Genomic DNA, 114,485 nt, shown 5'->3' on the forward strand with positions numbered 1-114,485 from the left:
CGACGCTTCTGCTCATCGGTAGCCAACTGGGCGATGCACGGTGCGATGATGTCCGAGTGCAACGATAACGCCCGGTCGCAGACCCCGACCCGGGCAAATTCTTCACGCAGCACCGCAGCGTGGCCAAAGTCACCTCCGCCACCGAATTGCGCCGGCAGCGTTACACACAACAACCCTTCACGGCCGGCCTTCAACCAAACCCGCCGTTCCACATCTGCGGCATGTTCCCGACCATTGAGCTGAGGCAGGTGTTCGCGCTCGAGAAAGCGTCGCACGGCGCTGCGAAACATTTCATGGTCTTCACGGTAGAGAGTGCGCTCAACGTCCATCCGGAACCTTTGGCCATCGCCCGATTGCATAGGGAAACGGGATAGCCCGCTCCAATTTGTCGAGGCAATCGTTGCATGGGACCGGGTGGATCGAGAGCCACCCTCACAGGGGGGGCGGGTTTGCAAGACACGGTGCGCGCACCATAATCGGCCGAGCTCATTGCATGACACTGCGGCTCAACGGTGCGCCTTGAGGGTTGCGTTAGACCATAGTCTCGGGCAAAGGCCAAACGTGGCACTATGGCCGGATTTACAAGAATAAAAAGGTCACGTTGCCATGCGCTAGCGTAAGGCGAGTGGTCCGTAGGGAGGTACTTTCAATGCCAGTTCACTGGGACTACTCAACGGTCGGATCTGCCGGCCCTGGTCTCTCTGCCACCTCGGGTGAGCCGTCAGCCTCAAGAAGTGGCTCCATCAAGTTCGCCAGTCCGAAGTCGGCCGACAGCCACTTGTCGCGTTCGCGCCTGCTAGAGCAAATGGCCAACGCCGATGCGGCCCGCCTGGTCCTGATTCGCGCCGCCGCCGGCTTCGGTAAAACCACGCTCATGCAGCAATACCGCGAGCATTGCCTGACCCGCGGCAAGCAAGTGCTGTGGATCAACCTGGAACCCGCCGATAACGACCTGCAACGGTTCATCAACCTGTTGGACAAGGGCATCGGCGGCCTACTGCCCATGGCTGGCGAGCAGACGCTGCGCAACGATCCACCCAGCGCCGAGGAAATGCTTGAACAACTGGTCAGCAGCGTTTCGCCATTTGCGATCCTGCTCGATGAAGTCGAAGTCATCCAGAATCCCGAGGTGCTCGATTTTCTCCAGCAGCTAGTAGAACAACTGCCTTCGGGCAGCGTTGTGGTGATGGCCTCGCGTTCCACTCCGGGTATCGGTCTGGGGCGTATTCGGGCTCGCGGGCAATTGCTGGAAATCCGCCCGGGCGACCTGCGTTTCACCCCTGAAGAAGCCATGGAATTCATTCGCGGCAAGCGGCAAATCCCGCTGCATGACGACGAACTGGCCACGCTGTACCGACGCACCGAGGGCTGGATCGCCGGGCTCTACCTGGCCAGCCTGTCGCTCAAGGACCGGGACGATCACAGCGCCTTTATTGCTTCTTTTTCCGGTTCCAATCTGGAACTGGCCGAATACCTCACCGAAGACATCCTGGCGCGACAAACCGAGGACTGCCGGGTGTTTCTGATGCAAACCAGCATCCTCGAGCAGTTTTGCGTGCCGCTTTGCGAAACGGTGACTGGGCGCAAGGACAGCCGCGCGATGATTGATCACCTCGACCGCACCAACCTGTTCCTGGTGCCGGTCGACAGCCAGCAACAGTGGTTTCGTTATCACCACCTGTTTGCCAGCTTCTTGCGCCACGCCCTGGATCGCCTTTACCCCGGCATGGCGCAAACGCTCCATGAAACCGCCGCACAATGGTTTTTCGACGCTGGGCAACCGATCCCCGGAGTCGAGCACCTGTTCAGCGCCGGGCTTCTCGATGAAGCCGCCGAAGGACTCAATCGCCACCTCGATACCCTGATCGACAGTGGCCGCACGCGCTTGCTGCTGCGTTGGCTGGACCGAATCCCAGAGGCCACTCGCGACCGCTATCCGTCGCTCAATCAAGCCTACGCGTGGCTGCTGGCGAGCACGACCCGCCTCAAGGACGCGATGCAGGTGGCCGAACGTCTGGAGCAACAGTCGGGACCCGACTTTGCCTATGTTCCCCAGGTCGTTCAATGCCTGCGCCTTGGGGTGACAGATCAGGCCGAAGACTGTTGCCGCAGGGGCGTCGAATTGCTCGCGCGCATGCCTGCCGACGAAGTGAATTTGTACATAGTGCTGGCCAACTCGGTCGCGATGAACATGGTTGCCAGCGGTCGCTACGATGAGGCGCGTAACCTGTTGTCCAGCGCGTTGCAACGCGACTCACGGGTTCATTCGAGTTTTCTGCGCCACATCTTCCGCGTCAACGAGAGCACCCTGGACTTGATCCAGGGCCGCTTGAGCAGTGCCCTCGTGCGTATGCAAAGCACGCCGGAGCGCCCGCAAACCAACGGCCAACGCAAACCGCACGAAGCCAAGCTGTCGATGGATATCCTGCATGGCTTGCTGTTGTACGAAAACGGCAACTTTGAACAGGCGCAAAGTCATCTCTCACGCTGCCTGTTTTTTGCCAAGCAAGTCAGTTCCCCCGAGAACCAGATCGTCACTCACGTACTGACTGCGCGCATCGCTTACAGCCAGGGCGACCGCACCACCTGGACCCGATGCCTGGTGGAACTCGAACAGATTGGCCGCCAGGTTGGCTCGCGGCGTGTCGAGTGCTCGGCATGGCTGGAGCGAGCCCGCGTGGCATTGCTCGATCAGCGCCTGGACAGCGCCACGCAAGCCCTGCATTCGGCGGACCTGGCCGGCGATTGGGACCGCCCCGATTTCATCCGGCTCGCCAACGACGTAGATACCCCCAGCATCGCGCGACAACGCTTGCGGATTTTCCAGGGTGAAGGCGCGGCGGCAGCCAAGGCCTTGCGCACGGCAATCGAGCAGGCGCGGCACTGGCAACATCACCGCCGTGAACTGAAGCTGCAAATACTTCTGGCATTGGCATTGGACAGCATTCAGCAGCCGCAAGAGGCCTTTCAGGCACTCAACGAAGCACTGCGCCTGGCCAGCCAGGACGGCTTCCTGGCCACGTTCATTGAAGAAGGCGAGCGGATGGCCGGCCTCCTGCAACGCTGGGCCACGACCGGCAAGGCACGCTGTAAAGAGCTGGGGATCGAGTGCGGATTCGTCGACACGCTGATGCAACATTTGGGGGTCAGCGACGGCAACATGGAAGATGCCCGTACTGACAACGGTGCCCACGAAGTGCTGACCGTGCGCGAGTATCAGATCCTGCAACTGCTGGCTGCCGGGCATCGTAACCGCGAAATCGCCGAGAAAGTGTTCCTCTCCGAGTTCACGGTCAAATCCCACCTGCAAAAGATCTACGCGAAACTGGAGACCAACGGACGCACCGAAACCCTGGCCATTGCCCGCTCGCGGGGTTGGATTACCTGAAAGCAGCGCTCATCGCGCGATCTACCCGCGATGAGCTGGCCAGCATGACTACGGCTTCGCGCGTTCCTTCAAGTGACTGGCCGGAATGGCTACCAGCAACACCACTGCGCCCAGCACCAACACACCGGCGATCACATCGAATGCCAGGTACAAGTCTCCGGTTGCCGATTTGATCGCACCCACTACGACCTGGCTGATGACCCCGGCCATACCACCGATGCAACTGATCACCGCGATGCCCACCGCCGCTGCCGAGGGGGACAGCAAGGCTGGCGGAATGCTCCAGAACAGCGAGAGCGCGGACATTGCGGCGGCGGCCCCGATGCTCATGAACACCACGGATAACAGCAGATGGTCCTGAACCGGCCCCAGCAGCAAGAAGCAGGTGGCGCTGAGCAAAAGGGTCAGGCTCACATGCCAGCGCCTTTCCAGGCGTTTGTCTGAACTGCGGGCCAGCAAGTACATGCCGATCAAGGCGCACATATACGGCACGCTGGCCAGCAGGCCGATGGTTTTAAGATCATGCACGCCAAATCCGCGAATCAATGTCGGCATCCAGTAAGACACCGTATTGGAACCGCTGTAGATGCAAAAAAACACCAGGCCGGCCACGTACACCCGGGGATTACGCAGCACTTGGGCCAGGGTTGCATGGGCTGTGTCCGCCGGGCGCCCCTGTGCCAGGCCGGCTGCCAGCAGGCTTTTTTCCTGCGCGGTGAGCCAGCGCGCATCGTCCGGTTTGTCCACCAGCCAGAACCAGCCGAACAGCCCCAGCAGTATGGCCGGGATGCCTTCCAGTACAAACAGCACCTGCCAGTCGCGCAGCCCCAGCCAGCCATGGAAGTGACTCATGATGGTCCCGGCGAGTGGCCCGCTGATGATGCCGGCGACCATGGCTGACATCAGGAACACAGCGGTGATGCGTGCACGCAGGGCGGCTGGGAACCAGTACGTCAGGTACAGGATGACGCCAGGGAAAAAACCGGCCTCGGCCACGCCGAGCAGGAACCGCGCGACAATCAACTGATTCGCCGTGGTAACAAACGCGGTGGCCACCGTGACCAGGCCCCACAGCACCATGATGCGAGTCAGCGTGGCACGAGCGCCTATGCGTTGCAGATAGATATTGCTGGGGACTTCGAACAGGATGTAACCCAGGTAAAAAATGCCGGCACCAATGCCATAGGCAGCATCCGTCAGCCCGATGTCTTCGGCCATGCGCAACTTGGCGAAAGACACGTTCAGCCGGTCGATGGTGTTGATGGCATAGGCCAGCACCAGGTAAGGCAACAAGCGCAGGATGACCTTGCGATAAACCGCGCGGGTTTGTTCGACGGACGCCGGCAGGTAGTGCTCAGCAGCATGACTCATGCGGCTCTCCTTTCTTATGGGTGATCCCCATCCACTGTAGGAGCGAGCTTGCTCGCGATGGACTCAAGGACAACGCGTTAAACCAGAACAAACGCGTCATCGTTGACGTCCATCGCGAGCAAGCTCGCTCCTACAAGGGGATGTGGTGTTTGTTAGAGGGCCCGTTCGAGTTCCGGGACTGCCTCGAACAGGTCAGCCACCAGGCCGTAGTCCGCCACCTGGAAGATCGGGGCCTCTTCGTCCTTGTTGATGGCGACGATGATTTTCGAGTCCTTCATGCCGGCCAGGTGCTGGATCGCACCGGAGATACCGACGGCGATGTACAACTGTGGTGCGACGATCTTGCCGGTCTGGCCAACCTGCATGTCGTTGGGTACAAAACCGGCATCGACAGCAGCGCGCGAAGCACCGACACCCGCGCCGAGCTTGTCGGCCAGCGAATATAGGTATTGGAAGTTGTCGCCGTTCTGCATGCCACGCCCGCCAGATACCACTATTTTCGCAGCGGTCAGCTCAGGGCGATCGGACTTGGCCAGTGCTTCGCTGACGAAACTGGAAATACCGCCATCGTGAACAGCGGCCAAGGCTTCAATGACAGCCACCCCACCAACAGCCGCCACCGGGTCGAAACCGGTGGCGCGCACGGTGATCACCTTGACCGCAGCGTTCGACTGAACGGTGGCAATGGCATTCCCGGCATAAATCGGCCGCTTGAACGTATCCGGGCTTTGAACCGCGATGATCTCGGAGATCTGGTCGACGTCCAGCGCAGCGGCAACGCGTGGCAGAACGTTTTTGCCATTGGACGTGGCCGACGCCAGAACGTGGCTGTAGATGGTCTGCTGCGCGATTACTAGGTTGGTAACCAACGGGGCCACGTTTTCCGGCAGTTGGTGAGCGTAGGCGACGTTGTCGGCCAGCAGCACCTTGGCCACATCTGGGATTTTTGTGGCGGCTTCAGCCACGGCGCCAGCGTCAAGACCTGCGACCAGCAGGTGGATCTCACCACCGATTTTCGTCGCAGCCGCAACGGTATTCAGCGTGGCCGTGGCCAGCGAGCGGTTGTCGTGCTCAACGATTACCAAAATAGCCATCAGATCACCTTCGCTTGGTTTTTCAGTTTGTCGACCAGTTCTGCCACCGACTTGACCATGATCCCCGCGCTGCGCGTAGCCGGGGCTTGGACGTTGAGGATCTTGTTGGTGGAGCCCGTAGCAATGCCCAGCGCGGCCGGAGTCAGCACTTCAAGAGGCTTTTTCTTGGCTTTCATGATGTTCGGCAAGGATGCATAACGCGGTTCGTTCAAACGCAGGTCAGTGGTCACGATGGCCGGCAGTTGCAGGGATACGGTCTGCATGCCGCTGTCGACTTCGCGCGCAACGATCACCTTGTCACCGGCAATCTCGACTTTCGAGGCGAAGGTGCCCTGCGCGAACCCGGTCAGCGCAGCGAGCATCTGGCCGGTCTGGTTGTTGTCGCTGTCGATGGCTTGCTTGCCGAGGATCACCAGTTGCGGTTGCTCCTGATCGACCACGGCCTTGAGCAGCTTGGCCACCGGCAACGAGCTCAGCTCTTCATTGCACTCGATCAGGATGGCGCGGTCGGCACCCAGTGCCAGCGCGGTGCGCAGTTGCTCCTGAGCGGTGCTCGGACCGACGCTTACCACCACGACTTCAGTGGCAATGCCCTGCTCTTTCAGGCGCACGGCTTCTTCCACGGCAATTTCGCAGAAGGGGTTGAGGGCCATTTTGACGTTGGCCAGGTCGATGCCGGATTGGTCCGCCTTGACGCGAACCTTGACGTTAAAATCGACCACGCGCTTGACGGCTACGAGGACTTTCATCAGAGCACTCCAGAAAATATGGGAATCAGCTGTTTTTTGTAGGAGCGAGCTTGCTCGCGAAAAACCTGAGCGCGACGGGTTTATCCAGACAGTACGCGTCATCGTTTACGCCCATCGTCGGAACGCCGCGCGGAGCAGGCTCGCTCCCACAGTTTTTTGTGCAATGGCTGCAATACCTGCGAACCCCTCGCCCACTTGCTCCCTGTGTAACCGAATTGTCCTTGAGTCGTTCGCAAGCAGGCCCCCCCCACAGTGGGTAGCGGCAATCAGTTCGCCGGTGCAGGTTTCTGCAAGCCCATCAGCGCTTTCTTCACTGCCAGGCTCTGGTAGTTGATGTTGCCGGGGTTCAGGCTGACGCCTTCCTGGAACGGGTATTGGCTCAACGTTGCGAGGAACGTCTTGACCTTGTCCTGGACCGGGACCAGTAACCACGCCTGGTCAGCGGCCCAACGCTTGGCCATCGGCGATTCCTTGCGCGCGGTCTGGAACGGGTCGGCCAACAGATTGGTCAACACCGGCACATTGGTGACCTTGCGTGAGGCGCTGGCGAAATCCCCGGTCATTTGCGCAAACGCCAGTCGCCACTCCCGCCAGCGGATCGCATCGAGATCGCCGCCCATGCTGAAATAGAAATACTCCTCGCGCGGACTTTCCTTGACCTCGCCCTTGAAGAACGGCAGGAAGTTATAGCCATCCAGATGCACGCGGAACTGCTTGCCGTTGAGTTGGGTGCCCTTGGCCAGGTCCGCCACCAGATTCGGTGCGCCCGCCGCGGCAGCCAGTGTCGGCATCCAGTCGTTGTGGGCAATCAGGTTGTTGGCGTGAGTGCCGGGTTTGAGCACCTTGGGCCACTTCACCAGCAACGGAACGCGATGCCCGCCTTCATTGGAAGTACCCTTCTCCCCCGCGAACGGTGACGTGCCGCCATCAGGCCAGGAGAATTTCTCCGCGCCGTTGTCGGTGGTGTAGATCACGATGGTGTTGTCGGCGATGCCCAGGTCATCCAGTTTCTTCAGCAACTGACCAACCTGCCCGTCATGCTCGACCATGCCGTCCGGATACAGGCCGACGCCGGTCTTGCCATCGGACTCAGGCTTGAGGTGGGTCCAGATGTGCATGCGGGTGGCGTTGAACCAGACAAAAAACGGCTTGTCGGCCTTGTGCGCCTTGTCGATGAAGTTGCCGGTGGCCTGCACCAGTTCATCATCGATGGTTTCCATGCGCTTGCGTGTCAGCGGACCGGTGTCTTCGATCTTGCCGTCGGCGTAGGAATGGATCACGCCGCGCGGTCCGTACTGTTTACGGAACGCTGGGTCCTTGGGGTAGTAGTAGGTTTCCGGTTCTTCCTCGGCGTTCATGTGGTACAGGTTGCCGAAGAATTCATCGAAACCATGGTTGGTCGGCAGGTGCTTGTCGCGGTCTCCCAAATGGTTCTTGCCGAACTGGCCGGTGGTATAGCCCTGCTGCTTCATCGCGTCGCCGATGGTCGGTGCCCAATCGGGTATCCCGTGTTCCGAACCGGGCATGCCGATGGTCAGCAGGCCGGTGCGAAACGGGTGTTCGCCCAACGCAAAAGCAGCGCGGCCGGCGGTACAGGACTGTTCGCCGTAGGCATGGGTAAACAGCACACCTTCCTTGGCGATGCGGTCGATGCTCGGCGTTTCATACCCCATCATGCCCTGGTTGTAGGCGCTGATATTGAAGATGCCGATGTCATCGCCAAAGATGACCAGCACGTTCGGTTTGTCGGCGGCAGAACTGCACAGTGATACGGCCAGCAAGGCACTCACGACGCTCAGGTCGCGCAGCCGCTGGCATAGCAAACCCCATGATGTAGCCATGACATTGTCTCCCTTATTGTTGTGTGATCAGGTTCGACGAACCTAGGCTTCCTGCATGAGCTCGCTGTACGCCTGCAAATGATGATCATCGTCACCAAACTGGCGGGCGATCATCAGCAGGTGCTTGGCGTGGTGCGACAGCACGTATTCCCAGGTCAGGCCGATACCGCCGTGTAGCTGGATGCCCTGATCGGCGACAAAACGCGCCGCACGGCAAACGACATACTTGGCGGCGGCCAATGTGCGACTGCGTTCCAGGCTGTCCGGCTCGTCGGCGACACACGCGGCAAGCAGGGTCATTGAGGTCGCCTGATCGAGTTCGATGTGCATGTCGACCATGCGGTGCCGCAAGGCCTGGAATTTGCCGATGACCTGGCCGAATTGCTTGCGGGTTTTCAGGTAATCAAGGGTCAACGCGCACGTCGCTTCCAGGCTGCCGACCGCTTCTGCGCACTGCGCGGCGATGGCTCGGCCCTGCTGATAGCGCAATGCACCAAGCGCCTTGCCGTGTTCGCCGAGCACCGCGGCGCTGCTGACAAACACCTGGTCCAGGAACACGTCGCAGGCCCGGCGGCCGTCCATGGTCGGATATTCGCGTACGCTCACGCCCGGGGTCGCCGGATCGACCAGGAACAGACTGATGCCCGCCTCGGCACGGTCATCCCCGGACACCCGCGCCGAAACCAGTAGTAAACCGGCGCTCTGTCCGCCCACTACCATCGACTTGCGGCCGCTGAGCGACCAACCATCACGGAGCGCTTCGGCGCGGGTCTGCACATCGTGCAATTGGTAGTGGCTCTGCGGCTCCTCGACGGCTACTGCCAGTTGCAGGCCGGCACTGGCCACTTGCGGCAGCAGTTCGCTTTTTTGCGCAGCGCTGCCGAGTTGATCGATCAAGCCACCGGCGAAAATCACCGATTGCAGCCAAGGCTCCAGGCACAAACCTCGGCCGAACTCCTGGGCTACCAGCATCACCTCCACGCCGTTGCCACCGAAACCGCCGAAGTCCTCGGCAAACGGCACCGACGTCAGGCCCAGGTCACCGAGCTGTTGCCAGAACTCGCCACTGAAACCCTTGGCGCTGTCACGAAACTGTTCGCGCTGCTCGAAGCCATAGGCATCACGCACCAGTCGGGCAGCAGTGTCTTGCAGCATTTGCTGCTCTTCTGAAAGTTTGAAGTCCATGATCTGCCCCTTAGAGTTCGAGAATCATCTTGGCGATGATGTTCTTCTGGATTTCAGTGGAGCCGCCGTAAACCGAGGCTTTGCGCATATCCAGGTACTGACAGGTCGACGAGTTGCTGAACTCGCTGTGCAGCAGCTCTCCTTCATAGTCGTAGCCCAACTCCTCCTTGAGGAACGGGTTGGCATAGGCCCCGACCGCCTTGCTCAGCAAATAAGTAATGGCCTGGCGGATCTCGGTGCCCTTGATCTTCAGGATCGAGCTTTCCGAACCCGGCACTCCGCCGTCACGGGCAGAGGCAAGGATGCGCAGGTTGCTCATGCCGATGGCCATCAACTGGATTTCCACGTCGGCGATCTGCGCCCGGAACTGCGGGTCTTCAAGCAACGGCTTGCCGTTGCGTTGTTCAGTACGTGCGACCTGCTTGAGACGCGTGAGCATGGCCTTGGCGATGCCGATCCCGGCGATCGTCGTACGTTCGTGGGTCAACAGGTACTTGGCGCAGGTCCAGCCCTCGTTTTCACGGCCGACCAGGTTGCTGACCGGTACGCGCACGTTATCGAGGAACACTTCGTTGACGTAGTGACCGCCGTCGAGGGTGATGATCGGCCGTACGGTGATACCAGGGGTCTTCATGTCGATCAGCAGGAAAGAGATGCCCCGCTGCTGCTGCGCTTCGGCATCGGTACGCACCAGGCAGAATATCCAGTCCGCCATGTGTCCGGTGGAGGTCCAGGTCTTCTGCCCATTGACCACGTACTCGTCGCCTTCACGCACCGCGCGGGTGCGCAGGCTCGCCAGGTCGGAACCGGCACCCGGCTCGGAATAGCCCTGGCACCACCAATCGTCGCAGTTGAGAATGCGCGGCAGGTAATGCGCCTTTTGCGCTTCGGTGCCGAACTTGATGATCACCGGCCCGACCATGTTCACGCCGAACGGCACGATTCGTGGGGCCCCCGCAACCGCACACTCTTCATCGAAGATGTGCTTTTGCACGGCACTCCAGCCTGTGCCGCCGTGCTCCACTGGCCAGCTTGCCGCCAGCCAGCCTTTTTCGTTCAAGGTGCGCATCCACAGCACCTGATCGGCTTTGCACACCGACTTGCCCTGATTGATCCTGGCCGCGATATCTTGCGGCAGGTGGGCCTTGAGAAATGCCCGGACTTCCTCGCGAAATGCCACTTCCTCAGGATTGAAATGAATATCCATCTGCTACCTCAATGGTGAGTCGCCAGCCTGTGGCCGGTCTTGTTTGGGGACCGCATGCACAACCCACTCACTGGTCGAAGAGAATGACCGAGCGTGCCAGCTCACCACGGCGCAGTTCGTCGAAGGCCTCGTTGATCTGCTCCAGCTTGATGCGCTGCGAGATCATTTCGTCGAGCTTCAGCCGGCCCTGCATGTAGAAGTCGGTCAGGCGCGGCAAGTCCACCGGGAAGCGGTTGGAACCCATGAACGAGCCCTGGATACGCCGCTCGTGCAGCATGGCCATCGGGTCCAGCTCCAGTTTTACCCCGGGCTTGATCATGCCGATGATCGTCGCGGTACCGCCGCGAGCCAGCATGCCGAAAGCCTGTTCGGCGGTTTGCTTGAGGCCGATGCACTCGAACGCGTGATGCACGCCGCCTCGGGTCAGCTCCAGTACCTGGGCGACGGCGCTGCCGTCCTTGGCGTTGACCACATCGGTGGCGCCAAACTGCTTGGCCAGTTCCAGCTTCGAATCCAGCATGTCGATGGCAATGATCCGCCCGGCACCGGCCAGCGCCGCGCCGTTGATGGTCGAAAGGCCGATACCGCCGCAGCCGATCACCGCCACCGTTTCACCCGGACGCACCTTGGCGGTATTGAACACCGCACCAGTGCCGGTGGTAACCGCACAACCGAGCAGCGCCGCGCGGTCGAGTGGCATGTCACGACGAATCGCTACCAGCGCGTTTTCGTGCACCAGCATCTGCTCGGCATAGGCCGACAGGTTGATGAACTGGGTCATCGGTTTTTGTACGTAGGTCAGTCGCGACTCTTCATCCGCGCGACGCTTGGTGTCCGGTGACACGCACAACGACAGGTGCCCGGTGACGCAATGCTCGCAGTGGCCGCAATAGGCCGACAGGCACGTCACCACGTGATCGCCCGGTTTGACCGTGCGCACCTCTGAGCCCACTTGTTCGACAATGCCGGACGCTTCGTGACCCAGCACCACCGGCATCGGGTACGGGTAGGCACCATCGACAAAGTGCAGGTCGGAGTGGCAAACGCCCACCGCAACGGTGCGCACCAGCACTTCCCGTGGACCGGGTTTGCTGATACCGACTTCTTCAATGGTCATTGGCGAGCCAGGGGCGTGCAGAACGGCAGCTTTCATATTGTTATTCTCTTGTTAAGCAAGATGTGGAGGACGAAGGCGCACGCAGCCAGCGCGTGCGCTATGCCGGTGGGTATCTCAGCGCTTGATCATCGAACCGACGAACTGGCGTACCTGTTCGCTGTACGGCGGGCGCATCGCATCCGGTCCGTCGACCGAGCGCAGCACCGATTTACCGTGGCTGAAGGTGCGGAAACCGTCGATCCCGTGGTAGCAACCCATGCCGCTGTTGCCGACTCCACCGAAAGGCAAGGTCTCGACGCCGCCGTGGCGCAACACGTCATTGAGGGTGACCCCGCCGGACGTGGTGCGATTGAGCACGAACGACTCTTCCCCGGCATCGTTGCCGAAGTAGTACAAGCCCAGCGGACGCGGGTGCGAGTTGATGTAGCTGACCACTTCGGCGAAAGACTGGTAGGTTTTGAACGGCAACAGCGGACCGAAGATTTCGTCCTGCATCACCTGCAATTCGTCACCGGGATTGCGCAACAGGCTCGGCGCCATTTTATGGTGTGGCTGAGCGCTGAAATCTTCATCGGCCGGGTTCAGTTCGATCAGTTCGACGCCGGCGTTGCGCGCCTCATTCAGGTAACCGTGCAGGCGCTCGAAGTGACGGGCGTTGATCAGCGAGGTGTAGTCGGGGTTTTCCAGCAGAGTCGGGTACAACGTGGCGACCACTTCGCGAGCCGCTGCAACAAACGCTGCTTGTTGCTCCTCGGGGACGAACACATAGTCCGGCGCCAGGCAGATCTGCCCAGCGTTGTGCAACTTGCCGGTGAGGATTTTAGTGACCGCGACTTTAAGGTCGGCGGTGCGCGAAATGATGGTCGGCGACTTGCCGCCCAGTTCCAGGGTCACCGGCACCAGGTTCTCGGCAGCAGCGCGCATGACGTGCTTGCCGATGCTGCTGGCGCCAGTGAACAACAGATGGTCGAACGGTTGCTGGCTGAACGCATGGCCGATGTCCGGGCCACCGGTGATGATCGCGACTTCGTCCTCGGCATAGACCTCGCGGAAGATCCGCGCCAGCAAGGCGGAGGTTTTCGGGTTGTATTCAGACACCTTGATCATCACTCGGTTGCCTGCCGCCAGAGCCCCCGCCAGACCATTGAAGACCATGTTGCCGGGGAAATTCCAGGCGGTGAGAATGCCCACCACGCCCAGTGGCTGATACTGCACCCAGGCCTCGCCACGGTCGGTGGCCCTGTGGTCAGGCTGCATCCATTCGGCAATTTTCGCCTTGGTATACTTCAACGACGCCAATGGCCCCAGGACATCGACCATGCGCGAGAAGTCATGGCTGCGATGACCGAAGTCCGCCGACAGCGCTTCGATGATTTCATGCTGATAGTCGACCAGCAGGCCGATGGCCCGGTCGATCAGTTCGCAGCGCTGTTCAGCCGTCCATGGCTCGCTGGCGAGGAACGCGGCACGTTGCTTGTCCAGGATCACGCGAATATCGGCGGCATTCAGATTTTCGTTGGCACTCATGGTGTTCGGACTTCCATGCAAGGGTTGGCGGTCGGGGAGCTGCCAATCCGGTGTCGGCCCGTTACACTGGCGGGCTCGAACCATGAATCGGGTGTCGCTCATGACAGGCGATACTAGAAAGGGCCGCACCGGCGCGACGACAACCAAAGGTAGGATGCATGGAAGGTTTCGAACGTAGTTCCAACGAACCAGCCCAGGGAGTAAAGCCGCCCATTCGTGCGGGTAAATTCCTGGCACCGGCCAGCCTGCCAGGTCAATTGGAACGTTCGCCTTTGCTTGCCCAACTGCAACCGCGCGATGGCTTGCGGCTAATCCTGATCAGTGCCTGCCCCGGCTACGGCAAGACCACGCTGTTGCAGCAGTACCGCGAACGGTGCCTGGCCGAAGGCCGACGGGTGTTGTGGTGCAACCTCGATGTCCTGGACAACGATCCGCGGCGCTTGAGTCAGGTGCTGCTCAGCGGCTTGCGCGATATCGACCTGATCGATGCCGGCGATAACCCCGTTGCGCACAGTAGTCCCGCGCAATGGGAGGATTGGTTGTTTGAGCGCATCGCCGCTTGCAATGAGACGCTCACCCTGCTGATGGACGAATTTGAAGTCATCGATCAGTCGCCGGCCCTCGAATTTATCCAGCGCCTGCTCAAGGCGTTGCCGATGGGTGTGACGCTGGCCATCGCTTCGCGCACGACCCCGGATATCAATCTGGGCCGCTTGCGCGCGCGTGGCGAACTGTTGGAAATCAATACCGAATCGCTGGCCCTGAGCCTCGACGAGACTGCCACCTACATCTTGCAAAAGCGCCAGTTGCCTTTGGACCTGAGCGATATCGAGAGCCTGCACGAGCGCACCGAAGGCTGGGTTACCGGGGTTTACCTGGCCAGCCTGTCGCTGCAAAGACACAGCGACCCGGCCGCGTTCATTGGCTCATTCAACGGTTCCAACCCGGCGCTGGCGGAGTACTTCGCCGAAGACGTGCTGGCCCGGCAGACCGCGCAATGCCAGCAATTCCTGTTGCAGACCAGCGTCTTGTCACGATTGTGTCCGGCCTTGTGCGATGCCGTCACGGGGCGCAGCGATAGCAAGGCCATGATCGAGGCACTGGAGCGGGCCAATCTGTTCGTGATTGCAATGGACGACCAGCGCCAATGGTTTCGCTATCACCCGCTGTTCGCCGACTTCCTCCTGCAAACCCTCAAGCGACACCCGGAGCAGTTCGAGCAGCAGCATCAACAGGCTTCGGGCTGGTATTTCGCCAATGCCCAGCCGGTCGAGGCCCTTGAGCACCTGTTTGCTGCGCACGCCGTCGACGATGCCGCCACGCAACTGGTATTGCACATCGACGAGTTGGTGGAAAACGGCCATGCCAGCCTGCTGATGCGCTGGCTCTCGCGCATTCCGGTGCAGATACGCGATTTGCATCCCCGGCTGGGCATTGCCTATGCGTGGGCACTGCTGCATGCGCGTCGTCACAAGGATGCCTTGCACGTACTGGAAAACCCGGCGTTGGCGGGAGAACACCACTACGTTCATCCGCTGTTGCTGCTGATCGGCGACCGCGTCGATGAAGCCCTGGTAGCCGCCACCGAGTTGCTGTTGCAGCTCGGCCCTCAGGACAAAATGCAGTATCGGGTCACGGCTTTTGTAGAAATCAGCTCGCTGTTCTATACCGGCCGCTTCGACGAAGCGCGGAAAAAACTTGCCAGCGCCGCAATCCGTGAGGCGCAACAAGAGTCGGCCTACCTGCGCGACGTCACCGATGCGCTGGAAGCGATGCTCGACCTGACTCAAGGGCAACTCGACAGCGCCCTGACCCGCGCGGAGACGGCCATGCGCCGCAGCCGCGAGACATTGGCGGGTACGCCACCGGTAGGTTATCCGGTTTTGCAGACCATTCATTGCGTGGTGCTCTACGAAACGGACGCGGTGGACGAAGCACGGCGACGCCTCACTGAGCTGCTGCCCTATGCCAGGGAGCACGCGGCACCGGACTCGCTGATCAGCACCCATGTGCTATTGGCTCGCCTCGCCTACCTGCACGCCGACCGCCCGGCCTGGATGCGTTACCTGGCGGATCTCGATCAACTGGGCCAAGTGTCCGGTTCTACCCGCATCCTCTGCTCCGCCTGGCTGGAGCGAGCGCGTGTCGCCACCCTGGAAAAACGGCTGGACACCGCCGATCACGCGATGCGCGCCGCCGAGCAACTGAGCGACTGGGAGCAACCGGGCGTGACATTGAGCGCCAACGACGTCGACACGCCCTTCATCGCTCGCCAGCGCCTACGTATCGCGCAAGGTGAACAAGGTTGCGTCGAACCGCTGCGTCAGGCCATGGATCAGGCGCTGCAACAACATCAGCATCGCCGGGCTTTGAAACTGCGTTTACTGCTGATCCTCGCACTCGATGGTGCGAAGCAGCACAAAGAAGCCCTGGAACACCTGACGGCGGCTTTGCGCTTTGCCAGCCACGTCGGGTTTGTCCGCACCTTCCTCGATGAAGGCGCGCCGCTGGCAGCGGTGCTGGAGCGCTGGTCGGTGACGTTCCACGGCCAGGAGCAAGCGTTGGGCATTCACGCAGGATTCAGCGCCCGGTTGCTGCGTGGTGAGAGCAGCAGCAAGAAGGCCGAACCCAAGCGCGAAGACCAGGCACCGACCAATCTCTCGGCTCGAGAACTGCAAGTGGTGCGCTTGCTGGCATTGGGTTACCGCAACCGCGAAATCGCGGAAAAAATGTTTCTCTCGGAACTGACGGTGAAATCACACTTGCGCAAGATCAACAGCAAACTCGGTGCCGGCGGCCGCACCGAGGCGGTGTCCATTGCAAGGGCTCAGGGTCTACTGGACTGAACGAGCCCGCTCCTACAAGCTCCGTGTTGACGACAGTGCGTTTTCAATGAAGGCCAGCATCTGCGTGTGCACCAACTCCAGGTCGACGGCCGAAGGGTTCAGCAGCACCTGCAACATCATGCCGCGCAACGTTCCAAGGAATAGCAGCGCGCCCATCAGCGGGTCCACATCCGCGCGGATTTCGCCGCTGTCGATCCCCTGGCGGATATAGCGCGCCAGATGCTTTTGCACCGAAGAATTGTACTCGGCAAGGATTTCCACCGTTTCCGAATCCTGGGTCACGGCTTCGGCCATCAGCGTCAGCAATGCGCGGGTATTGACCCAGTCGCCGTCAGGACGCGCCAGGTATACGCTGACAAAGCCCTTGAGTGCGTCCATCCCCGGGCGCCATTGTGGCGACCGGGCTTGCACCAGTTCCATGAAGGTTGCATTGACGAAACCCGCCAGGGCGCGCAGCAGACCGGCCTTGTTGCCGAAGTGATGCGTCGCCAGGCCACGGCTGTAGCCCGCCTCCTCGCCCACCTCCGATAGCGTCATGCCGACCCAGCCCTTGCGTGCGACGATCTGCCGGGCAGCGATCAACAGACGTTGTTCGGCCTCGGCGCGCCGCTCCAGCTGAGTGCGCCGCGAAGTCGACTGGGAGGTTTTTTCAACGGGTTCCATCGAGCAATTCCTTAGTGTCCTGTAAAAACCGGCGTGCGACGTTCAGCCATGGCGCGAGTGCCTTCGGCAAAATCGGCGCTGACGATCTGCCACTCCTGCTCGGACGCCTCGCGGTCGATGATCCGGTCAACCGCATCGGCCAGCCCCATGCGCAGGGTTTCCCGACTGGACATGACCGCGCCGGGTGCAGACGCGGCGATCTCCTCGGCCAACTCACGGGCTTTGTGGCGCTCCGTGCCCGGTTCTGCCAGTACATCCGCCAAACCGATACGCACCGCTTCACGGCCATCGATGCGCCGTCCGGTGGCGATCAGTAGCGAGGCCATTTGCGGGCCGACCAAACGCGGCATGGTAACCGAAATCCCGAAGCCCTGATGAATCCCCAGCCGGTTGAAATTGGCTGAAAACCGCGCTTTTTCACTGGTCACCCGAAAGTCCGCGACCAGCGCCAAGCCCAGGCCGCCACCAATCGCGGCACCTTCCACCACACAGATCAGCGGCTTGCGATTGCGAAACAGGCGCACCGCAGATTTATAGACACGGCGCGGAAATTGCGGGTCGTGCTGATCGTCACCAGAGAAGTCGGCACCGGCACAAAACACCTTGCCTTCCGCCTGCAGGATGACCACGCGGCACTGCGGCAAGTCATCGAGGTATTGCAGTGCATCAGCCAGGTCTTTGATCAGTTCGGCATCAAAGAAATTCAGCGGCGGACGACTGAAAACGAGGGTCGCGACATGGCCTTCAAGGCCCAGCGCAAGGCCGCGGCCGGGGGAAAAACAGGTGTGGGTCGACATGGTAGCTCCGGGGCTTTGGCGTTTTTCAAGAGTGGCAGCGGCTTGATCCGTTGCCAAGGTTGCTGGTAGCTTATTTACTTGTTGGGCGTTCAGCAAGTTAGAAAAACAACTCAATCACCCACTCTTCACATGAGCAAATGCCATGCAGGCACTCGATATCCGCCCCTGTCAATTGGACCCCAAGACCCAGGCTTTACGGGCCGAAGTGCGCGAATTCGTCGCCGAGGCATTAAAGGACTACCCGGCCCACGAACGTGCGAAAAACTGGAACGGCGCCGACCCGCAATTCAGCCGCAAGCTGGGCGAGCGCGGCTGGCTGGGCATGACCTGGCCCAAGCGCTACGGCGGACACGAGCGCAGCGCCCTGGAGCGCTACGTCGTGCTCGAAGAACTGCTGGCCGCTGGCGCACCGGTCAATGCGCACTGGATCGCCGAGCGTCAATCCGGCCCGCTGCTGATGAAATTCTCTCCCGATGTACTTGCGCCACGGTTGATGCCTGCCATCGCACGCGGTGAGCTGCTGTTCTGCATTGGCATGAGCGAGCCGAATGTTGGTTCTGACTTGGCCTCAGTGCAGACCCGCGCGGTGCAGACCGAGGGCGGCTGGATCGTCAATGGCAGCAAGGTCTGGACCACCGGCGCCCACCGCTGCCACTACATGGTCACCCTGCTGCGCACCGGGCCGAAGGACGCCAGCAACCGCCACGCCGGTCTGTCGCAACTGTTGATCGACATGCACGCCACTGGCGTCACGGTACGCCCGATCTACAACATGCTCGGCGAGCACGACTTCAATGAAGTGTTCCTCGACGACGTGTTCGTTCCCGACGACTTTGTCATCGGCCAGCCCGGTGATGGCTGGAAGCAAGTCGGCGCGGAACTGGCACTGGAACGCAGCGGCCCGGAACGCTACTTGAGCAGCACCCAGTTGTACCTGGAAATGCTCGACGCGGCTGACCCACAGAACGCTCGTCACAGTGTCAGCCTCGGTCGCGTCGCCGCCCGCTACGCAGTGCTGCGCCAGATGTCCCTGGGTGTCGCCGGCATGCTCGCGCGCGGCGACAACCCGGCAACCCCGGCAGCGCTGGTCAAGGATCAAGGCGCCCTGCTCGAACAATCCCTGCCTGACCTCGCCCACGACCTGTTTGGCGGCACCCGCGAGCCCGGTTCCCCACTCGACCAGGTGATGCGTTACCTGACCCAGACCGCCCCGTCGTTTTCCCTGCGTGGCGGCACCCGCGAAATTCTTCGCGGCATCATTGCCAGAGGATTAGGACTGCGATGAACCAGGCCACCCACTATCAAGCGATGGACGACAGCGCGCCATCCGAGTTGCAATCGATCATCGCCGACAGCGTCGAGCGCCTGTTCGCCGAACAGATCAGCCCTCAGTTGCTGGCACATTTCGATGCGGGTCATCGCGCGACAGCCTTGTGGCAACAGGTGGTCGAGCAAGGTCTGCCCGGCGCCCTGATGGCCGAGGACGCCGGCGGCAGTGCGGCCAGTTGGCTGGAAGCCAGCCCGGTGTTGCGCGCCGTTGGGTACTGGAGTGCACCGCTGCCGTTGAGCGAGACCATGCTCGCTTCGCTGTTGCTGGCACGCGCCGGCCTGGAGGTACCGGATGAGCCGATTACGCTGATTCAGACCGGCCGTCTCGGTGATCTTACGTTGACCGCTGACGGCCAACTACACGGCCGTGCATTCAATGTGCCGTGGGCGCGCAGCAGTCAATGGGCGGTGGTAGCCGACGGCACTGGTCACGTGGCGTTGGTGGATCTGCGCCAGGCCACTGTCAGCCTGGAGGCCGGCAGTAATTTTGCTGGCGAGGAACGCGACAGCCTGCACTTCGTCAATGCTCGTGCTCACGCCATCGGCCACCTGCAGATAGCCGATGTGCAGGAGCCTGTCTGGCTGTTCGGGGCGCTGATCCGTGCCTGCATGCTGGTCGGTGCGCTGGAGTCGAGCCTGGACAAGGCCGTCAACTACGCGAACGAGCGTGCCCAGTTCGGCAAGGCAATCGGTAAATTCCAGGCGGTGCAGCAGCAACTGGCGCAAATGGCCGGCGCCATCGGTGCCGCGCGCATGGCGACGCAAGTCGCATTGCGCAGCGCCTGCGAGGCCCAGCAGGCCGAGGCAGGCGCGCGCAGCACGCTGGCGTTCGACGTAGCCGTGGCCAAAATCTGCGCTGGCGAGGCCGCGACACTGGCCACGTCGGTGGCGCACCAGGTTCACGGGGCGATCGGCTTCACCCACGAACACACCCTGCATTTCACCACCCGCCGCTTGTGGTCGTGGCGCGATGAATTCGGCAGTGATTCCCAGTGGGCCGAAGTGCTTGGGCAGGCGGCAATTGCGGCTGGCGGCAAAGGCTTCTGGGCAGGTTTGACGCAACGCCAATTCTGACACCACAGGCATGAGCCCACAAAAAGGCTCATGCCCCTTCGTAAGGGTCTTTCGAATGTCGTTACCTGCTGTGTTATCCAACCGCCTGCGGCTACCGCTGGTTGCCGCACCGCTGTTCCTGGCTTCCACGCCCAGACTGGTAGAAGCGCAATGCCACGCCGGTATCGTCGGCTCCATGCCGGCACTCAACGCGCGCAGTGCCGAGATGCTCGACGACTGGCTGGCTCAGTTGAGCGAGCGCTTGTGCACTCCCCTCGCAGCGCCGTTTGCGATCAACCAGATTGTCAGTCGCTCCAACCGACGACAGGAGCAGGACCTGGCGCTGCTGGTCAAGCACAAGGTGCCGGTGGTGATCACCAGTGTCGGGGCCCCGGGGGAAGTGGTCGATGCCGTTCACGGTTACGGCGGCATTGTCTTTCACGACGTGATCAGCGTACGGCATGCCGAAAAAGCCGTTGCAGCCGGGGTCGATGGCATTGTCGCCGTGTGCGCGGGTGCCGGCGGCCACGGCGGCACATTAAATCCACTGGCGTTCGTCAACGAGATTCGCCGTTTCTACACCGGCACCGTATTGCTCTCCGGCGGCTTGACCACCGGCAAGGACCTGGTGGCCGCGCAGATCATGGGCGCTGACCTGGGTTACGTCGGCACGCGCTTTCTCGCCACACAGGAATGCGAAATCGACGAGGCCTACAAACAGATGCTGCTCGCGTCCAACGCCGATCAGATCGTCAACACCGCATTATTCAGTGGCCTGCGGGCCAACTACCTCAAGCAAAGCATCGCGCGTGCGGGGCTGGACCCGGACAACCTGCCGCCACCGCCGGCGCAGGGCGGTACGGGCGGACACAATGGCGCGAGGTTATGGAAAGACATCTGGGCCGCGGGCCAAGGCGTCGGGAACATCGATGACATTCCCACCGTGGCGCAGTTGATTGCACGTTTCGAAGACGAGTACCACGCCGTGCGGTTGCCCGCACAGCGTGCTGCTGCGGTGTGATCGGGCCGGATTCAACTCACTTTGCGACCGGCCATTGATACAGCGCCGGTTCTTTGCGCAGGAACCGCGCGGTGGCTTGTTCGACATACGAGGAACTCATTGCCACGGCCTGGGCGCTGGCTTCGCAATCGAGTTGCGCCGCCAGATCGGTCTGGAAGGTCCGTGCCAACAGGCGTTTGGTCATGTCGAAGGCAACCATCGACAGGTTGCTCATACTGCGTGCCAATTCTTCTGCCCGCGCACGAAACTGCTCGGCGGGATGTACCTCCAGGGCGATGCCCAGGGCCAGGGCCTCCTGGGCGCTCACTTCACGCGCTGAGTAGATGATTTCCTTGGCTTTTTGCAGGCCAACGATGCGCGGCAAAAGATGCGACGCGCCCATGTCTGGAACCAACCCGATACGGGCAAACGCCATGCAAAAGCGCGCCCGGTCCGAGGCGATCAGAAAGTCAGCGGCGAGTGCCAGGCTGAAACCGGCACCGAAGGCGACTCCGTCCACCGCAGCAATCACCGGCCGGCTGAAATCCGCCAAAGCGCCAAGCAACTGGTTGCCATGGTCCATGCGCTCGCGAATATCGCTGGCATCGACTCCGCCGCTCATCCTGCTGACATCGCCGCCGGAGCAGAAATCCTGACCGCTACCGATCAACAACAGTGCCTTGACCTCTGGGTTGCCGCGTAACTGATCGAGCGCTTCACGCATCTCATCGGCCAATTGCCGATTGATCGCATTCTTGCGCTCGGGTCGCATCAAGGTCAGGGTCGCGAGGCCATCTGCTATGGATAAATCAATAGTCTTGAACATGTGATCCCATTGAGTGAGCGCGGTCTTGAAGGTCGCACTTGAGCTCTTCGCTATTAGGATGGACTGCTGGCAACGGGTCCCGGGGAGAATTGGAAGCTATGCCAGCCAATGAAGTGCCATCCCACGGTAAGGATAGAACGCCTCGTGCAGTACTCCCTGAAACGGGGGGCAAGGCGTAATGCTGTTCAGTTAAGTGAGCGCAGTACTTTGTAGGAGCGAGCTTGCTCGCGATGGACGCTAACGATGACGCGTATTACCTGAATAAACGGGTGGGATAATCAACTGGCCTCGCACAAAGGCGCCAAGCGGTCTAGTGGCCTGGCGGATGATCCAGCATGGATTGATCGGCGCTTATTCCTCCCCACGCTCCACCAGATGATGATGCATTGCTCGCTCGGCACCCGCTGGGTCATTTGATTTGATAAAACCAAGAATGGTCCCGTGCTCCTTGAGCGTCATCTCGCGGCCTTTGAAACGCAACATGTCCTCGCGGTAGTCGGCCATCCACTCCAGGATTGCGTGAGAAATCGCAATGTAGATCGGGTTCCCGGAGATGCGTGCGATTTCGGCATGAAACTCCATGTCGGCGGGAATAAACTCGTCGCTGTCTCGGTACTTGTGCATCTTCGCCAAGGCCGCTTCGAGCCTGACAACATCGGCGGGCGTGGCCTGCTGCGCGGCGATCTTGACCAGCCCGGTCTCAAAAAACTCGCGAGCCTGACGCAGGTGGTCGACGTTTTTCGCCGAGCTGGAAAGCAGATGGCGAGCGGCCAGGTCGATCTGGTTGATCATGGAGTGCATGTCCACACGCCCGACCTTGGCTCGTTCCCCGTGCTGAATGGTGATCATGCCCATGCCAGCCAGCCGCTGCATTGCTTCGCGGACTACAGGGCGACCCACGCCGAAGGTTTCCATCAGCTCGCGTTCCGCCGGCATTTGATCGCCGGGCTGCAGGTTTTCCTCTTGGATGAGTCCGATCAGTTGCTCAAAGACGATGTCAGAAAGCTTCTTGCGTTGAATAGTGCGTTTCTTGATCTCTGACATTAATCGACATCTCTATCGTGAAAGCGTAAATAGCGGCAACGTTAACGTGATTATAAGCCACTCTCAACATTACATTGGCAGTCCAGAACGAGCACGCCATAAGGCGCAATGACAGGCAGGCCGTAGCCAGGGCTGAATCTTCGGTGAATGAAGCCCGGATCGTTCTGTGCGCTGCTACAGGTATCGGCATCCAGGCGAGTGATGCCATCAATGCCCATCCCGGTCAACTCGATGGCCTGCTCACGGCCTGTCAGGTTGGCCACCCATACCTCAATCCCTTTCTCCTCTCGCCAGGCCAGCACGGAAACGGCCGCCGAAGAAGCGCCAATATCCAGGGCGGTTTTACCTCGGCCTCGGTTCAACCCTCGCAAGGCATGAAAGATCGGCCACAACTCGCCGGACTCCGCGACCGCGAAAGGTTGATTGACGGCCCACAGCGCTATGGCGTCGACGCCTGCCCGCTGGACGGCGGCGTAGTGCGCCACCGTCCAGGCGGCCGCGAACTGGCCTCGCTGGCGTGGATCCTGGTCGCTGAGGGTCACACGCTCGCGCCGTGGATTGGGCGTCAGTTGGCCGCCGTACGGGTTGCGCCAGGCACCGATGGCCGTGGTGGTCAGGCGATAGGGTTTGCCGTGGGCCAGTAGACGCGCCGAGCGGGCGATATCGCCCAGTGATTGCAGGGACTCCATCACCGACAGGTCATCGGCTGCATGCACAATGGGCGAAGTCGCGTGGGTCAGATAATCGAATCGCTCGGCAGCCGGGCGACAGCGATTCAATTCAGTGAAGTAGGTTGGAACGCCGCCACCGATCAGGTAGCCAGGCAGCAGCTCGGCGGTAAGCGCGGCAATATCGTCGGGGGTTGGGCCGTTTGGCCACTGGCCGTTGGGCTGGTAACTCTCCAGATAGGTTGCCGGCGTGGCCAGAATGCCTCGCGGGACACAGGGCGCGGTTGCCAGCATCCGGGCCAGGTCGCGTATTTGTTTCTCTGGCGTCTGGTCACTGACAATCACCAACAACCAGGCCTCGGTCTGGGTACGCTGACACACCGATAAAGCGTCGCGCAGCCGTTCAAGACTGCCGGGTTGGCGAAGATCGACCAGCAACTCCAGGTGCGCACCACCGAGTTGCTCGATCAGCGTTTGAACGGCGTCCACGTCTTCCAGGTGGTTGACCCACAGACCATGGCCCAGTGCAGGCAACGGATGTGCGGATGTACCTTCGATGGCGATGCGGATGGTGCTCATGGCCGGTAGTCCTGATTGCGTAGCACGGTCAGTTCGATGCGCTGTTCGACGCGCTGACCTGCCTCAATGACGTACGGGCAAGGCAACGCCAGCGGCCGGTTATACGTCTTGAACGAGGCATCGGACCAATTGCGCTGGTCCTCCATTTCAAACACATCGCCACTCAGGCGCCAGTCCAGCACCAGGCCGGGCGCAGGTGAATGCACCAGGCCGGCGATATCGAAAAAAGGCTGACTCGCACTGATCAGGTCAGGGAAGACGCCCTCTTCTTGCTGGTTATCGCTATGGATCACAGACACCGGTGCGCCGACGACTCCGTCGAGTGGGTGCAGCAGCATCAACCCGGCGCGGCAGGTGGAAAAATCCCGCCGCGCGCTCAACTCGGCCTTGATCGATAGCCTGTCGCCACGGATGTCCATCTCCAATCGCCAGTCCAGCACCGGCTTGTCGGCGTTAGAAGCCACTATCCCCTCGACCTTCCGCCACCATTGTCGATGCTCCGAGCGGGTTTCCAGGCGTTGCTGGAGCAGGTGATGCGTCCCCCAGAATTCATCACGTATCACCAGGCCGACACTGCGCATGATCTCCCGTTGGTCGACACAAAAGCGCCGTAACTGCGCACCTTCGGCAACAAAGGTCAGGTCCAGCATCGCTACTTGCTGCCCTTCGGCAGGCGGCTGCGAAGTGCCGTAAAGACGGTAATCCTGGGCTTGCGATGAGCTCATCGACGAGATTCCTGCTCTGGTTATGGTTGGCATCAAGGTAGGACCCAATGCGCACAAGCTTAGGAAAAAGACTCTACCTTGAACTGGTATGATGATGATATATAGTGATGACTGAACCTCCTAACAAGTACAAAAAAATCGCCTTGAGGCGAGGAGATCTGCATGGGCTTGACTGTATCCGGTAAACCTTCGGGGTTTTCCCGAGGCGTCCCAGCTGTTGCGATAGTGGCTGTCGTGGCTGCAGCGCTGGTGGCCACGACGTTGATTGGCGGCCCGCTCGTCAGCCTGCGCCCCCTTGATCCGGCCACCGGCCGAGTCGTACTCAACACGGCGCAGAGCGCCAACGCCAAAGGGCTCAACCAGAAATTCGCGATCAACAGTTTTAATCCCGAGCAGTTTGTCGAGCAGCAATGGGCCAGCGACGTGCAACCGGTGCTGGACAAGGACGCCGTCGACCTGCCAACCGTGCTCGCTGCCATCGCCGCAAACCCTGCTGATGCAGCCACACGTTTCGCCGTTCCCCATCCAGGCGCGACAAAAAACTTCGTGGTCAGCGGCACCGCGCGCGTTGCCGAGGCCAACCTGAAGTCACCCTTGGGGCTGCTCACGCTGGAGTTCCCCGACAACCCTGAGCTGGTCGGGCAAAAGATTCAACTGCTGACCGGCCCGTTAGTCATCAGCACTGCACTGCGCGATGTCGCCAGCAATATGTCGTTGAACGCATTTACCAACCAGACCCAATACGCCGACGTGGCCGCCGCCCTCAACAAGCAAGCATTGGCCCGTGCCTACGGGCAGGTTCCGGCCGCCAGCCTGGCAGGCAAGACGGTCACGTTCAGTGGTGTGTTCAACCTGCAATCGCCCACCACAATCCGCATCGTGCCCGTCAGCCTGACGGTGGAGGAGTAGCCGATGAACGCGCACTCCCCCGCCCTCACGCTAGCCATGCGCCTGCGGCAGATACGCAAGGTGTACCAGGGCACTACCGCGCTCAAAGGCGTGGACTTTGATGTGGTGCATGGCAAGGTCAATGTGCTGATTGGCGAGAACGGCGCCGGCAAATCGACGTTGATGAAAATCCTCGCGGGGATCGAGCAGCCAACTTCCGGGCAGATGTTCGCCGGCGAACAGGCATTGACGCTGAACAGTCCCCGCGAAGCCATGGCCCGTGGCATCGGTATCGTGCATCAGGAGCTCAACCTGTGCCCGAACCTCAGCGTTGCCGAGAACATGTTCATCGGCAAAGAGCGATGCACCCGCTTTGGTCGGGTCTTGCACGGCGAGCAGCGCCAATTGGCGCACGCCACCCTGCAGCGCATGGGCCAGGACATCGACGTCGATGCGCTGGTGCAGGATCTGAGCATCGGTAAGCGGCAGATCGTCGAGATCGCCAAAGTGTTGGTAAGTGATGTGCGGGTGCTGATCCTCGACGAACCCACCTCTTCGCTGAGCGAAGCCGAGGTCGGTATTCTGTTTTCGCTGATCACCGACCTCAAGCGTCAGGGCGTCTCGATCATCTACATCTCCCATCGCCTGGATGAACTGATCGAGATCGGCGACCACTTCACCGTCCTGCGCGACGGCCATCTGGTGGGCACTGGTGTGCGCGACGCCGTCACCGTCGACTGGCTGGTGGAGCGCATGATCGGCAGCCAGATGAACACTCAATTGCGCACTGGCACCGACCCTGCGGTGCATCAACTGGCACCTGTCGTACTGCGGGTTTGCGACCTGGAAGTGGCGAGCGATCAAGGTTCGCTGTTATTGAACAAGGTTTCGTTCAGCATACGACGCGGCGAGATCGTCGCGTTCTACGGACTGATGGGCGCAGGCCGCACCGAACTGTTCGAAACCCTGATCGGTCTGCGACGCGCCATCGGCGGACGCATCGAGATCAACGGCCAAACCCTGCCATTGGCGCAGGATATCGCCGGTCGCATACGCGCCGGTATTGCCCTGGTGCCCGAGGACCGGCAGAAGCTCGGGCTGGTTGCCAGCGCCAGCGTGCGCGACAACTTGTTGCTGGCCAATCTAACCCGCTACAGCCGCGCCGACGGTCTGGCTCGCCAGCCGATGGACGACGACGTGGCACGGATGATTCGCGAACTGCACATCAAGGCCGAGCATGCCGACGTCGCGATTTCTTCACTGTCCGGCGGCAACCAGCAGAAAGTCGTGGTGGGCAAGAACCTGCTTACAGAACCCCATGTGTTGCTGCTCGACGAGCCGACCCGCGGGATCGACATCAAGGCCCGGCGCGAGCTGTTCGAGGTGCTGGATCGCCTGGCGAAGAACGGCCTGACAATTCTCTATGCCTCCAGCGACCTGACCGAAATCATCGGTGGCGCAGACCGGGCACTGGTGATGTGTCAGGGCCGCATCACCGCCAATCTAACCCGCCAGCAACTGGACGAACCCACACTGGTGGGCTGGTCGCAAGTCTCGCGCAAGGACTCGACAGCCTTGGCGCCCACTGAAAAGGAAACTGCATGATGGCCGATTCTCTTTCCATGCCTGCCCGAAAATCTACCGCGTTGAACATGCGCTCCCTACCGTTGTTGCTGCTCCGACTGCGCGCCTACCTGGCGCTGGCGCTGCTGGTGGTGCTGTTCTCCTCCATTGCGCCGTCGTTCCTGTCGGCCCGTAACCTGGTCATCGTGACCGAGCAGGTGGCGGTGTTCGCAATCCTGGGTATCGGCATGACGTTCGTCATCCTTGCGGCCGGCATCGACCTGTCCGTTGGCGCAGTGGCGGGACTGGCCGCGATGGTCGCCGGCTACTTGATCACCGAGGGGCTGCGCCTGCCATGGCTGGGCGTCTCGGCGTTTTTCAGCATTCCGGTCGTGTGTATTCTGAGCCTTGCGCTGGGGACCCTGGTGGGCGCGGTCAACGGCTGGTTCATCACGCGCCTGAAAGTCACGCCGTTCATCATGACCCTGGGCATGCTGTACATGGCCCGTGGCGCGGCGCAACTGGTGTCCGGTGGAGCCACGTATGGCGACCTCACGGGCCAGGTCGAACTGAACAACAGCGGTTTCCTGCTGCTGGGCACTGCGCGGCTGTTGTCCGTGCCGGTGTCAATCTGGCTGATGATCCTGTTGACCCTGGTGGCCGTGTACATCAGCCGCAAGACCGTTTTTGGTCGCCAGGTGTTCGCCATTGGCGGCAACGAACGCACCGCCGAGCTCTCGGGCGTGCGGGTCAGTCGGGTGAAGATTGGCACCTACGCTATCTCCGGCTTCTGCGCCGCCCTGGCGGGGCTGATCATTGCCTCGCGCCTGGGCGCCGCCAACCCGGCCATCGCCACCTCCTACGAACTCAACGCTATCGCCGTGGTGGTGCTGGGCGGCGCCTCGCTGTTCGGGGGCGTAGGTACCATTGGCGGCACGATCATCGGTGCCTTTGTCCTCGGGGTGCTAAGCAACGGGATGGTACTGGTGGGTATTTCCGACTTCTGGCAGACCGTTATTACCGGCGCGGTGATCGTACTGGCCGTGGTGGTCGACCAATTGCAACGCCGTGTCGAAAAATCAAGCGCAGAACGCCAGGCCAAAGCCCAGGAAGACCGGGGTACGCCGAGCACCACTGCGTGACTTTCAATCACATAAAGGGATGACTACAACAATGAAAAAACTCTTCTCCCGTCAGTTGCTTTCCCTGGCCATGTTGTCCGCGTCGATGCTGCCGCTGGCGGCCACCGCCGCAGAATTCAAAACCTCGGATCATCTGATCGTGGTCATCACGCCGTCGCACAGCAATGCGTTTTACAAGGCCGAATCCGATACTGCCGTTGCGGCGGCCAAGAAGCTCGGTTATCGCACCAACGCGCTGGTGCATCAGGACGATCCGGACATCCAATTACGCCTGGTGCAGACCGCCATCGGCGACAACGCCTCTGCGATCATTCTCGACAACGCCGGTTCCGACGCCTCCATCGCAGCGGTGAAGCGTGCACAGGAAGCGAAGATTCCGGTGTTCCTGATCGATCGGGAAGTCAACGCCAACGGCATTGCCACGGCGCAGATCGTTTCCAACAACTCACAATGCGCGACGTCAGTTGCGGAATACTTCGCCGAGCAGGTCGGTTTCAAGGGTGAATATGTGGAGCTGATCGGGCGCACTTCCGATGTCAACGCCCATGTCCGCTCGGAAGGTTTCCATCGCGTGCTCGACCAGATCCCGGATTTGAAAATGGTCTCGCAGCAGTCAGCCAACTGGGACCAGACCCAGGGCTACAACGTCATGCAATCGATCATCCAGGCTCACCCGAACATCGTCGGCGTCCTGGCCGGCAACGACACCATGGCACTGGGCGCCGCCGCGGCGTTGAAGAACGCCGGCAAGGGCGAAGTGAAAGTAGTCGGCATCGACGGCAACCCCGATGTCGTCCGGCAGATTACCGGTGACGGCCCGATCATCGCCACCGGCCTGCAACAGGCGACGCAAATGGCGGCGATGGCCATGGAACAGGCCGATCAGCTTCTGCGCACCGGCAAGACCGACAAACCCGAGAAGCAATCGGTGGATTGCGTAATGGTCTCCAGAGACAACAGCAAGCAAGTGCGTGAGGGCGGATTCGGCATGCGCTGAGTGGCAAATGTCCCCATGCGGTGCGTGGGGACATCCCTGTTCAAGCAGCTACAAACCTGGCGGGCACCACCGTGGTTCCTCTGCTCGCAGATTCATACGCAGCCTCCACCAACGCCTGGGTGTTGAAGTTATCCGCACCCGAGGTCTCCGACTCCCGGTTGCCACGTCGATCAGCCAACCACTCACGCTGCAAGCGCAGCACGCTTTCCTGTATCGGCTGCCAGGGGGCATCACTCCAGGTAGGCGCATCCGGCGAGACATCCAGTGTTTCGACATTCCCCTGGGCGTCGTGGATCTGCAAGCGAAAGTCCGCCAGCAGGCGCAACGAGCCGCGATCGCCGTCCACCTCGAGCAGACTCTGCGGGAACGGGTCACTGGCCAGTTGGGTCGCATAGCTGAAGTCCACCACGCTGGTCGCCCCCTGCTCGTGCGCCAGAAGCACCGTCGCGACGTCCTCGCCTGCTATTGCGCCATTGACCCGACGGGTCTCGCAAGTCAGTCGCGAGACATCGCCAAACAACGCCCGGGCGATGTCCAGCACATGCACGCCGAGGTCCTCGATGATGAAGCGCGGAGCCTTCGCCAGATACGGTTGCAAGCGATAGACATCGAAGCCGCTGCGAAAGCTCACGCGGCCAAAAAAGGCGGTGCCGATCACCCCGCTGCGCAGCTGTTCGATCGCTGCCCGAACCGGCGCCTGCCACCGAAAATTCTCATGCACGGTCAAGCTCACACCCAGGGCCGCACAGGTGTCGATCATCAGCCGGGCATCGTCCAGCGTTGCCGCAAACGGTTTCTGGCAGATGATATCGACACCCGCCTCGGCGCCCATCAGCACCAGCGCCTTGTGCGCCGAGGTCGGTGTCGCGATGTCGACAAAATCCAGTTCCAACTCGCCCAGCATGGCCTGCGCATCGGTATAGGTTGCCGCGTCCGGCGCATGTTCAGCGAAGGCCGCTAGCCGTTGCGGGTCGCTGTCGCACAGGGCAACGATCTGCACGCCACTGAGGTCCTGCCAGGCGCGCAGCTGATTGAGGGCGAAAAAGCCACAACCGATCAGCGCACCACGCAACGGTGGACGGTCCATTGTTCATCTCCTTGGCTGCAGATAAAAAAAGACGCCCGGAGGTGTTCACCGCCCGGACGTCAAAAAGTACTTGGTTTTCAGTATGGATCAAGCCGCATCGGCTTTGCGCACTGCATCGATTTTCAACATGCGGGCAATGATCAGGTCGAGTTCTTTCTCGTCGAAGATCTTCTTCCAGTCCGGCTTGATGATCTTCTCGCGGCCATATTCCATGGCAATCATGCAGGCATCGGAGAATGGGTTGGTGCTGCGGAAGGACACCGCCAGCGCAATCTGGATATGGCCATAGAGCATGGCCTTGGCCGCCGCTTCAGGGACACCGATGCGGTTGATGGTCTCGTCCAGCGCTTCTTTCATGAAACTACCGACCATGCAGGCGACGGTTTCCACCAGCGTTGGCTCCAGATAGGCCAGTTGCTTGACGGTTACCCAATGCACTTCGCCAACCGGGCCGTACATTACCGCGATAATGTTGGCCAGTTCCGAGCGCTGCTTGTCGTTGCCGGTTTCAAACGCGGCGCAGACATCCTGCACCGCCGCGTTACCGCCGAAGGCATCGGCGTGTTCTTCCTTGGTGTAGCGCTCCAGAAATACCGAGGGATGGCAAGGGTGCGCCACGGCCTGGTGAATGCCATCGCGCTGGGCCAGCAGTCCGGCATAGGACGCCGCCGGGTCGAGGGTCAGCAGGATCGCGCCGCTCTTCATCTGTGGCACGACCTGTGCCGATACGGCTTCGAGGGCCACGTCCGGCACGGCCAAAATCACCACATCGGCCTGCGGCACGACATCGTTGGTGGCCGACAGGCTGCGCCCCGCCGCGACAATCTGCTCCTGAGCCTTGGGCGAGTTTTCGCAGTAGGCAACACTGTAATGGCTGCCTTGCAGGTTTTGCGAGATGCGCATGCCCATCTTGCCGCCGGCACCCACAATCGCAATTTTGTTGAGTTCGTATGTCATGGGGTCATTCCTCGGTTTGCTTTGTATTCAGGTAGTTCAGGTTATGTCGGGTCCACTGGTCTTCGAGCGCGCAGGTGGTGGCCGCGTCGAGTTGCCAGGGGAGCCAGTGTTCGATGATCTGGTTGATGTGCCGGCTGTTCGGTCGAACCTTGCCGCGCATGTAGGCGTAGTCCAGCAGGCCCTCGCCCATTGGGCATCCTGCGAAGGTAAAACCGACCCAGCCATCGCGCCGGGAAAAGGCGAAATCCTTGACGTGCAGGTTCAGTACCCGTTCCGCGGTCATGTCGATGACCTCGCGCGGATTTTCCAGCGCTGCCACGCAATTGCCGGGGTCCAGGCAGATACCCAGCCACGGGCTGTCGATACGTTCGACGACATCCAGTACGGTGCGCGTCGGCACTTGCTCGTAGGTCTCCAGGGCCAGCTTGACGTCCTGCTCGACGAACTGCGGCATTACCCTTTGCAGCAGTTCGAAGGCCTGTTCGGACGTCGGTTTCAGGCTGTTGCTGTTGAACATACTGCGCAACACGCGCACATCCAGGGCCTCGGCGATACTCAGGTACTTGCGCAGGTGTTCGGTGTCCAGGCCACGAGTACCCAGTTCCAGCACCAGTCCGAGGTCGTCGGCCTGGCGCCTGAGGTCGCCCAGCTCGCTGGCACTCAATGCTTCAAGCGCCTTGTAGTCGCAGATCTGGAATACCCCGGCGCCCAGCTCAGCGGTCTGCTGCAGCATTTGTGGCAGATACAGCGGTTGCGGGACGCGCTCGCTGGCACGCCAGAAGAACGAATAGGTACTCAGGCCGATTGCCATGATGCGCCCTCCATTTCACGGGCAGACGTAGGGCCGCAGAGCTTTGCCGCCTCGTCGAGAATCGATTGAAAAGCGCCTGGATCATGGGCGAAGCGCCCCAGGAACAGGCCGTCGACCTGGCCACCCAACTGGCTCAGTAATCCGGGGCCGGCGCTGCCGCCATAAATCACCCGAGTGCCGCTCCCGGCCACGGCATTGCGCAACGCCTGGCACACTTGACCGATGTACTCGGCGGACGCTGGTTGAGCCGCGCCGATGGCCCATTGCGGTTCGTAAGCGAGGATCAGCTCGCCGCTCAGACCGGCCTGGCGGGCCGAGGCCAATGCAGCATCGAGCTGTTGCAGACACACCTGCACCGCATCCTGTACCCGACCGTGACGTTCCTCGCCCAGGCACAGCACCGGGGTCAAGTCATTGCGCCAGGCCGCGGCGGTCTTGTCGGCAATCTGCCGATCGGTCTCGGCGAAGTACCGACGTCGCTCGGCGTGCCCGATCTCGGCGACGCTGCAGCCCATCTCACGCAACATCAGCGGACTGACTTCACCGGTGTAGGCGCCTTGATCTTCCCAGAACAGATTCTGCGCACCGACCCGGGCCAACCCGTCGAAGATCTCCAGCACAGGCGTCAACGTCGGGTGGCTGGGAATCACGAATACCTCGATCGCTGCGCTGCGCACATCGGCATGGGCGCTCAGTTGCCGGGCAATGGCCTGGCACCATTCCAGGGTTTGGCGATAGCCGAAATACATCTTCAGGCTGACACCGAGCGTGATGACGGGTGTGCTCATCGTGCGCTGACCCGCTCGTAATCGGTCAGGGTCTGGACCTTCTGCGCAGACGCCGAATGCTCGTCGAAGCGATAGGTCAGCCACTCCTTGAGCAGGCGCCGAGCCAACTCCAGGCCAATCACTCGTTGACCGAGCGTCAGCACCTGGGAGTTGTTGCTCAACACCGCGCGCTCCACCGAAAAACTGTCATGGGCGGTCACTGCGCGAACCCCCGGCACCTTGTTGGCGGAGATGGCCATGCCCAGCCCGGTGCCACAGATCAGCAGCGCACGGTCAGCCGCACCGGATGCGACCTTTTCCGCAGCCGCGATGGCCACCAGCGGATACGCGGTGTGGCTCTGGCTGTCGACGCCGACGTCTTCGATCAACTCGACATCCGGGTTGGCAAGCAGGTCGCGCTTGAGCGCTTCCTTGTATTCGTAACCGGCGTCATCCGAGCCGATGACGATGCGCAGTGGGTTATTCATGAACTGTCTCCTCGATACGACGGGGTGCCAGCGTGCCGGCCCGCAGGACGGGCTCGATGGCATTGATGATCAGGGAAAGCGACACGGCGCCGGCATCCGGTGTACCGAGGCTTTTTTCCGCCAGAGGGCGGGCGCGGCCGATACGTGGGCGCAGGTCGGCAGTGGCGGCCGCTGCCTCGGCAGCCACCTGAGCAGCCAGTTGCCAGGCGTGATGCAACTCCAGGCCGCGTGCGGCAGCCTCGCTCAGCGCTGAACTGAACGGCACCAGAACGTCAACCATGGTCTTGTCGCCCACCTGCGCCTTGCCAAAGTGCTGAATGCCGTCGCTCGCCTGGCGAATCCCTTGGGCCACTAACCTCGCGTCTGGATCCAGAACATCCCCAAGCGAGGTGCCAAGCGCGGTCAGCAGTACGCCCCAGATCGCCCCCGACGTCCCACCGGCCTGATCGGCCCAGGCATCGGCGGCCATGCGCAACAAGGTCCCGGCACCCGCCTCCATGGCCAGGACTTCGCCCGCCCTGCCCACTGCGGCGATGATTCCACGCTGCATGCCGATGCCATGATCACCGTCGCCGGCCACCGCATCGATACGGCCGAGTTCATCGACCTGTTCGATCAGCACTTTTTGCGCTGCCTCCAGCGCCTGCATGACGCAATGCGCCGAGCGCCGAGACTTGGTGCTGGAGGGTGGAATCACCGTTACCGCTACCACGGGCGCGTGCTCTTCGCTCAAGCGTTCGGCAACGCGGGTCACGCCCTTGCGATAAGCCGGGGTCGATGTCGGTGCGCACCAAAAGCCTTCCAGCTCCTCGTCCAGCCAGCACAGGGTCAGCGACAAACCCGCCATGTCGAAACTGGTGACCAGTTCACCCACTTCAGGCTCGACCACGGTCAGTCCGCTGGCTTCGAGTAGTTGCGCGACCCGCCGATAGAGCACGAACAGCTCTTCGTACTTGACGCTGCCAAGACCGTTGAGGATGACCGCGACACGCTGCCCGGCCACCTCGGTGATACCTTGCGGCAGCTCCTTGAGCAGCGACGAGACTAAAATCTCGGCTAGTTCATCGGCACTTGGCACCGGGCCTTCGCTAATCCCGGGTTCACCATGAATACCCATGCCCAGCGCCATCTGGCCCTGCGGCACGTCGAACAACGGATGGTCGGCGCCCGGCAACGTGCAGCCAGAGAACGCCACACCCAGCGAGCGGGTGCGAGCATTGGCATGCCGTGCAACACGCACCACAGCATCGAAGTCATATCCCGCCTCGGACGCCGCGGCCGCCGCCTTGAACACCACCAGGTCACCGGCAATGCCACGACGCTTGTGCAGCTCGTCACTGGAAGCGCTGGAGATATCGTCCGTGACCGCGATCACCTCGCAGCGGATGCCTTCGGCGTTCAATCGATCCTTGGCCAGGCCGAAATGCAGCACGTCCCCGGCATAGTTGCCATACCCCAGCAACACCCCACCGCCGGTCTGCGCGGCACGGGAGACAGCATAGATCTGCTGCGCGGAGGGCGAGGCGAACAGGTTGCCCATCACTGCCGCGTGGGCCAGGCCCTGGCCAACCAGTCCCGCGAACGCCGGGTAATGCCCCGAGCCACCACCGATCACCACGGCAACCGAACCCTCTTGAGAGCGGGTGCAGCGCATCACTCCGCCGGGCACCTGGCGTACTTTGTCGCGGTGCGCGGCGACAAACCCCTCCACCAGCTCACTGGTGAAGGCTGAAGGTTCATTGAACAAACGGGTCATTTCTTATTCTCCCTGGAGGACCTGTTGCGTAGCGGCCAGCGGTGCTGCATCGACAACCCGCCGCCGCGTGCCGAGCGCCACCATCAGCACCGCGGACATCAGCATCAGTGCGCCGACCACCATCATCGGAACCGCGTAGGTACCGGTGTAATCCTTGAGGGCGCCAGTGATGAAGCCCGCAGAGAAGCCCGCGACGTTGCCGACGGTGTTGATCAGTGCCACAGCAGCCGCAGCCGAGGCCCCGGTGAGGAACTGGGTCGGCAGCGTCCAGAAGTTGGGCAGCGCAGCGAAGATCGAGCAGGCGGTAATCGTCACCACGGCCACGGTGGCTGTCGGCGAGCCCATGGCCATGGCCAGCGGAATGCTCACTGCGCCGGTCAATGCGGGCAGCGCGATGTGCCAGGTGCGGCAGCCACGACGGGTCGCATCACGGGACCAGAGGTAGAGCACCAGAGCCGCCGGCAGATACGGAATCGCGGTGATCAGGCCCTTCTCGAATACCGTGAACGTGGTGCCGAACTGAGCCTGGAAACCGCCGATGATGGTGGGCAGGAAGAACGACAGCGCATACAGCCCGTAGATAAAGCCAAAGTAGATCAGGCACAGCATCCAGACTCGCCCGTTGAGCATTGCCGCGCGGACACCCATGTGGTGTGGGCTGCGACGAACATCGACGCGCTCGCGGTCGAGTTCGCCGACCAGCCAGGTTTTTTCATCGGCGTTCAGCCACTTGGCCTGGGACGGGTGATCGACCAGATAGAACCAGGCAATCAAGCCCACCACGATGGCCGGCAGCGACACCCCCAGGAACATTACCCGCCAGCCGGACAGACCGAACAGACCGTCATGGCCGATCAACCACGCGGCCAACGGTGCGCCGATGACGATGGTCAGCGGCTGGGCGAGATAGAACAGCGAGAGGATCTTGCTGCGATAGCGGGCAGGCACCCACAGGCTGAGGAACAGGATCGCTCCAGGGAAGAAGCCCGCTTCCGCGATCCCCAGTAAAAAGCGCAGGGTGTACAAGCCCTCGATACTGCTCACCCAGGTGAACAACAGCGAAACGATGCCCCACGACACCATGATCCGCGCCAGCCACTTACGCGCGCCGAACTTGTGCAGTGCGAGGTTGCTTGGCACTTCCAGCAGGATGTAACCGATGAAAAAGATCCCCGATGCCAGGCCGTACTGGATGACGCTCAGACCAAGGTCCTGATTCATGCCATTGGGTCCGGCGAAGGAAATCGCCGTGCGGTCGAGGAAGTTGATGAAAAACATCAGTGCCACGAAAGGCACCAGGCGCAGCGAGATCTTACGGATAGCCGATTGCTCGGCCGGAGATGCGGAGATGTTCTGCATTGCGGTTCTCCGGCTCATCTACAGGTCCTTTGGCAGGACTGGTGTGATGAGATGACGTTCTTATTAGGACCGCTGAAAGGCGGCGATCCAAACCTGGGCCTGGCTTCAGCAACGAAGCTCGAGGGCTTGGGCTAATTTCTAACACGGGGATTTTAATTTGTATACTGTGATGATGGTATGATCTCTATACCAGACCAAAAAAAGGCCTCATCGGCGCCCTAAGCGTGAGCAGCCAGCGCTATTTTCCGAGCCTTTTGCCATTCATCGGAACAGAGTCAACACGCAACGCCGAGGGTTCGCGCTGACAAAGCAAGCATCTGCCCAGGTGCTATGCACTAGCGTCTACAGAGCCGCGAAGGACCCTATGGATCTGCGCAACCACCTGCATCGTCGCTTCTTCGATCGTTCCTTCATTGCGGCACAAAGCCCAGCAGTGATCTGCAATCGCGCGCTCGAACGCCTGGGTACAAGCGACATGTTCTTCCAGCTTATGGATCACGGTACTGCTCAGCCCACGCTGGCGTGCCGCGGCCCTCGCCCATGAAACCTCTGGGTCGGTAACAACCCCGACATGCAGGTCTGGCACTTGCACGCCTCGATCAATGTTCAACTGCAGGATCTCTGCAAACGGGATCTGCCGGCGAAACGCGGCATCGGACGGGTACCAGCGATCGATCAGGATGATGCTGTCCTGTGGCTGTTTAGTCAGCACGTGCTGGGAAATCCAGCGGCGACTATCGGCAAAGCGCTGGCAAACCTCCCACTCCAGATCCCGTATGGGATTTCTGACGAACTGGTTTACCAGGGCCATGGTTTCACCCCTGTAGGGATCGCTTTTACTCTCGCAAAGTCGGATCACCTTTTTGTTGTCTGCCCGCAGTACTTTCGTAACGGCCTCCAACAGTGTGGTTTTACCGGTTCCCTTGGGCCCATCTAGAGAAACAAACAGCGGACGATTCATTCTTCACTAACGATTGATATACGGTTGTTTTGCCCGGTTCGTTCGCTGGAAGCGCTTGGCGCAACTAAAGCGAGTCGAGTGGAGGGAGCATATGAACAGGCGTGGATGAGCACTTTAACCCGGTTTCTGGGTATCTATCGGCTTGTCGTTCGTCATCAGGGGATCGATGCCCCAGTCACCAGGAAGATGCCAATCGTCGCCAAAAAGTTCGGCCGGATGCATCGTACGGTCAGAGCCATTGCCGCAGGCCAGGGACTTCGCCGGGCAATAGCGGTCGCACCCCCAACAGATCCGTTCGGGGTGCTTAGGGTTGATGGGGAAATTCTTAGCCATGCCGATCTCCGGTCATTGGGAGGCGTTCTTCCAACCTACAGCCCTTACGCAAATCCAATCTTGATACGCGTCAAGAATCGACGTCGGTGCCTGCGCGCACCTCCTTCGCAATCCTGGAGCTAAGCTAACGCCTGAATAGACTGGGGACGTCACTCATGCTCAATAAAAATCCTTTGTCAGGCGGTCATCCAACCCTATCGACTTGGGACGACCAGAACGCCGCGACATCTCTCGGTGACGAAGCGTTTACCGCACCGCCCGCCATGACCAACGCCGGTTTGGCGGCCAGCCATTGGTGTTGATTTTCGAACTCCACTTGAGGAACTCAGCGATGTCATCCACCTCCTGGTCACTTAACTTGAACTGAGGCATCGCGCGACGGCCCGGTATTCCCAGTGGCTGCATCTTCATCCAAGCGTGCAGGAAGGGTTTGAAACCCTCCTCTGCGCCGCGTCGCTGGAATACGTTGCCCAACTCGGGAGCAAGCAGGCGCCCTCCCCCAGCAGCGTGTGGCAGCCAATGCAATTGTTTTGCTCCCAGACCTACTTGCCGCGCTCGACCGATTCGGTTAAAAACGCCTCATTGCTGCGCTCTGGAAAGGTCTGTTCCGTGTGATAGGTCTGCCCGATGGCGTTTAATCAACGTGCGGCCTACCACCTTTATTCCTACGCAAATCACTTACAAGATCAGAGCCCTCGACAACCACCCGGTTTAACGGACGCGTCCTACGCTAAATATCGATTCATCTGACTGCGCCAATTTGTAGATCCACGCAAAGTCCCGTGCCTAAAAATAGACACAGGGACATGTGGATGCAAAGCGATGCCAAGCAGGTCGTTTTCAAACTCGACATTGAAGGTTTTCCCCACGATCTTCAGGTACTCGAATTCCGCACCAAGGAGAGGCTCAACCAACCCTATGCAGTCAAACTCGAACTGGTCAGCGAACGCCCGGACCTGGACCTCGAGTCTCTGCTGCATCGCCCAGCTTTTCTGCGCTTGGGTCCTGATAACTCCGGCCTTCACGGGCAGGTCTATCAAATCGCCCAAGGCGATTCAGGCAAGCGCCTGACCCGCTATCAGATGACGTTGGTGCCCCGACTCGCCTACCTCACCCACTGCCACAATCAGCGTATTTTTCAGCACTTGAGCGTGCCGCAGATCATCTCCAGCGTGCTGAAAGACCAGGGAATGCAGCCCGATACCTGGCGCTTCCAGCTAAGCGCCGAGTACCGGCCACGGCTCTATTGCGTGCAGTACGAGGCCGACCTGCATTTCCTGCAAAGGTTGTGCGAGGAAGAAGGTCTGCACTTTCATTTCGAGCATAGTCCCGACGGACATGTGCTGGTGTTCGGTGACGATCAAACCAGCTTCTCGAAACCCTCCCAGTCAACCGCGTACAGGCCAGGCAGTGGCATGGTCGCCGAAGCGCCGTTGATCGATCGTTTCAAGCTGCGACTGGAAACCCGCCCGACCCACGTCAGCCGTCGTGATTACGACTTCGAGAAACCGCGTCTGGAACTGGAAAGCGAGACCCAAACCTCGCTGCTACCGCACCTTGAGGACTATGGTTTCCCAGGGCAGTTCACCCATCGTGAGCGCGGTAAACATCTGGCCAATCGGGCACTGGAACGCCACCGCGCCGATTACCGGCAAGCCGAAGGGCGCGGTGATCAGAGCGCCATGCGCTGTGGCCATTTCGTCGACATATCCGAACACCCCCGCACTGACTGGAATGGCCTGTGGCTTCTGACTGAAGTCGAGCATGTTGGCCTGCAACCCCAAGTGCTTGAGGAGTCGATCATCGATGCCAGTCCGCAGGACGGTTTCAGTCAGGGCTACCGTAACCACTTCGTCGCGACACCTTGGGACGTCCCGTTCAGACCGGCTCTTGAACACGCCAAACCGCGAATAACGGGTAACCAGCATGCCATCGTCACAGGCCCGCCCGGCGAAGAGATCTACTGCGACGAATACGGTCGGGTCAAGGTTCAACTGCCGTGGGATCGCGAGGGTCAACACAACGAACAATCGAGCTGCTGGCTGCGGGTCGCTACCGGTTGGGCCCATGACCGCTATGGCAGCGTGCTGATCCCTCGGGTCGGCATGGAAGTCCTGGTGGGATTCACCGACGGCGACCCCGACAAACCCTTCGTCCTTGGCTGTATGCCCAACGCCTCAACCCCCGTGCCACTGGATCTGCCGGCAGAGCACACCCGCAGCATTTTCCGTAGCCAAAGCAGCCCCGGCGGTGGCGGTTACAATGAGTTGCGCATCGAGGACAGGCAAGGCGCCGAGGAAATTGCCCTGCGTGCCCAGCGCGATTTCGTCCAGCACGTGCTCAACGACGAACGCATTCAAGTCGACAACCAGCGAACCGTGATCATCGGCGGCACCGCCAGCCACGACCTGCGCGGTGAAGAACATCACCTCACCCACGGCAACCGCCTGACGGAACTCAAGCAGGACGATCATCTGTTGGTTTACGGCGACCGCCACGTCCGAACCACCAATCACCTGCTCAATGCCACCCAGCACATTCACCTGAGCGCCGGGCAGCAAGTCGTCATCGATGGCGGAGTGCGCCTGTCACTCCAGGCTGGCGGCCAATGGCTGACGCTGGGGCCGGAAGGCATTTTCAGCAGCGTGCCGATTCTACAGGGCGGCGCCCCGGCCGTGGGTCGACCTGCCGAGCCCCTGATGCCGGGCGCCTTGCCCCTGCTGAAAGTGACCTTCGATGTGGTCCAGCAACGCCATGCGTTGATTTCAACCCGCGCCTCGCGCTGCCTGATATGCGAGGCCGCTCAAGCATGAAGCTTTTGACCTCACTGCCTGAAGACCTGCCCTGGAGCGAGCAACAGGCTTTCCTGTTGCTGGACGGTACGACCTTGGGCGATTTGCCGGAACGCTTGAAACAACTGAGTCCCGGCGCTACCACCGTCGCGCTGTATGACTGCCCGTCGTTTACTGCGCTGCGGGATATCTCACCGCTGTTGGTGGCCGTTCAACAACCTGACGAGCCACTCGTTCAGTTTTATCTGGAGCACGCACACGAGGAGTCGGGCGTGCTGTTGTTCAGCCCGGACTCGGCACAAGCCGTCGCTCAGCACTTGCGCAAACTGCTGACAGTTGAATTGCCCGAAGGTCTGCCGGTGGTCCTGCGTTTGGCCGATGCGGCAGTGGCGCAGGCGTTGTTCGGTAGCGGCGATCAGCGTTTGTTCGGTCCCATTGTCTGCGTGGTGATGGCCGACAGCGTCAGCACCGATTGGCAGCGTCATCAACCGCGACTGCCCGACTGCCCGGAGCTGACCACGCCCTATCGCCTGAGCCCTGAACTGAATGCAGCGTTGGACCGGGTTGATCGGCGCCGCGCGTTGCTCGAGCTCGACGCCCATTTGCTCAAATACTTTCCCGATCGCCATGGCGGCGAAACCGTGGCCCAGCGTTGGCCCATGCTCGAACAGCTAGAGGCCGAGGCTGGCGCCTTGGGCTTGAGTAGCCAATCCGAACTTTTCCACTACGCCAACGTCATGGCCTGGCTGGACGGCACAGCGCTCGAACAACATCCATCTATCGCCCATTTGCTCCACACACCCTCACTGCAACCCCCTGGCGAGCGCGTGGCGCTGGCCGCTGATCTGGCTCAGCGCTGGGCCAGCCAAGGAGTACGCCCATGAGTCACCCTGCGAACCTTGCTGCGGCCGCCGCTTCGAAAACCGTCATCGGCTCCCCCGGTGCCTGCCCTCTGCGCCAAACCCACGTGCAGCTGATGCCCTTGCGTTACGGACTGGTGGAAAAGCCCCTCGACCCGAGTGCCGAACTGAAGCTGCCCTATGCCCTGACGACCCGCCCGCTGGGCATCCGTTTACTACGCGATGGCTGGTTGTACGTCATCGACAGCGTGACCGGTCACCTGCACGAATATCAGGTCCTCAACGGACTGGTCAGCGCCTTGCTGCACAAGGGCACCAAGGTGGCAGGCGATCAGCGCACGCCCATCGAAGAGCGTCCTGCACTGGTGTTTTCAAGGCGCAGCACCCTGCATGTGACCTTCGCCGAAGTGCAGTGGACGGCGGCCAAATGCACGCAAGTGCTCGACAGCCGCGAGGAGCGCGAACACTTCATGCAGGCCGTCGATCTCGGCCCGGTGCATTGCCAAACCGGTGGCGAGCATCTGCTGACGGTCGCGCAAGGCAAGCAGTGGTTGGCGGAGATTGCGACCGATCCGGTCCGGCAGGCGCAAGCCGCCCAAGACCGCGCGGAACAGGAAGCCGAGTCGCCGCCGGACGCCGTTCTATTGCCGACGGTGCACGTTAGCGATGCCCCCGCGCACGAACGTGAACCCTATTTATGGGAGCAGCCGCGGCGCTTTCGCGAGGCGCACATTGGCGAGTTTCTCGGGCGGGTGCGCCCGGCCTATCAGGACGACACCTTGTTCCTCGTGGTGCAGGACGACCTCGGCGTATTGCGCGATCTGGCCGAGTATCAGGACACCGTGGTCGGCTGGGTCGACGACTGGAGTAATGCCGACCATAACGAACGCGATTACCTGCTGGCCTGTTACATCGAATCCTTGAGCCAGCTCAGTCCTGCGGATGTCGGCAATCTGGCCGACGCCAGCGACGATCCGCGAGTCCAGGCACTTTTTGGCGATCTGGAACAGTTGCCCGAGCCGGATCGGGAGCAGACCCGCAAAGCCTTACTGGATTACCTGAACAAAGGCGGCAAGGTCGAGCCTGTCGACGTGCCAGCCCCCCCGGAGCTGGTGCAGCTGCGCAAGGAAGCCCAGGCCGAAGTTCAGGAGATGCTCAAGTATCAGGGGGGCAATCCAGACATCACTGCACACCGGCGCGCCATTGACGACGCGGACCGCAGTTACTACACCCGCCAGCACTTTGCGAGGGCCCCCACCGACTTCGTTGAGCAGCACCTCAAAACCCTGATCAAGCTCGGCAAGGAGCAAAACAAACGCATCATCGATGTGCTCGAAGGCTCCAGCTTCAGTGGCAAACGCGGGGTCAACGATTTCATCGACCGCCCCGCCATGGACGCTGCGCTGTTTCAGCACCGCGACGACCTCGGGCGCTGGAACCGCTTGCTCGAGCGCATCACCGCCGACCGCACGATGCTGGTGAATGCCGGTCACTTCCATCGTTCGGCCTGGTATTACGACGCGCAGGATCAACAGCAACTCCACCAGGCGTTCACCGCCGAATACGCCTGCCTCAAGGACATCTGCCGCAGCGATCACGCCAGCGAAATTCTCCTCGGTTATCTGGAGAAACACCCGGAACTGACCCGGCCACTGTTCTACACCTTGCCGCTGCGTCTTCAGCCAGAACGGGCCGCGCAATACACCACATTGTTCAACGCCGGCATGGGGGTGTTCAACAACCTGCCGCACTGGTTGGGCGAGCTGCAGAAAATCGAACAGCCGCACCTGCCGGCCCTCGATGATTTACCCGAACACACCCGCGCCGTCGCGGACGCGGCGCAGCACAGCCTCAGCCCCGCGCTGAACCTGGGCTTGAGCCGGGCGCTGGAAGGGTTCGATCTGGCGGGAGGGAAAATCCCCGACCTCGACGAACTGTTCCGACGCCTGCCCAAGGCCTTGTCGGGGCGGATTCTCGATGCGGCAAAAACCACCGGCGTGACCTTTACTGTCGCCAGCCCGGCGGAACACGCGGCGCTGCAAACCAACCTCAAGGAACTGCTCAGTGAACGCGATTACCTCAGGACGCTGACCCGCGAACGTAACCTGTTCACCCACAACAAAAACCGGGCGGGGCACAAGACGCCACGGGCGGTGGAGTTGCAGGGCGAGATCGTGCGGGTGCGCGGGCAGTTGACGCAACTTGAAGGCCGACTGGCGGGCGCGCTGAGTCCGATTGCGGAACTGCCGGATCAGTCGGTTCGGCTGTATGGCGCGACGCCGGCTCGGGCAGGGGTGACAGTGGTGTTTCCGCCGGCGCAGCAGTTGGAGGTGCGGAGTTTGTTGAAGGATATTCGGTTGGGGGTTCAAGGGGTGCCGAATGGGAAGTTGATTCGAAGCGAGGGGATGGGGTTGTTGGTGTTTTTGGTGCAGGGGGTGAATTTGGTGCAGGTCATCAGGGAACTGACCAACCAATCCAAGAACAAGCGAGTCTGGATGCCCGTTTTTAATGCAGCGATGACCACTGGGGCCGCTGGCTTCACTGCGGCGCAAAGTCTCGCCGATACAGCGTTAAAGGCACGTAGCGCTGCACTCGTCGCGGGACTTCAACACCACGCCTTGCAGAATGTGCATGTGCAGATGGGCAAGATGCATGTTGGCTTGGGTTTCTTTACCTACCTTTTTGGTTTTGCCTCTTCAATGGTCAGCCTCATCCACCACCACCAGAACTGGCAGCAGGCGACACGTAGCGGGAATGCGGCAGCACAGAATAGTGCAGCGCTCGCGACAGCGGGGGCGGCCGGCATGACGACCGTCAATGCCTATGGTTTGAGTCACACCGGTCGTGCCGCGATTAACGTGTTGGTCGCAAAAAACAGCGCTGCAAGAACCGCCGCCTGGGCTGCCGCGGGTACCCGTCTCTCCACCGTGTTCTTCCGCTTCAACCTGGCCGGCGCCTTGTTCACCGTGCTGGAACTGGGGGGCACCTGGCTGTACAACCGCTACAACATCAGTGCCCATGATAAATGGCTGAAAACTACGCCGTGGAGCCTGGACACCGAGGAGCGTGGCGACCATACGCTGGATGAATACCAAAGTTATCTGGCCTATTTGCTTCACGCTCCTTATGCGCAATTGGGTTCTAACAAGCATGACTCCTGGCTGAAAAATCTGCTGTTAAAGGCCAAGCCAAAAGACATCCATTTGGTGCTGCCAGGGCTCAAACTCAACGATTTTCAACCGCCTCTAAGTGGTCAACCGGCTTATCGCCTGGGGATCGGCGCCCACCGTCTTTCCGTGCCGCTCCACAGTCGTGGTGTACCGCGCGAGCGCAAGGACGTCATTAGTGAGGACGTGGCAAACAGCCTGCGTATCGTGCAAACAGGACCAGATCGGTTGGTGTTATGCCTGCAATACCCGCTGGACCTTGATGCTGAATTTACCCCGGCGTCCGAAACGTTGGAGTTGGCGGTCTGTATACAGACCTTGAACGCTAGCGGCGCGTGGGTTTCTCACACTCGGGTCATTCGCCTGAACCCTCGGACCGAAGGCCATTTCCCTGCACTACCACCCAACTCCGTTACCGAGCATCCGCCCATGTTGCTGGTTGAAACCCATTTGCTGGAGTTGGCCGACCATGCCCACCAAGATTGATAGCCTCGTGCCGACCTTGCACCTTGCGCAATCCCGAAATGCCGGCGATGTCGAGCCGTTTCCCAGTGGGAGAATCACTTATCTCGCGCCGTTGCCCCTGCCGACAGCGCTGCCAGCACACGGTCCGCATATCGGGGAAATGAATGAGGTGTACATGGATTTTGGCTTGGGATCGCCGCAGGTATTTTCATGGCAGCTCATGTTAGGCGGACCATTCAGCGGCGCATTTATGATTGCATTTTTGATACCTCTATTTATCGGCTTCATGTTTTTTGTGTTCGGCATGGGTTGGGACGATGTTTCTCATGCCATAAAAGGGGTTTTCAATGAGGCCTATGGAATAGCCCTGATAACCGGCTTCTCTGCCTTCGCCATTCTCCTCTGCACTTGGCTCCACTATCACAACAAACGCGCCGCCATCATCCCCACCCGCTTCAACCGCCAACGCCGCGAAGTCTGCTTCATGCCCGAAGACGCCACCGACCCCGTCTTCGTCCCCTGGGAATCCCTCTCCGTCTGGGTCATCGAAGCCCAAGGCGCGACCCAATACGGCATCCACCGCCAATACGGCATGGGCATCGGCTTCCAGCACGGCGAGACCCTGACCAGCGTCGAATTCCCCTGCTTCGGTCTTTCCCTGGCCATCAGCCACTGGGAAGCCATCCGTGGCTACATGGAATACGAAATCCACGACCTCAAATCCATCCAGGACCCGCTAGACCTGCAAGGCCCCGACGATCCACCCCACGAAGGCCTGCACACCTTCCACAACGCCCGCGCCCGTATGCACCAGCAAATCCGCGACGGCCAACGTAGTCGAGTGTCCGGTTTCTTCTGGTACCTGTACCACGTGATGACGCTGTGGACGACTCCCAACCACCTGACCGAATGGGAAGTCCGCCGCCTTAAGAAAATGGCCCCGCAGGCCATGCCCGAAGCGATGCGCCAATGGTCCGAGCCGCTGCCGAAGGAACAATGGGCCAAGCCGAGCGAAGAGCTTGTTCGAATGAGCGCACAGGTCCGCGCCCTGCACAAACGCCAGCCGCGACGCCCGATCACCGAAATTTTTGCCGAGGTACAACGCGCGAATCCGACGGACAAACGTCGCGCATGAGCTGTTTTTTCAATGTCCGCGGCCACACCGCGTCCCTGAGCCAACTTGTCGATCTGGAACAGTTGCCCGAGCCGGATCGGGAGCAGACCCGCAAAGCCTTACTGGATTACCTGAACAAAGGCGGCAAGGTCGAGTCTGTCGACGTGCCAGCCCCCCCGGAGCTGGTGCAGCTGCGCAAGGAAGCCCAGGCCGAAGTTCAGGAGATGCTCAAGTATCAGGGGGGCAATCCAGACATCACTGCACACCGGCGCGCCATTGACGACGCGGACCGCAGTTACTACACCCGCCAGCACTTTGCGAGGGCCCCCACCGACTTCGTTGAGCAGCACCTCAAAACCCTGATCAAGCTCGGCAAGGAGCAAAACAAACGCATCATCGATGTGCTCGAAGGCTCCAGCTTCAGTGGCAAACGCGGGGTCAACGATTTCATCGACCGCCCCGCCATGGACGCTGCGCTGTTTCAGCACCGCGACGACCTCGGGCGCTGGAACCGCCTGCTCGAGCGCATCACCGCCGACCGCACGATGCTGGTGAATGCCGGTCACTTCCATCGTTCGGCCTGGTATTACGACGCGCAGGATCAACAGCAACTCCACCAGGCGTTCACCGCCGAATACGCCTGCCTCAAGGACATCTGCCGCAGCGATCACGCCAGCGAAATTCTCCTCGGTTATCTGGAGAAACACCCGGAACTGACCCGGCCACTGTTCTACACCTTGCCGCTGCGTCTTCAGCCAGAACGGGCCGCGCAATACGCCATGTTGTTCAACGCCGGCATGGGGGTGTTCAACAACCTGCCGCACTGGTTGGGCGAGTTAAAGAAAATCGAACAGCCGCACCTGCCGGCCCTCGATGATTTACCCGAACACACCCGCGCCGTCGCGGATGCGGCGCAGCACAGTCTCAGCCCGGCGCTGAACCTGGGTCTGAGCCGAGCGCTGGAAGGGTTCGATCTGGCGGGAGGGAAAATCCCCGACCTCGACGAACTGTTCCGGCGCCTGCCCAAGGCCTTGTCGGGGCGGATCCTCGATGCGGCGAAAACCACCGGCGTGACCTTTACTGTCGCCAGTCCCGCAGAACACGCGGCGCTGCAAACCAACCTCTAGGAACTGCTCAGTGAACGCGATTACCTCAGGACGCTGACCCGTGAACGCAACCAGTTCACCCACAACAAAAACCGGGCGGGGCACAAGACGCCCCGGGCGGTGGAGTTGCAGGGCGAGATCGTGCGGGTACGCGGGCAGTTGACGCAACTTGAAGGCCGATTGGCCGGGGCGCTGAGTCCGATTGTGGAACTGCCGGATCAGTCGGTTCGGCTGTATGGCGCGACGCCGGCTCGGGCAGGAGTGACAGTGGTGTTTCCACCGGCGCAGCAGCTGGAGGTGCGCAGTTTGTTGAAGGACATTCGGCTTGGGGTTCAAGGCGTGCCGAATGCGAAGTTGATTCGGAGTGAGGGGATGGGGTTGTTGGTGTTTTTGGTGCAGGGGGTGAATTTTGTTTCGGTTATAAGGGAACTGACCAACCAATCCAGGAACAAGCGAACATGGGCTCCCTTGGCCAATGCATTGGCGGCTACCGGGGCCGCTGGGTTCACTGCGGCGCAAAGTCTCGCCGATACCGCGTTGAAGGCACGTAGCGCTGCACTCGTCGCGGGTCTTCAACACCATGCCTTACAAAATGTGCATGTGCAGATGGGCAAGATGCATGTTGGATTGGGTTTCTTTACCTACCTTTTTGGTTTTGCCTCTTCAATGGTGGGCCTCATCAACCACCACCAGAACTGGGAGCAGGCGACACGTAGCGGGAATGCTGCTGCGCAGAATAGTGCAGCACTCGCGACAGCGGGGGCGGCCGGCATGACGACCGTCAACGCCTATGGCTTGGGTCACACCTTGCACGCGGGGTATACCGTAGCGATTGCCAGAAATGCTGCAGCAAGAACGGCTGCTTGGGCTGCTGCGGGGACAAGGCTATCTTCCGTATTCTTCCGGTTCAATCTAGCCGGCGCCCTGTTCACCATTTTGGAATTGGGCGGAACCTGGCTGTACAACCGCTACAACATCAGCGCCCATGATAAATGGCTGAAAACCACACCCTGGAGCCTGGACTCCGGGACGCGCGGTAACCATACCCTGGATGAATATCAGCGTTATCTGGCCTATTTGCTGAATGCCCCGTACACGCAACTGGGCCCGAACGAGCATGATTCGTGGCTGAAAAACTTGCTGCTAAAAGCCAAGCCCAGCGACATTCACCTGGTGCTGCCAAGGCTCAAGCTCAGTGATTTCCAGCCACCGTTGAGTGGACAACCGGCTCATCGGCTGGGGATCGGCGCCCACCGTCTTTCCGTTCCCCTCCACAATCGTGGTGTACCCCGAGAGCGTAAGGACGTCATCAGTGAGGAAGTCGCAAACAGCCTGCGCATCGTGCAAACAGGGCCCGACCGGCTGGTGTTATGCCTGCAATACCCGCCGGACCTTGATGCTGAATTTACCCCGGCGTCCGAAACGTTGGAGCTGGCAGTCTGTATCCAGAGCTTGAACGCCAAGGGCGCGTGGGTTTCTCACACTCGGGTCATTCGCCTGAACCCTCGGGGTGACGGTCGCTTTCCGGCGTTAGCCCCTCAATCCGTTACCGAACATCCGCCCATGTTGCTGGTTGAGACCCATTTGCTGGAGTTGGCTGACCATGCCCACCAACCTTGATAGCCCGATGCCCGCGCCGCAGCTTGAGCAACCTCGAAAAGCCGGTGATGTCGAACCGTTTCCCAGCGGGAAGATCACCTATCTCGCGCCGTTGCCATTGCCGACACCGTTGCCGCCGCATGGCCCGCATATCGGGGAACTAAATGAGGTGTACATGGACTTCGGATTGGGATCGCCGCAGGTGTTTATGTGGCAAGTAACATTAGGTGGACCATTCAGCGGCGCCTTCTCGATTGCATTTTTATTTCCACTAATCGGCGGCTTCATGTTTTTTTTATTCGGCATGGGGTGGGACGATATTTCTCACGCCATAGAGGGGATCTTCCATGAAACCTATGGACTTGCCCTGGTAACCGGCTTTGTAACCCTACTCATCGGCCTCGGCGTCTGGCACCACAACCACAACAAACGCGTCGCCATCATCCCCACCCGCTTCAACCGCCAACGCCGCGAAGTCTGCTTCATGCCCGAAGACGCCACCGAACCCGTCTTCGTCCCTTGGGAATCCCTCTCGGCCTGGGTCATCGAAGCCCAAGGCGCCACCCAATACGGCATCCACCGCCAATACGGCATGGGCATCGGCTTCCAGCACGGCGAGACCCTGACCAGTGTCGAATTCCCCTGCTTCGGTCTTTCCCTGGCTATCAGCCACTGGGAAGCCATCCGTGGCTACATGGAATACGAAATCCACGACCTCAAATCCATTCAAGACCCGCTCGACCTGCAAGGCCCTGACGACCCACCCCACGAAGGCCTGCACACCTTCCACAACGCCCGAGCGCGCATGCACCAGCAAATCCGCGACGGCCAACGTGGTCGAATGTCCGGCTTCTTCTGGTACCTGTACCACGTCATGACCCTGTGGACGATTCCCAACCACCTGACCGAATGGGAAGTCCGCCGCCTTAAGAAAATGGCCCCGCAGGCCATGCCCGAAGCGATGCGCCAATGGTCCGAGCCGCTGCCGAAGGAACAATGGGCCAAACCGAGTGAAGAACTGCTGCGCCTGAGCGCACAGGTCCACGCCCTGCATAAACGCCAACCGCGACGCCCGATCACCGAGATTTTTGCCGAGGTGCAGCGTTTAAATCCGACCGACAAACGCCGCGCATGAGCTGTTATAGCCGTAAAGCCCTGCTCGACTATCAGGAAAAATGCCCGGAGCTGAGCCGGAGTGGCAAAGCGACTCATCGCCTGGGGATCGGCGCCCACCGTCTTTCCGTTCCCCTCCACAATCGTGGTGTACCCCGAGAGCGTAAGGACGTCATCAGCGAAGAAGTGGTGAACAGCCTGCGCATCGTGCAAACAGGACCCGACCGGCTGGTGTTATGCCTGCAATACCCGCTGGACCCTGATGCTGAATTTACCCCGGAGTCCGAAACGTTGGAGCTGGCGGTCTGCATACAGACCTTGAACGCCAAGGGGGTGTGGGAGTCGCTGACTGACGTTATTCACCTCAATCCGCGCGGTAAGGGCCATCTCCCTTCGTTGCCCCGTCAATCCGTTAACGAGCATCCACCGTTGTTGCTGGTTGAAACCCATCTGCTGGAGCTGGCCGACCATGCCCACCAAGATTGATAGCCTCGTGCCGACCTTGCACCTTGCGCAATCCCGAAATGCCGGCGATGTCGAGCCGTTTCCCAGTGGGAGAATCACTTATCTCGCGCCTCTGCCATTGCCGACAGCGATGCCGCCGCACGGTCCCCATATCGGCGATCTGAATGAGGTGTTCATGGATTTTGGCTTGGGTTCACCGCAGGTGTTTTCATGGCAGGTCGTATTAGGATTACCGTTCAGTGGTACCTTCATGATCGCCTTCCTCTTTCCGCTAATGGGCGGCTTCCTTGGACTCGTACTTGGATATAGCTGGGAAGATACTAGAGATTCCATCGAAGGGATCTTCCATGCGTCCTGCGGACTAGCCCTGATAACCGGCTTCTCTGCTCTAGCCATCCTCTTCTTCACTTGGCTCCACTATCACAACAAACGCGCCGCCATCATCCCCACCCGCTTCAACCGCCAACGCCGCGAAGTCTGCTTCATGCCCGAAGACGCCACCGACCCCGTCTTCGTCCCTTGGGAATCCCTCTCCGCCTGGGTCATCGAAGCCCAAGGCGCCACCCAGTACGGCATCCACCGCCAATACGGCATGGGCATCGGTTTCCAGCACGGCGAGACCCTGACCAGCGTCGAATTCCCCTGCTTCGGTCTTTCCCTGGCCATCAGCCACTGGGAAGCCATCCGTGGCTACATGGAATACGAAATCCACGACCTCAAATCCATCCAGGACCCGCAGGACCTGCAAGGCCCCGACGACCCACCCCACGAAGGCCTGCACACTTTTCACAACGCGCGCGCGCGCATGCATCAGCAAATCCGTGACGGTTCACGCAACCGGCTCTCGGGATTTTTTTGGTACCTGTACCACGTCATGACCCTGTGGACGATTCCCAACCACCTGACCGAATGGGAAGTCCGCCGCCTCCAGAAAATGGCCCCGCAGGCCTTGCCCGAAGTGATGCGCCAATGGTCGGAACCGCTGCCGAAGGAACAATGGGCGAAACCGAGTGAAGAACTGCTGCGCCTGAGCGCACAGGTCCACGCCCTGCATAAACGCCAACCGCGACGCCCGATCACCGAGATTTTTGCCGAGGTGCAGCGTTTAAATCCGACCGACAAACGCCGCGCATGAGCTGTTATAGCCGTAAAGCCCTGCTCGACTATCAGGAAAAATGCCCGGAGCTGAGCCGGAGTGGCAAAGCGACTCATCGCCTGGGGATCGGCGCCCACCGTCTTTCCGTGCCGCTCCACAGTCGTGGAGTACCGCGCGAGCGCAAGGACGTTATCAGTGAGGAAGTGGCAAACAGCCTGCGCATTGTGCAAACAGGACCCGACCGGTTGGTGTTATGCCTGCAATACCCGCTGGACCTTGATGCTGAATTTACCCCGGCGTCCGAAACGTTGGAGCTGGCAGTCTGTATCCAGAGCTTGAACGCCAAGGGCGCGTGGGTTTCTCGCATTCGGATCGTTCGCCTGAACCCTCGGGGTGACGGTCGCTTTCCGGCGTTAGCCCCTCAATCCGTTACCGAGCATCCGCCCATGTTGCTGGTTGAGACCCATTTGCTGGAGTTGGCTGACCATGCCCACCAACCTTGATAGCCCGATACCCGCGCCGCAGCTTGAGCAACCTCGAAAAGCCGGTGATGTCGAACCGTTTCCCAGCGGGAAGATCACCTATCTCGCGCCGTTGCCATTGCCGACACCGTTGCCGCCGCATGGTCCGCATATCGGGGATCTGAATGACGTGTACATGGACTTTGGCTTGGGTTCACCGCAGGTGTTTTCATGGCAGGTCGTATTAGGTGGACCATTCAGCGTTGCCTTCTCGATCGCATTTTTGATACCTCTATTTGGCGGCTTCATGTTTTTTTTGTTCGGGATGGGTTGGGACGATGTTTCTCATGCCATAAAAGGGGTTTTCAATGAGGCGTACGGACCAGCCATACAGGGCGGTTTTTTAATGCTGCTCATCCTCCTCTGCACTTGGCGCCACACCCACAATAAACGCGTCCACATCATCCCCACCCGCTTCAACCGCCAACGCCGCGAAGTCTGCTTCATGCCCGAAGACGCCACCGAACCCGTCTTCGTCACTTGGGAATCCCTCTCCGCCTGGGTCATCGAAGCCCAAGGCGCCACTCAATACGGCATCCACCGCCAATACGGCATGGGCATCGGTTTCCAGCACGGCGAGACCCTGACCAGCGTCGAATTCCCCTGCTTCGGTCTTTCCCTGGCCATCAGCCACTGGGAAGCGATTCGCGGCTACATGGAATACGAAATCCACGACCTCAAATCCATCCAGGACCCGCTAGACCTGCAAGGCCCGAACGACCCGCCCCACGAAGGCCTGCACACCTTCCACAACGCCCGCGCCCGTATGCACCAGCAAATCCGTGACGGCCAACGTGGTCGAGTGTCCGGTTTCTTCTGGTACCTGTACCACGTGATGACCCTGTGGACGATTCCCAACTACCTGACCGAATGGGAAGTCCGCCGCCTACAGAAAATGGCCCCGCACGCATTACCCGAAGCGATGCGCCAATGGTCCGAGCCGTTACCGAAGGATCAATGGGCCAAGCCGAGTGAAGAATTGCTGCGCATGAGCGCACAGGTACGAGCACTGCACAAGCGACAGCCAAGACGAGCCATTACCGAGATTTTTGCCGAGGCCCAGCGCTTGAACCCGACCGACAAACATCACGCATGAGTTATTTCAGGTTAATTAACCGACCAACACCAGCGTCAACCCCACAACCACCGCCAACACAAGCGCCCAGCTCAACATCAACCGCCGCCACAGTCGCAGCGCGTGGCGCATCTCCATGAAGCCATCGGTGATCAACCACGCTTTGCCGACCGCCACCAGCAAAATGACCACCGACAGCAGCCACGTCGCGCCCATCTGTGCCAGCACCACCGTGCACACGCTTAACGTGGCCAGCGCTGCCCAGCAGACCAGCAAGAACCTGGAAGCGATTCGATCGGGTGTTCGCAAGACTGGGTACGGTCCATGGGCTGCCTGTTCCAAAAGCGGATTCAAGGAACACGCTACGGGCCCCTGCGACAACCTGGCAAATGAGATGGCCGGCAAACTTGATCGTCGTCAAGCGAACATTGGCCTGCTCGGGCATAGCCGTGCACGGCACTAAGAACCTGCGTTCTGCGCTGCAGTTTCAGCACATCGCAAAGGTCTTGCCTGAGGAGAAATGGAGTGCTGATCAGCAATAGAAAAACGTTTGCTCTGACTGGTTGCGCCGGCTGCCACGGTGTTTTGCGCAAAAGGGGCCACGGGCAAACCGCTGACACCGGACATCACCCAGTCCCGTGGGCAACCGTTTCTCGAGGCATTGATTACCTACGGTTCGCCGGCGGGCATGCCGAACTGGGGAACGTCGAATGCGCTGACCAAGGATCAGATCACGTCAATGGTCAAGTTCATTCAGCACACGCCGCCGACGCCACCGGAATGGGGCATGGCCGAGACGCTGAAAACCTGAAAAGTGTTGGTCAAACCTGAAGTTGGGATCGAGTACGCCCTGATCGCAGCGGGCGATCAGCTCGCCGGGGTTGTGTAGGATATCGAGCATGACGGGGCTCCGAGACTGGCTGCGGATCAACAGTGTGATCAATACGCCTTGATTTGCGTCAAGCACAAACAAAGTCCTGGAAGGACAGACCACCGGTCAACGCCGATCACCAGGTCAGATAGAACATAGCCTTGGCCAGCAGCACGATAACGATCATGTGACAGAACAGGCTGACGTGTATGAACCGCAGGTATCGCGGGCTCATTCGGCCACTTTTGAACAAAAACATGGCCATCAGGAAGTGCAGCAGTACGCTTGCGGCCACCACGATTTTCAAGGCCAGTAATGTGCCGAACGATGAAGCCCATGGTGCGCCAAGGACTGGCAGGTAGCGCAGCCAGACCATGCCCAGCCCCGCACTGAATAACACCAGCAGCACCCACGGCATCAGCGAACGCGCGCGCCGACCGATGCCCTGCTCGACCAGCAGCATGACCCTGGCGGGTAGCTGTTTGCGGATGTTTTCCAGGAACAGGACCTCAAAGAACACCGTGCCGATAAAGATCAGGGCGGCAAACAGGTGCAGCGTCAGAAGAAGCGGATAGATCATGGTGGCTTCGCCTAGAGTCAAGACAACCCGCTACGCCACAAGCGCACGGGATGTCGGTCTCTAGAGACTACAGAGCCGCCCGTTCCATGTGGTTGACATCGATCAAGTAAGCCACAACGCCCCCACTCTGAATCGCCGCGGGTTTTGTAGCCCGTGAACAGAACATACGTTCGCCTCCAACTCCCCAATCGACTACCATGCCGCCGCCGGTTTCCACTTGGGAATAATAGGGAATCCGTGATGCGCGCAACGCATCAAACGGAACTGCCCCCGCAACTGTAGGTGCTGAGCCTGCTCCTTAACTGCCACTGGGATCACCCGGGAAGGCTGGAGCACGCCATGACGCATCAGTCAGGAGACCTGCCGGCGACGCAACAATCACTAACCGGCGGGGTGTCCGGGAGGGACATCCTTGCGCGTGCGTCACTTTGGTGATCGACCCCTGCCCGGCTTTTCGGCAGCGCTCGTTGATGTGTTTCCAGGCCCTACACCCCAGCTCCGTGTACGGTTCAAATGGAGATTGCATCATGCTGCTGCCCCGCGTTGTCGCCCTCGCCACGGGCCTGGGTCTTTGTTCACTGGCCCAGGCTGCGCCCACTCAGTACCCGCTGACGCTGCAAAACTGTGGCAGCACACAGACCTTCGCCCACGCCCCGGCTCGGGCCGTGACGATTGGCCAGGCCGGGACCGAAATGCTCTTTGCCCTGGGGCTGGGAGACAAACTGGTCGGGACTTCCCTGTGGTTCAACGATGTGTTGCCCCAGTACCAGGCGCAAAACGCCGGGATCGAACGCCTGGCCGATAACGATCCAAGTTTCGAGTCGGTAATCGGCAAGCGCCCGGAGTTGGTCGCCGTCGAGCTGGAGTGGATGGTAGGTCCGCAAGGGGTGGTGGGTACACGGGAGCAGTTTGACGAGCTGAAGATTGCGACCTACCTGATGCCCTCGGACTGTGAGTCCAAGGACAACCTGGTGGGGGCCGACGGTACTCGCCTGGCGCCGTTCCGGGTCGACAGTCTCTATAAGAGCATCAGCCAGCTAGGGGAGATTTTTGATGTCCAGGAGCGTGCGCAGCAGTTGAACGCGCAGCTCAAAGCCAGCCTGGCCAAATCGGTGGCCACGGTGCAGAACCAGGACCTGAAGCACACCAGCGCGCTGGTCTGGTTCTCCAGCGCCAGCCTGGATATCGATCCCTATGTCGCCGGACACAAGGGTATTCCCGACTTCATGCTCAATACCCTGGGCGTGCGCAACGTGGTGGAGTCCGACGAAGAGTGGCCAAGCGTCGGCTGGGAAACCATTGCCAAGGCGAACCCGACCTTCCTGGTCATCGCGCGCATGGATCGTCGGCGTTTTCCAGCTGACGACTATCAAAAGAAACTGCAATTCCTGCGCAGCGACCCGGTGACCCGCAACATGGACGCGGTCAAACACAACCGCATCATTATCCTCGACGCCATGGCCATGCAGGCCAGCGTGCGGATGTTCGACGGCCTTGAAACCCTGGCTACTGCCCTCAACAGCTACGACCTGGCGCAATGACGGCGATGCTACTGCGTACCTCATTGGCACTGGCGACCCTGCTGATCGCGCTGATTGCCGGTGTGACCATCGGCGAAACCAGCATTGAGCCAACGGTGGTGTTCCAGGTGCTGGCCAACAAGCTGTGGGCCGCCGGTTATGCCCTGGACCCCATCGACGAAGGCATCGTCTGGAACTACCGCTTGACCCGCGCACTGGTGGCGGCGGCGTGCGGTGCGGGGCTGGCGACTTGCGGGGTGATCCTGCAATCGCTGTTGCGCAACCCATTGGCCGATCCCTACTTGTTGGGGATTTCCGCGGGGGCGTCGACAGGCGCAGTGCTGGTGGCGTTGCTGGGCCTGGGCGCCGGGGCGATCTCAATGTCGGCCGGGGCGTTTGCCGGCGCAGTGCTGGCCTTCGCCGTGGTGGTTTTGCTCGGCCGTGCCAGTGGCGCACCGGGCACTACCGGGCAGATCATCCTGGCCGGGATCGCCGGGTCACAACTGTTCAACGCACTCACGGCGTTTTTGATCACCAAGTCGGCCAGCTCCGAACAGGCACGCGGCATCATGTTCTGGTTGCTGGGCAATCTCAGTGGCGTGCGCTGGCCATCCGTGTGGCTGGCCGTGCCGGTGGCGCTGGCCGGTCTTGCGGTGTGCCTGTGGCACCGCCGCGCGCTGGATGCCTTCACCTTTGGCGCCGACTCCGCGGCCTCCCTCGGCATTGCGGTGCGTCCGGTGCAGTTGCTGTTGATCAGCTGCGCGGCGTTGGTCACGGCGGTGATGGTGTCGATTGTCGGCTCGATCGGTTTTGTTGGGCTGGTGATTCCCCATGCCGCCAGGCTGTTGCTCGGGACTGGCCATACCCGTCTGCTGCCAGCCAGTGCGCTGGGCGGGGCGGTGTTTCTGATTGCCGCCGATGTGCTGTCCCGCACGCTGATCAAGGGCCAGGTAATTCCGGTCGGCGTGGTCACGGCGCTGGTCGGGGCGCCGGTGTTCGCGCTGATCCTGGTGGGACGGAGGAATGCCCGATGACTGCAGCTGTGTCTGTTTCTCAACCCTGTGTATTGAGTTGTTCCGGTATCGGCTTTGCCATTCGCGATGCGCAGTTGCTGCACGACATTCACCTGGCCATTCACCGTGGCGAGACCCTGGGGCTGGTCGGGCCCAATGGCTCCGGCAAATCCACCCTGCTCAAGCTGCTGGCGGGGGTGCGTGCGCCCAGCCAGGGCGCCATCCATCTCAACGGCCAAAACCTCAAGACCCTGTCGCGGCGCACCATCGCGCAAACCCTGGCGGTGGTCGAGCAGCAGGCTGACACCCTCGATGCAATCAGCGTATTCGATGCAGTGGCCTTGGGCCGAACGCCCTGGCTGTCGGCCTTGAGTCCGTGGTCGGCGGCGGACGCGGCGATCGTCGAGCAAGCGCTGCGTGACGTCGATGCGGCTCACCTGAGCAGCCGCACCTGGCGCAGTCTCTCCGGCGGCGAACGCCAGCGCGTGCATATCGCGCGCTCCCTGGCGCAACGCCCGCAGATCCTGTTACTGGACGAACCGACCAATCACCTGGATATCCAGCATCAACTGGCGATTCTGAATGTGGTTCACGCATTGCCCGTGACCACCGTGATTGCCCTGCACGACCTTAACCAGGCCCTGGGCTGTGATCGGTTGGCGGTGCTCGAACGCGGAAGCCTGGTCGCCCTTGGCAAACCGCTTGAAGTGTTGACCCCAGAACGCTTGCTACACACCTTCGGGGTCCACGCGCATTACCTCACTGACCCCTTTGACGGCACGCAGATCCTGCGATTACGCGCCTCCTGACTCGTCTATGGATAGCCCACCATGCGTAGTGTTTCCCGCTCCTTGCTGCTCGCTGCAGTGTTGCTGTGCCCCACGGCATATGCCGAAGTCCATGAAGTAAAAATGCTCACCCGAGGCGCTGCGGGCAGCATGGTCTATGAGCCGGATTACCTGCAGGTGGCGCCTGGCGACACGGTCCGGTTCATCCCTGCCCAGAGTGGTCACAACGCCGCCTCGGTCAGCGAATTGCTGCCGGCCGGCGCGCAGGCATTCCAGGGCAAGATCAACCAGGTAGTGGAACAGGTATTTCAGGTCCCTGGCCTCTACGGCATCCAGTGCACCCCGCACCTGGCGATGGGCATGGTGATGTTGATCCAGGTGGGCGAGCCTGCAGCCCAACCGCCGGAGTTGCCAAGCGCCCTGCCCCCACGTGCGCTCGAGCGATTGAACAGCATCCTGCAGCGCTGAGCTTTCAGTCCGTGGGCAACCGACATTCCATGTGGGTGGTCTGCCATACCGGGTCGGCGTCCACCTGGATCACGTTGAAACCGCGCTTGAGCCAGAAGTCGATGGCGCCCGGCAAGAACGGATGGGTGTGCAGATAGATCACCTCGACCCCGGCTTCCACGGCCGATGCCGCCAAGGCGCGGTACAACTGGCTGGCCAAGCCCGCGCGGCGAAACTGCGGGAGGATGAACAGACGTACGACTTCCACCACCTTCAGCCCGGGATAATCGATGTGCGCAAAGCGCCGGTCATAGGGCAGATAGCCGATTGAGGCGACGATTCGCCCGGCATGACGGGCCACCAGGAAGCGTCCCGCACCGCGCAGGTAAACCTGCTCAAAATTCGCCAGGTCATCCGGCGTGCCGGCTTGCCGCAGTTTCGGGAACAGCTCGGAGCGCGCCGCCAGGACGAACCCCAGAACCTGGGGAATGTCTGCGGCCACCACGGCCTCGATAGCTGTTTGATGCACATGCGCTCCGTAATTTTCGGGGGTGATTGACGCGGGAGACCGGGATAGACTGCGTTCGGTTCACTTACGCGAGACATCCAGCGTGGATCGCCAGCAAAGGATAAACAGGCCAACAGGCTACCGCACCCTGTTGGGCAAAAGGAGGATCATCAATGCCGGTGTCCATCAACCACGAAGACTTTTCGCTGACCACGCCCTACGGTCAGGTATTCGCACGCTGCTGGTACCCCAACAAGCAAGCCCAGGCTCAGCCACTGGCCCCGATCATCCTGCTCCATGACTCGCTCGGCTGCGTGGCGTTGTGGCGCGACTTCCCTGCCCTGCTGGCAAGCGCCACCCAGCGCAATGTCGTGGCCTACGACCGCTTGGGATTTGGTCGTTCAGACCCCCATCCTGGCGATTGGTCCAACGACTTCATCCGCCAGGAAGCCCAGCGCTACGTGCCGCTCGTGCGGGCAGGACTGGGCATCGAGCGTTTTATCGCCTTTGGTCATAGCGTCGGTGGTGCCATGGCCACCCACTGCGCCGCGTTGTTTCCCGAGCACTGCCTGGCGCTGGTGACCGAGTCGTCCCAAGCCTTTGTCGAGGAACGCACGGTCCTGGGCGTGCAGCGTGCTAAAGAGCAGTTCGAGCAACCGGGACAGATCGAGCGTCTGCGCAAATACCACGGCGAAAAGGCCCAATGGGTGCTGAATGCCTGGACGCAAACCTGGCTTAGTCCGACTTACGCTGGCTGGACCATCGAGCAAGGACTGCCGGCGATTGGATGCCCGCACCTGGTGATCCACGGCGCAGACGACGAGTTTGGTTCGACCCAACATGCCCATCGATATGCCGGCCTGACTGGCGGGAGCAGTGAGGTGCTGCTGATCAGCGATTGCATGCATGTGCCCCACCGTGAACAGCCGCAAACCGTGATTGATGCGGTTTGCCGTCAGCTGTCGTGCGTGAGCTAGACCGGCCCCATCGCGGCATAGGCATCTACACAACTGTGTGTGCGACGTTGCACCTGTGGGCCGGCCAGGGGGTTGAATTAGGCCGAGTACATATCCATTTTTGCGGTAACGGCCTCCTATGGTTCCGCCTGACGGCGGCTCACTTTTGAACAGCGCAAAAGTAAGCAAAACGCTCTTTCCCGGTATGACTCACCCACATGGGTTACAAATCAGTTCACGCACATAGGTAACAGTTTTTAACTAGCAGGGTCGATTTCGCGAGGATCTGACCATGCCCTGGAGAGAGCTGAAACCTATGGATCGAAAAGTGATGTTCATCGCTGCCTATCTGGCGGACAAACACACCTTCAGCAAGCTGTGCAGTGACTACGAGATCAGTCGAAAGACTGGCTATAAATGGGTCGAGCGATACAAAGCTGAAGGGCCTAGTGGGCTTGAGGAACGCAGCCGTTGCCGGCACAACCAGAGCTACGTGGTGCCTGTCGCTGTTAGGCAGGCAATCATCGAGCTTCGGTCTATCGGAGAAACAACTCCAGGGCCTAAGAAGATCCAAAATGACTTGCTCAAGCGCTTTCCCGATCAGGATCCGCCGTCAAAAACGACCATCTACAACATCCTTAAAGCAGCCGACTTAATTACGCCGCAGCGTGTACGACGGCGTGTCGCGGTCTATCCCAAACCTTTGAGCAAGGCAGAAAAACCTAATCAGCTCTTTAGCGCGGACTACAAGGGCCAGTTTCTGACGGGCGCCGGAGTTTGGTGCTATCCACTGACGATCATGGATCACGCCAGCCGTTTTCTACTGGCCTGCCAGAGTATGTCCAGTACCAATCTGAAGGAGACCCAACAGACCTTTGAGCGAGTTTTCCGCGAGTACGGGTTGCCGGAGCGTATTCGGACTGACAATGGTGTGCCATTTGCCAGTACCGGCCGTGCCGGGCTGTCGCAGTTGTCGATATGGTGGCTGCGACTAGGGATTATTCCTGAGCGAATTGAGCCTGGCCGTCCGGACCAGAATGGGCGTCACGAACGCATGCACCGAACGCTGAAAAGTACCTTGCCTCAACCGCCCGCCATTCCTTGGGAGGCTCAGCAGAGACAGTTTGACCGCTTTGTGCAGCACTACAATTATGAGCGGGGGCACGAGGCGCTTGACCAGAAAACGCCTGCTTCCTGCTATTCACCCTCGACTCGGACTTACCCGGAAAAGTTGCCTGAAATGGGGTATGCGAGCCACGTGGAGTGTTACCTGGCTGATAGTAATGGAATCATTAATCGAGCAGGTCTGCGGATTTATATAGCCAATGTGCTTAAGCATCAGACCATTGGAATGGAGATGATCAGTGATGATGTGTGGGAGGTGATATTCGGTCCGGTAATCCTAGGCCGGGTCTATGCTAGAGAGGCAAAGAACGGGTACGTGTCGATAAAAGTGTTACCTATGTAAAGGTACTTTTTTGTAACCCATGTGGTTGTCCCGTACATTCCCCACCACTTGGTGCCTCGCTTAGGCTCGGCATGCCCGTACTCCGACATTGATTTGGGGGGCCGCCGCAATGGGCCCTCCCTGGCCCAGTGCGGCTAAACCGGCGTCCTGCCGGTTTACCCCCCAAATCAATATCGAAGTACGGCCAGCGTGGTTAACGGGGCGCCCAGGATCAAAAACAAAGCGAGGCGGCCTTAGAGCCGACCTGATCGCTAAAGCATGCGCGGTGTAGCTTCTACTTCCTAATACGCTGACGAAGTCAGCAATCTTTTGATCTGGCTTTGGCTTTGGCTTTGGCTTTTGATCCTGGGGCGCCCCGTTAACCACGCTGGCCGAACGCAGGCTTGAAGCCGTGGGTAACCCGGCAGGACGCCGGGTTAGCCGCCCCGCGCCATGGATGGCGCGTGGCGGCGGCCCACGGATTCAAGCCTGCGTGAGGGCACACCGAGCCCAAGCGAGGTGCCAAGTGGTGGGGCAAGAGCCTTTTGCTTACTTTTGGGCTCCTCCAAAAGTGAGCCGCTGTAAAAGCGGAACCATAGGAGGCCGTTACCGCAAAAATGGATATGTACTCGGCCTGATCCAACACCCCAGAGGCCCAGAGGTCACGACCCAAGCAGGTTCTCTCTCCACAGGTGCAGCGTCAATGCCCATCGCGAGCAAGCCGCAAGCGGGCGCCCGCTCCCACAGGGATTGGAGATGCCTGTGGGAGTCGAGGTGGGGATTAGCGGGCAGCCCAGGCGTTGAAGCGTTGTTCCAGCTCCTCGCCATGATCGACCCAGAACTCGGCGTTCACCGCTCCGGCGCCGGCCAGGTTGGCCTCGGCGGTGGGCAGTTGCGCCTGCACCGACTTGGGCAGCAAGGCCAGGGTCTGCAGGTGCACCGGCCCGTAAGGGATGTTTTGCGAGAACACTTTCTGCGCCTGGGGCTGGCTGGCGAAGGCGATGAACTTCTCGGCCAGGGCCTTGTTCGGGGTGCCCTTGACCACGGCCCAGTATTCCGGGTCGTACAGGCTTTGTGGCCAGACGATGCTCAGTTTCATGCCCTCCTCCTGGGCCGAAGCAATGCGACCGTTATAGGCGGCGCTCATCACTACGTCCCCGGCCACCAGCCACTGTGCCGGCTGGGCGCCCGCCTCCCACCACTGGATGCTGGATTTGATCTGGTCCAGTTTGGCAAAGGCCCGGGTCACGCCCTGCGGGGTATTCAGGACCTTGTACAGCTCATCCATTTTCACCCCATCGGCCAGCAAAGCGATTTCCAGGGTGTACTTGGCGCTCTTGCGCAGCCCGCGCTTGCCGGGAAATTCGCTGACGTTCCAGAAGTCCGCCCAGTTCTGCGGCGCCTTGGCCAGCTTGCCCTGGTCAAAGGCCAGGACCATCGACCAGACATAGGTAGCAACCCCGCATTCGGTCAGTGCCCCCGGGACAAATTGCGCCGGGTCGCCCAGGGCGCTCAGGTCGAGTTTCTCGAACAGGCCTTCCTCGCAGCCGCGCAGCAGGTCCGGGCTTTCCACTTCGACCACGTCCCAACTGGTGTGACCGGCGGCCACCATGGCCTTGATCTTCGACAGTTCGCCGTTGTACTCACCGGCGACGATGTTGCCGGCACCGCTGGCGTTGAACGGCTGGAAGTAGGCCTTGTCCTGGGCCAGCTTGGTGGCCCCGCCAAAGGAAATCACGGTGAGGCTCTGGGGCGCGGCGCACACTGCACCGCTCAACAGGGCCAGGGCAAACGGAAGGCTGCAACGCAAGGATCTGGACATGGATCTGTTCCTCGATAATGCCGGTACGCACTGAGGCGGCGGCGGGACACGCATGGGCGGCCGGAGGGCCTTGTTATTGTTCTTCGGGTGCGCTCAGCCAGGCCGCCAGTCGATCCATCAGGCGGTCACAGGCGTGCAACTGCTCGACGCTGACGAACTCGTCGGGCTTGTGTCCTTGCTCCATGCTGCCGGGACCACAGACTACAGTCGCGATACCGGCCGCATCGAACAACCCACCTTCGGTGCCGAAGGCCACGGTGCTGAAGGCATCGCTGCCACACAGCCGGGCGATCAGACGCGCGGCGGCGCTGTCCGCCGGGGTTGCCAGGCCCGGGTAGGCCGAGAGTTGTTCAAAGCGAATCGACGTCTCGGCCTTGATCGCCTGCATCGCCGGCAGCAACGTGGTCTGGGCGTAGTGCTGCAATTCATCGACCACCGCCTGCGGGGCGAAGTCCGGCAAGGCGCGCACTTCGAAATCGAAACGGCAATCGGCCGGCACGATGTTCAACGCCGTGCCGCCCTGGATCACCCCGACCTGTACGGTGGAATAAGCCGGATCAAAACGTGAGTCCTGCAGTTCCGGCTCGGCCAGGGTGGCACCGATCTCGCCCAGCCGGCCGATCAGGCGTGCGGCTTGCTCGATGGCGTTCACCCCGTAGGGGGCGTACGCCGAATGGCAGGCGGCGCCGTGCACATGGCAACGCATCGCTAACTTGCCCTTGTGGCCGAGCACCGGCTTGAGCTCGGTCGGCTCGCCGATCAGGCACAAGGCCGGCGCCGGGATCCGCTGGGGCAACAGCTCGAGCAAACTACGCACGCCCAGGCAGCCGACTTCCTCGTCATAGGACAACGCCAGGTGTACCGGCCGGCGCAAGTCGCTTGCCAAGAACAGCGGCACCGCCGCCAGGACCGAGGCCAGGTAGCCTTTCATGTCGGCGGTACCGCGCCCGAACAATTTGCCGTCGGCCTCGCTCATACAGAACGGCTCGACCGTCCAGGCCTGGCCGTCCACCGGCACCACGTCGGTGTGCCCGGACAACACGATGCCACCGGCCACCTGCGGGCCCATCGACGCCAGCAGATTGGCCTTGCTGCGTTCGGCGTTGTAGATCAGTTCGCAGTCCACGCCCAGGCCCTGCAGGTAGTCGCGCACGAACTCGATCAGTGCCAGGTTCGAGTCACGGCTGACCGTGGCGAACCCTACCAGCCTGGCCAACAGGGCGCGGCTGCGCGGCTCACTCATCACCCGGCACTCCATAGCTGGGCGCCAGGGTTGGGTCGAGTGCGCGGATCAGGTAGTCCTGCAGTTGGGGCTGGTAGGCGCGCCACAAGTTGCCCAGCTCATCGATCGGATTGTGTTCGGCCCAGTCAACCCGCAGGTCGACGATTGGCCAGGTCAGGTCATCGACCACCGACAGTGCTGCCGAATGCACCGAGCCAGCTTCGCCACCAGCCGCCTGGCCAGCTTGCAAGGCACTGAGTAAGCGGGCGGCAAGGCAGCCTTCGCTCTGCTCAAAGGCGGCGACCATGGCCTCGATCACCGCGCTGTTGGCCAATAGGTTGCCAGCGGCCACGCACTGCTCACCGGCCAGGGCGTTGTGGGTGCCCAGGGCTTGGCTGCCGCTGAACACGGCAGTCCGGCCTTGGGCATCCACCACCGCCACCTGGCGGTACTGGCTGTAGCCGTTGCGGGTCAGGGCCTGGTCCAGGGCCTGGGACGGCGCGGCGCCAGCGGCCAGGCCGTCGAGGATCTGCGGGCCGAGGGCCGGCAGGGTAATGTTCTGGCTCGACACCGCGCCGACACCGGCCCGCAGCCAAGGGCAACGAGCACCGACGGCGATGCTCGAGGAACTGATGGCGATGCCCAACTGGCCGGTCTCGGCGCAGCGTCCAACGATGGAAAAGGTCATGGTCGGTTCCTTATTCGGGGATCACGGCAATCACGTCGATTTCCATCAGCCACTGCGGCTGGCCAAGGGCGCTGACCACCAGGCCAGTGGAAATCGGGAACACCCCTTTGAGCCATTTGCCGACTTCCTGGTACACCGGCTCGCGGTAGCGCGGGTCGATCAGGTAGGTGGTGGTCTTGACGATATGGCTCAGGTCGCTGCCGGCCTCCTCAAGCAACTGCTTGACGTTGCGCATGGCTTGCTCGGCCTGGGCCCGGGGGTCGCCGAGGCCCACCAGTTGCCCATCGAAGTCGGTGCCGACCTGGCCCCGCACGTACACGGTATTGCCGGCGCGCACGGCCTGGCACAGGTCGTTGTCCAGCGTCTGGTTGGGGTAGGTGTCTTTGGTGTTGAACATGCGGATGCGGGTATGAGTAGGCATCAACGAACTCCCATGCAGCTGGCTGGTTGGAGCGGTGCCGCGCACGCCTGCTCGGCATCGGCCTGGCGTTGTGCGGCATCTCGGTAGTTGAAATAGGTGTGTTGTTTGACGATGTGGTCGGCGACGTGTTTGGCGTCGTGCCATACCCCCCAGATGAACGCGGAGCCGCGCCGGGACTGCCACGGCAAACCAACGAAATACACCCCGGGTTCGCTCGACACGCCGCGCTGATGCTGGGGTTTGCCGTTGTCCTTGAAGGCGTTGACCTTCAACCAGCTGTAGTCGACCGTGTAGCCGGTGGCCCAGATGATGGTGCTGACCCCGGCCTTGGCCAGGTCGAGCTGCAGGATCGGCTGGCTGACACAGGCCGGATCGGGCAACAGGTTGCGGGCTTCGGGCTCCGGTGGCAGGTCGAGGCCGTTGCGGACGATGTAGGCGTCTGCTGCATCCAGCAGGGCCAGGTAGTTCTCGTCGCCACGGGCGATGTTGTCGGCCAGGTTGTCCGCGAAGTTCACCACGCCACCGTTGAAGGATTCGGTCAGGCCGACCAGGGTCATGCCCTGCTGGGCGAGCCGACGAAAGTCGATGGTTTCACCCCCGCGGGCCCCACTCACGGCAATGGTCACGTGCTCCTTGCCCGGCTGCATGGCCTCGGCATCCCATTCGCCCAGCACCCCCAGCCACCAGCAGAAATCACGGTTGCGATAGGCACGCGGCGGCCGGTCGTGAGCCCCCACCGACAGGTACACCTGCTTGCCGGCGCGCTGCAGTTCATCGGCGATCTGCACCCCCGAGGAGCCGGCGCCCACCACCAGTACCGCGCCTGCAGCCAGTTGCTGCGGGTTGCGGTATTGCGCCGAGTGGATCTGCTGGACGCCGCTGATGGCCGGTGCAATCGGCGGGATCACCGGGCGCTGGAACGGACCGGTGGCGACCACCACATGCCGCGCTTCGATCACCCCGGCACTGGTGTTGACAGTGAAGCCAGGACGGTCGGTATTGCGCTCGACGCTCTGCACGTCGACCCCGGTGCGGATCGGTGCATTGAATTTTTTCGCATAGGCTTCGAAGTAGTCCGCGACCTGCTCCTTGGCGGCAAAGGCGTCCGGGTCCAGGCCGGCAAATTCCAGGCCCGGAAAGCGGTCGTGCCACGCCGGGCCATTGGCAACCAGCGAATCCCAGCGCCCGGTGCGCCACGCTTCGGCGATCCGGTTGCGCTCCAGCACCAGGTGCGGCACCCCAAGCTTGCTCAAGTGCTCACTCATGGCCACGCCGGCCTGACCGGCACCCACAACAAGCGTATCAATTTGGATTTTCTCAACGGTCATGTCTGTGCACTTCTGAAAGTTGGAAGGGTTCAGATCGGTCATGGCTGGCGCCTCTGATGCAGATCATCGTGGTGCTGCGTTTGCGCTTACGGTGCGGGGGTGTTGGGCGCATTCTGTGACGCGCAGGGGATTAGCGAAATGATGTTTTATGTAGTCGCGAGCGAGGAAAAAGCGTGCCTGGGCGCAGGACATTCATTGGGTTTGGCGATTCCGCCGGGGGATCGCTGCGCAACCCAACGCAGCCTTCGGCAGCTGCTACGGGATTGGGTGGGGCCTGGGACATTGCGTCCAGGCTCAGCGCAAACGATCGTGTAACCAACCCTCAAACCGCTGCTGGCCGTCACCCTCCTGGCATGGCGCGTAATACACCAGGCGTAAATGCCGGTCGGCGTCGATGGTCAGCATGGTGTGCTCGAACGACACCGCGCCCAGGTCCGGGAGCTGCAGGTGTCGAGTGCCCTGACAAGGGCCATGGAGATCCTGGCGAAACCAGCCCTGGCGGAACTCGGCGCTGATTTTCTCCAGGTCCTTGACCAATTCTGCGACATCGCTTTGCCGGGAGCCGTGCCCGAAATCCCGGCGAAAGCTCGACAACATCTGCAGTGCTTGTTCTTCCCACGGGTCGAACAGCGCGCGCACGTGTTCATCGGTGAACAGCATCCACAGCAGGTTGCGTTGCTCCGCCGGCTTGTCGGCAAAGTGAAACAGCTGCTCGCCGGCGGGGTTCCAGGCCAGCACGTCCCAGCGCAGGTTCAACACGTAGGCTGGGCGCAGCGTCAGGTCGGCGAGCAAGCGGTGGATGACCTTGGGCACCACGCACCAGGTCTGTGCCTGCTCGGCCGGCGCCCGCTGATAGGTCAGCAGGTACAGGTGCCGACGCTCCATGGGGTCCAGGTGCAGGACGCGACACAGATTGTCGAGGAAGGCCGGTGAAACGCCGATCTCGCGGCCCTGTTCCAGCCAGGTGTACCAGGTCAATCCGACGCCGGCCAACGCCGCGACCTCTTCGCGGCGCAAGCCGGGGGTCCTGCGGCGTCCACCGGCAGGCAATCCGGCCTGCTCGGGGGTGACGCGTTCACGGCGACTGCGCAGGAACGCCGCCAACTCCAGGCGGGTGCGCTCGAGTGTTCTACCCATTATCCGGTTACTCCTAGTAACAGCATAAACGGTAGATATTGTAACAATGATTAGCCTGCTAAAGAATTGTCCGCACCGGGCCCAGCCCCCCTGCTCCACTGTGCCAGACAAGGAAGATGTGCATGCGCAACCCCACCCCCACTTCGGTCTACCTGATTGCCGTCGGCGCCTTCGCGCTGGGCATGGCGTCCTACGCAACGGCCGGCCTGATGCCCATGCTCGAACAGGCCTTCAGCGTGCCGATGGCCATCGCCGCGCAACTGGTGACCGTGTTCGCGCTGGCCTACGGCATCGGCTCACCGCTGGTGGTCGCCCTCCTGCCCCGCAATCGCCAGCGCCTTGGCCTGTTGGGCGCACTGGGGCTGTTCGTGCTGGCCAATGTCGGCGGTGCGTTGACCGCCGACTTTGCCCTGCTGATGCTGTGCCGGGCGCTGGCCGGGCTCGGTGCCGGGGTGTACCTGGCGACTGGGATCACGGTCTGTGCAGCGCTGTCTGAGCCCGAACGGCGTGGCAGCGCCATCGCGATCATCATGACCGGCATGGCCAGCGGTACCGTGCTGGGGGTGCCCCTGAGTCTGCTGCTGGCCGAAGCTGCCGGCTGGCAGGCCGCGCTGTGGCTGGTGGCACTGCTGGGCGCAGGTGCATGGCTCGGTTTACAGCAGCTATTGCCGGCGGTACCGGCCGGACCGACCGTGGCCCTGCGCAGCAAGCTGGCCTTGCTCAGCGACCGCAAGGTGCTGGCCATCTTGCTGGTTTCCCTGCTGGCCGCAGTGGCCAGCCTGGGCATGTACACCTTCATCGCGCCACTCATGAGCGACCCGGCCTACGGCAGTATCGGCAACGTGACGCCCTATCTGTGGGTCTGGGGCTTGGGCGGGGTGGCCGGGAGTTTCCTGGTCGGTCCGCTGCTGGAGCGTATCCAGGGGCCGATCCTGACCCTGATCATCATGCTGGTCCTCGGCGGAGCGCTGTTGCTGTTGCCGGTGATGGCGGGCCTGTCTCCCTGGCTCGCGTTGTTGCCGATCGCCCTGTGGGGCTGCGTCGGTTGGGCCTTGCAGGTTCCGCAGAACAACGAACTGCTCGCCGCCCGGGAACGCCACGGCGATGGCGACCTGGCGGTGGCCCTCAATGAATCGGCGCTGTACCTGGGCAGTGCCCTCGGTGCGGCGGCTGGCGGCCTGCTGTTGTTATGGGCCATGCCCGGCTGGGCACTGGCCTGGAGCGCCGCGGGCGTGGCGTTGCTGGGCGCCGTGCTGCAACTGTATAACGTGCGGCGGCTGGCACCGCTGTCGTCGCCCAATGCCCTGCGCAGCCGCTAGCCGGTTACGCTGAATATCCCTGCATCAACGTGGTATAGGCCCGCAAATGGTGGTCGTCGTCACCAAATTGCCGCGCGACCATCAGCAGGTGCTTGGCGTGATGAGACAACACGTACTCCCAGGTCAAGCCAATACCGCCATGCAGTTGGATGCCCTGGTCGGCAACAAAACGGCTGGCCCGGCTGACGATGAACTTGGCTGCAGCCAGGATCCGACTGCGCTCGTCACTGTCTTGCTGGTCGGCGACGCAGGCAGCCAGCAGTGTCATCGAGGTGGCCTGGTCGAGTTCGATGTACATCTCCACCATGCGATGTTGCAAGGCCTGGAACTTGCCGATTGGCTGACCGAATTGCTGGCGCGTCTTCAGGTAGTCGAGGGTCAACTGACAGGCCGCTTCCATGCTGCCCTGCGCCTCGGCACACTGCGCGGCGATGCTGCGCCCCTGCTGGTAACGCAGGGCAGGCAGGGCCTGGCCCTCCTCTCCCAGCAGTGAACCGTGGCTGACAAACGTATCCTCCAGGAACAGCTCACAGGCCCTGCGCCCATCAATGGTCGCGAAGTCGCGGCGCCGCACGCCAGGGTCTTGCGGGTCGACCAGGAACAGGCTGATGCCCTGCTCGTCACGCGCCTGGTGGCTGGTGCGTGCCGAGACCAGGATCAGCCCGGCGCTTTGCCCTCCCACCACCACCGACTTGCGTCCCTTGAGTTGCCAGCCACCCGGCACCGCAGTGGCGCTGGTCTGCACGTCATTGAGACAGTAATGGCTTTGCGGCTCTTCGAGCGCCACCGCCAGTTGCAGCGCGGCGCTCCCCAGTCGAGGCAGCACGCTGTGTTTTTGCTCCTCGCTGCCCAGTTGATTGACCAGGCCGCCGGCGAAAATCACCGAGTGCAAGTACGGTTCCAGGCACAGGCCCCGGCCCAGTTCGGTCATCACCAGCATGCTCTCCACGCCACTGCCGGCAAACCCGCCGTAGGCTTCGGCAAAGGGCACGGCGCACAGGCCCAGCTCGCCCAGTTGCTGCATGAAGGCCGTGCTGAAGCCTGCTTCGCTCTGGCGAAAACCCTCGCGCTGTTCGAAACCGTAGGCGTCGCGCACCAGGCGCGCCGCGGTGTCCTGCAACATCAGTTGCTCTTGTGTCAGTTTGAAATCCATGCCGGGCGCCCCTTAGAGTTCGAGAATCATTTTGGCGATGATGTTCTTCTGGATTTCGTTGGCACCGCCGTAGATCGAGGCCTTGCGTGCGTCCAGGTACTGGTAGGTGGCGGCGCTGCTGTACGCGCTGTGCAGCAGCGGCGCCGGGTCATAGCCCAGTTCTTCTTCGATGAAGGGCATGGCGTAGGGGCCAACGGCCTTGCTCATCAGGTAGGTCAGGGCCTGGCGAATCTCGGTGCCACGGATTTTCAGGAACGAACTTTGCGCACCCGCGGCCGCGCCATCGCGAGCGGCGGCCAGGGTGCGCAGGCTGCTCATCTGCGCGGCCATCAGTTGCATTTCGACTTCGGCAATCTGCCCGCGGAACAATGGGTCTTCGAGCAGTGGCCGGCCGTCACGCAGCTCTTGACTGGCGATCTGCTTGAGCCGGTTCAACAGTGCCTTGTTGTGGGCAATCCCGCCGATGCTGGTGCGCTCATGGGTCAGTAGATACTTGGCACAGGTCCAGCCCTGGTTTTCCTCGCCCACCAGGTTGGCCACCGGGACCCGCACGTTGTCAAAAAACACCTCGTTGACTTCGTGTTCACCGTCGAGGGTGATGATCGGCCGCACGGTGATCCCCGGGGTGCGCATGTCCAGCAACACAAAGGAAATCCCGCGCTGCTGCTGGGCCTGTGGGTCGGTGCGGACCAGGCAGAACATCCAGTCGGCGAAGTGCGCCAGGGTGGTCCAGGTCTTCTGGCCATTGATCACGTAGTGATCGCCATCGCGCACGGCGCGGGTTTTCAGGGAGGCAAGATCAGAGCCCGCCCCCGGCTCCGAGTAGCCCTGGCACCACCAGTCTTCACACTTAAGGATGCGTGGCAGAAAACGCGCCTGCTGCTGCGGCGTACCGAACTTGATCAGCACCGGGGCCACCATTTTCAGGCCGAACGACACCACCTTGGGTGCGCCGGCGGCGAAACACTCTTCCTCGAAGATGTGTTTTTTGACTGCGCTCCAGTCAGTCCCCCCGTGTTCCACTGGCCAGCCCGGTGCCAGCCAGCCCTGGCGGTTGAGGGTCTGCATCCATTGCACCTGGTGCTCTTTGCTCAAGCGCTTGCCCTGGGCAATCCGCTGGGCAAACTGCGCAGGCAACTGCTCACGCAGGAAGGCCCGAACCTCTTCGCGAAAGGCCTGTTCGTCTGCACTGAAATCAATATCCATCCATCCACTCCGTCAGCCGGTGGCGTGCCGACCCGCAGGTCGGCAGCGTGTTCGTGCGTGTTAGGTGCCGAGGCCTGTTACTCGTCGAAAATGATCACCGAACGCGCCAGTTCGCCACGGCGCAGCTCATCGAAGGCCTGGTTGATCTGCTCGAGCTTGATGCGCTGGGAGATCATTTCGTCGAGCTTGAGCTTGCCGGCCATGTAGAAGTCCACCAGGCGCGGCATGTCCACCGGGAACCGGTTGGAGCCCATCAACGAGCCCTGGATACGCCGCTCATGCAGCAGTTGCAGCGGGTCCAGTTCGATTTTCAGGCCAGGCTTGAGCATGCCGATCACGGTGGCGGTGCCGCCGCGTGCAAGCATGGCAAAGGCCTGTTCGGCGGTCTGCTTCAGGCCGATGCATTCAAATGAGTGATGCACCCCGCCGCGGGTCAACTCCAGCACTTGCTTGGCGGCATCACCGTCCTTGCCATTGACCAGGTCGGTGGCACCGAACTGGCGAGCCAGTTGCAGTTTCGAATCGAGCATGTCGATGGCGATGATCCGCCCTGCCCCGGCCAACGCCGCGCCATTGATGGCCGCCAGGCCAATGCCGCCACAACCGATCACGGCCACGGTTTCACCCGGGCGCACCTTGGCGGTGTTGAACACCGCACCGGTACCGGTGGTCACCGCACATCCCAGCAGTGCGGCACGGTCCAGGGGCATGTCCCGCCGGATCGCCACGCAGGCGTTCTCATGCACTAGCATCTGCTCGGCAAAGCCGGACAGGTTGACGAACTGGGGAATGGGTTTGTGCACATAGGTCAGGCGTGATTCCTCGTCGGCCCCGCGCTTGGTTTCCGGTGATACGCAGCGCGCCAGGTGGCCGGTCACGCAGTGCTCACAGTGGCCGCAGAACACGGTCAGGCAGGTCACTACGTGGTCGCCGGGCTTGACCGAGCGCACCTCGCTCCCGACCTGCTCGACTACCCCGGCGGCCTCGTGCCCCAGGACCAGAGGGCCCGGGTACGGGAACGAACCATCGATCACATGCAGGTCGGAGTGGCACACCCCCACCGCCCGGGTACGAATCAGCACTTCACGTGGGCCGGGCTTGCTGATGCCCACTTCTTCGATGACCAGCGGGGCGCCTACCTGATGGAATACGGCAGCTTTCATTAGACTTTTCTCGTGAGTAAGGGATGGAAAGGCTCAGGCCGGTTGCTGCGGTGTGCGCAACACGGCTTTGGCGTGGCTGAAAGTGCGGAACCCGTCGATACCGTGATAGGCCCCCATGCCACTCTGGCCAACGCCGCCAAACGGCAGGCTGTCGAGGCTGGCATGGCTCAGTACGCCATTGAGTGTCACGCCGCCAGAGCAGGTACGGCTCAGGACCTGAGCCTCTTCCTCGGCGTCTTGACCGAAGTAATACAGCGCCAGCGGGCGCGGCCGAGCGTTGATGAAGGCGATCACCTGGCTGAGTTGGTCGTAGGCCTTGACCGGCAGCAGCGGGCCGAAGATTTCGTCCTGCATCACTTGCAACTCATCGCCAGGATCGCGCAGCAAGGTCGGCACGACTTTGTTGTGCGCGGCCTGGCTGAAATCCTCGGCGGCCGGGTTCAGCTCCACCAACTCGACTCCCGCCGCGCGCGCTTCACTCAGATAGCCCTGCAGACGCGCGTAGTGCCGAGCGTTGATGATGGAGGTGTACTCGGGGTTGTCCTTGAGGGTCGGCAGGAAACCCGCGACCACGGCCTTGGCGACCGCGATGAAGGCATCCATCGATTCCCGCGGTACGAACACATAGTCCGGGGCGACGCAGAGTTGACCGGCGTTCAGCAACTTGGCAACCACCACCTTGGCGACTGCCGCCTTGAAGTCGGCCGTACGGCCGATGATCACCGGGGACTTGCCGCCCAGTTCCAGGGTTACCGGCACCAGGTGTTCGGCCGCTGCCCGCAGCACATGCTTGCCGATGCTGGTGGCGCCGGTGAACAGCAAGTGATCGAAGGGCTGGCCACAGAAGGCCTGGCCGGTTTCGGCATCGCCCAACACCACCGCCACTTCACGCTCGTCATACACCGAATGGATCAATCGGGCGATCAGGGCCGAGGTGTGCGGGGTAAATTCCGACGGTTTGATCATCACCCGGTTGCCGGCGGCCAGGGCCCCGGCCAGGCCGCTGAACACCATGTAGCCGGGCACATTCCAGGCCGTGACGATGCCCACCACGCCCAACGGCTGATACTGCACAAACGCTTGACCCTGGGCGGCATGCCGCGCCTGGGGCTGCATCCACTCGCGCAAGTGCTGCTTGGTCTGCTTCAACATGGCCAGGGGCGACAGCACTTCACTGGCGCGCGAGAACGTCGGGCTGCGATGGCCGAAGTCCGCCGCCAGGGCCTCGACGATCTCCTGTTCGTGATTGACCAGCAGGCCGATGGCCCGGTCGATCAGCTCACAGCGCTCTTCGACGCTGTAGGGCTCGCGGTCCAGGAAGGCCGCTCGCTGCAGGTCCAGGATGGTGCGGATATCCTGGGTCGTGGCTCGTTCAATGGCGCTCATCAGTCGCTTTCCTCTTGTTGTCGAGACACAGGCTCCCGAGCGACCCCGTGTCGGCTTCCTGGCATGGTTGATCATCACCTGGCGCAGGCCGCCACCCGGATCAGGTGGTGGGCGGGAAAAAGGCCAGGGGCCTCAAGCCAGGATGCCCATGGCCTTGGCGCTATTGATCGCCTGCGTCCGACGGCAGGCGCCAAGCTTGACGTTGATGTTCTTGGCGTGGGTTTTAACGGTATTGACCGAGATGAACAAACGGCTGCCCACCTCGCGCACCGACATGCCTTCGGCCAGCAGCTTGAGCACCGAGACCTCGCGGGGTGTCAGGCCATCCTGGTAGTCCGGCACGCTGCTGCGCGACTCTGGCCGTTGCGCACTGGCCTCCCGTTCAAGTCGCTGGACCCGTTGCCGGTGCTCGGCGATGGGCCGCTGGTAGCACGCGCGGTCAATCCGCGCCCAATGCATGCGCCGCTCAGCTTCGTCCAGGTGCAGTTGGGCCTGGTCGAATGCCTGGCCGTGGGCCGCGATCTGCGCCAGCAGCAGGTAGGCGCTGAGCACGTATGGCGCACAGCAATCGCCGACCTGTACCAGGCCCTCGTGCACCCGTTGTTCGGCTTCGCCCAAGCGTCCCTGCTGCACTGACAGCTCGGCCTGCTGCAGCAACAGGCGACCGCGTAACGGACAGGCTACTGTCCGGGTGCCGGCCATGTGCTCAAGCTCGCTGTGCAACAACGACTGCGCCTGATGCGCGTGGCCCTGGAGCATCAGCAAGCGCGCCCGATCGCTGTTGACCAGCACCTCGGCCTCTCGGCTGCCCTGGCGGCGGGCCAGTTCCAGCGATTGCTCCAGCAGCGCCTGCGCCTCCGTCAGTTCGCCACGATGCATTGCATCGCGCGCCAGCATGCAGTGACACAGCAGGATCGACAGCCAATCCTCACGGTTGAGGTGGCGGCACGCGGCCTGGCAATGCAAGCGTGCCTGTTCGCTGTCGCCGCGCAGGGCGTGCAAGGTGCCGAACAATGCTTGCCAGTTCGCCAGCAGACGTTGGTTGCGCCGGGGGTTGGGCAAGGGCAGGAATCGGCTCAACTGTTGCAGGCAAGCCTGGGCTTCATCCAGCCGACCGCTGAACAGCAACGCCTTGGCACTCAGGTAGATCAGCCGCGGGCTGCTTTCCAGCAGGTGCGGTGCCATCCGCTCGCGCCAGGTCATGAGCCGGCCCAGGTGCTGTTCGCGCAAGATCCAGGTCAGCCACAAGCCCTCCATGTAGCTGGCGGCGACTTCCGGTTGCTCTGCGCGCAGCGCCTGCTCGATCGCATCATCCAGGTGTCCCAGGGCGCTGAGTGCCTGGCAGGCGCGCAAGCGCAGACGATTCAACGGGGCCGCCGGCAAGCGTTCCTGTAGCGCCTGGGCCACGGCCGGTATCAGGCAAGACCACTGCGGCTGGTGCTCCAGCGGGATTAACAATGCCTGGCAGTCGTTCAACTGGGTAAACACCCGCGCCCCTCCCTGGCCCTCCCAGAGTTGCTCGCAAAGCTCGGCGCTGGCCTTGGACAGGTGCGCCAGGCCAAACAACACATGTTGCTGGTCCTCGGTAAGGCGTGCCAGCAACTCCCGCTCCAGGTACTGCACCAGCACCGCGTGGGGTTGCTCGGGGCGATAGGTTTGCGTGACGAACGCTGGCAACAGCAGCCGCAGACCGGCGCACCAGCCTGCCGTTGCCTGCCACAGTTGTTGGCGGATGATGGTGTCGCTATCAGGTGCCAGCAGGCTGACCAAGGCATCGGACTCCTCGCGGCGCAGCGCCAGTTGCCGGGCGTCGAGTTCCAGCAACTGGCCCATCAGCACCAAGCGCGCCAGGTTCCAGTCGGGACGCCGGCGACAGGTGACCAGCACCTGCAGGCGCGGGTTCGCCAGGGCCAAAAGGCGGTCGAACCACAGGTTCAGTTCCGCCGGCATGGACGCCGGCACGTCGTCGAACACCAGGTGCAGCGTACCCGCCCGCTCGATCCAGGCCAGCAGCGCCTCGGGGGAGGATTGCGAGCTTAGTCCCAGGGACTCGGCCAGCTTTGCGCTGCAGGTTTGCAGGGTTTGCGGCTGCCCGCCGAGGGCCAGCCACACCACGTTTGTGACGGGTTCCAGGTAATGGCGCAGCAACTGCGTCTTGCCGAAGCCTGGGGGTGCGCACAGCAGTTGCAAGCGGCGCTGCTCGCGCCTGAGCAGGGTGCAAAGATGCGGCCGGGGCACAAACATGGCGGACCTCGCTGATGATTGATGCCATCCATCATTGGCCCCGATGTCCACCTGCGCCCCACCCGGATCAGGTGGTTGCCCCCCAATGCACGACGCCCTGCAAGGCAGGGCGTCGTGGGGCTGGTGGGTCGGGTCTAGCGAATGCCGGCGTTACGCAGTGCCGAAGGGGTGAAGTCGTTCATTTTTGCGGTGGCGCCGTAGGTCGTTGCGTGCTTGGACTCGTTGGTCATGGCCAGGACGTTGTAGCGCCCGGCGATCAGGTCATAGATGCCGATCATCGCGTAGTTGGCGGCACCGCGCTCGTAATCGTTGAAGGCCAGGCCTTCGGCGACGCGCCAGAGTTGCCCGCGACCGTCATAGTGATCGACTTCGGCCAACTGCCAGGTGTCTTCGTCAAAGTACATGTCACGCTTGGCATAGATATGCCGCTGCCCTGGTTTGAGTGTTGCCTCGACGTGCCAGACCCGGTGCAACTCGTAGCGGGTCAGGTCCTGGTTGATGTGCCCGGGCTTGATGATGTCGTCGTATTTGAGCTTGGGCGATTGCAGCCGGTAGTTGTTATAGGGGATGTAGAGTTCCTTCTTGCCTACCAGTTTCCAGTCGTAGCGATCCGGCGCCCCGTTCATCATGTCGGTGTTGTCGGTGGTGCGCATGCCGTCGCCGCCGCTGCCCGGACCGTCGTAGGCCACTTGCGGTGCGCGCCGCACGCGCCGTTGCCCGGAATTGTAGACCCACGCCAGGCGCGGTTCCTTGACCTGGTCGATGGTCTCGTGAATCAGCGTCACGTTGCCGGCCAGACGCGACGGCGCGGTAATTTCCTGTTTGTAGAAATACAGCACGTTATCCGCCTGCCCCGGCGGCACGCCTTCGACCTGCTGCGGATAGGCCACCTGGTCTTCGTATTCGACGATGGCGTAGGAGCCATTGGTCTGCGGCGCCGCCTGGGCGGCCTGGCGCACCATGTTGCCACCGCGATAACGACTGGTGTGGTTCCAGTAGACCTCGACCCCGCTCTTGGGGATCGGAAACGGGTAGTAACGGGTCTCGGTGAAATTGGCCAGGCCGTTGCCATCGTTGGTCAGTTGGGTGGTGACCGCACTTTTTTTCGCCAGCTCATACACCGACTGGGGTGCAGCCGCTGTGCGCTGGGTCTTGTAGACGGGGATCTTGTAGCTGTCCGGGTAGCGCTTGAACATCGCGATCTGCCCTGGGGTCAACTTGTCCTTGTACTGGTCGACGTTGGCCGGGGTAATCACGAACAGCGGTTTGTCTGCGGCAAAGGGATCGCCGAGAAAGCCGTTGTCCAGGGGCGCCGCGCCGCTTTTCAGGCCGCCGCTCCAGGCCGGGATGGTGCTGTTGGCATTGCCTTCCTTCTGCGCGCCCAGCGGGGTCAGGCTGGTGCCCAGTTGCGCCGCTTCCTCTGGGGAAACCGCAGCCATGACGCTGCCGGCCAGCAATGACAGACTCAATGCGCCAGTGCGCAAAATGAAAAGTGCATTCATGTTCAGGTACCTCTGCCAGGAGAGCATCAGAAATTCACGCCGAAGCTGAGCGCGACATAGTCGCGGTCGACGTTGGTATTAAAATCGCCGCCAAAGTAGTTGGTGTAACTGAGGCTGGCGGTGTAGGCGTTCTGGTAGTCAGCGTCGAGGCCGAGGCTGACTGCCTTGGAGCCTTCGTCGAAGTTGGGGCCATAACCGGAGACGTCATGGGACCAGGCCACGTTCGGCGACAGGTTGATCCCGGCCAGGGCGTTGGGGTAATCCAGCTTGCCGCGCAGGCGATAGCCCCAGCTGTTGCTGGTGTAGAAGCCATCGTCGTTGCACTCCTGGGCCGGATTGCTGGCGGTCGGCGTACCGGCCGCCGAACCGCGGCAGGTGGCCAGGCCAGCGCTGCCCACAAGCTCGCCGGAACCGAACGCCGGGCTGCGCCCGAAACGCAGGTCCGTGCCGTCGGCCCGGCCCAGCCCGTTGATGTGGTTGTAGCCCACCTCCCCGACCACGCTCAGGCGGCTGGCGCCCAGCACCTGGTCAAAGAACTGAGTCACGGTCATCTGGGCCTGGGTCACGGGCATGCGCTTGTAGCCATTGACCTCGGCGCCCAGGTTGCGCCCGGCGAAGCCGGTGGTGATCAATGGCGAGGTCGCGCCGAAGGTCGCGGCGGACAGCAGGTCGGCGGTGTTCAACTGCAGCGGCATGTTCGGCCGGTAGCTGACTTCACCCGCGAGCGACACCCCCTCGACGTTGGTCTGGAAACTCAGGCCGTACAAACGGATATCTTCCGGATAATCAATGAAGTAGCGGGTGCTGCGGGCAGACGCCAGACCACCGGCCGGGCTGGTCATCTGGTTGATGCTCAAGTACGGGTTACGGCTGTGATAGTTCAGCGCGTAGGCGCCGAACTCGGTGTCGTTGGCCTCGGGCACGAACCAGCGCAGCGCCAGGCCATACTGACCACTGTCGCGGGCGTCGTGGTCGGGCAAGCGCCCGATGTAGGCATTGTCGGTCCCGGCCGCGATCGCCCCCGGGCCGCCGGTGTTCTGCGCAACGCCCGGCGGCAGGTCGAGACCTGCGACCACCAGGCGGTCATTGCAGCCTTGCGGGACGCCATCGCTGCCAAAGAACGTACCGCAGTTGTCGACCACCGACTTGTCCCACTCCAGCTGGTAGAAGGCCTCGGCAGTAATGTTGTCAGCCAGGCCTTGGGACACGTAGAGCAGATTGACCGGAATCAGCCCTTCCTTGACCTCGGCGCCGGGACGTCGCAAGGCCGCCACGTCCACCGGGTTGATGCTGTTGATCGAGTTGCCGATGAAGGTGCTCTCGCCCCAACTCACCACCTGCTTGCCGAGCCGCACGTTGCCGACCTGATCGCCGAGGTTGTAGTTGTGGTAGACGAAGCTGTCCAGAAACATCGCCCCGGAGGACTTGGCGGCACGATCGCGCCCGCTGTCGTCGATGTCGTAGAACGGCCGGTGCTCGTCCATCAGCTCGAAGTCATACCAGTACTTGCCACGCACGAAGGCGCCGCTGTCGCCGTACTTCAGTTCCAGGTCATGCACGCCCTTGAAGATCTTCGAGAAGGTCTCGCCCTTCTTGAAGTTCAGGCGGTTGTCATCGGTGGTGCGCGAGGCCGACTGACCGGACTTGCCCTGGGAGTTGAAGTTGGAAATGAACGCGGAGTCGGGATCAGCCACCGACCAACTGGCACCAATCGATAAGGACGAATCGAAACTGCCCTGGATCTCGCCGATGTTAAAATCGACCGCCTGAGCCGAGGGGCTCGCGGTGGTGGCGACGGTCACAGCTACGGCCAGCAGACTTGGCTGGAAGACGCCGCGCATTGTTGTTCTTGTCATGCGGTTTCTCCGGTTAAGGATCACGTGTTGGAGCGTCCATGCTAGTGAGGTGGCGGTGAGGCCCTGACACCCGAATGGGTGATTTGATGCGACTTTGTCGAACAATCCCGGCGTGCTTTGTCAGGGCACACCGGGCGGCGTTACCTTGGGTGACAGTCGAAGCCGGTCTGGCTCACTGGGCACCTGCGCGGACCCTGCCGTACAGCGTCACCACGCAAGCCCCGCCCAGACCCAGGTTATGCGCCATGGCCAGGCGCGCACCTTCGACCTGGCGCTGCTCGGCATTGCCGCGCAATTGCTGGGTCAGCTCGTAGCACTGCGCCAGGCCAGTGGCGCCCAACGGGTGCCCCTTGGACAGCAGGCCGCCGGACGGATTGATAACGATTTGCCCGCCGTAGGTGTTGTCGCCGTCCATGACAAATTGTTCGGCGCCGCCTTCAGGGCAGAACCCCAGGGATTCGTAGCAGATCACTTCGTTCTGGGCGAAGCAGTCGTGCAGCTCGCAGACATCGATGTCCCGCGGGCCGACGCCGGCTTTTTCGTAGACCTGGTTCACGGCAGCGTGGGTCATGTGGGTACCCACCCAGTCCAGCAACGACGGTTTTTCGAAGTTGAATGACTCCGGCGTATCGGTGGTCATCGCCTGGGCAACGATTTCGACGTCGCGGCGCAGGCCGTGCTGGCGGGCAAAACGTTCCGACACCAGGATTGCCGCCGCTCCGCCACAGGTCGGCGGACAGGCCATCAGGCGGGTCATCACCCCTGGCCACAGCACAGGGTCGGCCATCACGTCTTCGGTGCTCAGCACTTTGCGAAACAACGCCAGGGGATTATTGGCAGCGTGCCGGCTGGCCTTGGCGCGCACCGCAGCGAAGGTCTCCATGCGGGTGCCGTACTTGTGCATGTACTCGCGTCCGGCGCCGCCGAAGGTACGCAGCGCCTGGGCCATGTCGCTGCCGACGTCGGCGGTCAGGCCCCGCAGGATCGGCAGGAAACGTTCGCGGGTTGGCGGGCGGTCATCCCAGTGGGATTTCAAGGCCCCGGCCTGCATCTGTTCGAAGCCGACCGCCAGCACGCAATCGGCCGAACCCGACTCGATCGCCTTGCGCGCCAGGTACAGCGCGGTGGAGCCGGTGGAGCAATTGTTGTTGACGTTGACCACCGGGATCCCGGTCATGCCCACTTCATAGAGCACGGTCTGGCCGCAGGTGGAGTCGCCATAGACGTAGCCGGCGTACGCTTCCTGCACCAGGTGGTAACCGATCCCGGCATCGGCCAGGGCACGACGCACGGCTTCGGCGCCCATCTGCACATAGGTCGGGCTGGCACTGGGCTTGCTGAACGGGATCATGCCAACGCCTGCCACCAATACTTTTTCGCTCATGCTGTCACCTGCAACTTGAAGGGGAAGGATCAAAGCTGGCGTGCGATCAACTCACGCAGCACTTCACTGGTACCGCCGAAGATGCGGGTCACGCGCATGTCGACGAAGGCCCGGGCAATCGGGTACTCGAGCATGTAGCCGTAGCCACCGTGCAGCTGGACCATGTCGTCGATGCACCGGCACAGGGTCTCGGTGGCGTACAGCTTGGCGATGGCCGATTCCTGCACGGTGAGGCGCCGGCGCATGTGTTCGCCGATGTAGTGATCGATCATCAGGCGCACGGCCGTGGCCTGGGCCTTGATGTCGGCGAGTTTGAATTTGGTGTTCTGGAAGTCCCAGACCGTTTGGTTGAAGGCTTTGCGGTCCTTGACGTACTCAAGGGTCTGCTCAAGCATGCGTTCGAGTTTGGCCGCGCTGTACAGGGCGATCACCAGGCGTTCCTGCGGCAGCTCTTCCATCAAGTGCATGAAGCCCTTGTTCTCCTCACCCAGCAGGTTGCCCACCGGCACACGCACATCGTCGAAGAACAGCTCGGCAGTGTCGGCAGCGGCCTGGCCGACCTTGTCCAGCTTGCGCCCGCGACGAAAGCCCGCACGGTCGCACTCGACCATGATCAGGCTGCAGCCCTTGGCGCCGGCGCTCGGGTCGGTCTTGCACACCACCACGACCATGTCGCAGGTCAGGCCGTTGCTGATGAATGTCTTGCTGCCATTGATCACCCACTCGTCGCCGTCCCGCACGGCGGTGGTGCGAATAGCCTTGAGATCGGAACCAGTGCCCGGCTCGGTCATCGCCACGGCCAGCACGGTTTCGCCGGTGCAGATTTTCGGCAACCATTGTTGCTTCTGCGCCTCGGTGCCCAGGCGCACGATGTAGGGGGCGACGATGTCCGAATGCACGCCCAGGCTCCAGCCGGAGACGCCCGAGCGGTACAGCTCCTCAATCAGCACCGCCGAATGACCGAAGTCACCGCCCCCCCCGCCGTACTCGGTCGGTACCGTCAGGCACAGCAGGTTATGGCGCCCGGCCTTGAGCCAGGTTTCCCGGTCCACGTGCCCGGCCTTGTCCCACTGCGCCTGAAGTGGAAGGCATTCGCGCTCAAAAAAACGCCGCGCCGATTCGCGCAGCATCTCGTGGTCTTCTCGGTAGACAGTACGGTTGATATGCATCGGATTCTCCAGTGAGTGGCCAAGCAGGCGTGTGCTTGGTTCATGGAGCCAATGTAGTGAGCCGGCTGACGCAAGGGGCCACCCGGATCGGGTAGCAGCCGCCGGACCTGCCCGGCTGCGAGCCTGGCCCCGATGCTACTGGAAGGCCGCGCGCAGTTCGCGCTTGAGCACTTTACCGGCGGCCGACAGCGGCAGCGTTTCGCGGAACTCGATGCTTTTCGGGCACTTGTAGCCCGCGATGAATGCGCGGCAATGACGACGCAATTGGTCTTCGTCGACCTGGGCGCCGGACTGGCGCACGACCACGGCATGCACCGCCTCGCCCCACTGTGCATGGGGGATGCCGATCACCGCGCACTGGGCCACCGCCGGATGGCGCGCCAGCACGTTCTCGACCTCGGCCGAGTAGATGTTTTCACCGCCACTGACAATCATGTCCTTGAGCCGGTCGACGATGAACAGGTAGCCCTGCTCGTCCATATAGGCGCCGTCTGCGGTGTACAGCCAACCGTTACGCAGGGCCTGGGCGGTTTCCTCGGGTTTGTTCCAGTACCCCTGCATCACGTTCGGCCCGCGCACGATGATTTCGCCCACGGTACCGCGGGGCACCTCCTGGCCCTGGGGGTCGACGATTTTCACCTGCAACCCCAGCCCGCCACGCCCCACCGAACGCGATAGCCCGCTTGCACGCGCCGATGCACTGTGATTGCACGGCAGGTTGCTGGAGACCACCGGACAGGCTTCGGTCAGCCCATAGGAGTGGGACAATTCAAGCGCTGGAAAGCGTGCCAGCAGGCGCTCGACCATCTCCCCGGCACTGGGGGAAGCGCCGTAGGTCAAGCGTTGCAGGCTGCTGAGGTCATACCGCGACAACGCGCGATGGTCCAGCAGCGCCAGGATCATGGTCGGCACTAGCAGGGTCTCGCTGATCCGCTCGCGTTCGATCACCTGCAGCACCGCCAGGGGTTCGAAGCTCGACACCAGCACATGGCACTCGCCGGCCAGGAACTGGATCAGCGCCCGGGCCATGCCGGCGACGTGGAACAGCGGCGCCACCTGCAACAGCCGGCCGCCGGGTATCGGCGGCATGTCGACCATGCGCGGCATGCACGCCGACCACAGATTCAGGTGCGACTGCATGACCCCCTTGGGAAAGCCGGTGGTGCCACCGGTGTACATGATGCACGCCAGGTCCTCGCCACCCCGACCGGCGTCGGCCATTGGCCTGGCCTGGGCAATCAGCTCGTCGAAGCCGAGCATGCCGGCGGGTGTTGGTCCTTCCCCGGCGTAGATCAAGCACGGCGCATTGCGCGCACCCGCGCGGATGGCGTCGGCCAGGGCGAGGAAATGCTCGTCGATGATCAGGATCGCCGTGTCGCAATCGTCCAGCGCGTAGACGATTTCTGCCACGCTCCAGCGGGTGTTGACCGGGTTGAGCACCCCGCCACCCCACCACACTCCCATGATGTATTCCAGGTAGCGGTCGGAGTTGAGCGCCAGCATCCCGACCCGGTCCCCCGGGGCCATGCCCAGCTCGCACAAGGCGCTCGCCAGGCGCGCGACGCGGTCGGCGAACTGGCGATAGGTCTGGCGGCGCGCGCCGAAAATCGTCGCCATCTGCTCTGGCGTCTGCTGCAGCGTGCGCTGCAGGCATAAAGTCATGTACATGGGTTTCACCCTTGTGTCAGGAGGGCGCAGGCTACGCCCAGCGGATCATTCGGCGTGCGGCAGTGGGTGTTTCCAGCGCGTGAACACGCCGTTGCTGCGCAGCACCAAGCGCTCGCCGACCAGCAGTCGGCAACTGGCATTGATCAAGCTGCTGCCGGCCTTGTGGATTTCGACGTGGGCTTCGAGCCAGTCGCCTTCGCGCACTGCGCCCAGGTAGTCGAGGTTCAAATTGACGGTGATGGCCGCCCGCTCCATCACCAGCAGGCGGCGGAGCATCATCCCAAAGGCGCTGTCGGCAACCGTGGCAAGGAAACCACCATGGGCAATGCCCACGTAATTAAGGTGCCGGCCCAGGACACGCACCGCCAGGACCGGCCGTTCATGGTGAATGTAAAACTCGGCACAACCACTGAGGAACTTCGAAGCGCCCTGCACCGGTGAAAATCCTTCGGGGACCGAGCTCACACCACGGCTGGGCGTCTCCATCAACTGACGCTCCGGTCTTTGCCCTGCCAGAACGGCTCGCGCAGGTCACGCTTGAGAATCTTGCCCGCGCCGGACAGCGGCAGGACTTCGCGGAACTCCACCGACTTGGGAGTCTTGTAGCCCGCGATCAACCGCCGACAGTGCTCCATGATCTCCGCATCGGCCGCCTGGTTGCCCGGCTTCAGCACGACGACCGCGTGCACCGCCTCACCCCACTGCTGGCACGGGATACCGATCACCGCACACACCGCCACAGCCGGATGACTGGCGATCGCACTCTCTACCTCAGCGGAGTAGATGTTCTCGCCGCCGCTGACAATCATGTCCTTGAAGCGGTCGACAATGTACAGGTAGCCGTCCTCGTCCATGTAGGCACCGTCCCCGGTATGCATCCAGCCTCCGCGCAAGGCCTGGGCGGTTTCCTCGGGTTTGTTCCAGTACCCGAGCATGATGTTCGGGCCACGGACAATCACTTCGCCCACGGTGCCGCACGCAACTTCGTTGTCGTGTTCGTCGACAATGCGCACTGTCACTCCCAGTCCCGGACGCCCGGCCGAACGCAAGCGGCCATTGGCGATCCCTTCGGCGCTGTGATTCTGCGGACCATTGGCGCTGATCGGCGGCGCCGCTTCGGTCATGCCATAGCCCTGGGTGAATTCGACATTGGGCAGGGCCTTGAGCGCCAGTTCCAGCAACGGCACGGCAATCGGCGAGGCGCCGTAGGTCAGGCTGCGCAGGCTACTGAGGTCATGGCGAGCAAAGTCCGGGTGCATGATCAGCGCCTGGAGCATGGTCGGCACAATCAGGATATCGCTGATGCGCTCGCGCTCGATGGTGCGCATCACGTCCGAGGCATCAAAAGCCGGGACAAACACACTCGGCAGCCCGATCAGCGAGATCAGGATCACCCGGGACAACGCCGCCAGGTGGAACATGGGCGCGATGTGCAGGGTCATGGCATCCGCCGGCACCGGCACATCCGCTGCACGCGCCACGGCCGCCGACCACAGGTTCATGTGTGACTGCATGACGCCCTTGGGCTGGCCGGTGGTGCCCCCGGTGTAGAGGATACTGGCCAAGTCCTCGCCACCGCGAAAGGCATCATCCACCGGCGCGTTGTCGCGAATCAGCTGCTCGAACGAGAGCATGCCTGCCGGTGCCGGGCCATCGCCGACGTGAATCAGCAATGGTGTGACTCGGGCCGAGGCCGAGATCGCCGGCGCCAGGGGCAGGAAGGTGTCGTCGATGAACAGAATGCGGGTGTCGCAGTCATCCAGCGAATAGACAATCTCCGCGACGCTCCAGCGAATGTTCACCGGGTTGACCACGCCACCGCCCCACCAGGTGGCGAGGAAGTATTCGAGGAAGCGGTCGCTGTTCAGGCCCAACAGGCCAACGCGATCACCGGCTTGCATGCCGAGCTTTTGCAGGGCACCGGCCAGGCGCGCGACACGATCGGTCATTTGCGCGTAGCTCTGGCGCCGGTCACGAAACACCGTGGCCAGGGCATCGGGCTGTTGCTGCGCCATGCGGTGCAGTCCTTGAGTCAGGTACATATGAGTCTCCTGTAATTGTTGTTGTCAGGTCGGGACACATGCAGCGCGGTATGGGGATTTCAGGTACCGGTGTACTTGGGCGCACGCGTTTGGGCGAATGCCAGGCGGCCTTCGGCGAAGTCCTGGCTGTCACGCAGCAGGCCCCAGTGCAGGTTGGCTTGGCTGACAAAATCCCGCGCGGGTAGATGGGCGGTCTGCACCGCCAACTGTTTGATCGATTGCACCGCCAGCGGACCGTTGCCGGCGATCCGCTCCGCCAGCTCCAGTACCACGGCTTGCAGCTGCCCGGCGGGCACCAGGTCACTGACCAGGCCAATGCGCAAGGCTTCCTGGGCATTGATCGGCTCGCCAGTCAGGGCCATTTTCATCGCGTGCGCCGAACCTACCGCACGCAGCAGGTACTGCACGCCACCCGCCGAGGGGATGGCGGCCATGCGCACTTCCGGCAGGCCGAATGAGGCGCCGTCAGTGGCAATTCGCAGATCACACTGCAACGCCAGTTCAAGGCCGCCACCCAGGCACAGGCCCTGGATCCCGGCGATCAGCGGTTTCCAGAGGTCCAGGTCACTAAGGTCCAGCAAGCGGTTGTAACCGCCCTCCTCGGCTTCGGTCTCGCGACTTTTCAGGGCCCCTGCGACAAACCCCGGCACCGGGCGCAGGGACTCCTTGAAGTGGGCGCCGCAACAGAAGGCGCGCTCACCGGCCCCGAGCAGGACGATGACCCGCACCTGCTCATCGTCCTGGCAGGCACGCAGGGTCTTGCGCAGGTGCATCAGGTCGCCGATGGTCAGGGCGTTGTTGCAATGGGGCGCGTCGAGCGTGACCAGTGCCACGTGTTCGATGATCTTGAATTGAATGGCCATGGGCTAACTCCAGCGCTGCGATGGTCTCTCGATGGGCGTGCGGGTGGGCGACCGGCGTTGGCGGCTGGCGGCACTTGTTTTTTTGTTCGATGCGGCGACGCCGGTGCTCTGTGCCAGGCGTCGCTTGCCTATGCCAGCCAGTAGAACAAGCCCCTTTGTCGCGGCCACCACCCACATCGGGTGGCGATTGCCTGCCCCATTGACCCGGGTTGCGGCCCTGGCCAAACAGAGCGCCATACGCGGCAAACTCTGCGCTACACTCGGTCCGATTCGAGCACGCTCAAAACAAAAATGAATCGGATAGCCCCATGGACAAACACCCCAAGTCCACTGCCTCGGACAGCCCCACGACGGCAAGCCAGTCGCCGATTGTCAGTACCAAGCTGATTCCTCCACGCGGTGCCGCACGCCTGGTCGCCCGTGAGCGCCTGCAGGACCAAATGCTCAAGGCCCGTCGCCAGCGCTGCATCGTGCTCAAGGGACCGGCGGGCTGCGGCAAGACCTCGACCTTGATCGCCTGGCGCCAGGCCCTGTTGCCCCTGGGCTTTGACGTCGCCTGGTTGACCCTGTCTGCCGACGATAATGAGCTGACCCGTTTTCTCGACTATCTGCTGGCCAGCCTGGGCCAGATCGACCCCGCCCTGGTGCACGAAGCGACCCAGCTCGAAGGGCGGGGCATCGACAGCGAGGCCGTCGAGCGCACGGTGATCACCCTGGTGCGCAGCATTGCCCGGCGCACCAAAGAGCTGGTGCTGGTGCTCGATGACCTGCATCACCTGACGGACGTGGGCATTCACCAAGCCCTGCAATGGCTGATCGATTACGCGCCGGCCAACCTGCACCTGGCGCTGGTGTCGCGCAGTGCGGTGCCGTTGTCCCTGGCGCGGTTGCGCAGCCAGGAACTGGTTCTGGAGTTGAGCCTGCGCGACTTGCGCTTCACCCCGGCCGAATCCGCGCAGTTCCTCAAGGCACAGTTGGGTGAGATCAATGCCCGTGACGCGCGCTTGATCCATGAGCAGGCCGATGGCTGGGTCGCAGGCATGCAGTTGCTCGCGGTCAGTCGCAAGAACAATCGCCCCCAAGCGGCCACGACCAGCGCCGCGGTACAGACGCTGGTGCGCGACGACCAGGCCTTCGCCCGTTTTTTCGAGATCGAGGTGTTGTCCCACCTGTCGCCCACCGACCTCGACCTGCTGTTGCTCATGGCGGTCTGCAACCGTTTCTGCGCCTCGTTGTGTGCGGCCTTGAGCGGTCACCCTCAGGCCGTCAGCGAAGCCAGCGCGCTGTTGGCGCGCCTGGAGCGCGACAACCTGTTCCTGATTCCCGTGGACAGCGCCAAGCGTGAAACCTGGTACCGGCTGCACCCGTTGCTGCGCGAAACCCTGCTCAAGTACTTCGACTCGCGCAGCCGGGCCGAGCAACAGGCCGTGCATGCGCGGGCATGGGCCTGGTTCCGTGACCAGCAACACCTGGATGAAGCCGTGCACCATGCGGTGATGAGCGGTGATCCCGACGCTGCCGCCGACCTGGTCGAGCAACACGCCGAAGCGCTATACGCCCATGGCGACCTGCGCATGCTGATCGAGTTGGTCCGGCTGTTGCCGGTCGAGCAGGTGCAGGCACGGGTCAAGCTGCGCATCCTCAAGGCCCGCATGCAGCTCTATGCCCGGGATTTCATTGCCTGTGCCAACAGCCTTGATCAACTGCTTCACGACGTCCCCGAACACCAGATGCATGATCGTTTCATGGTCGCCCTGCTGCGGGCCTCTCTGGCCCTGCAACGGGATGACACCGATGCGGCGATGACGGTCCTGCCGCAATTGCTCGCCCCTCCGGCAGGCAGCAACAGTGTCGCGATCGGCTCCTGCACCAATATCCTGTCCTGGCTCTACATGCACCGCGGTGAATACGAAAAGGCGCGTCAGGTGCAATTCGACCGGCCAGCGTTGCTGATTAACGGCGAGCCCTTCCTCGGGACCTCGGCCGGTAGCCTCCAGGGCCGCTGCATGACCGGGTTGAGCCATGCCCTGGAAGGCCAGATGAAGCAGTCGGAGCGCGTCTATCGGGACGTGATCCACGAAGCGGCCCACTGCGGCAAGGCCGGGACGGATGCGACCTACCTGGCCACCGCACTGCTGGGCGAGGTGTTGTACGAAACCAACGATGTCGACGTGGCCTTCAAGTTACTCTCCGGATGGGTCGACATTCTTGAGCGGATTTCGATACCCGACTCGGTGCTGCGGGTGCTCCAGGTGCTGTGGAAAGTGCAGTGGCTCGCCGGTAACCATCAGGAGGCCTTCGCCTTCGTCGATCGGCTCGACGAATACGCGAGCAAACTCGGGCTGGACCGCTTGCAGTCCTACTGCCTGACCTGGCGGGTGCACTGGCACCTGTTGCTCGACGAACCCGCCGCCGCCCAGGCCAAACTGGCCAGGCTGGAAGCCATCGACGCCCGCCACCCCGACGCCGGACACAGTGCACTCAAGGAAATTCACATCCTGACCGAGAACGCACGGGCCCGCTGGCAGATTCACCAGGGCGACCTCGACGGCGCCTTGCAGCGCATTGAACAATTGATCGACACCTGCGAACGGCATCGTCGGCAACTCGGTGCGGTGCGCCTGCTGGTGTTGAGTGCCGTGATCGAGGCGCGGCGCGGCAACCCGGCTGCCGCGCGCGACAAAGTGCTGCTGGCGCTGCGCCGCGGACAACGCTTCGGGCTGCTGCGCAGCCTGCTCGATGCCCACCCGGACGCCCTTGACCTGATCCTGGAAATCACTCGCCAGGAAACCCTCGACCCAGTCCTGGCGTTTTACGTCGAGCGCTTGCAGGCCGCCCACGTGGCCGTCCCCGTCCCCGCCGCCGTCTCCGGCAAGCCTGCCCAGGCCACGCCGAGCAAACCCCAGGCCAACAGCATCGAACCGCTGAGCGAGCGGGAGATCGAGGTCGTGCGCCTGCTGGCTCAAGCACTGCCCAACAAAAAAATCGCCCGCGCCTTGGGGTTATCGCCGGAAACCGTGAAATGGCATTTGAGCCATATCTACAGCAAGCTTGGCGTCAACAGCCGCGACGAAGCGGTAGCCCGCGTGCGCGACCTGGAGTCCCAGGACTGATAGGCGTACGCATCGCGAGCATCGCCGGCAGGCCGCAAGCGGGCGCCGGTCCCCACAGGGGGTGGCACAGCCAACATTTATGGACCCTGACACACCGCCATCCCGGCATAGGTATCTACACAACTTTGTGGCGGGCTGTGGGCCGGCCGGGGTGTTGGATTTGGCCGAGTACATATCCATTTCTTCGGTAACGGCCTCCTATGGTTCCGCTTTTACAGCGGCTCACTTTTGGAGGAGCCCAAAAGTAAGCAAAAGGCTCTTGCCCCACCACTCGGCACCTCGCTTAGGCTCGGTGTGCCCTCACTCCGGCTTGAATCCGTGGGCCGCCGCCACGCGCCATCCATGGCGCGGGGCGGCTAACCCGGCGTCCTGCCGGGTTACCCACGGCTTCAAGCCTGCGTTCGGCCAGCGTGGTTAACGGGGCGCCCAGGATCAAAAAACAAAGCCAGAGCCAGAGCCAGATCAAAAGATGGCTGACTTCGTCAGCGTCTTAGGAAGTAGAAGCCACACCGCGCATGCCCTAGCGATCAGGTCGGCTCGAAGGCCGCCTCGCTTTGTTTTTGATCCTGGGCGCCCGTTAACCACGCTGGCCGGAGTTCGATATTGATTTGGGGGGTAAACCGGCAGGACGCCGGTTTAGCCGCACTGGGCCAGGGAGGGCCCATTGCGGCGGCCCCCCAAATCAATGTCGGAGTACGGGCATGCCGAGCCTAAGCGAGGCACCAAGTGGTGGGGAAAGAGCGTTTTGCTTACTTTTGCGCTGTTCAAAAGTGAGCCGCCGTCAGGCGGAACCATAGGAGGCCGTTACCGCAAAAATGGATATGTACTCGGTCTAATCCAACACCCCAGAGGCCGCTACAAAGTTGTGTAGATACCTATGGCCATCCCAGGCAAGCCCCGTCCCATAGATTTACTGTGGGCTAGCCTGCTCGCGAAGGCCCGGAGAGCGCCGCGGCCATCCTGAATCCACGCGTCATCGTTGCCGGCTCGCTTTGCTCCGGCCTTTTCCCCAGCGCACTGGCGCAGGTTTTTTCTCTTTGCCACCCGCCTCGGGTGGCGTTTGCCTCGGTGCCCTCCCCCTATCGTAGTGCTCAATTCAAAGGCGCAACACGTGCCTTTGCGTCTGCGCCTGGCCATGGCGGATCGCTGTTGGCCGACGAACATTGAGGAGCCCAGAGTGCATATCGCCCGAACCGTTTTTCGCGACGACCATGAAATGTTCCGCACCACCGTGCGGCGTTTTTTCGAGCGTGAATGCCTGCCGCGCCAAGCCGCCTGGGACAAGGCCGGCCAGGTCGACCGCGAAACCTGGCTCAAGGCGGGTCGCGAAGGCTTGCTGGGCATCACCCTGCCTACCGAATACGGTGGCGGTGGCGGCGACTTCGGCCACTGCGCGGTATTCAACGAAGAGTTCGCCCGGGCAGGCGTCAGCGGTGCCTACTTCGGCATGCACTCGGATGTCATCGCCCCTTACATCAATCGTTGCGGCAACGAACAACAAAAACAACGCTGGCTCCCCGGGATCTGCAGCGGCGAAACCATCCTCGCCATCGCCATGACCGAACCCGGTACCGGCAGTGACCTCAAGGCCGTGCGTACCAGTGCGGTGCGCGACGGTGACGAGTACGTGATCAATGGCAGCAAGACCTTCATCAGCAACGGCTTGAGTGCCGACCTGGTGATCGTCGTGTGCAAGACCGATCCGGCAGCCGGCGCCAAGGGCATCAGCCTGATCGCCGTGGAAGCCAGCCGTGCCGGTTTCAAGCGCGGACGCAAGCTGGAGAAAGTCGGGCAGCCTGCGGCAGACACCGCCGATCTGTTTTTCGACAACGTGCGGGTACCGGTCGCCAACCGCCTCGGTGAAGAGGGCCAGGGCTTTGCCTACCTGATGGGGGAACTGCCCCAGGAACGTTTCTCCATTGCCGTGTCCGCCGCCGCGAAGCTGGAGCGCCTGCTGGAACAGACACTCGAGTACGTCAAGCAGCGCAAGGCCTTCAACCAGACGGTCTGGGACTTCCAGAACAGCAAATTCAAACTCGCTGACATCAAGGCCCAGGCCACCGCCATGCGAGTGATGGTCGATTACTACCTGGGCGAACACATGCGTCGCCGGCTGACGCTTGAAGAGGCGGCGATCGCCAAGCTCTACACCACCGAAACCCTGTGGAAATGCATCGATGACATGGTCCAGCTGCACGGCGGCTACGGCTACATGCTCGAGTACCCGATCGCCCGGGCCTTTGTCGACATGCGGGTCAACCGGATCTACGGCGGCACCAGTGAAGTCATGCGCGAAATGATCGCGCGCAAGCTCTGAACCCTGAACAACAATAAGGAACCACTCGATGAGCAATAAGGTATTCGTTGCGGGCGTCGGCATGATCCAGTTCAAGAAGCCCGGAACCAACGACCCCTACGACCAAATGGGCGAGCAGGCTATCCGCCTGGCCCTGGCGGACGCTGGCCTTCAGTTGAGCGATGTTCAGCAGGCTTATGCCGGCTACGTCTATGGCGACTCCACCTGCGGCCAGAAAGCCCTGTATCGGGTCGGCATGACCGGCATCCCGCTGATCAACGTCAACAACAACTGCGCGACCGGCTCCTCGGCTCTGTTCCTCGCTCGCCAGGCCGTGGCCAGCGGCGCCGTGGAATGCGCTTTGGCATTTGGCTTCGAGCAAATGAACCCCGGCGCACTGAAGTCGGCCTGGAGCGATCGTGCACCGGCCACCGAACGGGCCCTGAGTGTGACCAACGAACTGGTGGGCATGCCGGACCTGCCCAACGCCATCCGCCAGTTCGGCGGAGCCGGCTACGCCCACATGCAGAAGTACGGCACGCGCCTTGAGACCTTCGCGAAAATTCGCGCCAAGGCCAGCCGTCATGCGGCCAACAACCCGCTGGCGGTGTTTCGCAACGTGGTCAGTGCCGCAGAGGTGCTGAGCGCCCCTGTGCTGTGGGAAGGCGTGATGACCCGCCTGATGGCCTGCCCACCGACCTGCGGTGCGGCTGCCAGCATTGTGGTCTCCGAAGCCTTCGCGAAAAAACACGGGCTGCGTACTGACGTGCTGATAGCCGGCCAAGCCCTGACCACGGACCTGCCCAGCACCTACGACGCCAAGGACATGATCCGCGTGGTGGGTTTCGACATGACCCGCATGGCCGCGCAACTGGCCTACAACCAGGCCGGGATCGGCCCCAAAGACATCGACGTGATCGAGTTGCACGACTGTTTTGCGCAAAACGAACTGCTGACCTACGAGGGCCTGGGCCTGTGTGCCGAAGGCGGCGCCGAGCAACTGGTCAACGATGGCGATAACACCTATGGCGGCGAATGGGTGACCAACCCGTCCGGCGGCCTGCTTTCCAAGGGCCACCCGCTGGGCGCCACCGGCCTGGCCCAGTGCTACGAGCTGACCCATCAACTGCGTGGCAGCGCCGACCGGCGTCAGGTCGAGGGCGCACGCATCGCGGTGCAGCACAACCTGGGCCTGGGTGGCGCCTGTGTCGTCACCGTGTACCAGAAAAACTGACACGGCCTGCCTACCACGGAGTCATTGCCATGATCGACAAGCACCACATTGGCCGGCAACTGCCCGCCTTCCTCGCCACCGCCGAAGCCGGACAACTGCGCTTTTTCGCCAAGGCTACCGGGGAAACCAACCCGATCTATTTCGACGAACAGGCCGCCCGCGATGCCGGGCACCCGAGCTTGCCGCTGCCGCCGACTTTTCTGTTCTCGCTGGAGTTGCAGATGCCGTCCAACGCCTGGCGGGAAGAGTTGGGCATCGTCACCGCACGCATCCTGCACGGCGAAGAGTCCTTTCGTTATCACCGCATGGCCTATGCCGGCGACACCCTGCGCTTTGAAGTGCGGATCGCCGACATCTACGACAAAAAAGCCGGCGCCCTGGAGTTTGTGGTGCGCGAAACCCGAGTCACCAATCAACGCGGTGAACACGTCGCCGACCTGCGCAGCGTGCTTGTGCAGCGCAACAGCTGAAGCGGAGAACAGCTATGAATGCCATCAGCCTGGAACAAATCAAGGTCGGCGAGCAACTGCCACCCCTGACGCTGAACCCGATCAACCGCACCACCCTGGCGCTGTTTGCCGGCGCCTCGGGCGATCACAACGCGATTCACATCGACACCGACTACGCACGCAAGGCCGGCATGCCCGATGTCTTCGCCCACGGCATGTTGTCGATGGCCTACCTGGGGCGTTTGCTGACCCAGTGGGTCGATCAGCGTCAATTGCGCGAATTTTCCGTGCGCTTCCTGGGCATCACCCACCTCGGTCACCAGATCACCTGTACCGGCACGGTGGTCGAGCGTTTTCAAGCCCACGGCGAGCAATGCATCAAGGTCCAGGTCCGCACCACCAACCAATACGGCGAGACCAGGATTGTTGGTGACGCTGTGATCGCCCTGTAAACCCAACCCATAACAGAGGAGCTACACCCATGGCAAAACTCGAAGGCAAAGTGGCACTGGTCACCGGCTCCGGTCGCGGTATCGGGCAACAGATCGCCCTGAAGCTGGCCAGTGAAGGCGCACGCATCGTGATCAACGACCTGGATGCCGACCCGGCCCACGAAACCGCGGAGCTGATCCGCCAAATGGGTGGCCAAGCCGCCGTCTGCCACGGCAACGTCAGCGCCCCGGACTTTGCCGACCGCTATATCAAGACCGCGATGGACCACTTCAACGGCATCGACATCATCGTCAACAACGCCGGCTACACCTGGGACGACGTGATTCAGAAGATGAGCGACGAGCAGTGGCACGCGATCCTCGACTGCCACCTGACAGCGCCTTTCCGCATCCTGCGTGCGGCCTATCCGATCATCAAGGCCCAGGCCCTGGCAGAAGCTGCGCAAGAGCGCGAAGTGTTCCGCAAAGTGGTGAACATTTCCTCGACCTCGGCCCTCAACGGCAATGCCGGGCAAATGAACTACTCCTCGGCCAAGGCCGGGGTGATCGGCATGACCCGCTCACTGGCCCGCGAATGGGGCCGCTTCAAGGTCAACGTGAACGCCGTGGCGTTCGGCTATATCGAGACCCGCATGACCCGGGCCGACGCTAACGCTGGCGCCACCGTGAACATCGAAGGCCGGGACATCCGCGTCGGGATCAGCCCGGAAGCGGCCAAGTCCCACTCCCAGCGCAACCCCCTGGGCCGCGCCGGGACGCCACAGGAAGCCGCCGATGCGGTGTACCTGTTCTGCTCGCCCGAGTCGAACTACATCACTGCCCAGACCATTGCGGTCGCCGGCAACCTGCAATAAGCGTCCGCCCCGCCACCCTCTGGCGGGGCGACACTAGCCACGCTTGATGAGCGCTGGAGCCTGCCCATGAACATGACTGAAACCAACATCCGCCTGGCCGCCATCAAACTGATTTCCCGCAACGGCTTCGAGTCGATGAGCCTGCGCCAGCTCGCGGCCGAAGCCGGGATCAATTCCTCGACGGCAAGCCCCCCGCCGCCGCACGCCGCGACCTTGGTGGAGGTACGGCCATGAGCGATCTGCTGCAGCCGTTCTCCATGGCCGGCAAGACGGTGCTGGTGGCCGACGCGGCCACTCGCCTGGGCGAACACTTTGCACGCCTGATCAGCCGGGCCGGTGCCCGCGTAGTGCTCGGTGCCCAGCATCCACGGCAAGTCCAGCAACTGGCGGCAGACCTGCAATGGGAAGGTGCGCAGGTCTTGACCGTGCCCCTGGACAGCCGCCGTCACGCCAGCATCGAGGCCGCACTGGATGCGGTGCAAGTGCGGTTCGGCAGCGTCGACGTGCTGATCAACAACAGTGCCGAACGCGAGCATGACAGCGAGTTCAACGATGTCGCACTGTGCACCAGCCAGCGCATGATAGTGGCGGAACGTGGCGGCAGCATCGTCAATATCGACCCGCCACCGCGACCTATCAGCGAACCCAATCCGTGCCTGCGGGCCCACAGCAGTCTGATCCGGATGAGCCGGGCGATGGCCGAGTCACTGACGCCGCACCGAATTCGGGTCAACGTCATCGCCCCGGGTGTCGACCGGGCCAACCACGAGCGGTTGTTGCAACTCAACGGTCCTCTGCTGCTGTTGGCCAGTAGCGCCGGGGCCAGCGTGACCGGTGCGGTCTTGCACCTGGACGGTACTGTTTGCTGACGGGCCCACCTGATATGAAGGGTGCCAGCAAGACCACGGGCCGCTACTTGCGCAACCGGCGCTGAATTCCCCGTTGCCCCCTGTTGTCACAGGGGGATAGAGGGTGCGGCGATGAATTTCATTCTATGGATGGCAGTGCTGGGGGCGGTCTTGCTGACCCTGGCACTGACCTCTTCCTATCTGCGTTGGCTGCCGGTGACCACCTCGGCGGTGTGCCTGATCCTGGGCGTCGCCATCGGGCCCTCGGGCCTGGGTCTGTTGCAGCTGGAGATCGCCCAGGCGTCTTTCTGGCTGGAGCACCTGAGTGAAGTCGCGGTGCTGTTTTCGCTGTTTGTCGGCGGCCTGAAGTTGCGCCTGCCACTGGCCAACCGCGCCTGGCGCATTGCCTACGGCCTGGCCGGGCCGGTGATGGTGTTGACCATCGTCGGTGTGTGCCTGTTGCTGCACTACCTGCTGGGTTTGCCGTGGGGGGTGTCGATGCTGATAGGCGCCATCCTCGCTCCGACCGACCCGGTCCTGGCGTCGCTGGTGCAAGTCACCGATGCCAAGGACTACGATCGGGTGCGTTTTGGCCTGTCGGGCGAGTCGGGGCTCAATGACGGGGTGGCGTTCCCGTTCGTGATTCTCGGCTTGCTGCTGCTGCGCGATGACAGCGCGTGGCTGACCGAATGGCTGCTGCGCGATCTGCTCTGGGCGGTGCCTGCAGGGCTGTTGACCGGTTACTGGATGGGCCGTGGGCTGGGCCGCCTGACCCTGTCGATGCGTATCCGCAATGACGACAGCACCCTGTCCCCCAACGACTACTTGAGCCTGGCCTTGATTGCCCTGGCCTATGTGGCGGCCGAGGCGATCGAAGGCTACGGGTTTCTCTCGGTATTTGCCGCCGGGCTGGGCTTGCGCCAGGCCGAAGTGCGCCTGACCGGCGCCCGTACGCCGGCCGAACACCTGGTGCAGCCGCTGGTCGGGCATCAGCATGTCGAGCCGCAACACGCGATCCACGGTGATCGGCAGGCGTTGGCGGACGGCCAGGTCGCGGCCGGTATCATGATGGGCGACATGTTGTCATTCGGCAGCATCGTCGAACGCGCCATGGAGGTGTTCCTGGTGACGCTGCTGGGCGTGGTGTTGCTCACGCACTGGGACTGGCGCGCCCTGCCCGTGGCCCTGGCGCTGTTCGTGCTGATCCGCCCATTGAGTGTGCTGCTAATGCCCTGGGGCAAGCTGCTCGATATGCGCCAGCGCCTGCTGGTGGGCTGGTTCGGCATTCGCGGGATCGGCAGTCTGTTTTACCTGTTCTACGCCCTCAACCACGGGCTCGATGCCCAGGTGGCGGCGGTGTCTACCCACTTCACGCTGTCGGTGGTGGCCTTGAGCATTCTGCTCCACGGCTTAAGCACCCAGCCGCTGTTGGTCGGTTACGAGCGCTACAAGGCGAAAAACTTGAAACCCTGACTGCTGCCTTGCATCCATACCTATAAGAGGCCGTTTGCGGCTGATGCCGACTGGAGGCAGTCATGAAACCCCATATCGTCAGACTCTTTACCCATCCGGACTTTGCCTGGACCGAGATCCGCAGCGAAGAAGAGCAACATCCCAGACACTACCTGGCCCACCTGCTGCTGTTGGCGCTGTTGCCGACCCTGTGCCTGTTCATCGGCACCACCTGGGTCGGCTGGAGCCTGGCCGAGGATGAAACCGTGCGCCTGAGCTTCAACAGCGCCTTGCAACTGTGCCTGCTGATGTACGGGGCGATGGTCTTGGGCACTGCCTTGATGGGCGGGTTTATCCGCTGGATGTCGCGCGCCTTCGAGGCCCGGCCGAACCTCAACCAGTGCATCGGCTTTGCGGCGTACGTGGCGACCCCGTTTTTCCTGTCCGGGATCAGCGCGCTGTACCCCAACCGCTGGCTGGCCATCAGCGCGCTGATACTCGCCGGTGCCTACACCAGCTACCTGCTGTTTATCGGGTTGCCCAAGTTCATGCGCCTGAATCAGGACCGCGGGTTGTTGTATGCCGCAGCGGTGTGGGGCATTGGTTTGCTGGTGGTGGTGACTATCATGGTCAACATGATCCTGTTCTGGTTGAACGTGTTGTCGCCCGAGTACATCCGCCCGGACCTGGTGCCGGGATAGAGGGAGCTGTGGGATTGGGCTTCTGTAGGAGCGAGCTCGCTCGCGAAAAACCTGAGGGCGCCGCATTTATTCAGGAGATACGTGTCAGCGTTCACGACCATCGCGGGCGCCCGCTTGCGGCTGTGGGCCGACCGGGGTGTTGGATTAGACCGAGTACATATCCATTTCTGCGGTAACGGCCTCCTATGGTTCCGCCCTGACGGTGAACTGCCCCCCGAAAGTTGGACAGGGGACGCTATTGATTTAATGCCTGGGTCCGAAATTGTACCGGGCTCAAGCCATTCAGTCTGAGGCTTATGCGGTCTTGGTTGTAGTAGGCGATGTAATCCTCTATGCCTGATGCCAGCTGCTCCACACTCTCAAATGATTCCAGATAGAAAAACTCGCTCTTGAGCGTGCCGAAAAAGCTTTCCATGGCGGCATTGTCCAAGCAATTACCCTTGCGCGACATGCTCTGCTCGATGCTCTTTTCGGCCAGCATGTGTCGGTAGGTAGGCTGCCTGTACTGCCAACCCTGGTCAGAGTGCAGTATCGGTTTGTCCCCTTGATTCAGTCGCCCGAAGGCCTTTTCCAGCATCGTCGAAACCATCCTGAACTCGGGACGTCGGTTGATCTGGTAAGCCAGGATCTCGCCGTTGTACAAATCCATGAGAGGCGAAAGAAACAGTTTCTGCCCCTTCACCTTGAACTCCGTCACGTCGGTTGCCCATTTCTGGTTAGGGGCTTCTGCCTTAAATTCGCGCTTTAGTAGATCAGGCGCAACAAGCCCTTCAGCACCTCGGTAAGAGCGATATTTCTTCACTTTGACCAACGACTTGAGGCCCATCATCTGCATCAGCCGATGCACCTTCTTGTGATTGATCAACTCACCACTGTTTCCAAGGGTTGCGGTGATACGGCGGTAGCCGTAACGCCCCTTATGCCCGTGATAGACGCTGCGGATGCGATCTTTAAGGTCGGCATGCTTGTCGGTTAGCAGTGTTTTGCTTTGATAATAGAAGGTACTGCGTGCAAGTCCCGCAGCACGTAGCAACAGAGCAAGTGGATACTCATGCCTCAATCCTTGGACGGACTGCGTTTTTTTGGCTGCGCAGTACGGGGATCCGCTTGGATTAAGGCATCGAGCTTTTTTAGATAGGCATTCTCCGCGCGCAGATAGGCCAGTTCTGCGAGCATTTGTTCAGAGGTCAGCTCTGCGTCCGCAGGAAGAACAGGACTTGCTTTGGGTTGCCTAGAAGGTTTGCGGGGCATGCTGGACTCTTTAAGACGATGCGGTTGTAGTGCTTCTACACCGCCTTCATCGTACAGCTTTCGCCACTGCCTGATACTACTTGGACCACGGATATCAAACCGTATACAGGCCTGTTGGTCCGACAGTCCATCTTGTTCGATGCACTGCAAAACCTTCAATTTAAACTGGGCATCGTAATGGCTGTACTTGGCAATCAAGCCAGAGGCACCGTGTTTTTCAAAACCCTTGATCCAGCGCCGCAGCAGCGATGGACTCAAGCCATGCTTGAGGGCCACCTCATGAACGCTACTGGCAGACAAACACTCTTCAATCAGTGATTGCTTGAGTGCTAGGTTGTATTTCGTCATGGAACACCCTCCCGAGGGGTCAGGTGTCCAACATTCGGGGGGCAGTTCACGGCCGGCTCACTTTTGGACAGCGCAAAAGTAAGCAAAACGCTCTTTCCCCACCACTCGGTGCCTCGCTTAGGCTCGGCATGCCCGTACTCCGACATTGATTTGGGGGGCCGCCGCAATGGGCCTTCCCTGGCCCAGTGCGGCTAAACCGGCGTCCTGCCGGTTTACCCCCCAAATCAATATCGGACTCCGGCCAGCGTGGTTAACGGGGCGCCCAGGATCAAAAACAAAGCGAGGCGGCCTAAAAGCCGACCTGATCGCTAGGGCATGCGCGGTGTAGCTTCTACTTCCTCAGACGCTGACGAAGTCAGCAATCTTTTGATCTGGCTTTTGCTTTCGCTTTGGCTCTGGCTCTGGCTCTGGCTCTTGATCCTGGGCGCCCCGTTAACCACGCTGGCCGAACGCAGGCTTGAAGCCGTGGGTAACCCGGCAGGACGCCGGGTTAGCCGCCCCGCGCCATGGATGGCGCGTGGCGGCGGCCCACGGATTCAAGCCGGAGTGAGGGAACACCGAGCCTAAGCGAGGTGCCGAGTGGTGGGGCAAGAGCCTTTTGCTTACTTTTGGGCTCCTCCAAAAGTGAGCCGCTGTAAAAGCGGAACCATAGGAGGCCGTTACCGCAAAAATGGATATGTACTCGGTCTAATCCAACACCCCAGAGGCCCGCCGGTAGTCCGCCATCGTTACCTGCCACCACAGCTCAGCGCATCGCCTTGTTAAGGATTTCCATCAAGTTCAGTTGGGTAAAAGGTTTGGCCAGACGCGGCAAGTGGGCAACGAAGCCGTCCAGGCGCTGGGCGAAGCCGGTGGCGAGAATGATCGGCATGTCAGGGTGCAACTCGCGGATGGCTGCGGCCAGTTGTGCGCCATCCATCAGCGGCATGGCCATGTCGGTGATCACCAGGTCGATGTCGCTGCGTTTCTTGAACACCTGCAGGGCCTCGGTGCCCGACGTCACACAGATCACCCGATGCCCAAGGTCTTCGAGCAGCAACGAGGTGCTGGTCAACACCAGGCTGTCGTCATCCACCAGCAGCACACACAGGCGGGTAAACCCATCTTGCGCCGCATCGGGTGCGCTGGACGCCTGGGCCACTGCGGTGACGGCCTGGGGTAACCACAACTGCGCGGTGGTACCCAGGCCCTGCTCGCTACCAAGAATCAGGCAACCGCCCAGTTGCTCCGCCAAGCCATGAACCATCGACAAGCCCAACCCGGTGCCCTTACCCACACCCTTGGTGGTGAAAAAAGGTTCGGTGGCCTGGGCCAGGGTCTCGCTATCCATGCCGTGCCCGTTATCGCTGACCGACAGGCAGACATACCGCTGGCCCGTCAATTGGGCCGGGATCGAATGCCCCTTGAGCGAATCCACCGCGTTGATCAGGATGCGTCCCCCCAGTGGCATGGCATCGCGCGCATTGGTCGCCAGGTTGAGGATCGCCAGCTCCAACTGGTTGACGTCCGCCTGCACGGGCGGCAAGTCGGGAGGTAAATCACAGTGGATGGTCACCAGGTGCCCGAGGGAGCTGCGCAGCAAGCCGGTGATGTTCTCCAGCAAATGGGGCAAGGCCACCGACTCTGCCTTGAGCTCCTGGCGCCGGGCAAAGGCTAGCATGCGCTGGGTCAGCGAGACCCCGCGCTGGGCGCCCAAGGCGGCGTTGTCCAGCAGTTGCAGGAGTTTGGGGTCTTCCCCGGCGCGCTTGCGCAGCAGTTCCAGGTTGCCGAGGATGACCGTCAGCAGGTTATTGAAGTCATGGGCGATACCGCCACTGAGTTGACCGATGGCCTGCAGCTTCTGCGACTGGAACAGCGCTTCGCGGGCTATCTCCAATTCCCGCTGGGCCTGGGTCGCTTCGCTGATGTCGCGGGTGATCTTGGCAAACCCCAGGATCGACCCGGTTTCACTGCGGATCGGGTCGATGATCACGTGGGCGAGAAAGCGCGTGCCGTCCTTGCGCATGCGCCAGCCCTGCTTTTCAAACCGCCCTTCGCGGGTCGCCACTTCCAGCGCCCGTTCGGGCTCGCCCGCGGTGCGGTCTTCGGCGGTATAGAACACTGAAAAATGCTGGCCGATGATTTCCTGCGGCAGGTAGCCCTTGATCCGCTGGGCGCCCATATTCCAGTTGCTGACCCGGCCGGTGGGGTCGAGCATGTAAATGGCGTAGTCGGTGACGCTCTGCACCAGCAGGCGAAACTGCTGTTCGCTCTGCTTGAGGGTTTCCTCGGCCGCCTTGCGCTCAGTCAGGTCGCGGGTGATTTTGGCAAATCCCAGCAGCTTGCCCTGGGGGTCGCGAATCGGGTCGATCACCACATGGGACCAGAAATGGCTGCCGTCCTTGCGAACCCGCCAGCCCTCGCCCTCGAAACGCCCTTCCTCGATGGCGGTGCGCAAGGCTCGTTGTGGCGTGCCGTCCTGGCGATCCTCTGGGGTGTAGAACCTGGAAAAGTGCGCACCGAGGATCTCGGCTTCGTCATAACCCTTGATCCGCGCCGCGCCGGCGTTCCAGCTGACGACGATACCCTCGGGGTCGATCATGTAGATGGCGTAGTCCACCACCGCGTCAATCAACAAGCGCAGTCGGCCTTGCTCCAGTGGATCGCTGCGGGTACCCGGTTGTTCACTCATGGCGGCCTTCTCGTTTTTTTATCAGGCGCTGCCCGGATGTCGGCAGGTACTGCCGCACCCACTGTTGCACGCTGCATGGGTTGTTCTGGATCTGTTGATCATAGATGACATCGGCAGCGGATAAAGCAGATTGAACTCCTTAAATGCCGATCTCTCACAATGCTATGAAGGCGGCGGTACTCGCCATCCAGCGCATTGGGTCAGCAGGGAGTAGTCAGCATGAACAGGTCGACAGCGCAGGACGGGAGGAGTTCGCTTGAGCAGATCCTCGAGGACTTTGGCCAGCGCGCCGCGCCGCTGGAACTTGATCGCCAGTTACCCGAGATCATGCGCCGCTGCCTGGCAGACGGCCAGGCCGACCTGCCGCTGCCCGGCCAGGGCCAGACCTTGCAACGCTGGCGCACCCTGGCACAGGTAGCGGGCAATGACCTGGCGCTGCTCAAGCTGTTCGAAGGCCACACCGATGCCAAGGCGATTCTTGCCGAACTGGATGCCCTGCACCTGGACAGCCCGGGCATCTGGGGCGTCTGGGCGGCCGAGCCGCCAACGGCCAGGGTGCGAATCGTCGGTCGCGAGCACGGGGCGGTGCAATTGAGCGGGACCAAGGCCTGGTGCTCCGGAGCCCTGCAGATCGACCATGCCTTGCTCACCGCCTGGGACGAAGACGACCGTGCGCAACTGGTGGCGCTGGCACTCAGCCAAGGCGCTCTGCGCATCGACAGTGACGACTGGCAGGCCCGCGGGATGGCCACGACCGCCAGCGTCAGTGTCCACCTCGACGGCGCCCGCGCCCACTGCGTGGGGGGCAGCGGTGCGTATGTGCAGCGTCCTGGATTCTGGCATGGCGGTGCCGGCATTGCCGCCTGCTGGTACGGCGCCGCGCGGACCCTGGCCGAGGTCCTGCACCACGCCTGCGCCGGACCGCGCAACGATCCCCACGCGCAAGCACACCTGGGAGCCGTCGACGCTGCGCTCGCCAGCGCGGCGTCCGGTTTGCGCGAGTGCGCCGCGTGGATCGATGCTCAGCCCCAGGCCGATGCGGAATTTACCGTGCGTCGGACCCGCGCCCTGGTGGAAGCGGCAGTAGCCCAGGTGCAATGGCACGTCGGACGAGCACTGGGCGCCACGCCCTTTTGCCGCGATCCGCGCTTCGCCCGGTTGAGCGCTGACCTGCCGGTGTTTATCCGGCAGAGCCACGCCGAGCGCGACCTGGCTGAACTCGGCCGGCAACTGCACGGACGTGATCCGCGGGGCTGGTGCCTATGAGCCAGGACCCAGACCCACTGATTCAAGGCGCGGGTACCTCGCTGGCCCAGTGGCAGGCATCCCGCGCCTTGCAAGCCGTACCGTCATTGCCCCGCGAGCTGATCCTGCCCTTGGGCCGGCGCTTGGTGGTGGTCGCCCCGCACCCGGATGACGAGGTGCTGATGTGCGGCGGACTGTTGGCCAGCCTGGCCAGCGACGCCACCTGCATGCTGATGATTTCCGTCACCGATGGGGAAGGCAGCCACCCGGGGTCCAGCCTCTGGCCCACCGAGCGCCTCGGCGCCGAGCGGCCTCGGGAAAGTGCCCGGGCCTTGGCGCACCTGGGTCTGGATGCGCAACGACTTGACTGGTTGCGCCTGGGGTTCGCCGACTCCGCGGTAGGCGAAAGCGAAACGCAGCTGGTGCAGCAACTCTGCGCGCTGATTCGCCCGGACGACCAGGTGCTCACCACCTGGCGCCATGACGGCCACTGTGATCACGAAGCCGTGGGCCGCGCCTGTGCCAGTGCCTGCCGTACGCGCCAGGCCCATCTGCTGGAAGTGCCCGTCTGGGCCTGGCACTGGGCAGAACCGGAGGATCACCGCCTGCCGTGGTTGCGCGCCCGCAAACTGCTGGTCGCGCCGCGTTTCCTGGTGCGCAAGCGCCGGGCAATTGCTGCGCACCAGAGCCAACTGTTGGCCGACCCGAGTACCGGCCAGCCAGCCATTCTCCCCCCGGCAGTGCTGGAACGCCTGCTGCAACCCTTTGAACTGGTGTTTCTATGAGCCTGTCGGCGATCTACTTCGAACAGCTGTTCAGTGCCAATCCGGACCCATGGGCGTTCCGCAGCCGCTGGTACGAAAAACGCAAACGGGCACTGACCCTTGCCTTGTTACCTCGCCAACGCTATGGGCGGGTCTTCGAGCCGGCCTGTGCCAATGGCGAGTTGAGCCTGGGCCTGGCCGAACGCGGCGACCGTCTGTTGTGCATGGACCTCAGCCACACCGCCGTGGCCCTGGCCGCCGAACGCCTGGCCGGGTATCCCGAGGTGCAGGTGGTGCAAGGTCGGTTGCCTGAAGAGTGGCCCGAAGGCCAGTTCGACCTGATTGTGCTCAGTGAACTGGGCTATTACCTGGACAGTAACGACTGGCGTCAGGTGATCGACCAGGCCCGCGCGAGCCTCAGTCCCCAGGGGGCGGTCCTGGCCTGCCACTGGCTGCAACCCATTGCCGGCTGCCCGCAAACCGGGGCGCAGGTCCACGCCATGCTCGATGCCCATCTGCATTTACCGCGTGCCGTGCGCCACGAGGAACCCGATTTCATCCTCGAGCTCTGGTGCCGAGGCCCCTACCGTCCTGACCTCGAAGAACCCACCCAATGATCGGCGTCGTCGTCCCGGCTCACAATGAACAGGCCCTGCTCAAACGCTGCCTTGACGCCCTCGCTTGCGCCGCGCACGACGTCGAACGCGCTGGAGAAGCAGTGGCGATCCTGGTGGTATTGGATGCCTGCACCGACCGCTCGTTAGCCATCGCCCAGGCCAGTGGCGTGCAGACCCTGGTGATCAACGACGGTAACGTCGGGTGTGCCCGCCGGGCCGGCGCCGCCTACATGCTCGACCAGGGCGCGCGCTGGCTGGCCTGTACCGATGCCGACAGCCGGGTGCCCCGCAACTGGCTGCGCCAGCAGTTGGCATTCAAGGCCGATGCAGTGTGTGGCACGGTCAGCATCGATGACTGGCACCCCGACCATTGCCCGGCGGTACGCCAGCGCTACCAGGCGCTGTATCAATCCCGGGAAGGCCACCGACATGTGCACGGCGCCAATCTGGGGGTGTGTGCGCAAGCCTATCAGCGCGTCGGCGGATTCCGCCCGCTGCCGGCGCATGAGGACGTCTGCCTGGTGGAGGATTTGCAACGCAGCGGTGCCAGCATCGTCTGGACTGCCCTCAACCGCGTGCGCACCAGCAGCCGCCTGGACTCCCGTGCGCAAGGCGGCTTCGGTGATTATCTGAAGTCGCTGGCGGGCGACGGCTGAGCTTCAGCGCCGCCGCACCACCCGCACGCGGCCGCTGTTGCCACCGCCGCAGAAGAACTGCTCGGCGCCATCAGACTCCAGGCCCGAGACTCCGACCCCGGCGGGCATGTTGAGGGTCTCCAGCACTTCGCCGCTCTGCGGGTCGATCCGCCGCAGTTCACTCTCCTCGCCCTCCCAGGTGCCGTGCCAGAACTCACCGTCGACCCAGGTCACGCCCGTGACAAAGCGGTTCGATTGCAGGGTCCGCAGGATTTCCCCCGAAGCGGGGTCGATCTGATGGATCTGCCGGTCCTGGTACTCACCGACCCACAGCGACCCTTCGGCCCAGGTCAGCCCCGAGTCACTGCCACCGGGTGCCGGGATGCTGCCCAGTACGCGTCCGCTGGCAGGGTCGATTTTGTGGATCTGGTTCCCGGCAATCTGGTACAGGTGCTGGCCGTCGAAAGCGGTGCCGGCATCGGCGGCCATCGCGAACGTATCCAGCGCCTCGCCACTGTCCGGGTCGAAGGCGATCAGGCCCAGGTTGTTGGCGAACCACACGCGCTCACCGTCCCAGGTGACGCCGTGCACGCTGTCGACCCCGGGAAAAGGCCCGTACTCACGCACTATGCTTGCGGCTGACTGTTTCATCGCGACATCCTCGTAGTGGTTGGGAGCCTTGAGCCTAATCACCGGACCAAGGCAGCGGGAGTAACAATGTGGTCGCGAATCGCGGAATCGGTGGGCGGGTCCAGCGCGCCGCCCGACCACGGCCGAACATTTGCGCCTTACCCTCAGCCGCCAGCGCCTCGAGGGCCCGCTGCACGCTGCGCTGGCTAACGCCCAACGCCAGGGCCAGGGCCGAGCTCGACCAACACTCACCGTCCATCAACAGTGCCAGCACCTCGCTGTGGGGCGCTTCGATGGGCCATGCCAGGACCGCCAGCGCGCCCGATGCAGGCAGCACCAGGGCATAACCGCCCGGGGTTGCGGTGACCTGGGCCAGTGGGCGCAACATCGCGCGCAAGCGACCGATTTCCACCCGCAGACGGACCCGCTGGGAGTCATCGCTGAGTTTCAGGCGGAACACCCGAGCGATCAGCGTAGCCCTGGGCACCGCCTGCGGCCAGGCTTCGCCGAGCACGGTCAGCAGCGCCATCAACACCGGACGGCCCGCCAGGGAAATCCGCGCATCACGCTGCTGGACCTGATAACGACGCGCGTCGAGCACCAGTGCCCCGGACCCTAGCAGCGCCTGGACGGCCTCCAGGTCCAACAGTCGTTCTGCGCCCTGGCAGGTCAATCGCGCCGCCGGGGCCTGGAGTACCTGCCAGGCGCTTGCCACTTCGGCACCAAGCGCCGGGATTGCGGCCAACCGTGCGGCCTGTTCGGCGGCGGCCAAGGCCAGGCGCGCCGCCGGGGCATCCAGACGGCGGATCGCCAAACCCGCGACAATCAGCCCATGGATCGCCCGCAACCCCGGTGGCAGCGTGCCCGGCTGCAGTGCCGCGAGTTGGCCCTCGGCCACGTCGAGTTGGCCAATCAGCAGCAGCCGGCGAATCTGCAAGTAGCGGGCATGGGCGGCATTGATCCGGTCACCGTGCAGTTGCAGGCACTCGCGCGCCGCCTCCAGGGCCGGTTGCGGCCAGCCGAGGTCCCGCGCGGCAAAGGCAATTTCCGCCTCAGCCACCACGCAGCGCGCCCGCGCCACCCGTTCGTTCGGGTCAAAGTCATGGCTGGCCCGGCGCAGCAAGGCCTTGGCCCGCGCAAAGTCGCCCAACTGCGCCATGGCAATCCCGCGTAGGGCCAGCGCCGGCGGATCGTCGCGCAAGGCGACGTGCCTGAGTGCCCCCAGCGGGTCGCCCACCGCCAGTGCCCGGGCAGCTGCCGTGATCAGCGAATCCATGTCAACCGCTCCCACGCTTGCTCTCTTGCCGTGCAGTCTATCTCAGCGGCCACCAGCCCTGCGGTAGGCCGTGCCGGTGGCAAGTTTTGCCCACTGACTTACACTGATAGACCCATAACGCGGATCATGGCGCTCACCGTTGCCCGGGCAGTACCTGATGATCTGAGTGAAGCCAGCATGAAAACGCTCACGACCCTGTGCACCACCCTCCTCGCCACCGGCGCCTGCGCGGTGAGCAGCGAACGTACCTGGGCAGACTCCCTGTACAAAACCAGTTTCGAGTGTGCCCAGGCCAGCCTGGTGGTGGAAAAGCTGATCTGCCGCGATCCGCAACTGGCCCGCATGGACCTCGAACTGTACCGGCTGTATCGCTTGGCCCTCACCGATGAGCGCTCGGTGCCGCGCCCGGACAAGGTCATGACCGACCAACGCTACTGGACCCTGGATCGCAATCAGTGCGCCTCCACCGCCGAGCCCAAGGCCTGTATCCGCCAAGCCTATGCCGAGCGGGCCCACCAGTTGCGCCAGGGCTCCGCCATCGTCAGGACCAAAGACCCCAGCCGGCTGACCGATGGCCCGCTGGCGTTTCATTGCAACGGGCTTGACGCGCTGGTGGCCGCCACCTACTTCAAGGCCGGCCCGGACGTGCTCTACCTGCGCTGGGCCACGACCTCGATCACCCTCTCCCAGGTGCCGAGTGACTCGGGGGAGCGCTACAGTGGCCAGGACGCGCGCGGTTCCTACAGTTTTTCCCAGAACGGCAACCAGGCGCTGCTGCAACGCCCGGCCAGCGCCCCCTTGAGTTGCACCCTCGAACCCACTGGATAAGCGGGAGGACGTCATGCGCCAGATAGTCGGTAAAGAACCCTGGTGGGCTGAGCCACCCCGGCAAGGGCAGGACGAGTCAGAGCTGGAATGGGGCTGGCTGGTGACTTACAACGAAGGCGAACCACGGTTCGAGTTCGTCAAGCAACGGCCTTCGCAAGAGGAGATCCGTAACCGCAAGAGTTGCCGGATCTGTCCTCACGAATGAACACCCCGGGCCCGACACGCTAGACGTCGACAATCCGCTGGAAACCGCCGAACACCATGCGTTGGCCATCGAATGGCATCTGGTTGCCCGGCTCATGCACGCGCGGGTCGGCCATGAAGCGGGCCATGCCGGCGTCGCGCGTTTGGCGATCGGGCCACAGAATCCAGGAAAACACCACGGTTTCGCCCTCCTCAAGCTTCACCGCCAGGGGAAACGACGTCAGCTTGCCCTCGGGCACATCGTCGCCCCAGCACTCACTCACGTTCAGTGCACCAAATTCCTTGAAGATCTGCGCCATGGTCTCGGCATGGTGGCGGAACGCCTCGCGTTTGGCCGTGGGCACAGCGGCTAGAAAACCATCGACATAGGACATGCTCGGACTCCTGTTGCACGTTGGCTGATGGAAAGACTCATGCACTAGTCGACTGGCCCGACCAACGATCGACAGGCCCGGAGACTGAAGCGACCAACGGTCACGCACAAGGGTGGTCCGGCCAACTGACGCCAATGATTTACATCCGTTATTACTTGCTTCCTGGCTAAAGCGAATTTTTCACATTGGTTTCACTCGTCTGCCACCTGCCGACGCCTACAGTGCGCGACATCATTTGTCCGGCGAGCGCCTTGCACGCGCAACGCCAGGATCATTTCAGTGTGGTATTTACGCTCTACAGGTGAACGCTGTGGTTATGTCCCCAACACCGAAGTTATCCGGTGAAAGCTTGGTTAAACAGCCGATGCGCAAGTTGGCCCTTGTCATCTTGACCCTGCTGGTAGCGGCACTGGTAATGGGGTTCGTTGCCTGGCCGGGATCGCCGATGTTGCTGGCGCAAGGGAATCAGCTGCAAAAGGCCAGTGTGTTGCAACGCTGGCAGGCCGGGGAAATCGTGGTGCTGGTGCGCCATGCCGAACGCTGTGACCAGTCGAGCAATCCCTGCCTGGGCCCCGCCGACGGCATCACCGAAGTCGGCAGGGACGCGGCCCGGCAAGTGGGCCAGGCCCTGGATACCCTGGGGCTTGCGCACACCGACCTGCTCACCAGCCCGGCCACCCGCACGGTACAAACCGCGCACTACCTCTCGGCCCACGTGGTACCCCAACAGGAATGGCTGGCAGCCTGCGGCGCGACCATGGGTGCCGAGGTGCTGGCGCACAAGACCGCGCAGCGCAATCTGGTGCTGGTCACCCACAGTGGCTGCATCAGCGATTTTGAAGCCCAGAACGGCTTCAAGAATGCCCGCAAAGCCGAGTACACCAGCGCCTTGTTTGCGGCAGTCGGGCCGGATGGCAAGTTGCAGATACTCGGCACGGTGAATGATTCTGATTGGCCGAGCGTGCTGAATAATCAAGTTGCAGAGAAATAGCCTGCGGAACCTGGGTGACAAAGGCGCGCAACTCGACCATACAAATCACTTCAACAATCAGCTATATCCTATTGTTTAATAAGTCTTTTATCACAAATCAAAACGATCTACAGCGCGCCGCCGCTCATTGTCGTCGCGCACATCGTAATTGGCGGTGGTCTGGATGTTGCTGTGGTGCGCCAGCTTCTGCGCGATCGACAGGTCGTGTTCCTCGATCACCCGGGTGATGAATGAACGGCGGAAATCGTGGGGCATGATCTTCACGCCGACCTGGGTGCCGCGTTGCCGGGCAATGTAGTAGATCGCATGCTTGGTTATCCGCTCGCGGGTGATGTGGCTGCCACGGCGAATGCGATTGAACAGGAAGCCATCGTCCGCCTGCCCCTCTTCGAGAAACGAACGCCGCAGCTCGAGCCAGGCCTCGAGCTTGGCAAAGGCCCAACTCGGCGCGTACTTGATCAACTGTTTATTGCCCTTGCCCGTGACCTGCAGGCTGCGTTCGGCGAAGTCGACCTGCGCCAGGTCGAGGTTGACCGACTCCGACTTGCGCATGCCCGAACCGTACAGAATCCCAATGATCGCCGCATCGCGCAGGCCCTGGGGCCGTGGGTCGGCGGCGCACACCGCCATCAGGTCGTGGATCAGGGTGCGCTTGAGGTTGCGGCCCTGGGACAGGCGTGTGCCGGCGATGCCTTTGACCGAGCGGATTTTCAGCAGGTGCTCATGGCTGATCAGGCTCATGCGCCAGGCTTCGTTCATCACCCCCCGTATCGCGTTGACGTACAGGGATGAGGTGTTGGGCGCGTAGCCGTCGCTGCGCAACGCCGCCACCAGCGCGATCACGTCCTCGGGCTGCAACTGGTGCCAGGGAATGTCTTCCATGTTCAACTCATCAAAACCCAGGCGGTCAGCCGCATCCTGCAAGACATAACGCAGGGTCAACTGGCTGGAGGGTGCCAGGCGCGCCAGGTACAGCGTCAGTGGGTTGGGGCGTTGCACGGCGGGCGTCGGTGTGTCTGCGGTATCGGGTAAATCGAACAAACTGAAAGGACCTTTAATGAAAAGTGCTCAACAGAGACGGTTCATCTGTTGAAGTCTATTAATAGTCGAACGGGTTATTGAAGCAGGGTCTGACAGGCTAAACCCGTAGGAAGTTTCCGATAAAAACGCCTGCCCTGAGCGTACCCTGAACAATTGCTGTAAACGTCTAAGTTAAACGATCCGGGCACCGATTTTTCATGTCACTTTCACATTTTCGCGCTTACTCTCAGCGCATCCGAATCAGGTTCTGCCTGAGCCCACGCTGCCGGTCCCGCCGGAAAAAGTCAATTCATGCGCTTTTTCATCATTGTCGGCTAACCGTTTGATATGGATTATTTTTCTTGAGTTACTCTGTGACAATTTATTCAGTGAAGCCGAGCTTTCCACGGAACTCGACACCCCAGAGTTCGATCCCATTGTTCCCTGACATGACTGCCAATGACGTCGAACCCGTGGTGGGCGCCATTGCACAGACCCTGGACCCAAGCCTTTGAAGCCTTATCCAATCCATTGCGTGTCGATCGTTATCCCGGTCTACAACGAAGAAGAAAGCCTGCCCGAGTTGTTGCGCCGCACTGAAGCGGCTTGCCGCCAACTCAAGCAGGACTATGAAATCGTCCTGGTCGACGACGGCAGCCGCGACAACTCTGCACAACTGCTCGAAGAAGCCGCCGCCCGCGACGGCAGCAAGGTGGTGGCGGTGATCCTCAATCGCAACTATGGGCAGCATGCGGCGATCATGGCCGGTTTCGAACAGTGCAAGGGCGATGTGGTGATTACCCTCGACGCCGACCTGCAGAACCCGCCGGAAGAAATCCCGCGCTTGGTGGCCCAGGCCGAGTTAGGCTACGACGTGGTGGCCACGGTACGCAACAATCGCCAGGACTCGGCCTTGCGCCGCTACCCGTCGAAGTTGATCAACCTTGCGGTCAAGCGCTCCACCGGGGTCGCCATGAGCGACTACGGCTGCATGCTGCGGGCCTATCGGCGCACCGTGGTCAACGCGATGCTGGCCTGCCGCGAGCGCAGCACCTTCATACCGATCCTGGCCAACAGCTTTGCCCGCCACACCACCGAGATCCTGGTGCAGCACGCCGAGCGCGAGCATGGCGAGTCCAAGTACAGCACCATGCGCCTGATCAACCTGATGTTCGACCTGATCACGTGCATGACCACCACCCCGCTGCGCCTGCTGAGCATCATCGGCTTCAGCATGGCGGCGCTGGGCATGCTCTTCGCCCTGACCCTGATTGTCTTGCGCCTGGCCTTTGGTGCCGGCTGGGCCGGTGACGGCATGTTCGTGCTGTTCGCCATCCTGTTCGTGTTCACCGGCGGCCAGTTCATCGGCATGGGCCTGTTGGGCGAGTACCTGGGGCGGATGTACGGTGATGTGCGGGCGCGGCCACGGTTCTTCATCGAAAAAGTCCTGCGCAACCAACCCGCCATGCCGGCTCCCGCTGTCACTGTCGACGGTTTGACTTCCACTTCTACTGATCAGGTTTCGCCATGAGTTCAAACGCTGTTGTTTTTGCCTATCACGACATTGGTTGCGCCGGCATCGAAGCCCTGCTCGCAGCGGGGATTCGGATCAGCGCGGTGTTTACCCATGCCGACGATCCCAAGGAAAACACCTTCTATGGCTCGGTCGCGCAACTGTGCGCACGCAAGGGCATCACCGTGCATGCGCCGGAAGACGTCAACCATCCGCTGTGGATCGAGCGCATCGCCAAGCTCAACCCCGACTACCTGTTCTCCTTCTATTACCGCAACCTGTTGAGCGAGCCGCTGCTGGCAACCGCGCGCCAGGGCGCGTTCAACCTGCATGGTTCGTTGCTGCCGGCCTACCGTGGCCGCGCCCCGGCCAACTGGGTGCTGGTCAAGGGCGAAACCCAGACCGGCGTCACCCTGCACCGCATGGTCAAGCGCGCCGACGCCGGGGCCATCGTCGCCCAACAAGCGGTCGCCATCGAACGCAGCGACACCGCGCTGAGCCTGCACGGCAAGCTGCGTGAAGCCGCCGCCAGCCTGCTACGTGACACCTTGCCCCTGCTGATCCAGGGCAAAACCAGCGAAACCGCCCAGGACGAATCCCGCGCCACGGTGTTCGGGCGCCGCACCGCGGCGGACGGCAAACTGCTGTGGCAGCAACCGGCCGAGCAACTGTTCAACCTGGTGCGCGCTGTAACCCAGCCCTACCCTGGCGCCTTCTGTGCCGTCGGCGAGCACAAGCTGATCGTCTGGACTGCCGAAGTGGTCAAGGGCAATGAAGGCCTGGCACCTGGACGTGTGATCAGCGTCGACCCATTGCGCATTGCCTGCGGTGAAGACTCGCTGCTGATCGCCTCTGGCCAGCGCAACGACAACGGCCTGTTCCTCAGTGGCCCGCAACTGGCCGACGAACTGGGCCTGGTCGAGGGTTCCGTGCTGCGCGGCGCCGAATCGGGGCGCAGCCCTCGGCGCACCCGGGTGCTGATCCTGGGCGTCAACGGTTTCATTGGCAACCACCTGTCCGAGCGCCTGTTGCGCGACGACCAGTACGAAGTCTATGGCCTGGACATCGGCTCCGACGCCATCGAGCGCCTGCGCAGCCACCCCAATTTCCACTACGTCGAAGGCGATATCAGCATTCACTCCGAGTGGATCGAGTACCACATCAAGAAATGCGACGTGGTCTTGCCGCTGGTGGCCATCGCCACCCCCATCGAATACACCCGCAACCCGCTGCGGGTGTTTGAACTGGACTTCGAAGAGAACCTCAAGCTGGTTCGCTACTGCGTTAAGTACAACAAGCGCGTGATCTTCCCGTCGACTTCGGAAGTCTATGGCATGTGCCAGGACCAGAACTTCGACGAAGACACCTCTAACCTGGTCGTCGGCCCGATCAACAAGCAGCGCTGGATCTACTCGGTATCCAAGCAACTGCTGGACCGGGTGATCTGGGCCTACGGCCAGCAAGGCCTGGATTTCACCCTGTTCCGGCCGTTCAACTGGATGGGTCCGCGCCTGGACCGCCTGGA

The 114,485-nt window shown here is 61.9% G+C and carries 98 protein-coding genes, 2 pseudogenes and 1 riboswitch (2 of these 101 only partly in view); of the genes and pseudogenes, 47 read left to right on the forward strand and 53 right to left on the reverse strand.

Going from position 1 to position 114,485, the window contains the following annotated elements:
* Positions 1-329 carry the 5' end (the start) of an acyl-CoA dehydrogenase family protein gene (locus PspS04_RS14090; protein ID WP_159996008.1) on the reverse strand. 778 nt of this gene lie to the left of the window's left edge, so 329 of the gene's 1,107 nt are visible here — the first part of the coding sequence; the start codon lies at positions 327-329; its stop codon lies beyond the left edge, outside the window.
* 320 nt (positions 330-649) lie between these two features.
* On the opposite strand from PspS04_RS14090, the gene PspS04_RS14095 reads away from it, so the two are divergent.
* Positions 650-3,388 carry a LuxR C-terminal-related transcriptional regulator gene (locus PspS04_RS14095; protein ID WP_159996010.1) on the forward strand — a complete coding sequence of 913 codons (2,739 nt, stop codon included), beginning with the start codon at positions 650-652 and terminating at the stop codon, positions 3,386-3,388.
* A 48-nt stretch (positions 3,389-3,436) separates the two neighbouring features.
* Here the strand turns inward: PspS04_RS14095 and PspS04_RS14100 are convergent, their stop codons facing one another.
* The 8 genes from PspS04_RS14100 to PspS04_RS14135 form a co-directional block, all read right to left on the reverse strand.
* Complete coding sequence (locus PspS04_RS14100) at positions 3,437-4,759, reverse strand: MFS transporter (RefSeq protein WP_095170060.1); 1,323 nt, start codon at positions 4,757-4,759, stop codon at positions 3,437-3,439.
* A 152-nt stretch (positions 4,760-4,911) separates the two neighbouring features.
* Positions 4,912-5,853, reverse strand: coding sequence for an electron transfer flavoprotein subunit alpha/FixB family protein (locus PspS04_RS14105; RefSeq protein WP_159996012.1), 942 nt, complete (start codon positions 5,851-5,853; stop codon positions 4,912-4,914).
* Entirely contained in the window at positions 5,853-6,602 is a 750-nt protein-coding gene (locus tag PspS04_RS14110; RefSeq protein WP_095170058.1) for an electron transfer flavoprotein subunit beta/FixA family protein, read from the reverse strand. Before PspS04_RS14110 ends, PspS04_RS14105 begins: the two co-directional genes overlap by 1 nt.
* A gap of 266 nt (positions 6,603-6,868) precedes the next feature.
* Positions 6,869-8,443 carry an arylsulfatase gene (locus PspS04_RS14115; RefSeq protein WP_159996014.1) on the reverse strand — a complete coding sequence of 525 codons (1,575 nt, stop codon included), beginning with the start codon at positions 8,441-8,443 and terminating at the stop codon, positions 6,869-6,871.
* A 42-nt stretch (positions 8,444-8,485) separates the two neighbouring features.
* A complete protein-coding gene (locus PspS04_RS14120) occupies positions 8,486-9,628 on the reverse strand; it encodes an acyl-CoA dehydrogenase family protein (protein ID WP_159996016.1) in 1,143 nt (380 codons plus the stop codon).
* Positions 9,629-9,638: 10 nt separating this feature from the next.
* A complete protein-coding gene (locus tag PspS04_RS14125; protein ID WP_159996017.1) occupies positions 9,639-10,835 on the reverse strand; it encodes an acyl-CoA dehydrogenase family protein in 1,197 nt (398 codons plus the stop codon).
* 67 nt (positions 10,836-10,902) lie between these two features.
* Positions 10,903-11,988, reverse strand: a complete 1,086-nt coding sequence (locus tag PspS04_RS14130) for a Zn-dependent alcohol dehydrogenase (protein ID WP_095170054.1) — start codon at positions 11,986-11,988, stop codon at positions 10,903-10,905.
* Between the two features lie 78 nt (positions 11,989-12,066).
* Entirely contained in the window at positions 12,067-13,479 is a 1,413-nt protein-coding gene (locus tag PspS04_RS14135) for a coniferyl aldehyde dehydrogenase (protein WP_159996019.1), read from the reverse strand.
* Positions 13,480-13,637: 158 nt separating this feature from the next.
* On the opposite strand from PspS04_RS14135, the gene PspS04_RS14140 reads away from it, so the two are divergent.
* Positions 13,638-16,325, forward strand: a complete 2,688-nt coding sequence (locus PspS04_RS14140) for a LuxR C-terminal-related transcriptional regulator (protein WP_159996021.1) — start codon at positions 13,638-13,640, stop codon at positions 16,323-16,325.
* Positions 16,326-16,337: 12 nt separating this feature from the next.
* Here the strand turns inward: PspS04_RS14140 and PspS04_RS14145 are convergent, their stop codons facing one another.
* Together PspS04_RS14145 and PspS04_RS14150 are read right to left on the reverse strand one after the other, a co-directional pair.
* Positions 16,338-16,988: a TetR/AcrR family transcriptional regulator gene (locus PspS04_RS14145; RefSeq protein WP_095170051.1), complete on the reverse strand. Its 651-nt coding sequence runs from the start codon at positions 16,986-16,988 to the stop codon at positions 16,338-16,340.
* Positions 16,989-16,999: 11 nt separating this feature from the next.
* Positions 17,000-17,785 carry an enoyl-CoA hydratase/isomerase family protein gene (locus PspS04_RS14150; RefSeq protein ID WP_159996023.1) on the reverse strand — a complete coding sequence of 262 codons (786 nt, stop codon included), beginning with the start codon at positions 17,783-17,785 and terminating at the stop codon, positions 17,000-17,002.
* A gap of 142 nt (positions 17,786-17,927) precedes the next feature.
* On the opposite strand from PspS04_RS14150, the gene PspS04_RS14155 reads away from it, so the two are divergent.
* The 3 genes from PspS04_RS14155 to PspS04_RS14165 are packed head-to-tail and all read left to right on the forward strand — an operon-like array spanning position 17,928 to position 21,188.
* Complete coding sequence (locus tag PspS04_RS14155) at positions 17,928-19,070, forward strand: acyl-CoA dehydrogenase family protein (RefSeq protein ID WP_095170049.1); 1,143 nt, start codon at positions 17,928-17,930, stop codon at positions 19,068-19,070.
* Positions 19,067-20,188 carry an acyl-CoA dehydrogenase family protein gene (locus PspS04_RS14160; RefSeq protein ID WP_159996025.1) on the forward strand — a complete coding sequence of 374 codons (1,122 nt, stop codon included), beginning with the start codon at positions 19,067-19,069 and terminating at the stop codon, positions 20,186-20,188. Before PspS04_RS14155 ends, PspS04_RS14160 begins: the two co-directional genes overlap by 4 nt.
* A gap of 55 nt (positions 20,189-20,243) precedes the next feature.
* Complete coding sequence (locus tag PspS04_RS14165) at positions 20,244-21,188, forward strand: NAD(P)H-dependent flavin oxidoreductase (RefSeq protein ID WP_159996027.1); 945 nt, start codon at positions 20,244-20,246, stop codon at positions 21,186-21,188.
* Positions 21,189-21,204: 16 nt separating this feature from the next.
* Here PspS04_RS14165 and PspS04_RS14170 read toward each other — a convergent pair whose 3' ends face one another.
* The 4 genes from PspS04_RS14170 to PspS04_RS14185 all read right to left on the reverse strand — a co-directional run bounded on the left by PspS04_RS14170 (position 21,205) and on the right by PspS04_RS14185 (position 25,009).
* Positions 21,205-21,993 (reverse strand): enoyl-CoA hydratase/isomerase family protein, encoded by a 789-nt coding sequence (locus tag PspS04_RS14170; protein WP_159996029.1) that lies wholly within the window; start codon positions 21,991-21,993, stop codon positions 21,205-21,207.
* Between the two features lie 351 nt (positions 21,994-22,344).
* Positions 22,345-23,037: a transcriptional regulator NanR gene (gene nanR / locus PspS04_RS14175; RefSeq protein WP_095170045.1), complete on the reverse strand. Its 693-nt coding sequence runs from the start codon at positions 23,035-23,037 to the stop codon at positions 22,345-22,347.
* A gap of 50 nt (positions 23,038-23,087) precedes the next feature.
* A complete protein-coding gene (locus PspS04_RS14180; protein ID WP_159996031.1) occupies positions 23,088-24,284 on the reverse strand; it encodes a hypothetical protein in 1,197 nt (398 codons plus the stop codon).
* Positions 24,281-25,009, reverse strand: coding sequence for a hypothetical protein (locus tag PspS04_RS14185; protein WP_159996033.1), 729 nt, complete (start codon positions 25,007-25,009; stop codon positions 24,281-24,283). Before PspS04_RS14185 ends, PspS04_RS14180 begins: the two co-directional genes overlap by 4 nt.
* A 162-nt stretch (positions 25,010-25,171) precedes the next feature.
* Between PspS04_RS14185 and PspS04_RS14190 the strand changes: the two genes are divergently transcribed.
* Genes PspS04_RS14190 through PspS04_RS14205 form a run of 4 tightly spaced genes read left to right on the forward strand, consistent with a single transcriptional unit; the run spans position 25,172 to position 29,599 of the window.
* Positions 25,172-25,918 carry a DUF2291 family protein gene (locus PspS04_RS14190; protein WP_159996035.1) on the forward strand — a complete coding sequence of 249 codons (747 nt, stop codon included), beginning with the start codon at positions 25,172-25,174 and terminating at the stop codon, positions 25,916-25,918.
* A gap of 3 nt (positions 25,919-25,921) precedes the next feature.
* Entirely contained in the window at positions 25,922-27,502 is a 1,581-nt protein-coding gene (locus PspS04_RS14195) for a sugar ABC transporter ATP-binding protein (protein ID WP_159996037.1), read from the forward strand.
* Entirely contained in the window at positions 27,502-28,602 is a 1,101-nt protein-coding gene (locus PspS04_RS14200) for an ABC transporter permease (protein WP_162530205.1), read from the forward strand. Before PspS04_RS14195 ends, PspS04_RS14200 begins: the two co-directional genes overlap by 1 nt.
* A 31-nt stretch (positions 28,603-28,633) precedes the next feature.
* On the forward strand, positions 28,634-29,599 hold the full coding sequence (locus PspS04_RS14205) for a D-ribose ABC transporter substrate-binding protein (protein WP_159996041.1): 966 nt from the start codon (positions 28,634-28,636) through the stop codon (positions 29,597-29,599).
* Positions 29,600-29,639: 40 nt separating this feature from the next.
* On the opposite strand, the gene PspS04_RS14210 is transcribed toward PspS04_RS14205, so the two are convergent.
* The 10 genes and pseudogenes from PspS04_RS14210 to PspS04_RS14255 all read right to left on the reverse strand — a co-directional run bounded on the left by PspS04_RS14210 (position 29,640) and on the right by PspS04_RS14255 (position 38,747).
* Complete coding sequence (locus tag PspS04_RS14210) at positions 29,640-30,686, reverse strand: Gfo/Idh/MocA family protein (protein WP_159996043.1); 1,047 nt, start codon at positions 30,684-30,686, stop codon at positions 29,640-29,642.
* 87 nt (positions 30,687-30,773) lie between these two features.
* On the reverse strand, positions 30,774-31,643 hold the full coding sequence (locus PspS04_RS14215) for a phosphogluconate dehydrogenase C-terminal domain-containing protein (RefSeq protein WP_159996045.1): 870 nt from the start codon (positions 31,641-31,643) through the stop codon (positions 30,774-30,776).
* Positions 31,644-31,647: 4 nt separating this feature from the next.
* Positions 31,648-32,454, reverse strand: coding sequence for a sugar phosphate isomerase/epimerase family protein (locus PspS04_RS14220; protein ID WP_159996047.1), 807 nt, complete (start codon positions 32,452-32,454; stop codon positions 31,648-31,650).
* Complete coding sequence (locus tag PspS04_RS14225; protein ID WP_159996049.1) at positions 32,439-33,242, reverse strand: triose-phosphate isomerase family protein; 804 nt, start codon at positions 33,240-33,242, stop codon at positions 32,439-32,441. Before PspS04_RS14225 ends, PspS04_RS14220 begins: the two co-directional genes overlap by 16 nt.
* Entirely contained in the window at positions 33,239-33,709 is a 471-nt protein-coding gene (locus PspS04_RS14230) for a ribose-5-phosphate isomerase (protein WP_095170034.1), read from the reverse strand. The genes PspS04_RS14225 and PspS04_RS14230 overlap by 4 nt, the downstream gene beginning before the upstream one ends.
* Positions 33,702-35,465 carry a dihydroxyacetone kinase family protein gene (locus tag PspS04_RS14235; RefSeq protein WP_159996051.1) on the reverse strand — a complete coding sequence of 588 codons (1,764 nt, stop codon included), beginning with the start codon at positions 35,463-35,465 and terminating at the stop codon, positions 33,702-33,704. The genes PspS04_RS14230 and PspS04_RS14235 overlap by 8 nt, the downstream gene beginning before the upstream one ends.
* Before the next feature lie 3 nt (positions 35,466-35,468).
* The gene (locus PspS04_RS14240; protein ID WP_237234912.1) at positions 35,469-36,842 is read right to left on the reverse strand and encodes an MFS transporter; all 1,374 of its coding nucleotides are present in this window, start codon (positions 36,840-36,842) and stop codon (positions 35,469-35,471) included.
* Positions 36,843-37,152: 310 nt separating this feature from the next.
* The gene (locus PspS04_RS14245; RefSeq protein WP_159996053.1) at positions 37,153-37,785 is read right to left on the reverse strand and encodes a dTMP kinase; all 633 of its coding nucleotides are present in this window, start codon (positions 37,783-37,785) and stop codon (positions 37,153-37,155) included.
* Between the two features lie 114 nt (positions 37,786-37,899).
* The gene (locus tag PspS04_RS14250; RefSeq protein WP_095170030.1) at positions 37,900-38,118 is read right to left on the reverse strand and encodes a DUF3079 domain-containing protein; all 219 of its coding nucleotides are present in this window, start codon (positions 38,116-38,118) and stop codon (positions 37,900-37,902) included.
* 246 nt (positions 38,119-38,364) lie between these two features.
* Positions 38,365-38,747: pseudogene (locus PspS04_RS14255) on the reverse strand (c-type cytochrome).
* Between the two features lie 183 nt (positions 38,748-38,930).
* Between PspS04_RS14255 and PspS04_RS14260 the strand changes: the two are divergent.
* The 11 genes from PspS04_RS14260 (at position 38,931) to PspS04_RS14305 (ending at position 53,512) form a co-directional block, all read left to right on the forward strand.
* On the forward strand, positions 38,931-40,931 hold the full coding sequence (locus PspS04_RS14260; RefSeq protein ID WP_159996055.1) for a type VI secretion system Vgr family protein: 2,001 nt from the start codon (positions 38,931-38,933) through the stop codon (positions 40,929-40,931).
* Positions 40,928-41,794 (forward strand): DUF4123 domain-containing protein, encoded by an 867-nt coding sequence (locus tag PspS04_RS14265; RefSeq protein ID WP_159996057.1) that lies wholly within the window; start codon positions 40,928-40,930, stop codon positions 41,792-41,794. The genes PspS04_RS14260 and PspS04_RS14265 overlap by 4 nt, the downstream gene beginning before the upstream one ends.
* Positions 41,791-45,423, forward strand: a complete 3,633-nt coding sequence (locus PspS04_RS14270) for a toxin VasX (RefSeq protein ID WP_159996059.1) — start codon at positions 41,791-41,793, stop codon at positions 45,421-45,423. The genes PspS04_RS14265 and PspS04_RS14270 overlap by 4 nt, the downstream gene beginning before the upstream one ends.
* The gene (locus tag PspS04_RS14275) at positions 45,407-46,537 is read left to right on the forward strand and encodes a hypothetical protein (protein WP_159996061.1); all 1,131 of its coding nucleotides are present in this window, start codon (positions 45,407-45,409) and stop codon (positions 46,535-46,537) included. Before PspS04_RS14270 ends, PspS04_RS14275 begins: the two co-directional genes overlap by 17 nt.
* Positions 46,534-47,643 (forward strand): hypothetical protein, encoded by a 1,110-nt coding sequence (locus PspS04_RS27790; protein ID WP_237234913.1) that lies wholly within the window; start codon positions 46,534-46,536, stop codon positions 47,641-47,643. Before PspS04_RS14275 ends, PspS04_RS27790 begins: the two co-directional genes overlap by 4 nt.
* 99 nt (positions 47,644-47,742) lie before the next feature.
* Entirely contained in the window at positions 47,743-49,242 is a 1,500-nt protein-coding gene (locus PspS04_RS27795) for a hypothetical protein (protein ID WP_237234914.1), read from the forward strand.
* Positions 49,226-50,356 carry a hypothetical protein gene (locus tag PspS04_RS14285; RefSeq protein WP_159996063.1) on the forward strand — a complete coding sequence of 377 codons (1,131 nt, stop codon included), beginning with the start codon at positions 49,226-49,228 and terminating at the stop codon, positions 50,354-50,356. Before PspS04_RS27795 ends, PspS04_RS14285 begins: the two co-directional genes overlap by 17 nt.
* Positions 50,353-50,820 (forward strand): hypothetical protein, encoded by a 468-nt coding sequence (locus tag PspS04_RS14290; protein WP_237234915.1) that lies wholly within the window; start codon positions 50,353-50,355, stop codon positions 50,818-50,820. The genes PspS04_RS14285 and PspS04_RS14290 overlap by 4 nt, the downstream gene beginning before the upstream one ends.
* On the forward strand, positions 50,804-51,934 hold the full coding sequence (locus PspS04_RS14295) for a SoxR reducing system RseC family protein (RefSeq protein WP_174244578.1): 1,131 nt from the start codon (positions 50,804-50,806) through the stop codon (positions 51,932-51,934). Before PspS04_RS14290 ends, PspS04_RS14295 begins: the two co-directional genes overlap by 17 nt.
* Entirely contained in the window at positions 51,931-52,398 is a 468-nt protein-coding gene (locus PspS04_RS14300; RefSeq protein ID WP_237234916.1) for a hypothetical protein, read from the forward strand. The genes PspS04_RS14295 and PspS04_RS14300 overlap by 4 nt, the downstream gene beginning before the upstream one ends.
* Positions 52,382-53,512, forward strand: coding sequence for a DNA-binding protein (locus PspS04_RS14305; protein ID WP_159996065.1), 1,131 nt, complete (start codon positions 52,382-52,384; stop codon positions 53,510-53,512). The genes PspS04_RS14300 and PspS04_RS14305 overlap by 17 nt, the downstream gene beginning before the upstream one ends.
* 15 nt (positions 53,513-53,527) lie before the next feature.
* On the opposite strand, the gene PspS04_RS14310 is transcribed toward PspS04_RS14305, so the two are convergent.
* Entirely contained in the window at positions 53,528-53,782 is a 255-nt protein-coding gene (locus PspS04_RS14310; RefSeq protein ID WP_159998830.1) for a cytochrome C oxidase subunit IV family protein, read from the reverse strand.
* Between the two features lie 273 nt (positions 53,783-54,055).
* Between PspS04_RS14310 and PspS04_RS14315 the strand changes: the two are divergent.
* Positions 54,056-54,299: pseudogene (locus PspS04_RS14315) on the forward strand (c-type cytochrome); the annotation flags it as partial.
* Between the two features lie 199 nt (positions 54,300-54,498).
* On the opposite strand, the gene PspS04_RS14320 reads toward PspS04_RS14315, so the two are convergent.
* Entirely contained in the window at positions 54,499-54,942 is a 444-nt protein-coding gene (locus PspS04_RS14320; protein ID WP_095172032.1) for a CopD family copper resistance protein, read from the reverse strand.
* A gap of 190 nt (positions 54,943-55,132) precedes the next feature.
* Positions 55,133-55,324: riboswitch (cobalamin riboswitch) on the forward strand.
* Between the two features lie 145 nt (positions 55,325-55,469).
* Here PspS04_RS14320 and PspS04_RS14325 point away from each other — a divergent pair.
* The 4 genes from PspS04_RS14325 to PspS04_RS14340 are packed head-to-tail and all read left to right on the forward strand — an operon-like array spanning position 55,470 to position 58,731.
* Positions 55,470-56,483, forward strand: a complete 1,014-nt coding sequence (locus tag PspS04_RS14325; RefSeq protein WP_159996067.1) for an ABC transporter substrate-binding protein — start codon at positions 55,470-55,472, stop codon at positions 56,481-56,483.
* Positions 56,480-57,496: a FecCD family ABC transporter permease gene (locus tag PspS04_RS14330; RefSeq protein WP_159996069.1), complete on the forward strand. Its 1,017-nt coding sequence runs from the start codon at positions 56,480-56,482 to the stop codon at positions 57,494-57,496. The genes PspS04_RS14325 and PspS04_RS14330 overlap by 4 nt, the downstream gene beginning before the upstream one ends.
* A complete protein-coding gene (locus PspS04_RS14335) occupies positions 57,493-58,284 on the forward strand; it encodes an ABC transporter ATP-binding protein (protein WP_159996071.1) in 792 nt (263 codons plus the stop codon). Before PspS04_RS14330 ends, PspS04_RS14335 begins: the two co-directional genes overlap by 4 nt.
* A 21-nt stretch (positions 58,285-58,305) precedes the next feature.
* Positions 58,306-58,731, forward strand: a complete 426-nt coding sequence (locus tag PspS04_RS14340) for a pseudoazurin (protein ID WP_159996073.1) — start codon at positions 58,306-58,308, stop codon at positions 58,729-58,731.
* A 4-nt stretch (positions 58,732-58,735) separates the two neighbouring features.
* Here PspS04_RS14340 and PspS04_RS14345 read toward each other — a convergent pair whose 3' ends face one another.
* Positions 58,736-59,239, reverse strand: a complete 504-nt coding sequence (locus PspS04_RS14345) for a GNAT family N-acetyltransferase (protein ID WP_202982076.1) — start codon at positions 59,237-59,239, stop codon at positions 58,736-58,738.
* Positions 59,240-59,391: 152 nt separating this feature from the next.
* Between PspS04_RS14345 and PspS04_RS14350 the strand changes: the two genes are divergently transcribed.
* Together PspS04_RS14350 and PspS04_RS14355 are read left to right on the forward strand one after the other, a co-directional pair.
* Complete coding sequence (locus tag PspS04_RS14350; RefSeq protein WP_159996075.1) at positions 59,392-60,195, forward strand: alpha/beta fold hydrolase; 804 nt, start codon at positions 59,392-59,394, stop codon at positions 60,193-60,195.
* A gap of 271 nt (positions 60,196-60,466) precedes the next feature.
* On the forward strand, positions 60,467-61,642 hold the full coding sequence (locus PspS04_RS14355; RefSeq protein ID WP_159996077.1) for an integrase core domain-containing protein: 1,176 nt from the start codon (positions 60,467-60,469) through the stop codon (positions 61,640-61,642).
* A gap of 760 nt (positions 61,643-62,402) precedes the next feature.
* Here the strand turns inward: PspS04_RS14355 and PspS04_RS14365 are convergent.
* The 6 genes from PspS04_RS14365 to PspS04_RS14390 form a co-directional block, all read right to left on the reverse strand.
* A complete protein-coding gene (locus tag PspS04_RS14365; RefSeq protein ID WP_095171876.1) occupies positions 62,403-63,443 on the reverse strand; it encodes an ABC transporter substrate-binding protein in 1,041 nt (346 codons plus the stop codon).
* 73 nt (positions 63,444-63,516) lie between these two features.
* A complete protein-coding gene (gene argE, locus PspS04_RS14370; protein WP_159996081.1) occupies positions 63,517-64,686 on the reverse strand; it encodes an acetylornithine deacetylase in 1,170 nt (389 codons plus the stop codon).
* Positions 64,679-65,353 carry a DUF1028 domain-containing protein gene (locus tag PspS04_RS14375; protein ID WP_095171873.1) on the reverse strand — a complete coding sequence of 225 codons (675 nt, stop codon included), beginning with the start codon at positions 65,351-65,353 and terminating at the stop codon, positions 64,679-64,681. Before PspS04_RS14375 ends, argE begins: the two co-directional genes overlap by 8 nt.
* A 10-nt stretch (positions 65,354-65,363) precedes the next feature.
* On the reverse strand, positions 65,364-65,774 hold the full coding sequence (locus tag PspS04_RS14380; RefSeq protein WP_003182257.1) for a RidA family protein: 411 nt from the start codon (positions 65,772-65,774) through the stop codon (positions 65,364-65,366).
* Positions 65,774-67,144: a flavin-containing monooxygenase gene (locus tag PspS04_RS14385; protein WP_162530206.1), complete on the reverse strand. Its 1,371-nt coding sequence runs from the start codon at positions 67,142-67,144 to the stop codon at positions 65,774-65,776. The genes PspS04_RS14380 and PspS04_RS14385 overlap by 1 nt, the downstream gene beginning before the upstream one ends.
* A gap of 252 nt (positions 67,145-67,396) precedes the next feature.
* Positions 67,397-68,239, reverse strand: coding sequence for a helix-turn-helix transcriptional regulator (locus PspS04_RS14390; RefSeq protein ID WP_159996085.1), 843 nt, complete (start codon positions 68,237-68,239; stop codon positions 67,397-67,399).
* A gap of 122 nt (positions 68,240-68,361) precedes the next feature.
* Here PspS04_RS14390 and PspS04_RS14395 point away from each other — a divergent pair, with 122 nt between their 5' ends.
* Positions 68,362-69,558: an MFS transporter gene (locus PspS04_RS14395; protein WP_159996087.1), complete on the forward strand. Its 1,197-nt coding sequence runs from the start codon at positions 68,362-68,364 to the stop codon at positions 69,556-69,558.
* 4 nt (positions 69,559-69,562) lie between these two features.
* Here the strand turns inward: PspS04_RS14395 and PspS04_RS14400 are convergent, their stop codons facing one another.
* From PspS04_RS14400 to PspS04_RS14460, 13 genes are all read right to left on the reverse strand, one after another.
* Entirely contained in the window at positions 69,563-70,711 is a 1,149-nt protein-coding gene (locus tag PspS04_RS14400; protein ID WP_159996089.1) for an acyl-CoA dehydrogenase family protein, read from the reverse strand.
* Positions 70,712-70,723: 12 nt separating this feature from the next.
* The gene (locus PspS04_RS14405; protein WP_159996091.1) at positions 70,724-71,917 is read right to left on the reverse strand and encodes an acyl-CoA dehydrogenase family protein; all 1,194 of its coding nucleotides are present in this window, start codon (positions 71,915-71,917) and stop codon (positions 70,724-70,726) included.
* A gap of 77 nt (positions 71,918-71,994) precedes the next feature.
* The gene (locus tag PspS04_RS14410; protein WP_159996093.1) at positions 71,995-73,080 is read right to left on the reverse strand and encodes a Zn-dependent alcohol dehydrogenase; all 1,086 of its coding nucleotides are present in this window, start codon (positions 73,078-73,080) and stop codon (positions 71,995-71,997) included.
* Between the two features lie 33 nt (positions 73,081-73,113).
* Positions 73,114-74,466, reverse strand: coding sequence for a coniferyl aldehyde dehydrogenase (locus PspS04_RS14415; RefSeq protein WP_159996095.1), 1,353 nt, complete (start codon positions 74,464-74,466; stop codon positions 73,114-73,116).
* A gap of 132 nt (positions 74,467-74,598) precedes the next feature.
* Positions 74,599-76,710: a helix-turn-helix transcriptional regulator gene (locus tag PspS04_RS27960; RefSeq protein ID WP_159996097.1), complete on the reverse strand. Its 2,112-nt coding sequence runs from the start codon at positions 76,708-76,710 to the stop codon at positions 74,599-74,601.
* 134 nt (positions 76,711-76,844) lie between these two features.
* Positions 76,845-78,212, reverse strand: coding sequence for a DUF1329 domain-containing protein (locus tag PspS04_RS14425; RefSeq protein ID WP_159996099.1), 1,368 nt, complete (start codon positions 78,210-78,212; stop codon positions 76,845-76,847).
* A 26-nt stretch (positions 78,213-78,238) separates the two neighbouring features.
* Entirely contained in the window at positions 78,239-80,068 is a 1,830-nt protein-coding gene (locus PspS04_RS14430) for a DUF1302 domain-containing protein (RefSeq protein WP_159996101.1), read from the reverse strand.
* A gap of 172 nt (positions 80,069-80,240) precedes the next feature.
* Positions 80,241-81,452, reverse strand: a complete 1,212-nt coding sequence (locus PspS04_RS14435) for a lipid-transfer protein (RefSeq protein ID WP_159996103.1) — start codon at positions 81,450-81,452, stop codon at positions 80,241-80,243.
* Between the two features lie 29 nt (positions 81,453-81,481).
* Positions 81,482-82,621 carry an acyl-CoA dehydrogenase family protein gene (locus PspS04_RS14440; protein ID WP_095171852.1) on the reverse strand — a complete coding sequence of 380 codons (1,140 nt, stop codon included), beginning with the start codon at positions 82,619-82,621 and terminating at the stop codon, positions 81,482-81,484.
* A gap of 135 nt (positions 82,622-82,756) precedes the next feature.
* Positions 82,757-84,289: an acyl-CoA synthetase gene (locus PspS04_RS14445; RefSeq protein ID WP_159996105.1), complete on the reverse strand. Its 1,533-nt coding sequence runs from the start codon at positions 84,287-84,289 to the stop codon at positions 82,757-82,759.
* Positions 84,290-84,334: 45 nt separating this feature from the next.
* Positions 84,335-84,775 (reverse strand): PaaI family thioesterase, encoded by a 441-nt coding sequence (locus tag PspS04_RS14450; RefSeq protein ID WP_159996107.1) that lies wholly within the window; start codon positions 84,773-84,775, stop codon positions 84,335-84,337.
* Complete coding sequence (locus PspS04_RS14455) at positions 84,775-86,331, reverse strand: acyl-CoA synthetase (RefSeq protein WP_159996109.1); 1,557 nt, start codon at positions 86,329-86,331, stop codon at positions 84,775-84,777. Before PspS04_RS14455 ends, PspS04_RS14450 begins: the two co-directional genes overlap by 1 nt.
* Before the next feature lie 59 nt (positions 86,332-86,390).
* Positions 86,391-87,194: an enoyl-CoA hydratase/isomerase family protein gene (locus PspS04_RS14460; RefSeq protein ID WP_159996111.1), complete on the reverse strand. Its 804-nt coding sequence runs from the start codon at positions 87,192-87,194 to the stop codon at positions 86,391-86,393.
* Between the two features lie 308 nt (positions 87,195-87,502).
* Here PspS04_RS14460 and PspS04_RS14465 point away from each other — a divergent pair, with 308 nt between their 5' ends.
* The 10 genes from PspS04_RS14465 (at position 87,503) to PspS04_RS14510 (ending at position 98,593) form a co-directional block, all read left to right on the forward strand.
* On the forward strand, positions 87,503-90,307 hold the full coding sequence (locus PspS04_RS14465) for a LuxR C-terminal-related transcriptional regulator (protein WP_159996113.1): 2,805 nt from the start codon (positions 87,503-87,505) through the stop codon (positions 90,305-90,307).
* 1,135 nt (positions 90,308-91,442) lie between these two features.
* Positions 91,443-92,624, forward strand: a complete 1,182-nt coding sequence (locus PspS04_RS14470; RefSeq protein ID WP_237235018.1) for an acyl-CoA dehydrogenase family protein — start codon at positions 91,443-91,445, stop codon at positions 92,622-92,624.
* A 28-nt stretch (positions 92,625-92,652) separates the two neighbouring features.
* The gene (locus PspS04_RS14475) at positions 92,653-93,837 is read left to right on the forward strand and encodes a lipid-transfer protein (RefSeq protein WP_095171532.1); all 1,185 of its coding nucleotides are present in this window, start codon (positions 92,653-92,655) and stop codon (positions 93,835-93,837) included.
* Between the two features lie 29 nt (positions 93,838-93,866).
* Positions 93,867-94,307 (forward strand): MaoC family dehydratase N-terminal domain-containing protein, encoded by a 441-nt coding sequence (locus PspS04_RS14480; protein ID WP_095171530.1) that lies wholly within the window; start codon positions 93,867-93,869, stop codon positions 94,305-94,307.
* A gap of 14 nt (positions 94,308-94,321) precedes the next feature.
* Positions 94,322-94,738 (forward strand): MaoC family dehydratase, encoded by a 417-nt coding sequence (locus PspS04_RS14485; protein WP_095171528.1) that lies wholly within the window; start codon positions 94,322-94,324, stop codon positions 94,736-94,738.
* A 29-nt stretch (positions 94,739-94,767) separates the two neighbouring features.
* Positions 94,768-95,592, forward strand: a complete 825-nt coding sequence (locus tag PspS04_RS14490; protein ID WP_095171527.1) for an SDR family NAD(P)-dependent oxidoreductase — start codon at positions 94,768-94,770, stop codon at positions 95,590-95,592.
* 66 nt (positions 95,593-95,658) lie between these two features.
* Positions 95,659-95,826: a TetR family transcriptional regulator gene (locus PspS04_RS14495; RefSeq protein ID WP_237234917.1), complete on the forward strand. Its 168-nt coding sequence runs from the start codon at positions 95,659-95,661 to the stop codon at positions 95,824-95,826.
* On the forward strand, positions 95,823-96,461 hold the full coding sequence (locus PspS04_RS14500) for an SDR family NAD(P)-dependent oxidoreductase (protein WP_159996117.1): 639 nt from the start codon (positions 95,823-95,825) through the stop codon (positions 96,459-96,461). Before PspS04_RS14495 ends, PspS04_RS14500 begins: the two co-directional genes overlap by 4 nt.
* Before the next feature lie 111 nt (positions 96,462-96,572).
* Positions 96,573-97,913 carry a cation:proton antiporter gene (locus PspS04_RS14505; RefSeq protein ID WP_095171524.1) on the forward strand — a complete coding sequence of 447 codons (1,341 nt, stop codon included), beginning with the start codon at positions 96,573-96,575 and terminating at the stop codon, positions 97,911-97,913.
* Between the two features lie 62 nt (positions 97,914-97,975).
* Positions 97,976-98,593: a Yip1 family protein gene (locus tag PspS04_RS14510; protein WP_159996119.1), complete on the forward strand. Its 618-nt coding sequence runs from the start codon at positions 97,976-97,978 to the stop codon at positions 98,591-98,593.
* Between the two features lie 235 nt (positions 98,594-98,828).
* Here the strand turns inward: PspS04_RS14510 and PspS04_RS14515 are convergent.
* Positions 98,829-100,192, reverse strand: a protein-coding gene (locus PspS04_RS14515) for an IS3 family transposase (RefSeq protein ID WP_159993877.1) whose coding sequence is annotated in 2 segments (ribosomal slippage) — positions 98,829-99,727 and positions 99,727-100,192 — 1,365 coding nt in all. Because the reading frame shifts where the segments join, the coding sequence is not laid out codon by codon here.
* 745 nt (positions 100,193-100,937) lie between these two features.
* Positions 100,938-102,863, reverse strand: a complete 1,926-nt coding sequence (locus PspS04_RS14520) for a hybrid sensor histidine kinase/response regulator (RefSeq protein ID WP_159996121.1) — start codon at positions 102,861-102,863, stop codon at positions 100,938-100,940.
* Between the two features lie 219 nt (positions 102,864-103,082).
* On the opposite strand from PspS04_RS14520, the gene PspS04_RS14525 reads away from it, so the two are divergent.
* Genes PspS04_RS14525 through PspS04_RS14540 form a run of 4 tightly spaced genes read left to right on the forward strand, consistent with a single transcriptional unit; the run spans position 103,083 to position 106,145 of the window.
* Positions 103,083-104,129, forward strand: a complete 1,047-nt coding sequence (locus PspS04_RS14525) for an acyl-CoA dehydrogenase (protein ID WP_159996123.1) — start codon at positions 103,083-103,085, stop codon at positions 104,127-104,129.
* Positions 104,126-104,893 (forward strand): PIG-L deacetylase family protein, encoded by a 768-nt coding sequence (locus PspS04_RS14530; protein WP_159996125.1) that lies wholly within the window; start codon positions 104,126-104,128, stop codon positions 104,891-104,893. Before PspS04_RS14525 ends, PspS04_RS14530 begins: the two co-directional genes overlap by 4 nt.
* Positions 104,890-105,489: a class I SAM-dependent methyltransferase gene (locus PspS04_RS14535; protein WP_159996127.1), complete on the forward strand. Its 600-nt coding sequence runs from the start codon at positions 104,890-104,892 to the stop codon at positions 105,487-105,489. Before PspS04_RS14530 ends, PspS04_RS14535 begins: the two co-directional genes overlap by 4 nt.
* Positions 105,486-106,145, forward strand: a complete 660-nt coding sequence (locus tag PspS04_RS14540) for a glycosyltransferase (protein ID WP_095171514.1) — start codon at positions 105,486-105,488, stop codon at positions 106,143-106,145. The genes PspS04_RS14535 and PspS04_RS14540 overlap by 4 nt, the downstream gene beginning before the upstream one ends.
* Positions 106,146-106,148: 3 nt before the next feature.
* Here PspS04_RS14540 and PspS04_RS14545 read toward each other — a convergent pair whose 3' ends face one another.
* Positions 106,149-106,775, reverse strand: a complete 627-nt coding sequence (locus PspS04_RS14545) for a Vgb family protein (protein ID WP_159996129.1) — start codon at positions 106,773-106,775, stop codon at positions 106,149-106,151.
* Positions 106,776-106,809: 34 nt separating this feature from the next.
* Positions 106,810-108,030 carry a helix-turn-helix domain-containing protein gene (locus PspS04_RS14550; protein WP_159996131.1) on the reverse strand — a complete coding sequence of 407 codons (1,221 nt, stop codon included), beginning with the start codon at positions 108,028-108,030 and terminating at the stop codon, positions 106,810-106,812.
* Positions 108,031-108,207: 177 nt separating this feature from the next.
* Between PspS04_RS14550 and PspS04_RS14555 the strand changes: the two genes are divergently transcribed.
* Together PspS04_RS14555 and PspS04_RS14560 are read left to right on the forward strand one after the other, a co-directional pair.
* Positions 108,208-108,858, forward strand: coding sequence for an MliC family protein (locus tag PspS04_RS14555; RefSeq protein WP_095171508.1), 651 nt, complete (start codon positions 108,208-108,210; stop codon positions 108,856-108,858).
* Positions 108,859-108,871: 13 nt separating this feature from the next.
* Positions 108,872-109,063 carry a hypothetical protein gene (locus PspS04_RS14560; RefSeq protein WP_159996133.1) on the forward strand — a complete coding sequence of 64 codons (192 nt, stop codon included), beginning with the start codon at positions 108,872-108,874 and terminating at the stop codon, positions 109,061-109,063.
* A gap of 19 nt (positions 109,064-109,082) precedes the next feature.
* On the opposite strand, the gene PspS04_RS14565 is transcribed toward PspS04_RS14560, so the two are convergent.
* On the reverse strand, positions 109,083-109,436 hold the full coding sequence (locus tag PspS04_RS14565) for a DUF1428 domain-containing protein (RefSeq protein WP_095171505.1): 354 nt from the start codon (positions 109,434-109,436) through the stop codon (positions 109,083-109,085).
* Positions 109,437-109,800: 364 nt separating this feature from the next.
* Here PspS04_RS14565 and PspS04_RS14570 point away from each other — a divergent pair, with 364 nt between their 5' ends.
* Positions 109,801-110,427 carry a histidine phosphatase family protein gene (locus PspS04_RS14570; protein ID WP_159996135.1) on the forward strand — a complete coding sequence of 209 codons (627 nt, stop codon included), beginning with the start codon at positions 109,801-109,803 and terminating at the stop codon, positions 110,425-110,427.
* A gap of 90 nt (positions 110,428-110,517) precedes the next feature.
* On the opposite strand, the gene PspS04_RS14575 is transcribed toward PspS04_RS14570, so the two are convergent.
* The gene (locus PspS04_RS14575) at positions 110,518-111,468 is read right to left on the reverse strand and encodes a site-specific integrase (RefSeq protein ID WP_095171501.1); all 951 of its coding nucleotides are present in this window, start codon (positions 111,466-111,468) and stop codon (positions 110,518-110,520) included.
* Positions 111,469-111,958: 490 nt separating this feature from the next.
* Between PspS04_RS14575 and arnC the strand changes: the two genes are divergently transcribed.
* Both arnC and arnA read left to right on the forward strand, forming a co-directional pair.
* Complete coding sequence (arnC, locus tag PspS04_RS14580; RefSeq protein WP_159996137.1) at positions 111,959-112,978, forward strand: undecaprenyl-phosphate 4-deoxy-4-formamido-L-arabinose transferase; 1,020 nt, start codon at positions 111,959-111,961, stop codon at positions 112,976-112,978.
* A protein-coding gene (gene arnA, locus PspS04_RS14585; protein WP_159996139.1) for a bifunctional UDP-4-amino-4-deoxy-L-arabinose formyltransferase/UDP-glucuronic acid oxidase ArnA crosses the window boundary here: on the forward strand, positions 112,975-114,485 show its 5' portion. 481 nt of this gene lie beyond the right edge of the window; the window shows 1,511 of its 1,992 coding nt (coding positions 1-1,511); the start codon lies at positions 112,975-112,977; its stop codon lies beyond the right edge, outside the window. Before arnC ends, arnA begins: the two co-directional genes overlap by 4 nt.

The organism is Pseudomonas sp. S04 (assembly GCF_009834545.1).
Taxonomy (GTDB): domain Bacteria; phylum Pseudomonadota; class Gammaproteobacteria; order Pseudomonadales; family Pseudomonadaceae; genus Aquipseudomonas.

What these genes read in the sequence shown, in the direction of transcription:
- PspS04_RS14555 (WP_095171508.1), top strand. Translation starts at nt 108,208, where the DNA reads ATGAAAACGCTCACGACCCTGTGCACCACCCTCCTCGCCACCGGCGCC.
- PspS04_RS14490 (WP_095171527.1), top strand. Translation starts at nt 94,768, where the DNA reads ATGGCAAAACTCGAAGGCAAAGTGGCACTGGTCACCGGCTCCGGTCGC.
- PspS04_RS14355 (WP_159996077.1), top strand. Translation starts at nt 60,467, where the DNA reads ATGCCCTGGAGAGAGCTGAAACCTATGGATCGAAAAGTGATGTTCATC.
- PspS04_RS14145 (WP_095170051.1), bottom strand. Translation starts at nt 16,988, where the DNA reads ATGGAACCCGTTGAAAAAACCTCCCAGTCGACTTCGCGGCGCACTCAG.
- PspS04_RS14305 (WP_159996065.1), top strand. Translation starts at nt 52,382, where the DNA reads ATGCCCACCAACCTTGATAGCCCGATACCCGCGCCGCAGCTTGAGCAA.
- PspS04_RS14300 (WP_237234916.1), top strand. Translation starts at nt 51,931, where the DNA reads ATGAGCTGTTATAGCCGTAAAGCCCTGCTCGACTATCAGGAAAAATGC.
- PspS04_RS14400 (WP_159996089.1), bottom strand. Translation starts at nt 70,711, where the DNA reads ATGGATTTCAAACTGACACAAGAGCAACTGATGTTGCAGGACACCGCG.
- PspS04_RS14440 (WP_095171852.1), bottom strand. Translation starts at nt 82,621, where the DNA reads ATGCATATCAACCGTACTGTCTACCGAGAAGACCACGAGATGCTGCGC.
- PspS04_RS14550 (WP_159996131.1), bottom strand. Translation starts at nt 108,030, where the DNA reads ATGGATTCGCTGATCACGGCAGCTGCCCGGGCACTGGCGGTGGGCGAC.
- PspS04_RS14285 (WP_159996063.1), top strand. Translation starts at nt 49,226, where the DNA reads ATGCCCACCAACCTTGATAGCCCGATGCCCGCGCCGCAGCTTGAGCAA.
- PspS04_RS14455 (WP_159996109.1), bottom strand. Translation starts at nt 86,331, where the DNA reads ATGTACCTGACTCAAGGACTGCACCGCATGGCGCAGCAACAGCCCGAT.
- PspS04_RS14535 (WP_159996127.1), top strand. Translation starts at nt 104,890, where the DNA reads ATGAGCCTGTCGGCGATCTACTTCGAACAGCTGTTCAGTGCCAATCCG.
- PspS04_RS14385 (WP_162530206.1), bottom strand. Translation starts at nt 67,144, where the DNA reads ATGACCGATCTGAACCCTTCCAACTTTCAGAAGTGCACAGACATGACC.
- PspS04_RS27790 (WP_237234913.1), top strand. Translation starts at nt 46,534, where the DNA reads ATGAGCTGTTTTTTCAATGTCCGCGGCCACACCGCGTCCCTGAGCCAA.
- PspS04_RS27960 (WP_159996097.1), bottom strand. Translation starts at nt 76,710, where the DNA reads ATGTTTGTGCCCCGGCCGCATCTTTGCACCCTGCTCAGGCGCGAGCAG.
- PspS04_RS14475 (WP_095171532.1), top strand. Translation starts at nt 92,653, where the DNA reads ATGAGCAATAAGGTATTCGTTGCGGGCGTCGGCATGATCCAGTTCAAG.
- PspS04_RS14470 (WP_237235018.1), top strand. Translation starts at nt 91,443, where the DNA reads ATGGCGGATCGCTGTTGGCCGACGAACATTGAGGAGCCCAGAGTGCAT.
- PspS04_RS14435 (WP_159996103.1), bottom strand. Translation starts at nt 81,452, where the DNA reads ATGAGCGAAAAAGTATTGGTGGCAGGCGTTGGCATGATCCCGTTCAGC.
- PspS04_RS14335 (WP_159996071.1), top strand. Translation starts at nt 57,493, where the DNA reads ATGACTGCAGCTGTGTCTGTTTCTCAACCCTGTGTATTGAGTTGTTCC.
- PspS04_RS14275 (WP_159996061.1), top strand. Translation starts at nt 45,407, where the DNA reads ATGCCCACCAAGATTGATAGCCTCGTGCCGACCTTGCACCTTGCGCAA.
- PspS04_RS14260 (WP_159996055.1), top strand. Translation starts at nt 38,931, where the DNA reads ATGCAAAGCGATGCCAAGCAGGTCGTTTTCAAACTCGACATTGAAGGT.
- PspS04_RS14480 (WP_095171530.1), top strand. Translation starts at nt 93,867, where the DNA reads ATGATCGACAAGCACCACATTGGCCGGCAACTGCCCGCCTTCCTCGCC.
- PspS04_RS14510 (WP_159996119.1), top strand. Translation starts at nt 97,976, where the DNA reads ATGAAACCCCATATCGTCAGACTCTTTACCCATCCGGACTTTGCCTGG.
- PspS04_RS14170 (WP_159996029.1), bottom strand. Translation starts at nt 21,993, where the DNA reads ATGTTCAAGACTATTGATTTATCCATAGCAGATGGCCTCGCGACCCTG.
- PspS04_RS14250 (WP_095170030.1), bottom strand. Translation starts at nt 38,118, where the DNA reads ATGGCTAAGAATTTCCCCATCAACCCTAAGCACCCCGAACGGATCTGT.
- PspS04_RS14320 (WP_095172032.1), bottom strand. Translation starts at nt 54,942, where the DNA reads ATGATCTATCCGCTTCTTCTGACGCTGCACCTGTTTGCCGCCCTGATC.
- PspS04_RS14495 (WP_237234917.1), top strand. Translation starts at nt 95,659, where the DNA reads ATGAACATGACTGAAACCAACATCCGCCTGGCCGCCATCAAACTGATT.
- PspS04_RS14365 (WP_095171876.1), bottom strand. Translation starts at nt 63,443, where the DNA reads ATGTCCAGATCCTTGCGTTGCAGCCTTCCGTTTGCCCTGGCCCTGTTG.
- argE (WP_159996081.1), bottom strand. Translation starts at nt 64,686, where the DNA reads ATGAGTGAGCCGCGCAGCCGCGCCCTGTTGGCCAGGCTGGTAGGGTTC.
- PspS04_RS14265 (WP_159996057.1), top strand. Translation starts at nt 40,928, where the DNA reads ATGAAGCTTTTGACCTCACTGCCTGAAGACCTGCCCTGGAGCGAGCAA.
- PspS04_RS14215 (WP_159996045.1), bottom strand. Translation starts at nt 31,643, where the DNA reads ATGACATACGAACTCAACAAAATTGCGATTGTGGGTGCCGGCGGCAAG.
- PspS04_RS14105 (WP_159996012.1), bottom strand. Translation starts at nt 5,853, where the DNA reads ATGGCTATTTTGGTAATCGTTGAGCACGACAACCGCTCGCTGGCCACG.
- PspS04_RS14390 (WP_159996085.1), bottom strand. Translation starts at nt 68,239, where the DNA reads ATGGGTAGAACACTCGAGCGCACCCGCCTGGAGTTGGCGGCGTTCCTG.
- PspS04_RS14115 (WP_159996014.1), bottom strand. Translation starts at nt 8,443, where the DNA reads ATGGCTACATCATGGGGTTTGCTATGCCAGCGGCTGCGCGACCTGAGC.
- PspS04_RS14445 (WP_159996105.1), bottom strand. Translation starts at nt 84,289, where the DNA reads ATGTACATGACTTTATGCCTGCAGCGCACGCTGCAGCAGACGCCAGAG.
- PspS04_RS14425 (WP_159996099.1), bottom strand. Translation starts at nt 78,212, where the DNA reads ATGAATGCACTTTTCATTTTGCGCACTGGCGCATTGAGTCTGTCATTG.
- PspS04_RS14430 (WP_159996101.1), bottom strand. Translation starts at nt 80,068, where the DNA reads ATGACAAGAACAACAATGCGCGGCGTCTTCCAGCCAAGTCTGCTGGCC.
- PspS04_RS14410 (WP_159996093.1), bottom strand. Translation starts at nt 73,080, where the DNA reads ATGAAAGCTGCCGTATTCCATCAGGTAGGCGCCCCGCTGGTCATCGAA.
- PspS04_RS14180 (WP_159996031.1), bottom strand. Translation starts at nt 24,284, where the DNA reads ATGAGCACCATCCGCATCGCCATCGAAGGTACATCCGCACATCCGTTG.
- PspS04_RS14235 (WP_159996051.1), bottom strand. Translation starts at nt 35,465, where the DNA reads ATGACCCGTTTGTTCAATGAACCTTCAGCCTTCACCAGTGAGCTGGTG.
- PspS04_RS14485 (WP_095171528.1), top strand. Translation starts at nt 94,322, where the DNA reads ATGAATGCCATCAGCCTGGAACAAATCAAGGTCGGCGAGCAACTGCCA.
- PspS04_RS14350 (WP_159996075.1), top strand. Translation starts at nt 59,392, where the DNA reads ATGCCGGTGTCCATCAACCACGAAGACTTTTCGCTGACCACGCCCTAC.
- PspS04_RS14395 (WP_159996087.1), top strand. Translation starts at nt 68,362, where the DNA reads ATGCGCAACCCCACCCCCACTTCGGTCTACCTGATTGCCGTCGGCGCC.
- PspS04_RS14150 (WP_159996023.1), bottom strand. Translation starts at nt 17,785, where the DNA reads ATGTCGACCCACACCTGTTTTTCCCCCGGCCGCGGCCTTGCGCTGGGC.
- PspS04_RS14165 (WP_159996027.1), top strand. Translation starts at nt 20,244, where the DNA reads ATGTCGTTACCTGCTGTGTTATCCAACCGCCTGCGGCTACCGCTGGTT.
- PspS04_RS14195 (WP_159996037.1), top strand. Translation starts at nt 25,922, where the DNA reads ATGAACGCGCACTCCCCCGCCCTCACGCTAGCCATGCGCCTGCGGCAG.
- PspS04_RS14530 (WP_159996125.1), top strand. Translation starts at nt 104,126, where the DNA reads ATGAGCCAGGACCCAGACCCACTGATTCAAGGCGCGGGTACCTCGCTG.
- PspS04_RS14210 (WP_159996043.1), bottom strand. Translation starts at nt 30,686, where the DNA reads ATGGACCGTCCACCGTTGCGTGGTGCGCTGATCGGTTGTGGCTTTTTC.
- PspS04_RS14205 (WP_159996041.1), top strand. Translation starts at nt 28,634, where the DNA reads ATGAAAAAACTCTTCTCCCGTCAGTTGCTTTCCCTGGCCATGTTGTCC.
- PspS04_RS14155 (WP_095170049.1), top strand. Translation starts at nt 17,928, where the DNA reads ATGCAGGCACTCGATATCCGCCCCTGTCAATTGGACCCCAAGACCCAG.
- PspS04_RS14340 (WP_159996073.1), top strand. Translation starts at nt 58,306, where the DNA reads ATGCGTAGTGTTTCCCGCTCCTTGCTGCTCGCTGCAGTGTTGCTGTGC.
- PspS04_RS14465 (WP_159996113.1), top strand. Translation starts at nt 87,503, where the DNA reads ATGGACAAACACCCCAAGTCCACTGCCTCGGACAGCCCCACGACGGCA.
- nanR (WP_095170045.1), bottom strand. Translation starts at nt 23,037, where the DNA reads ATGTCAGAGATCAAGAAACGCACTATTCAACGCAAGAAGCTTTCTGAC.
- PspS04_RS14505 (WP_095171524.1), top strand. Translation starts at nt 96,573, where the DNA reads ATGAATTTCATTCTATGGATGGCAGTGCTGGGGGCGGTCTTGCTGACC.
- PspS04_RS14290 (WP_237234915.1), top strand. Translation starts at nt 50,353, where the DNA reads ATGAGCTGTTATAGCCGTAAAGCCCTGCTCGACTATCAGGAAAAATGC.
- PspS04_RS14220 (WP_159996047.1), bottom strand. Translation starts at nt 32,454, where the DNA reads ATGGCAATCGGCCTGAGTACCTATTCGTTCTTCTGGCGTGCCAGCGAG.
- PspS04_RS14270 (WP_159996059.1), top strand. Translation starts at nt 41,791, where the DNA reads ATGAGTCACCCTGCGAACCTTGCTGCGGCCGCCGCTTCGAAAACCGTC.
- PspS04_RS14570 (WP_159996135.1), top strand. Translation starts at nt 109,801, where the DNA reads ATGCGCAAGTTGGCCCTTGTCATCTTGACCCTGCTGGTAGCGGCACTG.
- PspS04_RS14240 (WP_237234912.1), bottom strand. Translation starts at nt 36,842, where the DNA reads ATGAGCCGGAGAACCGCAATGCAGAACATCTCCGCATCTCCGGCCGAG.
- PspS04_RS14230 (WP_095170034.1), bottom strand. Translation starts at nt 33,709, where the DNA reads ATGAATAACCCACTGCGCATCGTCATCGGCTCGGATGACGCCGGTTAC.
- PspS04_RS14160 (WP_159996025.1), top strand. Translation starts at nt 19,067, where the DNA reads ATGAACCAGGCCACCCACTATCAAGCGATGGACGACAGCGCGCCATCC.
- PspS04_RS14125 (WP_159996017.1), bottom strand. Translation starts at nt 10,835, where the DNA reads ATGGATATTCATTTCAATCCTGAGGAAGTGGCATTTCGCGAGGAAGTC.
- PspS04_RS14200 (WP_162530205.1), top strand. Translation starts at nt 27,502, where the DNA reads ATGGCCGATTCTCTTTCCATGCCTGCCCGAAAATCTACCGCGTTGAAC.
- PspS04_RS14415 (WP_159996095.1), bottom strand. Translation starts at nt 74,466, where the DNA reads ATGAGCGCCATTGAACGAGCCACGACCCAGGATATCCGCACCATCCTG.
- PspS04_RS14560 (WP_159996133.1), top strand. Translation starts at nt 108,872, where the DNA reads ATGCGCCAGATAGTCGGTAAAGAACCCTGGTGGGCTGAGCCACCCCGG.
- PspS04_RS14450 (WP_159996107.1), bottom strand. Translation starts at nt 84,775, where the DNA reads ATGGAGACGCCCAGCCGTGGTGTGAGCTCGGTCCCCGAAGGATTTTCA.
- PspS04_RS14330 (WP_159996069.1), top strand. Translation starts at nt 56,480, where the DNA reads ATGACGGCGATGCTACTGCGTACCTCATTGGCACTGGCGACCCTGCTG.
- PspS04_RS14525 (WP_159996123.1), top strand. Translation starts at nt 103,083, where the DNA reads ATGAACAGGTCGACAGCGCAGGACGGGAGGAGTTCGCTTGAGCAGATC.
- PspS04_RS14565 (WP_095171505.1), bottom strand. Translation starts at nt 109,436, where the DNA reads ATGTCCTATGTCGATGGTTTTCTAGCCGCTGTGCCCACGGCCAAACGC.
- PspS04_RS14245 (WP_159996053.1), bottom strand. Translation starts at nt 37,785, where the DNA reads ATGAATCGTCCGCTGTTTGTTTCTCTAGATGGGCCCAAGGGAACCGGT.
- PspS04_RS14520 (WP_159996121.1), bottom strand. Translation starts at nt 102,863, where the DNA reads ATGAGTGAACAACCGGGTACCCGCAGCGATCCACTGGAGCAAGGCCGA.
- PspS04_RS14540 (WP_095171514.1), top strand. Translation starts at nt 105,486, where the DNA reads ATGATCGGCGTCGTCGTCCCGGCTCACAATGAACAGGCCCTGCTCAAA.
- PspS04_RS14325 (WP_159996067.1), top strand. Translation starts at nt 55,470, where the DNA reads ATGCTGCTGCCCCGCGTTGTCGCCCTCGCCACGGGCCTGGGTCTTTGT.
- PspS04_RS14295 (WP_174244578.1), top strand. Translation starts at nt 50,804, where the DNA reads ATGCCCACCAAGATTGATAGCCTCGTGCCGACCTTGCACCTTGCGCAA.
- PspS04_RS14405 (WP_159996091.1), bottom strand. Translation starts at nt 71,917, where the DNA reads ATGGATATTGATTTCAGTGCAGACGAACAGGCCTTTCGCGAAGAGGTT.
- PspS04_RS14185 (WP_159996033.1), bottom strand. Translation starts at nt 25,009, where the DNA reads ATGAGCTCATCGCAAGCCCAGGATTACCGTCTTTACGGCACTTCGCAG.
- PspS04_RS14120 (WP_159996016.1), bottom strand. Translation starts at nt 9,628, where the DNA reads ATGGACTTCAAACTTTCAGAAGAGCAGCAAATGCTGCAAGACACTGCT.
- PspS04_RS14140 (WP_159996021.1), top strand. Translation starts at nt 13,638, where the DNA reads ATGGAAGGTTTCGAACGTAGTTCCAACGAACCAGCCCAGGGAGTAAAG.
- PspS04_RS14225 (WP_159996049.1), bottom strand. Translation starts at nt 33,242, where the DNA reads ATGAGCACACCCGTCATCACGCTCGGTGTCAGCCTGAAGATGTATTTC.
- PspS04_RS14100 (WP_095170060.1), bottom strand. Translation starts at nt 4,759, where the DNA reads ATGAGTCATGCTGCTGAGCACTACCTGCCGGCGTCCGTCGAACAAACC.
- PspS04_RS14375 (WP_095171873.1), bottom strand. Translation starts at nt 65,353, where the DNA reads ATGACCTTTTCCATCGTTGGACGCTGCGCCGAGACCGGCCAGTTGGGC.
- PspS04_RS14135 (WP_159996019.1), bottom strand. Translation starts at nt 13,479, where the DNA reads ATGAGTGCCAACGAAAATCTGAATGCCGCCGATATTCGCGTGATCCTG.
- PspS04_RS14545 (WP_159996129.1), bottom strand. Translation starts at nt 106,775, where the DNA reads ATGAAACAGTCAGCCGCAAGCATAGTGCGTGAGTACGGGCCTTTTCCC.
- PspS04_RS14380 (WP_003182257.1), bottom strand. Translation starts at nt 65,774, where the DNA reads ATGCCTACTCATACCCGCATCCGCATGTTCAACACCAAAGACACCTAC.
- PspS04_RS14095 (WP_159996010.1), top strand. Translation starts at nt 650, where the DNA reads ATGCCAGTTCACTGGGACTACTCAACGGTCGGATCTGCCGGCCCTGGT.
- PspS04_RS14500 (WP_159996117.1), top strand. Translation starts at nt 95,823, where the DNA reads ATGAGCGATCTGCTGCAGCCGTTCTCCATGGCCGGCAAGACGGTGCTG.
- PspS04_RS14190 (WP_159996035.1), top strand. Translation starts at nt 25,172, where the DNA reads ATGGGCTTGACTGTATCCGGTAAACCTTCGGGGTTTTCCCGAGGCGTC.
- PspS04_RS14460 (WP_159996111.1), bottom strand. Translation starts at nt 87,194, where the DNA reads ATGGCCATTCAATTCAAGATCATCGAACACGTGGCACTGGTCACGCTC.
- PspS04_RS14110 (WP_095170058.1), bottom strand. Translation starts at nt 6,602, where the DNA reads ATGAAAGTCCTCGTAGCCGTCAAGCGCGTGGTCGATTTTAACGTCAAG.
- PspS04_RS14130 (WP_095170054.1), bottom strand. Translation starts at nt 11,988, where the DNA reads ATGAAAGCTGCCGTTCTGCACGCCCCTGGCTCGCCAATGACCATTGAA.